Source organism: Lederbergia wuyishanensis (assembly GCF_022900255.1).
Taxonomy (GTDB): Bacteria; Bacillota; Bacilli; order Bacillales; family Bacillaceae_C; genus Lederbergia; species Lederbergia wuyishanensis.
Genome location: NZ_JALIRM010000017.1, coordinates 1 through 97,924 on the forward strand (window position 1 = coordinate 1; position 97,924 = coordinate 97,924).

At 37.0% G+C, this 97,924-nt stretch carries 81 protein-coding genes, 1 pseudogene, 1 riboswitch and 3 other annotated features; of the genes and pseudogenes, 64 read left to right on the top strand and 18 right to left on the bottom strand.

Features of this window, described 5'->3' with window-relative positions; all coding sequences use genetic code 11:
* Positions 1–81, top strand: a complete 81-nt coding sequence (locus tag MT489_RS22495; RefSeq protein ID WP_425311313.1) for an IS3 family transposase — start codon at positions 1–3, stop codon at positions 79–81.
* A gap of 79 nt (positions 82–160) precedes the next feature.
* Here the strand turns inward: MT489_RS22495 and MT489_RS20150 are convergent, their stop codons facing one another.
* The gene (locus tag MT489_RS20150; protein ID WP_244683354.1) at positions 161–2,164 is read right to left on the bottom strand and encodes a penicillin-binding transpeptidase domain-containing protein; all 2,004 of its coding nucleotides are present in this window, start codon (positions 2,162–2,164) and stop codon (positions 161–163) included.
* A gap of 130 nt (positions 2,165–2,294) precedes the next feature.
* Here MT489_RS20150 and MT489_RS20155 point away from each other — a divergent pair, with 130 nt between their 5' ends.
* The 3 genes from MT489_RS20155 to MT489_RS20165 all read left to right on the top strand — a co-directional run bounded on the left by MT489_RS20155 (position 2,295) and on the right by MT489_RS20165 (position 4,910).
* Entirely contained in the window at positions 2,295–3,224 is a 930-nt protein-coding gene (locus MT489_RS20155; protein WP_244683355.1) for a manganese-dependent inorganic pyrophosphatase, read from the top strand.
* 111 nt (positions 3,225–3,335) lie between these two features.
* The gene (pheA, locus tag MT489_RS20160) at positions 3,336–4,169 is read left to right on the top strand and encodes a prephenate dehydratase (RefSeq protein ID WP_244683356.1); all 834 of its coding nucleotides are present in this window, start codon (positions 3,336–3,338) and stop codon (positions 4,167–4,169) included.
* A 15-nt stretch (positions 4,170–4,184) separates the two neighbouring features.
* The gene (locus tag MT489_RS20165; protein WP_244683357.1) at positions 4,185–4,910 is read left to right on the top strand and encodes a DsbA family oxidoreductase; all 726 of its coding nucleotides are present in this window, start codon (positions 4,185–4,187) and stop codon (positions 4,908–4,910) included.
* 11 nt (positions 4,911–4,921) lie between these two features.
* Here the strand turns inward: MT489_RS20165 and MT489_RS20170 are convergent, their stop codons facing one another.
* Positions 4,922–5,386: a threonine/serine exporter family protein gene (locus tag MT489_RS20170; protein ID WP_307416327.1), complete on the bottom strand. Its 465-nt coding sequence runs from the start codon at positions 5,384–5,386 to the stop codon at positions 4,922–4,924.
* Positions 5,387–5,631: 245 nt separating this feature from the next.
* The gene (locus MT489_RS20175) at positions 5,632–6,387 is read right to left on the bottom strand and encodes a threonine/serine exporter family protein (RefSeq protein ID WP_280518721.1); all 756 of its coding nucleotides are present in this window, start codon (positions 6,385–6,387) and stop codon (positions 5,632–5,634) included.
* 349 nt (positions 6,388–6,736) lie between these two features.
* Here MT489_RS20175 and MT489_RS20180 point away from each other — a divergent pair, with 349 nt between their 5' ends.
* A complete protein-coding gene (locus MT489_RS20180; protein ID WP_244683359.1) occupies positions 6,737–7,345 on the top strand; it encodes a hypothetical protein in 609 nt (202 codons plus the stop codon).
* Positions 7,346–7,562: 217 nt separating this feature from the next.
* Here MT489_RS20180 and MT489_RS20185 read toward each other — a convergent pair whose 3' ends face one another.
* Positions 7,563–8,510: an urea transporter gene (locus MT489_RS20185; RefSeq protein ID WP_244683360.1), complete on the bottom strand. Its 948-nt coding sequence runs from the start codon at positions 8,508–8,510 to the stop codon at positions 7,563–7,565.
* Between the two features lie 184 nt (positions 8,511–8,694).
* Here MT489_RS20185 and MT489_RS20190 point away from each other — a divergent pair, with 184 nt between their 5' ends.
* The 9 genes from MT489_RS20190 to MT489_RS20225 all read left to right on the top strand — a co-directional run bounded on the left by MT489_RS20190 (position 8,695) and on the right by MT489_RS20225 (position 14,530).
* The gene (locus MT489_RS20190; RefSeq protein ID WP_244683361.1) at positions 8,695–8,997 is read left to right on the top strand and encodes an urease subunit gamma; all 303 of its coding nucleotides are present in this window, start codon (positions 8,695–8,697) and stop codon (positions 8,995–8,997) included.
* 19 nt (positions 8,998–9,016) lie between these two features.
* Positions 9,017–9,343, top strand: a complete 327-nt coding sequence (ureB, locus tag MT489_RS20195) for an urease subunit beta (protein WP_244683362.1) — start codon at positions 9,017–9,019, stop codon at positions 9,341–9,343.
* Positions 9,336–11,045 (top strand): urease subunit alpha, encoded by a 1,710-nt coding sequence (gene ureC / locus MT489_RS20200; protein WP_244683363.1) that lies wholly within the window; start codon positions 9,336–9,338, stop codon positions 11,043–11,045. Before ureB ends, ureC begins: the two co-directional genes overlap by 8 nt.
* A gap of 10 nt (positions 11,046–11,055) precedes the next feature.
* Positions 11,056–11,511, top strand: a complete 456-nt coding sequence (gene ureE, locus MT489_RS20205; RefSeq protein ID WP_244683364.1) for an urease accessory protein UreE — start codon at positions 11,056–11,058, stop codon at positions 11,509–11,511.
* Positions 11,504–12,190 carry an urease accessory protein UreF gene (locus MT489_RS20210; RefSeq protein ID WP_244683365.1) on the top strand — a complete coding sequence of 229 codons (687 nt, stop codon included), beginning with the start codon at positions 11,504–11,506 and terminating at the stop codon, positions 12,188–12,190. The genes ureE and MT489_RS20210 overlap by 8 nt, the downstream gene beginning before the upstream one ends.
* 27 nt (positions 12,191–12,217) lie before the next feature.
* Positions 12,218–12,340, top strand: a complete 123-nt coding sequence (locus MT489_RS22265) for a hypothetical protein (RefSeq protein ID WP_280518722.1) — start codon at positions 12,218–12,220, stop codon at positions 12,338–12,340.
* Positions 12,341–12,361: 21 nt separating this feature from the next.
* Entirely contained in the window at positions 12,362–12,973 is a 612-nt protein-coding gene (gene ureG / locus MT489_RS20215; protein ID WP_244683366.1) for an urease accessory protein UreG, read from the top strand.
* A 1-nt stretch (position 12,974) separates the two neighbouring features.
* On the top strand, positions 12,975–13,799 hold the full coding sequence (locus MT489_RS20220; RefSeq protein ID WP_244683367.1) for an urease accessory protein UreD: 825 nt from the start codon (positions 12,975–12,977) through the stop codon (positions 13,797–13,799).
* Between the two features lie 62 nt (positions 13,800–13,861).
* Complete coding sequence (locus tag MT489_RS20225) at positions 13,862–14,530, top strand: urease accessory protein UreH domain-containing protein (protein ID WP_244683368.1); 669 nt, start codon at positions 13,862–13,864, stop codon at positions 14,528–14,530.
* Positions 14,531–14,759: 229 nt separating this feature from the next.
* Here the strand turns inward: MT489_RS20225 and lepB are convergent, their stop codons facing one another.
* The 3 genes from lepB to MT489_RS20240 all read right to left on the bottom strand — a co-directional run bounded on the left by lepB (position 14,760) and on the right by MT489_RS20240 (position 17,207).
* Positions 14,760–15,341 (bottom strand): signal peptidase I, encoded by a 582-nt coding sequence (gene lepB / locus MT489_RS20230; protein WP_244683369.1) that lies wholly within the window; start codon positions 15,339–15,341, stop codon positions 14,760–14,762.
* A gap of 246 nt (positions 15,342–15,587) precedes the next feature.
* Positions 15,588–16,499, bottom strand: coding sequence for a sensor histidine kinase (locus MT489_RS20235; protein ID WP_244683370.1), 912 nt, complete (start codon positions 16,497–16,499; stop codon positions 15,588–15,590).
* Between the two features lie 9 nt (positions 16,500–16,508).
* Complete coding sequence (locus MT489_RS20240; RefSeq protein WP_244683371.1) at positions 16,509–17,207, bottom strand: LytR/AlgR family response regulator transcription factor; 699 nt, start codon at positions 17,205–17,207, stop codon at positions 16,509–16,511.
* Between the two features lie 180 nt (positions 17,208–17,387).
* Between MT489_RS20240 and MT489_RS20245 the strand changes: the two genes are divergently transcribed.
* The 3 genes from MT489_RS20245 (at position 17,388) to trpE (ending at position 21,545) form a co-directional block, all read left to right on the top strand.
* Positions 17,388–18,134 carry an ATP-binding cassette domain-containing protein gene (locus MT489_RS20245; RefSeq protein ID WP_244683372.1) on the top strand — a complete coding sequence of 249 codons (747 nt, stop codon included), beginning with the start codon at positions 17,388–17,390 and terminating at the stop codon, positions 18,132–18,134.
* Positions 18,127–19,290: an ABC transporter permease gene (locus tag MT489_RS20250; protein WP_244683373.1), complete on the top strand. Its 1,164-nt coding sequence runs from the start codon at positions 18,127–18,129 to the stop codon at positions 19,288–19,290. Before MT489_RS20245 ends, MT489_RS20250 begins: the two co-directional genes overlap by 8 nt.
* Positions 19,291–19,563: 273 nt before the next feature.
* Positions 19,564–19,813: a binding site (T-box leader), on the top strand.
* A gap of 31 nt (positions 19,814–19,844) precedes the next feature.
* Positions 19,845–20,091 (top strand) — a binding site (T-box leader).
* A gap of 68 nt (positions 20,092–20,159) precedes the next feature.
* Positions 20,160–21,545, top strand: a complete 1,386-nt coding sequence (gene trpE, locus MT489_RS20255; protein WP_244683374.1) for an anthranilate synthase component I — start codon at positions 20,160–20,162, stop codon at positions 21,543–21,545.
* A 375-nt stretch (positions 21,546–21,920) separates the two neighbouring features.
* On the opposite strand, the gene MT489_RS20260 is transcribed toward trpE, so the two are convergent.
* Positions 21,921–23,414, bottom strand: coding sequence for a peptide MFS transporter (locus tag MT489_RS20260; RefSeq protein WP_244683375.1), 1,494 nt, complete (start codon positions 23,412–23,414; stop codon positions 21,921–21,923).
* Positions 23,415–24,096: 682 nt separating this feature from the next.
* On the opposite strand from MT489_RS20260, the gene MT489_RS20265 reads away from it, so the two are divergent.
* The 4 genes from MT489_RS20265 to MT489_RS20280 all read left to right on the top strand — a co-directional run bounded on the left by MT489_RS20265 (position 24,097) and on the right by MT489_RS20280 (position 31,394).
* Complete coding sequence (locus tag MT489_RS20265) at positions 24,097–25,854, top strand: ABC transporter ATP-binding protein (RefSeq protein WP_244683376.1); 1,758 nt, start codon at positions 24,097–24,099, stop codon at positions 25,852–25,854.
* Entirely contained in the window at positions 25,854–27,869 is a 2,016-nt protein-coding gene (locus tag MT489_RS20270; protein ID WP_280518723.1) for an ABC transporter ATP-binding protein, read from the top strand. The genes MT489_RS20265 and MT489_RS20270 overlap by 1 nt, the downstream gene beginning before the upstream one ends.
* 601 nt (positions 27,870–28,470) lie before the next feature.
* Positions 28,471–30,357, top strand: a complete 1,887-nt coding sequence (locus MT489_RS20275) for a family 43 glycosylhydrolase (protein ID WP_244683377.1) — start codon at positions 28,471–28,473, stop codon at positions 30,355–30,357.
* Positions 30,358–30,656: 299 nt separating this feature from the next.
* Positions 30,657–31,394: a hypothetical protein gene (locus tag MT489_RS20280; protein WP_244683378.1), complete on the top strand. Its 738-nt coding sequence runs from the start codon at positions 30,657–30,659 to the stop codon at positions 31,392–31,394.
* Between the two features lie 54 nt (positions 31,395–31,448).
* On the opposite strand, the gene MT489_RS20285 is transcribed toward MT489_RS20280, so the two are convergent.
* Positions 31,449–32,468, bottom strand: coding sequence for a YeiH family protein (locus MT489_RS20285; RefSeq protein WP_244683379.1), 1,020 nt, complete (start codon positions 32,466–32,468; stop codon positions 31,449–31,451).
* A gap of 116 nt (positions 32,469–32,584) precedes the next feature.
* Between MT489_RS20285 and MT489_RS20290 the strand changes: the two genes are divergently transcribed.
* From MT489_RS20290 to leuD, 16 genes are all read left to right on the top strand, one after another.
* Positions 32,585–33,508, top strand: a complete 924-nt coding sequence (locus tag MT489_RS20290) for a LysR family transcriptional regulator (protein WP_244683380.1) — start codon at positions 32,585–32,587, stop codon at positions 33,506–33,508.
* 364 nt (positions 33,509–33,872) lie between these two features.
* Positions 33,873–34,415 (top strand): helix-turn-helix domain-containing protein, encoded by a 543-nt coding sequence (locus MT489_RS20295; RefSeq protein ID WP_244683381.1) that lies wholly within the window; start codon positions 33,873–33,875, stop codon positions 34,413–34,415.
* Between the two features lie 39 nt (positions 34,416–34,454).
* Entirely contained in the window at positions 34,455–35,558 is a 1,104-nt protein-coding gene (locus tag MT489_RS20300) for an ABC transporter ATP-binding protein (RefSeq protein ID WP_244683382.1), read from the top strand.
* Positions 35,548–36,354, top strand: coding sequence for an ABC transporter permease (locus MT489_RS20305; protein WP_244683383.1), 807 nt, complete (start codon positions 35,548–35,550; stop codon positions 36,352–36,354). The genes MT489_RS20300 and MT489_RS20305 overlap by 11 nt, the downstream gene beginning before the upstream one ends.
* A complete protein-coding gene (locus MT489_RS20310; RefSeq protein ID WP_244683384.1) occupies positions 36,351–37,157 on the top strand; it encodes an ABC transporter permease in 807 nt (268 codons plus the stop codon). The genes MT489_RS20305 and MT489_RS20310 overlap by 4 nt, the downstream gene beginning before the upstream one ends.
* Positions 37,154–38,227 (top strand): ABC transporter substrate-binding protein, encoded by a 1,074-nt coding sequence (locus MT489_RS20315; protein WP_244683385.1) that lies wholly within the window; start codon positions 37,154–37,156, stop codon positions 38,225–38,227. The genes MT489_RS20310 and MT489_RS20315 overlap by 4 nt, the downstream gene beginning before the upstream one ends.
* A 90-nt stretch (positions 38,228–38,317) precedes the next feature.
* On the top strand, positions 38,318–38,731 hold the full coding sequence (locus MT489_RS20320; protein ID WP_244683386.1) for a hypothetical protein: 414 nt from the start codon (positions 38,318–38,320) through the stop codon (positions 38,729–38,731).
* Between the two features lie 610 nt (positions 38,732–39,341).
* A complete protein-coding gene (gene ilvE, locus MT489_RS20325) occupies positions 39,342–40,241 on the top strand; it encodes a branched-chain-amino-acid transaminase (RefSeq protein WP_244683387.1) in 900 nt (299 codons plus the stop codon).
* Between the two features lie 21 nt (positions 40,242–40,262).
* Positions 40,263–41,927 (top strand): dihydroxy-acid dehydratase, encoded by a 1,665-nt coding sequence (gene ilvD, locus MT489_RS20330; RefSeq protein WP_213112463.1) that lies wholly within the window; start codon positions 40,263–40,265, stop codon positions 41,925–41,927.
* Positions 41,928–41,966: 39 nt separating this feature from the next.
* Positions 41,967–42,215: a binding site (T-box leader), on the top strand.
* Between the two features lie 305 nt (positions 42,216–42,520).
* Positions 42,521–44,245, top strand: a complete 1,725-nt coding sequence (gene ilvB, locus MT489_RS20335) for an acetolactate synthase large subunit (protein ID WP_244683430.1) — start codon at positions 42,521–42,523, stop codon at positions 44,243–44,245.
* Positions 44,242–44,760 carry an acetolactate synthase small subunit gene (gene ilvN / locus MT489_RS20340; RefSeq protein ID WP_244683388.1) on the top strand — a complete coding sequence of 173 codons (519 nt, stop codon included), beginning with the start codon at positions 44,242–44,244 and terminating at the stop codon, positions 44,758–44,760. The genes ilvB and ilvN overlap by 4 nt, the downstream gene beginning before the upstream one ends.
* Before the next feature lie 16 nt (positions 44,761–44,776).
* Positions 44,777–45,811, top strand: a complete 1,035-nt coding sequence (gene ilvC, locus MT489_RS20345; protein WP_244683389.1) for a ketol-acid reductoisomerase — start codon at positions 44,777–44,779, stop codon at positions 45,809–45,811.
* The gene (locus tag MT489_RS20350; protein ID WP_244683390.1) at positions 45,798–47,339 is read left to right on the top strand and encodes a 2-isopropylmalate synthase; all 1,542 of its coding nucleotides are present in this window, start codon (positions 45,798–45,800) and stop codon (positions 47,337–47,339) included. Before ilvC ends, MT489_RS20350 begins: the two co-directional genes overlap by 14 nt.
* A 24-nt stretch (positions 47,340–47,363) precedes the next feature.
* Positions 47,364–48,428 (top strand): 3-isopropylmalate dehydrogenase, encoded by a 1,065-nt coding sequence (leuB, locus tag MT489_RS20355; protein WP_244683391.1) that lies wholly within the window; start codon positions 47,364–47,366, stop codon positions 48,426–48,428.
* 11 nt (positions 48,429–48,439) lie between these two features.
* Entirely contained in the window at positions 48,440–49,855 is a 1,416-nt protein-coding gene (gene leuC, locus MT489_RS20360; RefSeq protein WP_244683392.1) for a 3-isopropylmalate dehydratase large subunit, read from the top strand.
* Entirely contained in the window at positions 49,852–50,430 is a 579-nt protein-coding gene (gene leuD / locus MT489_RS20365; RefSeq protein WP_244683393.1) for a 3-isopropylmalate dehydratase small subunit, read from the top strand. Before leuC ends, leuD begins: the two co-directional genes overlap by 4 nt.
* A gap of 309 nt (positions 50,431–50,739) precedes the next feature.
* Here the strand turns inward: leuD and MT489_RS20370 are convergent, their stop codons facing one another.
* The 3 genes from MT489_RS20370 to MT489_RS20380 are packed head-to-tail and all read right to left on the bottom strand — an operon-like array spanning position 50,740 to position 52,672.
* A complete protein-coding gene (locus MT489_RS20370) occupies positions 50,740–51,423 on the bottom strand; it encodes a hypothetical protein (RefSeq protein ID WP_244683394.1) in 684 nt (227 codons plus the stop codon).
* Entirely contained in the window at positions 51,420–52,304 is an 885-nt protein-coding gene (locus MT489_RS20375; protein WP_244683395.1) for an ABC transporter ATP-binding protein, read from the bottom strand. The genes MT489_RS20370 and MT489_RS20375 overlap by 4 nt, the downstream gene beginning before the upstream one ends.
* On the bottom strand, positions 52,301–52,672 hold the full coding sequence (locus MT489_RS20380) for a GntR family transcriptional regulator (RefSeq protein WP_244683396.1): 372 nt from the start codon (positions 52,670–52,672) through the stop codon (positions 52,301–52,303). Before MT489_RS20380 ends, MT489_RS20375 begins: the two co-directional genes overlap by 4 nt.
* Before the next feature lie 142 nt (positions 52,673–52,814).
* On the opposite strand from MT489_RS20380, the gene MT489_RS20385 reads away from it, so the two are divergent.
* The 7 genes from MT489_RS20385 (at position 52,815) to MT489_RS20415 (ending at position 61,486) form a co-directional block, all read left to right on the top strand.
* The gene (locus MT489_RS20385) at positions 52,815–53,594 is read left to right on the top strand and encodes an AAC(3) family N-acetyltransferase (protein WP_244683397.1); all 780 of its coding nucleotides are present in this window, start codon (positions 52,815–52,817) and stop codon (positions 53,592–53,594) included.
* A gap of 487 nt (positions 53,595–54,081) precedes the next feature.
* On the top strand, positions 54,082–54,546 hold the full coding sequence (locus MT489_RS20390; protein WP_244683398.1) for a phage tail protein: 465 nt from the start codon (positions 54,082–54,084) through the stop codon (positions 54,544–54,546).
* 310 nt (positions 54,547–54,856) lie between these two features.
* Positions 54,857–56,251 carry a VanZ family protein gene (locus MT489_RS20395; RefSeq protein ID WP_244683399.1) on the top strand — a complete coding sequence of 465 codons (1,395 nt, stop codon included), beginning with the start codon at positions 54,857–54,859 and terminating at the stop codon, positions 56,249–56,251.
* A gap of 153 nt (positions 56,252–56,404) precedes the next feature.
* Entirely contained in the window at positions 56,405–58,612 is a 2,208-nt protein-coding gene (locus tag MT489_RS20400) for an MMPL family transporter (protein WP_244683400.1), read from the top strand.
* A 36-nt stretch (positions 58,613–58,648) separates the two neighbouring features.
* A complete protein-coding gene (locus MT489_RS20405; RefSeq protein ID WP_244683401.1) occupies positions 58,649–59,386 on the top strand; it encodes a cytochrome c oxidase assembly protein in 738 nt (245 codons plus the stop codon).
* Positions 59,387–59,435: 49 nt separating this feature from the next.
* Complete coding sequence (locus MT489_RS20410) at positions 59,436–60,116, top strand: response regulator transcription factor (protein WP_244683402.1); 681 nt, start codon at positions 59,436–59,438, stop codon at positions 60,114–60,116.
* A complete protein-coding gene (locus MT489_RS20415; RefSeq protein ID WP_244683403.1) occupies positions 60,113–61,486 on the top strand; it encodes a sensor histidine kinase in 1,374 nt (457 codons plus the stop codon). Before MT489_RS20410 ends, MT489_RS20415 begins: the two co-directional genes overlap by 4 nt.
* A 49-nt stretch (positions 61,487–61,535) precedes the next feature.
* On the opposite strand, the gene MT489_RS20420 is transcribed toward MT489_RS20415, so the two are convergent.
* Positions 61,536–61,997, bottom strand: a complete 462-nt coding sequence (locus MT489_RS20420) for a hypothetical protein (protein WP_244683404.1) — start codon at positions 61,995–61,997, stop codon at positions 61,536–61,538.
* Between the two features lie 252 nt (positions 61,998–62,249).
* Here MT489_RS20420 and MT489_RS20425 point away from each other — a divergent pair, with 252 nt between their 5' ends.
* Both MT489_RS20425 and MT489_RS20430 read left to right on the top strand, forming a co-directional pair.
* Positions 62,250–63,638 (top strand): TldD/PmbA family protein, encoded by a 1,389-nt coding sequence (locus MT489_RS20425; RefSeq protein WP_244683405.1) that lies wholly within the window; start codon positions 62,250–62,252, stop codon positions 63,636–63,638.
* 3 nt (positions 63,639–63,641) lie between these two features.
* Positions 63,642–64,985, top strand: a complete 1,344-nt coding sequence (locus MT489_RS20430) for a TldD/PmbA family protein (RefSeq protein ID WP_244683406.1) — start codon at positions 63,642–63,644, stop codon at positions 64,983–64,985.
* A gap of 138 nt (positions 64,986–65,123) precedes the next feature.
* Here the strand turns inward: MT489_RS20430 and MT489_RS20435 are convergent, their stop codons facing one another.
* A complete protein-coding gene (locus MT489_RS20435; protein ID WP_244683407.1) occupies positions 65,124–65,939 on the bottom strand; it encodes an AraC family transcriptional regulator in 816 nt (271 codons plus the stop codon).
* 376 nt (positions 65,940–66,315) lie between these two features.
* On the opposite strand from MT489_RS20435, the gene MT489_RS20440 reads away from it, so the two are divergent.
* The 13 genes from MT489_RS20440 to MT489_RS20500 all read left to right on the top strand — a co-directional run bounded on the left by MT489_RS20440 (position 66,316) and on the right by MT489_RS20500 (position 90,657).
* A complete protein-coding gene (locus MT489_RS20440) occupies positions 66,316–67,782 on the top strand; it encodes a sulfatase family protein (RefSeq protein WP_244683408.1) in 1,467 nt (488 codons plus the stop codon).
* A 72-nt stretch (positions 67,783–67,854) separates the two neighbouring features.
* Positions 67,855–69,468, top strand: coding sequence for an extracellular solute-binding protein (locus MT489_RS20445; RefSeq protein ID WP_244683409.1), 1,614 nt, complete (start codon positions 67,855–67,857; stop codon positions 69,466–69,468).
* 108 nt (positions 69,469–69,576) lie between these two features.
* Positions 69,577–70,536 carry an ABC transporter permease gene (locus MT489_RS20450; RefSeq protein ID WP_244683410.1) on the top strand — a complete coding sequence of 320 codons (960 nt, stop codon included), beginning with the start codon at positions 69,577–69,579 and terminating at the stop codon, positions 70,534–70,536.
* Between the two features lie 13 nt (positions 70,537–70,549).
* On the top strand, positions 70,550–71,449 hold the full coding sequence (locus MT489_RS20455; protein ID WP_244683411.1) for a carbohydrate ABC transporter permease: 900 nt from the start codon (positions 70,550–70,552) through the stop codon (positions 71,447–71,449).
* Between the two features lie 349 nt (positions 71,450–71,798).
* Entirely contained in the window at positions 71,799–73,385 is a 1,587-nt protein-coding gene (locus tag MT489_RS20460) for a response regulator (RefSeq protein ID WP_244683412.1), read from the top strand.
* Positions 73,386–73,402: 17 nt separating this feature from the next.
* Positions 73,403–76,135 (top strand): sensor histidine kinase, encoded by a 2,733-nt coding sequence (locus MT489_RS20465; protein ID WP_244683413.1) that lies wholly within the window; start codon positions 73,403–73,405, stop codon positions 76,133–76,135.
* A 318-nt stretch (positions 76,136–76,453) separates the two neighbouring features.
* The gene (locus tag MT489_RS20470) at positions 76,454–77,422 is read left to right on the top strand and encodes an ABC transporter permease (protein WP_244683431.1); all 969 of its coding nucleotides are present in this window, start codon (positions 76,454–76,456) and stop codon (positions 77,420–77,422) included.
* Between the two features lie 21 nt (positions 77,423–77,443).
* Entirely contained in the window at positions 77,444–78,337 is an 894-nt protein-coding gene (locus MT489_RS20475) for a carbohydrate ABC transporter permease (RefSeq protein WP_244683414.1), read from the top strand.
* Between the two features lie 21 nt (positions 78,338–78,358).
* Positions 78,359–79,960: a type 2 periplasmic-binding domain-containing protein gene (locus MT489_RS20480; protein ID WP_244683415.1), complete on the top strand. Its 1,602-nt coding sequence runs from the start codon at positions 78,359–78,361 to the stop codon at positions 79,958–79,960.
* Between the two features lie 381 nt (positions 79,961–80,341).
* Positions 80,342–81,652, top strand: coding sequence for a glycoside hydrolase family 31 protein (locus MT489_RS20485; RefSeq protein ID WP_244683416.1), 1,311 nt, complete (start codon positions 80,342–80,344; stop codon positions 81,650–81,652).
* Positions 81,653–81,790: 138 nt separating this feature from the next.
* Positions 81,791–85,915 (top strand): Ig-like domain-containing protein, encoded by a 4,125-nt coding sequence (locus tag MT489_RS20490; RefSeq protein WP_244683417.1) that lies wholly within the window; start codon positions 81,791–81,793, stop codon positions 85,913–85,915.
* 605 nt (positions 85,916–86,520) lie between these two features.
* A riboswitch (SAM riboswitch) is annotated at positions 86,521–86,629 on the top strand.
* Positions 86,630–86,726: 97 nt separating this feature from the next.
* Entirely contained in the window at positions 86,727–89,084 is a 2,358-nt protein-coding gene (locus tag MT489_RS20495; protein WP_244683418.1) for a M14 family zinc carboxypeptidase, read from the top strand.
* Positions 89,085–89,301: 217 nt separating this feature from the next.
* Positions 89,302–90,657, top strand: coding sequence for an MATE family efflux transporter (locus MT489_RS20500; RefSeq protein ID WP_244683419.1), 1,356 nt, complete (start codon positions 89,302–89,304; stop codon positions 90,655–90,657).
* A 152-nt stretch (positions 90,658–90,809) separates the two neighbouring features.
* Here MT489_RS20500 and MT489_RS20505 read toward each other — a convergent pair whose 3' ends face one another.
* Positions 90,810–92,243: a phospholipase D family protein gene (locus tag MT489_RS20505; RefSeq protein WP_244683420.1), complete on the bottom strand. Its 1,434-nt coding sequence runs from the start codon at positions 92,241–92,243 to the stop codon at positions 90,810–90,812.
* A gap of 136 nt (positions 92,244–92,379) precedes the next feature.
* Between MT489_RS20505 and MT489_RS20510 the strand changes: the two genes are divergently transcribed.
* On the top strand, positions 92,380–93,075 hold the full coding sequence (locus MT489_RS20510) for a thermonuclease family protein (protein WP_244683421.1): 696 nt from the start codon (positions 92,380–92,382) through the stop codon (positions 93,073–93,075).
* Positions 93,076–93,209: 134 nt separating this feature from the next.
* Here MT489_RS20510 and MT489_RS20515 read toward each other — a convergent pair whose 3' ends face one another.
* The 3 genes and pseudogenes from MT489_RS20515 to MT489_RS20525 form a co-directional block, all read right to left on the bottom strand.
* Positions 93,210–93,380 carry a hypothetical protein gene (locus MT489_RS20515; protein WP_244683422.1) on the bottom strand — a complete coding sequence of 57 codons (171 nt, stop codon included), beginning with the start codon at positions 93,378–93,380 and terminating at the stop codon, positions 93,210–93,212.
* Positions 93,381–93,446: 66 nt separating this feature from the next.
* Positions 93,447–93,521, bottom strand: a pseudogene (locus tag MT489_RS22500) (YjcZ family sporulation protein); the annotation flags it as partial.
* Positions 93,522–93,632: 111 nt separating this feature from the next.
* On the bottom strand, positions 93,633–93,716 hold the full coding sequence (locus MT489_RS20525; RefSeq protein ID WP_244683432.1) for a YjcZ family sporulation protein: 84 nt from the start codon (positions 93,714–93,716) through the stop codon (positions 93,633–93,635).
* Positions 93,717–94,268: 552 nt separating this feature from the next.
* Between MT489_RS20525 and MT489_RS20530 the strand changes: the two genes are divergently transcribed.
* The 4 genes from MT489_RS20530 to MT489_RS20545 form a co-directional block, all read left to right on the top strand.
* Positions 94,269–95,153: a cation diffusion facilitator family transporter gene (locus MT489_RS20530; protein ID WP_244683424.1), complete on the top strand. Its 885-nt coding sequence runs from the start codon at positions 94,269–94,271 to the stop codon at positions 95,151–95,153.
* A 61-nt stretch (positions 95,154–95,214) separates the two neighbouring features.
* On the top strand, positions 95,215–95,928 hold the full coding sequence (locus tag MT489_RS20535; protein ID WP_244683425.1) for an ankyrin repeat domain-containing protein: 714 nt from the start codon (positions 95,215–95,217) through the stop codon (positions 95,926–95,928).
* 126 nt (positions 95,929–96,054) lie between these two features.
* Positions 96,055–97,287: an amidohydrolase gene (locus tag MT489_RS20540; protein ID WP_244683426.1), complete on the top strand. Its 1,233-nt coding sequence runs from the start codon at positions 96,055–96,057 to the stop codon at positions 97,285–97,287.
* Positions 97,288–97,420: 133 nt separating this feature from the next.
* The coding region (locus MT489_RS20545) for a transposase (RefSeq protein ID WP_244683427.1) at positions 97,421–97,924 on the top strand (504 nt) is incomplete at its 3' end.

Here is a 97,924-nt window from a genome sequence, read left to right on the forward strand (position 1 = left end):
ATACATTTTTACAATCAAGAACGACTACAAAAAAGACTAACCGGCCTTAGCCCCATAGAATATAGGGCTAAAGCCGCCTAGTGTCATTTTTTTATTTCCACTGTCTACTTGACAGGGGGTAGTTCAAATCGCACAAACGATCTAAGGGCAGCTCTTTTTTTTACTTCTTAATTTCTGTAAAAATATTTTTAACCTTGTCAACCGCGGAACTAGTTCCGTCTGCTTCTAACATTAGAGCAATTAGGGTATCAGGATGATCAGGGTTATAAGCTACAAACCAGCTGTTTTCTTTTCCTTTTTTTCCTTGTTCGTCTTTTGCAAACTCTGCTGTTCCTGTTTTTCCAGCGAGCGGATAACCTTCAATTCTAGCACCCCGCGCTGTACCGTGAGGGTCTTCGACTACTTTTCTAAGTGCCGAACCCATATGGTCGACTTCGTCTTTGTTTAGTAAGTTTTCCTTCCAGACTTCTCCTTGCTTTTCGTCCGTAAGCAAAATCGGCTTGATCATATTTCCGTTATTCGTAAAAGTCGTAAAGGCTGAGGCAAGATGGAGTACATTCATTTCAACTTGACCTTGGCCATAACTAGAGTCTGCTAATGCGATATCCGAATCAATATTTCCGATACTTGATGTATGCATTGGGAATGCAAATGGCATATCTTCGTCAAACCCAAAGGCCTTCAAACCCGCTACAAACTTATCTTTACCGAGCTCTAATGTCGTTTGGGCAAAATAAATATTATCGGAATAGACTAATGCTTTTTCAAGATCAATGGGTACTCCAGGGTCGCTTACCCGAGTGACTTTGTATTTCCCCCAAGAAGCATCTTTCTGCCAAGATAAATCTTTAATAGGAAGTGCTGTTTTCCAATCAAGCGTTCCTTCCTTTAATCCAATGGCTGCTGTAATTGGTTTAAGCACAGAGCCTGGCGCAAAAGTAGAATTAAATCTATTTAACATTGGTTTACTAGGGTTTTCCTCAAGGGCTTTCCATTCCTCATTTGTAGCACCTAGAGTCAACATATTAGGATCGTAGCTTGGACTGCTGACTAACGCTAATGTTTCTCCTGTACTAGGATTGATTGCTGCAGCTGTACCAGGTTTTCCACCTAATTGGTCAAAAATCGTTACTTGAAGGGCACTATCAATAGTTAACTGAACATCTTCTCCGTCTTTCACTTCTTTTTCAGCAAGAACAACTTCACTTTCGTCTTGCTTTTGTATGACGATTTTTACTCCAGGCTCGCCTCTCAATCGATCTTCAAACACTTTTTCAAGTCCGCGTCTACCAATCATATCTGACGAAGAGTATCCTTTGCCTTTATTCTCTTCCAAATCATCAGCTGTGACAGGGGCGATATTACCTGTTAAGTGAACTGCTCGCGCTCCCAGTGGATACACTCTTGCTTCAACGTCCATTCCAATAACACCTGGAACTTGACCTACTTTTTCACGAAGCTCCATATTGTTTTTTGGAATCGTTTTAATCGGAACAAAGCTATCAGGCTGTACCCAAGATTGTCCTAACGCTTTTTCAATCTGTTCGGTGCTAACACCTAGAATCTCAGATACTTGTTTAATGCTTTTCTCTTCCTGTCCTTCCATATCTTTCGGAACTAAACCAATTTGCCTTGCCACTCCATTTTCAGCAAGAGCAATTCCGTTTCGATCCAAAATGGAACCTCGTTTAGGAGATGTAGTAGGCACCGAGATTTTATCTCCTTCTTCAAGCTCTGGAAAAATAAAACTCGTATCCCAATTTAATAGCCATTCCTTTTTCTCGTCTATATCTTCTTTCACGAATTGAGCTTTATGATTAAAATCTATTTCACCAGCAAGGCTATCCATTTTTACATCAAATGGAAATTCCACTTCGGTTGCCTCTTTATCCGTTTCTTCTTCTGGTTTCTCAAATTGAACCTTTAAATTTTTTATCTCTAAATCTTCGTATATTTTTTTATATCGATTAACGAAATCTTCTTTTGTAATATTCTCTTTTGATTCGGTTGATAAAAAATCATACATTTTATCAAATTTTTGCTCATTCCATAGTTTTATGTAATCCGCAAAAAGATCTTCAGGTTTAGGTTCTTTTTCTTTATTACAAGCAACCAATAAGGAACTAAGTATTAAACACAATGAAATCAAGACGAATTTTTTCATCCTCATACCTCCCCTTGTCGTTTATTGTAACATTTTAATGTCTTGAAAAAAAACAACTCGTTTTATCAAACTTCAATCAATGTGTTAAAATGAAACTAGATAATGATTACATAAAGCAAGGAGAAGACAAATGGAGAAAATTCTTATATTCGGTCATAAGAACCCTGATACTGATTCAATTTGTTCGGCTATTGTGTATGCAGACATTAAATCTAAGCTAGGACATAATGTTGAAGCTGTACGTTTAGGGGAGGTAAATGGTGAGACAGATTTTGCACTGGATACCTTTAATGTTGAGGCACCGCGCCTTGTAAATACAGTCGCAAATGAAGCCGATAAAGTGATTTTGGTTGACCATAATGAACGTCAACAAAGTGCTGAAGACATTGAAAAGGTACGTGTTGTTGAGGTAATCGACCATCACCGAATTGCTAATTTTGAAACAAGCGATCCACTATATTTCCGTGCAGAACCTGTTGGATGTACAGCAACAATTTTGAAAAAAATCTATAAAGAAAATGGTTTGGAAATTGATAAGCAAATGGCAGGCCTTATGCTATCTGCTATTATTTCCGACTCTTTATTGTTTAAATCTCCAACATGCACAGAAGAAGATATAGCGGCTGCTCGCGAACTTGCAGAAATTGCTGAGGTAGATGCGGATAGCTACGGTCTTAATATGTTAAAAGCAGGCGCAGATGTAAGTAGTAAAACAATTGAACAACTGCTTTCAGTGGATGCGAAAGAATTTACAATGGGAAATGCAAAAGTTGAGATTGCTCAAGTAAATGCTGTTGGTGTTGATGAAGTTCTTGAGCGTAAAGCTGAAATTGAAGAAGCGCTAAACCGTGTAATTGAACAAAAAGGTTTGGATTTATTCTTATTTGTAGTAACTGATATTTTAACGAATGATTCAACAGCGATTGCAGTTGGACAGGCAGCAGAAGCAGTTGAACAAGCCTTTAATGTAACTCTTGATAACAATAAAGCATTATTAAAAGGTGTTGTTTCCCGTAAGAAACAAATTGTGCCTCCATTGACAGATGCATTGAGTAAGTAAGCGCGTTGACACTGAAGATAGAAACATAGGACAGCGAGATGCTGTCCTTTACTTTTATAGACAAGCTGCATTATAATTTTGGGAATTCAACTAGCTAGATACAGAAGGGGTATGTTTATTGTGAAGGTTGGATATTTAGGACCAAAAGGGACTTTTTCAGAAGAAGCGGCATTGCGTTATTTTTCAGACCTCGAAAATGAAACGATTATGTATAGTACCATTTTTGATGTGCTTGAAGCAGTTGACGAAGGGCAAGTTGATAAAGGGATTGTCCCGATTGAAAATGCGATTGAAGGAACCATCACAATGACTACGGATGGTTTAGTTAATCATGATGTGTGGATTGAAGGGGAAGCTGTCTTACCTGTTAAGCTCCATTTATTAGCATTAAAAGGAGCGAAGCTAGAGGATATTAAAGAAATATGGTCTATTCCCCCTGCTTTAGCACAGTGCAGGGTTTTTACGAAAGAAGTGCGGGCAGAGACGAAGCATTTTAGCAGTACGTCCGGAGCGGCAGAAGCACTTAGTCAATCTGGCAGATTGGATGCAGGTGCAGTTGCATCGGAATTAGCTGCCCAAATATTTGATTTGGAAATCGCTAAAAGGGATATCCATGACAATAATTGCAATTCTACTAGATTCCTTATTTTATCGAAAACACCGAATGGAAATATTCACGAAACTGACAAATCAATGCTAATGATTACGCCAACAGAAGACCGCCCAGGATTGTTAGCGATAATTCTAAACGTATTTTCTTCATTAGATATTAACTTATCTTGGATTGAATCTCGTCCAACAAAGAAAAAGCTAGGTACGTATCGATTTTTCATTGAAGCGGCGCTTGGTGTGCACGAAGCAAATTTGAAGAAGGCTGTTACTATTCTTGAAGCGTATGGGCATGAAGTGAAAGTATTAGGAAGCTATAAGACGAAAAAATTATAGAAAGAGGTCTAGCTTATGAAAATTGAAGTGTGGTCTGATTTTGTTTGCCCATTTTGTTATATTGGTAAACGCCGACTTGAAGAAGCACTATCGAAGTTCTCTCATCGTGAAAAAGTGGAAGTGGCATTTCGGAGTTTTGAACTTGATCCCAATACACCGAAGGAGCAAAATAAAAATATCCATGAAATATTAGCTACAAAGTACGGTATGAGCGTGGAAGAGGCTAAAAGAATGAATGAAAGTGTTGGTCAGCAGGCAAAGTCAGTTGGTCTAACATTCAATTTTGAACATATGGTGCCAACTAATACGTTTGATGCCCACAGGTTAGCTCATTATGCAAAATCCGAAGGCAAGGATTCAACATTAACAGAATTGTTGCTTAAAGCATATTTTACAGACTCTAAGAAACTAAGTGATCAAGAAACTTTAGCAGATTTAGCAGATACAGTAGGTCTTGATCGTGAAAAAGTAATGTCTGTACTAAATGATGAGAATGCTTTCGCTGAAGATGTGCGCTATGATGAAAGAACAGCGCAGCAAATTGGTGTACAAGGTGTGCCGTTTTTCGTTATTAATCAGAAATATGCTATCTCTGGTGCTCAGCCTACGGAAACGTTTATAAGTGCACTTGAAAAAGTATGGCAAGAAGAAAATAGTGGTCCCATTCTCCAAGACTTATCCGGAGAAGCAAATGGAGCTAGCTGTGAAGATGGAAACTGTGCGATTCCAACTGATAAATAAAAAATCCGATCTTATATGGTCGGATTTTTTCGCGATTGTAACTCTTTTGTTATTTTCAGTATAAATTGTACAAGTACTTCTGCGAAAACGAGACCCATCGCTATGGAACTTGCAATGATGAAGGCTTTCATTGCAAGTGGGATGGCATTTGAATAATCATTGCTCGCCACATGACGCATCGCATCGTAAGCTGTGCCTCCAGGTACGAGTGGAATAATTCCAGCAACGATATAAACAATGATAGGAGTTTTGTTTCGTTTCGCCATAATATGCCCGATAATTGCTACAATAAAGGCACCGCTAAAAGCAGCATGTACGACATCGACCCCAGAATCGATCATCACGATATATACAAACCATCCCGCCATTCCAACGACTCCGCAATGAAACAACGCTTTCCGCGGCGCGTTAAAAATAATACCGAATCCGATGGCTGAGATCATGCTTAATATTAAGTGTGATAAGTAATAAATCATGTCCATACATCCTTTTATTTCAATATCCAGCTATAGACGAGCAACTATAATATGCAAAGAGTGAATTTTCGCCTAGGACATTGGCACTTTTCTTTATCAGATTAAAATTTTATACAGCTTTTATTGTCTAGCTCCATGCACCATCGGTTCGAGGTCAAATAACCTGAACGCTAAAAGTCAAAGATCGTCTTTTTGCATCTTAGAACATTTGCTTGTCGCCGATAGGTGGGCGCCTTGCGCTTTTCTCATAACCATAATGAATACACAACGGCTACACCCGCACCAATCGCCAGTGCCGTTAAAAAAGCTTCCGCCCCTTTTGATAACCCCGATACGAAGTGCCCCGCCATTAAATCCCGTATAGCATTTGTTATAAGTAAACCGGGAACTAGTGGCATAACGGACGCGATAACAATCAAATCAAGTTGCTTTCCCCATCCGTAATTCACCAAAAACATCCCTAGTAATCCAATGACAAAGGAAGCCGAAAACTCGGAAAAAAACTTTACTTTTGCGTGAAAGTGTATGATTACAAAAGTTGAAAATCCTACTCCGCCTACAAGTATAGCGGGTGCATAATCAGCCCAAGTTCCTTTAAACATAATTAAAAAGCTACCGCTTGCAATGGCAGCTGCTACAATTTGAAGCCAAATAGGGAAAGCGAGATTCGCCTTTTCTAATTCTTTAAGGGCTAAAAGTGCTTCATTTGCATTCAATTTTCCTTCTGCAATGCTTCTTGAGATATGATTAACTTTCGTAATTTTTTCTAAATCTGTCCCTCTTTCACTGATTCGTACAAACTGTGAAGGGTCTGAACCTTCCAAAGAAAATATAATCCCGGTCGGTGTTACAAAGCTTTGGCTTTCATTGAACCCGCATGCCGCAGCGATCCTCATCATTGTATCTTCCACACGATACGTTTCCGCGCCACTCTTCATTAATATTTTACCTGCAAGAAGACAAGCATCGATAAGTTTTTGTTCATTTATTTTATTGTTCAATTGATCAACTCCAAAGAATTTGCCAAATTGTATTTAATTGTATCATTTTTTTAGTTGTTTTTCTTAGGCAGTTTTGGAAAAGTTTGTTGTTTTTATTAAAGTCCAGAAACCGGTTTTTTACATCTGAAAAATAAGTGTAATAGTTCTTAAGGTTACTCTGCTTATCTTATGGGGTATTAATTTTAAATACAAATTTATTCTTATTCAACAATTTTTATGAAGAGAGCCTTTTCTTTCGAGGATACACCACCCTCAACTTTTACATAAATAAATATTCTACGACTATCATTTAAAAAAAGGAACATAATTTAAAGGAAAGGCTACTTGAAAAAATGTTAGGAGGATTAAAATGGCAGATGATTTTGAAGTAAAGCCTATGTTTGAAGGTCAATATCATGAACGCCCTCAGTTTAAGGTAAATATTCAAGGTAATGATTATATGGGGGTTATGCATGATGATGAAATAAAATGGTTTCATCCGCATCCTCATAAAGACTTTGAAGACGAGCATGTAGAAGCTATAGAATCACAAATACAAGATAAATTGAATAACTCAGAAGGCTTAGAAGTAAAGCCTATGTTTGAAGGTCAATATCATGAACGCCCTCAGTTTAAGGTAAATATTCAAGGTAATGATTATATGGGTGTTATGCATGATGATGAAATAAAATGGTTTCATCCGCATCCTCATAAAGACTTTGAAGACGAGCATGTAGAAGCTATAGAATCACAAATACAAGATAAATTGAATAACTCAGAAGGCTTAGAAGTAAAGCCTATGTTTGAAGGTCAATATCATGAACGCCCTCAGTTTAAGGTAAATATTCAAGGTAATGATTATATGGGAGTTATGCATGATGATGAGATTAAATGGTTTCATCCCCATCCTCATAAAGACTTTGAGGACGAACACGTTGAAGCTATTGAATCACAAATTCAAGATAAATTAAATGATTAATAATAAAGGCATCCTTCAGTTTCTATGATTGGATGCCTTTCTCAATGCTTAGGAAATTATAAATTTGAAAAGTTGTAGATAACCTTTTTAAGGTAGTTTCCGTCTAGCTCCAGGTGCCATTGGCTCAAGGTCATAAACCCGCGAAGCTTAAAAGTCAAAAAGCGGGCTTTTTGCTTGTCGCCGATAGGCTGGCGCCTTGCGCTTTAGTTCATTAATCTCATAATCGAGGTAAAATTTTTCTTGCCCCCAAAACGATCCAAGTGCTAATGACGAATGGCATTGTTAATGCTGGCAGTCCGTATGGTAATAGCCACGTAGTTACACTGGCTGTAAGAGGCACAGATAAAATAGCGGCCAAAATACTTGATAAAAGTAAATGGCCAAATGGTTTATTATTTGTAAAAAAAGCTCCTACGGCTAAGGATGCTAAAATCGCATTATAACCATAGAGACCTGTATATATTAGCAAATGTTCTCCTTCAAGCCAGTATGAGACAAGTAGAGCAACTACATTCCCTATCACTGCAATCAAGCCTATCCTCCAACCAGCCAAAAATACAGCAATAAACAGTAAAATACCCGATAATGTATTATCGAGAAAAAAGATTTGACCGATGCCGCTAAAAGTTCCTTCTACCCAGTTGATATCGCCTTCAATTATTAATTTCCAATTTGATAAATCTTGAGGAACTAATTCTTTGGATAAATTAATGGCTTTAAGTTTATAAGTAACAAGTAATATAAACCAAGTCAAAATGATGAAGGGAGCTGTTAGTACTGGGAGATCGATACTTTTCATCATGTGCATCATCGCCGCCGTTACAATCGCTGCTATAGCTGCTCCAATAAGAGAAATGATCCAATGAAAAGGTCCGCTCATAAATAAAGTTAATGCTATTCCTGTTAACACAGAGTTATACCCGAAAAGCCCCTGTTTTATTATTGCTTCACTAGCCCCTCCCAATTTTCCTATAAAAGTCCCTATTATAGATGATAAAAGTGTGATAATTCCTAACACGATAGACGAACATGATATGGCAATCAATATAATGATTCCAGTTAATGCATTTTCAATTAAGATAACTTGAGAAATACCTTTCATGGAAACGACAAGGAATTGAACGATATTTCCTTCTTTCCATGAATTTCTATGATTCTTTTGCATAATAACGTCCTTTCCACATATCGTCGTCATTCTTTATTTAAATTTCCCAATCAATTTTGTTTAATCCCTATAAAATGTGAATGCATTTTGCCATTTAATTTTTTTTACAAGAGTAAAATTAATTTTTATGTAAATAATATTCGAAGTGGTTTGGTAAATGTTACAAGAATAGGGAGGTTTTAGCATGCTTTTATCACCGCGGGAGATTGATAAGCTTATGATAGTTGTGGCTGCCGATTTGGCCAGAAGGAGGAAAGAACGTGGTTTAAAATTAAATTACCCCGAAGCAGTAGCTCTTATTACACATGAGGTACTGGAAGGAGCAAGAGACGGTAAAACCGTTGCTGAGTTGATGGAGTTTGGGGGAACTATCCTTTCAAGTGATGACGTCATGGATGGTATCCCAGACATGATTGATGATATTCAAGTGGAAGCCACGTTTCCGGATGGTACAAAATTGGTGACTGTACATAGTCCGATACGATAATGATTCAGGAGGCACGTAAATGCAACCAGGACAATTATTTTTAAAAGAAGAAGACATTTTTATCAATAAAGGCAAAGAAGTATCTAAAGTATCCGTAAAGAATATGGGGGATCGCCCTGTTCAAGTAGGTTCACATTTTCACTTTTATGAAGTGAATGAGGCTCTTCAATTCAATCGAGAAGAAACACTTGGAAAACGATTGAACGTACCAGCAGGTGCAGCTGTCCGGTTTGAGCCGGGAGATGAAAAAGAAGTGGAACTAATCAATTTTGGCGGTGAACAAAAAGTTTATGGATTTAATAACAAAGTAGATGGGTCTGTAGAAAGAGGTGGAAATAATGAGTGAAATGTCTAGAAAGCAATATGCTCAGATGTACGGCCCTACTACAGGTGATTCCATTCGTTTAGCAGATACGGATCTGTTCATCCAAGTCGAGAAGGATTACACAACTTATGGGGAAGAGGTTGTATTTGGAGGCGGTAAGGTCATTCGTGATGGTATGGGGCAAAATCCCTTAGTCACAAGAGGAGAAGGCATTCCGGATGTTGTCATTACAAATGCTGTTATTCTCGATTATACCGGGATTGTTAAAGCGGATATCGCGATAAGAGACGGGAAGATTTTTAAGATTGGAAAAGCAGGTAATCCTCTTGTAATGGACAATGTGGATATTGTCATTGGTGCTTCGACAGAAATTATCGCTGGTGAAGGGATGATCGTGACTGCAGGTGGAATTGATACCCATGTCCACTTTATTAATCCGACACAAATCGAAACGGCGCTTGCAGCAGGGCTTACAACGTTAATAGGTGGTGGAACAGGTCCGGCTGCGGGATCAAAGGCAACAACAGTAACACCGGGAGAATGGAATATTCACAGAATGCTCGAAGCATCTGAAGCTATGCCTATCAATGTTGGTTTTACTGGAAAAGGACAAGCTGCTACGGAAGAACCACTTGCAGAACAAGTTCGGGCAGGAGCGATTGGGTTAAAAGTTCATGAAGATTGGGGAGCTACTCCTTCGGCTATTGATTACGCATTAAGGGTAGCTGACAAATATGACGTTCAAGTGGCACTTCACGCAGACACTTTAAACGAAAGTGGATTTATGGAAAATACAATGGCTGCGCTTAAAGATCGGGTTATTCATATGTATCATACGGAAGGTGCAGGTGGAGGACATGCTCCTGACTTAATTAGATCAGCTAGCTTCATGAATGTCTTGCCTTCTTCGACAAATCCGACTATGCCGTACACCATTAATACAGTGGATGAGCACTTGGATATGTTGATGGTGTGCCATCATTTGAATCCTTCAATTCCGGAAGACTTAGCTTTTGCGGATTCACGAATTAGACGTGAGACCATTGCTGCAGAAGACATTCTTCAAGATATGGGAGTATTCAGTATGGTGAGCTCCGACGCACAAGCCATGGGGCGAATTGGAGAAGTTATCATGCGCACATGGCAAGTGGCGGATAAAATGAAAAAACAAAGAGGGACGTTAGAAGGAGATAGTAAGCTATCTGATAATAATCGTGCAAAGCGCTATGTGGCAAAATATACAATCAATCCGGCAATTACACATGGCATTGCTGAATATGTAGGATCTGTAGAGGTAGGGAAAATTGCCGATCTTGTAATTTGGAACCCGGCATTTTTCGGAGTTAAGCCTGAAATGGTATTAAAGAACGGATTTGTTGTTGAAAGCTTGATGGGAGATGCTAACGCTTCTATCCCTACTCCTCAACCAGTGATTTACCGTCCAATGTATGCTCAACTCGGGAAGGCATTGTCCAAAAGTTCCATCACGTTTATTTCTCAAGCGGCTTTTGATAATAATGTTCCTGATAAACTTGGTTTGCAAAAGATGGTTCTTCCAGTTCGCGGAATCCGAAAACTAACGAAAAAAGATATGAAACTCAATTCCGAAACGCCGGATATTACGGTAGATCCACAAACATATGAAGTTAGAGTAAATGGTGAATTAATTACTTGTGATCCTGTAGATATCGTTCCGATGGGTCAAAGATATTTCCTTTTCTGAGGTGAAAATAGTGATTGTCGAAAAAATCCTTACAAATATTGAAGAAATGGAAAGAGCAGAAATTGAAAGGCGCCATATTGAAAAGGTTTACCTAGAAAGTGCGAATTTAGTAAAGCGTATTCAAAGAGTAAAAACAGATCACGGGAAAGAAATTGGAATTAGATTAAAGGATCCACGTGACCTCGTTGCTGGTGATGTCCTTTATATGGACGATAAAAACTTAATAATGGTTGATGTGTTATCAGATGATCTGCTTGTCATCAGTCCTAGAAGTATAAAAGAGATGGGAAATATTGCGCATCAATTAGGGAATCGGCATCTTCCGGCTCAATTCCAAGATGACGATATGCTAGTGCAATACGATTACCTTGTAGAAGAATTACTTCAAGAGCTAGACATTCCTTTTAAACGAGAAGAGCGAAAAGTAAAGCAGGCGTTTCGACATATAGGGCATAGCCATGGATAGAAATCTTCTGTCTTTATTTCAATTATGCGATTCAAATTTTCCAACAGGCGCATTTAGTCACTCATTTGGTCTGGAAACGTATATTCAGAATAATCATGTGAAGGATGAAAAGTCATTTCTAACATGGCTTAATGTGTATTTAAACGAGCAGCTCATCTATTGTGATGGGCTTGCTTGTAAAGTAGTATATGAAGCCCTTCAAAAGGGTGACGCGGAATTAGTTTGGAAAATGGATCGCCTATTAACCGTACAAAATTTACCGAGGGAAACAAGGGAAGGTACACAAAGGATAGGAGAGCGAATGTTAAAGCTCGTCAAAGATCTATATCCTATTCCGATTTTATCTGAATACGGAGATCGTGTATCGAAAAGACAATCCTTTGGTCATCCGTCTATAGTATTTACTATGATAGGACATCATTTAGGAATTCCAAATAAAACAACTACTTTGTTTTATTTATATTCTACTATTATGAGTCTTGTTCAAAATGCTGTGAGAGCAATTCCATTGGGACAAACATCTGGCCAAAAGATTATTCAGCAATTTCAAAGTTCTTTAGTGGAAGCTACAGATAAAATATCAAACTTGACGGAGGATGATTTTGGTATCGTCTCACCAGGTCTTGAATTATCGCAAATGAATCATGAAAGAGTAAATGTTCGTATTTTTATGTCTTAAAGAGGATGTTCAGAAGTGCAGTGAAAAATGGCAGTGAGTATTTCAAGTTGGCTTGGTTCTTCACTTCTTGGATCTGTTGGCGATACGAAAAACGTCAGCGAAACTAGCCGACTTGGTCATTTTCATCTTGCTTTTTGTACACACACTTAAAATGTTTGGAGGAAGTATAGTATGGAACCGATTAAAATTGGTGTAGGGGGACCTGTTGGGGCAGGTAAAACAATGCTAGTTGAAAAGTTGACACGCCATATGAAAGATGAGGTTAACATGGCAGTTGTCACAAATGATATTTACACAAAAGAAGATGCTAAATTTCTAATGCAAAATGGAGTCCTTGATGATGATCGAATTATTGGGGTGGAAACAGGAGGGTGCCCGCATACAGCAATACGTGAAGATGCCTCAATGAATTTTGCTGCTATTGAAGAATTAAAAGAACGGCACCCTGACGTCGAGCTCATATTTGTCGAAAGTGGTGGTGATAACCTAGCAGCTACATTCAGTCCTGAGCTCGTTGACTTTTCAATTTATATAATCGATGTTGCCCAAGGTGAGAAAATTCCTCGTAAGGGTGGACAAGGGATGATAAAATCCGACCTTTTTATTATCAATAAAACAGATTTAGCTCCTTACGTTGGTGCAAGTTTGGAAGTTATGGAGTCCGATACAAAGGTTTTTCGCGGAGATAGACCGTTTGTTTTTACAAACTTAAAAGATAATCAGGGATTAGACGAAGTGATTGATTGGATTAGGAAAAATGCATTGCTAAAAGGACTAGGATAAGATGGAAGCCTGGACAGGAATTTTAAATATGGATGTGGAGAATCGAAAGGGAAAAACCGTTGCAAAAAACGTGTATTTCCAAGGAGCTTTTAAAGTGATGAGACCGGTGTATCACGACGATTCCGGTCAAGTATGCTATTATTTGCTGAATCCCGGTGGGGGCTACTTGGATGGGGATCGCTATCGAATGCAAATAACTTTAGAAAAGGATTCGAGACTTACCCTCACAACCCAATCTGCAACAAAAATATACAAGACTCCAAAAAAATTTGCTTATCAAGAAGCGGATGTTTTTTTGAAAGAAGGGAGCTATCTGGAATATATTCCAGATCCACTAATTGCGTATCGTCATGCGCGTTATAAGCAAAAAAATGTATTTCGATTAGAAAAAGGGGCTACACTTTTTTACTCTGATATTATTACTCCTGGATGGTCTCCAGAAGATGAATTGTTTAGCTATGATCTATTACAATTAATAAATGAAATATACGTTGATGACGATTTAGTTGTATATGATCACATTAAAATGGATCCTAAAAATCAAAATATGAATGCATTGGGGATAATGGAAGGTTTTTCCCACCTAGGATCCATGATTGTTATAGGGGAGCATACGAGTCACGATTTTCTAGACAGGCTTTATCGCGATATACATACTGATCGAAATGACTATATTATTGGGATATCATTGCTGCCAGTTCCTGGTTTCACAGTCCGTATACTTGCTAATTCTACTCAACTTATAGAAGGAATATTTGCTGATTACCATCATATTATTAGTGAAGAATGGTTTAAGAAAAAACCTAGCTTTTTAAGAAAATACTAATGTTTAAAACCCGGCAATGACTGTGTTGGCGGGTTTTAAACATGAAGGGGAGGAGAAATGAAATGGAAGTTACGTTGCTATCAGTATTAACATTAGGTTTTATTTTGGGGATCAAGCATGCAATTGAACCTGATCATGTGATTGCAGTCTCTACAATTGCGAGCCGGAGCAAAAAGTTATGGCACGCTTCATTAGCTGGTGTATATTGGGGAATAGGGCATACAGCCACACTGTTTATTATTGGGATTATCTTAATTTTAATGAAAAACGGGATATCAGATAAATTGTCACTGACTCTGGAGTTTTTTGTTGGAATTATGCTTGTGTATCTAGGAATTGTAAGCATGCTATCAGTTAGAAAACAAAAAGAAAGTACCCATAACCATCATACTAATCATATAAATGAAAAAAAGAAGCCCGGATACTATAAATCTCTTATTATTGGATTAATTCATGGGCTTGCAGGCAGCGCTGCTATGGTTTTGCTTACGATGAGCACTGTTCATACAGTTTGGGACGGGGTTATGTTTATATTAATCTTTGGATTAGGTACAATCATAGGTATGCTATTCTTTACGACTCTTATTGGAATTCCATTTATATTAAGCGTAAAACGATTTTCATTGAGTCGATCTCTTATATTATTAACAGGTGGAATTAGTGCGTTGTTCGGACTTTATTACATGTATAATTTAGGATTTAATGAAGGCCTATTTGCATTGTGGATTTAATGAAAGATTGATAAAAAAAGAGGCCATCATGTGATTAAGACTTTGAATCACAAGATGTAAAAATGCATTGTAAATAAGAAAAAGCATGAACATTCACATTAGGAATAGTTCACGCTTTTTCTTATTTTCTATCCATGAAACTTAATTACGCAAACTTCACTTTTAAAACAAATGCATTTTCATAGTTAATTTGGGGAAGGGACTTTTTTCGCTGTTTTTAAATGCAATTTTATTTTCCTATTACTTTCATATCACTAATAGGGAAAAAAATAATTTTTGTTGTTCCTACTACTTTTTCCAAAGGGATAGCTCCGATACTACGACTATCATTACTCTTTCTACGATTATCACCTAAAACGAACAAATGCCCTGCTGGAACTACATCACTTCGAACTGCGGTTTCTTTTAATGTAAATGAATCAGTTAATGTTCCTCCATCTTTTAACTCTATTTTAAATTCTTCTAAATACGGTTCAGCGTAAGCCTTTCCATTTATATATAATGCGTCGTCTTTATATTCAATGTGGTCTCCGGGCAATCCAATTACACGTTTAATATAATCCCTGCCATCTGGTGCATGGAAAACAATAATATCAAATCTTTGTGGTTTTCCTAATTTAGTTACAATCATACGTTCTTGGTTATGTAAAGTAGGTTCCATTGAATCACCATCAACTACAATTGGTGTAAAGAAAAATGTACGAATAACAAAAGCTACTATTATTGCTATAAAAATTGCCTTAATCCAATCCCAAATCTCTTTTTTATCTTTAACTGTTGCTTGAAATTCATTTGTTTTTCGATTATCCATTTTTATCATCTTCTTTACATTATTTTTTTCTCTAAAACCCGTTTGGTATATATATATCATATTGGTTCTAGGATAGAATATAAAGAAAATTACAAGCTATTTTTTATTTCGTGTAAATAATGTCCTTCATAACAAATACTTTAAAGGGTATGGAACCTGTGTGATTCTATACCCTATTTGCCTTGGTGATTCAAAAGGGAACATCTTAACATGTGATGAGGGCTTCTTTAAATATTACCTAATCTATCAAACTAAAATTTTTCTAACGTCAGGTATTTTAATTTTTAACGTAAACTCATCCCCAATAACAGAGAAATCAAGCGTTCCTTTATGAGCTTTTACGATACGCATTATTTCCTGAGTACCGATACCTTCATGATCCCCTGTTTTGGTTGAAATGGATTTACTTGTAAAAATTCGTTCAATAGTATGGTCATCAAGGGGCAAGGTGTCATTTTTACAAATAATAATCCATATTCCACTTTGTTTCCTGCAATAAAAATTGATTTTTCCTAGTTCGCTAGATGCAACGCTATAGTCATAAGCAGCATCTATACTATTCTCCAATATATTTCCGATAAATGATATAAGCTCATATTCTGATAGAGGCAGCCCAGAGATTGCGTGTTGGATATGGTATTCCAAACTAACTCCTTTTTCTCTAGCCTGCTCATTATACGCATAAAGAGCCCCAGCTACTACGTTTGATTCGCCGCGTAAAATTCCATCGATTTGAGTATAATGGGAATGTATTTCAGATAAATACTCATCAGAACCTGCATGTAAAAGGGCGGTAGTATGTTTCTGTAAGTCGTGACGTTGTTTTCTCAGCTCGAATAATAATTCCATTTGTTGTTCATAGTTTGCGGTAAGCACTAAAAGTTTTTCTCGTTCTTTATGTAAAGATGTGCGCATGAAATAAAGAGATGCCAGTGGAAGAACGACCCCAAGAGTTATGTAAGACGTACTTGATAAAAAGGCAGCCAACAACCAAAAAAACTGCATAACGATAGTTACCCTTTTCCATAAAGAAGGAAGGGGCTCATTTCTATAAAAATAAAATTGGGCGATTGAAGCAATCACTAACAGTACGGATAAAATATAACTTTTTACCCAAACCGTCCATATAATCGCCAATATTAAGGGAATCAACGACATCTTTTCACCTCAAAAATAATACTTTTGCAAATAGTCCATTTTTTCTTTCGTCAGCATGGCAATTTGTTTTGTGCCTTCAAACGTCACACTGTATGATTTTTTTGTATAAATAGAAAAGCTTTTTACAAAATGAAGATTGATAATGAAGGAGCGATGGGAACGAATAAAATTATTTTCCCTGAGACTACCTTCCAGCTCATTCATCGTCATATACGTTTCATACGATTGATTTGGTGTATAAATAGTTGTAGACCGTCCTGTTCGTTCGGCAAATATGATATCTTTTTTAGGGATCATTTCGATATGCCCTTTTTGTTTCAAAATAAGTCTTCCTGTGAGATTACCTGCATGCTGTTTATCTCGATATTTTGCAAGAGCTTGAAGGAGTCTTTCTTTTTTATACGGTTTCAAAATATAATCATGGACATTCAACTCAAAGGCATGTACGGCATACCCACTTTTAGCAGTAACGAAGATAACGCTGATCAATAGGCCGTGTGTTTGGATAAAATCAGCCAATTCATACCCTGAAATCCCCGGCATTTCAATATCGGCTATTAATAAATCAATCTTGTTTTTTTGAATCTCCGCGTATGCTTCCTCAGGATTTGTCGTGGCAAAAATGAGCTCGACATCCTCTTCTTCTTGTAAAATATATTTCAATTTATCTAAGTCGATGATTCTATCATCAACGATGCCTACTTTCATTTATTAAAAACCCCTTTGAAAATACTATCTTTCATTATAAAACATTTTTTAACAATCCGGTTCATAAAGATTTCAACCCCCTTCACGACATGTAACCCCCTCTTTGCGACATAATGGCAGACCAAAAATTTTTTCTGCCTTACAATACAGTTAGACATTGACACAAAGGAGAGGAACGGCATGATCGTCGTCGATCAAGTATCAAAACAATTTAAAGATAAAAAACAAGTAGTGAAAGCAATCGATTATTTATCGCTTCGTATTAAAAAAGGGCATGTTGTTGGGCTTATTGGTGAAAATGGCGCAGGAAAAACAACTTTGCTTCGTATGCTTTGTACGCTCATTCAACCTGATGAAGGGACAATTACTTTAGATGGAGAAAACATTTTTGAAAATAAAGAGAAGGTAAGAGCAAGGCTTGGAGTATTGTTTGGTTCGGAAACAGGTCTTTATAACAGATTGACTGCTCGTGAAAATCTAGAGTATTTCGGCAGCCTTTATGGAATGTCTTCTCATGATATTAAAAACCAAATTGAGATGCTGGCGAAACGATTTGGCATGCGCAAATATTTGGACCGAAAAGTTGAAGGATTTTCAAAAGGGATGAGGCAAAAGGTTGCGATTGCGCGTACGCTTATCCATGATCCGGATATTGTCCTATTTGATGAACCGACAACAGGTCTTGACATTACATCATCTAATATATTTCGTGAATTTATATACCAATACAAAAGCGAAGGGAAAACGATTGTATTTTCAACTCATATTATGGATGAAATTGCTCAGCTGTGCGAGGACGTTATTATGATGCATAAAGGTCAGATGGTTTATGAAGGAAGCCTTGAAGAACTATATGCTCAGGAAAACAGCAGAGATCTAAATTATTTATTTACATCGAAAGTAGTAAGAGGTGATCTATATGTTTAAAACAATTTTTCTTAAAGAAATGAAAGATGTATTAAGAGATAAACGAAGCATTACACTGCTTATCATTTTCCCTATACTGATGATGGCTGGACTTACATTTTTTTATGATAAAATTTTAACCTCTAGTGAGGAAGAAGATTTTACAATGGCAGTAGGTGAAGAAGTAGATTCTGAACTAATTTCACAATTAGAAAAGTATATGCCAACCTTGACGATAGAAAAGTTTCAAGATGTGCAAAAGGCAGTTGAAGAAAAAAAGGTTCAGATTGGAATCAAACTAGATGAGGATTGGAAGCAAAGATTAGAAAACCAGGAAGCAATACCAGTAAACGTTATTTTTGATCCGGGTAGCCAAGATTCTTCCACTGCCTCAAATATTGCAATGGCAGGTCTGAATCAATGGCAGCAGGAAGCGGTTCAACTAAGATTAGCAGGTCAAAATATTGATAGCAGTGTTCTAGAAGTCTTTCAAATTGAAACAAAAACGACAAAAGATGAAGATAACGCTATTGCTTCTTTTATGCTAGGAATCTTAATTCCACTTCTTATCCCAATGGCGATTGCTAATGGATCATACCCATCCGCAACTGAGCTTTTTGCAGGTGAGAAGGAAAAGAAAACAATAGAAGCATTGCTCATCACACCCATTAAACCAATCAAAATATTATTGGCGAAATGGATGACAATTTCATTGCTCGGAATATTCACTGGTGTATTATGTATTGCTTTACTAAGCATATTTGTCAATTTTACTACTGAGCTCAAAAAAGGACTTGCGGTTATCGCGAATCCTGTACCATTTGTCCTTATGAGTATTGTCTTGATTGTCTTATTTGCCATATTCTTTGCCGAAGTTGAAATGATTTTAAGCATGATGGCAAACTCGGTTAAGGAAGCAGGTCATTATATGACACCTGTTATTGGGATGATTACTCTTCCGATGCTGTTCATGTTTTTTGCAGGTGAAGCTTTAAGCCTTCCATTGTATGCTGTTCCACTCATGAATTTATTTTTATTCGTCCGCGATGCATTCAGCGGGCAGTTGACAATAGGTGCATTCGGGCTAGCAGCAGGAAGCTACGCTTTGTTAATAATCATCTTATTCCCTATAGCAGCCAAACTTTTTGGCAATCATCGCTTAATGTTAGGAAAATAATGATTGACATGACAGAAAATTTTTAATATCATCATAATCAATCAATTAAACAATTTTATTGCGAGTTCAAAAAAGAGGATAAAAAGGACCAAGTCGGCTAAATACGCTAACGTCCTGTCAGCAACGCCGACACTAGCACATCCTGTGCGTCGGAAGTTCCGTGCGGAATAGTTTTGAGCAGCGGAATGTATGCTTTTAGATACATGAGCAGCGGAGAAACAAGCCAACGAAGGAATTCGAAGTGTCATTTTTACCGGAGTTTTGAACATCCTATTTTAGGCAATGAAGAAGAATAGTAGCTTGTGTGACACTTAAGAGAGCCGGTGGTTGGTGCAAATCGGTGTGATTCGTGCAGGTGAATGGGCTTCTGAGCTTCCAAACCGAACCTTTGATAAATTTAGGTGTAGGCTTTGGCGAAAATCCCGTCGATACAAGGGAGCACGCATGAATGCATTTTGGCATCGTGCGGAAGAGAGCTTATTTTAGCTAAATAAAGGTGGCACCACGGTCCTTCGTCCTTTGGATGAGGGGCCTTTTTGCATTCAATTAAATAAATCAAAGCGTTGATCAAGAGTAGTATGTATCAGTGATTCGTTACAGAGAGCCGGTGTTGGTGTGAATCCGGTATGAAAGCTAATACTGAATGGACTTGAGAGTGATTTCCTGAATTATAGTAGGGAAATTCGGTTTTCCGCCGTTAAATGGATAGGGCATCGGATTAAATCCCGTGCCTGAAAGAGATGGGGATGTTTTTTATAAATCTCCAATACGAGGTGGCACCGCGGTTATATCGCCCTCAGATGAACACTAATTTGTGTTTATCTGGGGGCTTTTTTGTATTTCGAAAATAATAGGAAGGGGAAAAGAAGATGCAAACAAAACAAGTAAATTTTAAAATGAGAAAATTGAATGGGGATGTACTTACTCCGATTAACATTTTCTTGCGACTTGAGGGAACAAAAAAGTTTTTACTAGAGAGCTCCTTAAAACATAGTGAACAGGGACGCTATTCGTTTATTGGTGTGAATCCCGTTATGGAGATAGTTGGAAATGGAAACACGGCATCGGTCATTTCATTTACAGATGTTAAGGAGCAAATCGGATTGCCGCTTGATATTATACAAAACACACTGCCTAAATTAGATTTAGAACTCCCCTTCCCTTTTTATGGAGGGGCAGTAGGGTATGTTGGCTATGATGCCATTCGTCAGTATGTCGATATCGGCGAAGAGTTAAAAGATGAAATCAATATGCCGGACATTCATTTTATGGTCTATGAAGATGCAATCGTGTACGACCATTTAGCCCAATCCATCTATGTGCTCGCGATTGATTTAAACGGAGAGCGCACTGAGGAAGAATTAGAACAACGAATAAATAAATTGGAGGCACAAATATCTAGGAAAGAACAAGATGAGTCATTGACTGACTGTAAAATTGAATTTACGCCTCAACTAGAAAAAGAAGAATTCATCCGTAAGGTAGAGGTTGCACAAGAATTCATTAAAAAAGGGGAAATAGAACAAGTCGTCTTGTCGCAAAGAATGATTGGAAAGGTTGAAGCAGATCCGTTTCATTTTTACCGTGTATTAAGAAATTCAAATCCTTCACCATATATGTTTTACGTTGACTTTGATGAATATGTTGTTTTAGGTGCTTCTCCAGAAAGCTTTATAAAAACAAGTGGACGAATCGTCTCGACTAATCCGATTGCTGGAACCAGAAGACGAGGGGAAACACAAGATGAAGATCTTGCCTTAGAAGCTGAACTATTGGCAGATGAAAAAGAATTATCCGAACATAGAATGCTCGTAGATTTAAGTAGTGATGATCTTAGTAAAATATGTGTGGAAGATACGATAAAAATCAATAGCCATATGAAAATAGAACGTTATCGCCATGTTATGCACATTGTTTCAGAAATGGAAGGAACTTTGGCAGACGGAAAAACCGGTATCGACGCACTGATTTCCTGCATTCCTGCTGGCACCGTTTCTGGGGCTCCAAAGCCTCGCGCTATGCAGATCATCAATGATCTTGAAGAAGTGAAGCGTGGTGTATATGCAGGAGCGATTGGCTATATTAACGCAAATGGTGATGTCGACTTTGCAATCGCCATTCGTTCTCTCGTAATAAAAGATCAACACGCCTATTTGCAGGCAGGGGCCGGTATTGTTGCGGAGTCAATCCCTAAGAATGAATATAAGGAAACGATCAATAAGGCGAGAGCGCTCTTAAGTCCAAAGCCGTATTAAGTGAATGTTTTTATATAGGAAATTTCTTAATGATGTTTTGATGGATCGTTAAAAAATGGTCGCCCGTTAATTTTCATTCGAATAGGTGTGAATCGCATAAGAACTTAATCGTGATGTGACAAATTAGTCCAAAATTTTGAGTTCGAATCGTAGCAGAACCCACTGGATTATAGTAATTCAGCAACGAATAGCCAGGAATCGTATCAGAAAACGGTGGGGTTTTCAATAATTGGTTGGAGATTCTTTTTTCTATCAATTCCGATTTAATTTCACCTATTATTTACTCTAAAATATTATCAATACCATCTTGGAGTTTTATCATAAAAAGGAAAAACCATCATCTACTTCAAACGGATGATGGTTTTTTGCATGTATTTATCGTGTACCTCTCATATACGATTGAATTTTCGGTGACATCGCAAACAGGATAAAACCGAGTAAAATAGAAATTGCACCAATTACACCGAAGTAGATGATTTCTGTCTCTGGTTTGTACAATTTTACAAGCTGAGCATTAATTGCTTGTGCAGATGCATTAGATAGAAACCAAAGACTCATTGTCTGTGCCGAGAAGGCAGCAGGAGCCAATTTCGTTGTGGCAGAAAGACCAACAGGTGACAACAATAGTTCTCCTATTACTACAAGAAAGAAGCTAAGTACTAGCCACATTGGATTAACGAGGGTTTCCACTCCATTCATATAGGCAGGAGCAATCATCACGACAAAAGAAAGTCCTGCAAAAATAAGACCGATTGAGAACTTAGTTGGAGTTGATGGTTGACGGTTTCCTAGTTTTACCCACAACCAGGCAAATACTGGTGCGAAAATAACAATAAATAATGGGTTTAGCGATTGAAACCATGATGACTCCAATTTTATTCCGGCAAAATTCAATTGAGTCCTTTGGTCTGCATATTGAGCTAAAATAATGGAACCTTGTTCTTCTATTGCCCAGAACATAATAGCCGCTATAAACAAAGGAATATAAGCAATTAAATTAGATTTCTCATCATCCGTTGTTTTTTTACTTCGAAACATCAGAATGAAATACAGAGCAGGTATCAAGATACCAAGGATACTGACAAGCATTGTAAAACGATCAATTGTTAATATCCCGGTATTAATTGAGATAGCACCAAGAATAATGATGATGGCAGCAGCGATACCGAAGCTTAGAAATACCTTTCTTTTTTCATCTTCTGATAGGGGGTTAGGGACAAGAGAGCCTGCAAGACCCAAGTTCTTCTTTCTTGTAGCTAAAAAAATAATTAAGCCGAGTAACATGCCGATTGCAGCTACGCCAAACCCGAGATGAAAATTGTATCTTTGTCCAAGTGTTCCGACAATAAATGGTGCAATTAGCGCTCCTAAATTAATCCCCATAACAAAAATACTGAATCCTGCATCACGACGATTATCGTCTTTACGGTACAAATCACCAACCACACTGGAAACATTTGGCTTCAAAAGACCTGTTCCGATTACAATTAATCCCATTGATAAAAATAATGCCGTAATTCCGCCAGGAAAAGACAATGCGATATGGCCGCCCATAATTAGAATACCGCCATAAAATACAGTACTTTTTGTTCCTAGCAACCGATCCGCAATCCAGCCTCCGATAATTCCGGACATATAAACGAGGGATCCATATATGGCCATAACCGAAGCGGCGGTGGTCTTATCCATACCAAGCCCGCCTTCAGAAACGGCGTAGTACATATAATAAATTAATATGGCCCTCATTCCATAATAAGAAAAACGTTCCCAAAACTCAGTGAAAAATAGGGTGAATAGGCCCTTAGGATGACCGAAAAACCCTTTCTGAGGAACACTTTCAACGATTTCTTGTTTTGTCTTAAAATCCATGAGATTTCCCCTTCAATCATTTATTTAGTTATACTTTTCACATTTTTTTATGTTTAGCAGTGCCATCGACTAGCAAACTCCTTGTCCTTTTCCCTATGATAAGTCAACTTAAACTTGTTCCTCCTTAGGCTTCCTTTATCATAAGTTTTTATGTCGATGACCAATGCACTTACACCTTTCTTAGTGTTTACACTTTTTTCATAAAGATTCTTCACTGCTGTATATAGTTGAATAAATCTGACAATCATGATATTATGAAAATTTTTTCCAATAACTAATTGACATGACAAATTCTCTCATGCTACCATATGAGCATTCAAAACAATCAATATAAAGGAAGGGAGGCTGATCATGATGAAAAAGTTAATTGTAAACAAAAACAAATTGAATATGGACTCAGCCTGCCGTTTAATAGCATGATTTAACTTAACATTAGAGCAAAGACGCGGGCTGTAGAATACCCGTGTCTTTTTTATGTGAAGCATAGCTGCGCATATTTATAGGCGCCGCTATGCTTTTTTCATTTACTTTTGGGGAACAAGTGTTTCAGCACTTTTTATATAAAAAAATACGGGAGGAAATACAAATGACGATTTTTATTTTATTGAAGAAAACAGTGGAGCTGGAGAGTGGGTAGCGTAGCTTTCACTTGATTGGGTTGGCAAAAAGGGAGGTATAAAGAATGTTTAGCGTATTAACAAAATTAGGTTGGTTTTTTAAACAGCATTGGAAGCGTTATATGATAGCGCTTGTATTACTTGGTCTTGCAAATCTATTTGAAGTGATTCCACCAATGATTTTAGGATCAGCAATCGATAATATCTTTCTCGGATCTTTAACATTCAATACGTTATTAATGTATGTAGCGATATTGGGCGGTGGAGCACTATTAAACTATGGAATTACGTATGTTTGGCAGCATCAATTATTCGGTGGCGCTTTTATTGTGGAGAAAATGCTCCGCTCTCGCTTTATGAATCACTTATTAAAGATGACTCCAACATTTTTTGAGAAAAATAGAACAGGGGACTTAATGGCAAGAGGTACAAATGATTTACGGGCGATTTCCGTAACTGCAGGTTTTGGAATATTGACATTGTTTGACTCTACCATGTATATGATCACGATATTACTTACAATGGGTTTCCTTGTTTCTTGGAAACTAACATTTGCAGCTGTATTGCCGTTACCCATTCTTGCATGGGTTATTACGGTACTAGGTAATAAAATCCATACACGTTTCACGGCTGCACAAGATGCTTTTGGTGATATGAATGACCGTGTCCTTGAATCTGTGGCAGGTGTAAGAGTCACCCGCGCTTACGTCCAAGAAAAAGCGAGTGAAGAAGATTTTAAAAAAATGACGGAAGACGTGTACCAAAAAAATATTCATGTAGAAAGAATCGATGCCTTATTTAATCCAGCAACTAAAATCATAACAGGGATTAGCTATATTATTGGTCTTTCTTACGGAACATATTTAGTGTTTCATCAAGAAATATCATTGGGACTCTTAGTTTCATTCAATGTTTATTTAGGGATGCTCACTTGGCCAATGTTTGCGATTGGTGAATTGATAAATATTATGCAGCGAGGAAATGCATCACTCGACCGTGTTCAAGAAACATTGAACTACGAAGAAGATGTAAAAGACCCTGTCGCACCAAAATTAATTGAACAACCGGAAAATATTCGTCTTTCAAATGTGACATTCCGTTATCCTTCATCTAAAACAAATAACTTAGCTAACTTGAATGTTCTCATTAAACGTGGTGCTACCATTGGAGTTGTCGGGAAAACAGGAAGTGGGAAGACAACATTTATTAAACAGTTTTTACGTGAATATCCGCTAGGTGATGGAGATATATACATTTCCGATGTAAATATGAAAGATCAGTCGAAAGATCAAGTTCGCCGTTGGATTGGATATGTTCCTCAAGATCACGTTCTGTTTTCCAGAAGCGTAAGGGAGAATATTCTTTTCGGAGATGATGGAGCAACGGAGGAAGATCTAAAGAAAGCCATATACCTTGCTTATTTTGAAAAAGATTTACAGATGCTGCCGGAAGGGTTAGAAACACTCGTTGGAGAAAAAGGAGTGGCTTTATCCGGAGGCCAAAAGCAAAGAATTTCAATCGCAAGAGCGCTTATTAAAAATCCGGAGCTCTTAATATTGGATGATTCTTTATCCGCAGTAGATGCGAAAACAGAGTCTAGGATTATTAGAAACATCCGCGGGGAGCGAAGTGGAAAAACAACTATTATTACTACACACCGCCTATCCGCAATTGAACATGCAGACTGGATCATAGTCTTTGATGATGGAAAAATCGTTGAAGAGGGAACACATCAAGATCTGTTACAAGCAGAAGGATGGTATAAAGAACAATATGATAGACAACAAATTGAAGATTCGCTTCTTGAGGAGGTGAACGCATAATGACCGGAAAAAGATTATATAAATATGCATTGTTTTTTAAAGGTATCATTATTGCTGCACTGACGATGCTGACTATTTCGGTCGGTGCGGACGTCCTTGGCCCATTTGTAGCGAAGAAGCTAATTGATGAACATATATTAGGAATTGAAGATCATTGGCTGGAGTCAAGCCAAGGGAGATCATCGGTGGAATATGGAGGGAAATCCTATGTAAGGGAACTATATGCCACAGATGAGATCCTAGTGAAAAATGGGAGTAAGGCAACAATTTTACAGGTTGATCGAAAGTTTTATTTTGTAAATGACGCAGTTCCATTTGAAGGGGATCGCTCTATTAAGGGTGATAAACTGTCAATTACATTGAAAGGTGAAACGAAAGAATTTACAGCGAAAAAACTTTCTATAAACGATACACTTGCTTTTTACGAGCCAGAAATACCTGCCATTACAAAATTACTTGCTTTCTACTTTGGCTTATTCGTTATTGCGGCCATCTTTAATTATGGACAGTATTTTTATTTGCAAAAAGCAGCAAATCGGATCATTCAAAAAATGCGTATGGATGTATTTGCGCACGTACAACGTTTGCCGATTCGCTACTTTGACGATTTGCCAGCTGGGAAAGTTGTCGCGCGTATAACGAATGATACGGAAGCAATTCGTGAATTGTATGTGGCTGTATTATCGAATTTCTTTACAGGGTTCATCTATATTATTGGGATTTATATAGCGATGTTCATTCTAGATGCTAAGCTAGCACTGCTTTGTATGCTTCTAATTCCAATTTTATTTGCATGGATGATTTTTTATCGAAAATTTGCTTCTAAATACAACCATGTTATTCGTTCTAAAGTAAGTGAACTGAATGCGATGATTAATGAATCGATTCAAGGGATGACAATTATTCAAGCTTTCCGTCGTGAAAAGCAAATGAGCGCGGAATTTGAAGAGTTGAATGAAACACATTTTCGCTATCAAAATAAACTTCTGATTTTGAATTCATTATCGTCACATAATTTCGTTGGAGTACTAAAAAATATTGTGTTCGTCGGATTTATTTGGTATTTCGGAAGTAATTCATTAGGAGCTCATTCTGTCGTCACAATTGGTGTTTTATATGCCTATGTTGATTATATAAACCGATTATTTTGGCCAGTTATGAACATCGTCAATCAATTCTCTAATCTCGAGCAAGCTTTAGTTGCAGGGCAGCGAGTTTTTCGTTTGCTTGACGAACAAGGAGAAGAGGTCAGCTCTGAAAGAATGGAACGGTATAAAGGAAATGTTACATTTGACCATGTTTATTTTGGATATAAAGAAAATGAATATGTGTTAAAGGATATTCACTTTGAAGCAAAACAAGGGGAAACTGTGGCACTTGTCGGGCATACTGGTTCCGGAAAAAGCTCGATTATGAATGTATTATTCCGTTTTTATGATTGCAACAAAGGTGAAATTAGCGTTGACGGGAAAAACATACAAGATATTCCAAAGCAGGCACTGCGTGAGCATATGGGAATTGTTTTGCAAGATCCTTATTTGTTTACAGGTACGATTGCTTCAAATGTAAGCTTGAATGATCCGCGGATATCCCGTGAGAAAGTCGAAGAGGCATTGAAAGCAGTTGGAGCAGACCGCGTACTGAAAAACTTAGAAAAAGGTATCGATGAGCCCGTTATTGAAAAAGGAAGTACTCTTTCCTCTGGACAGCGCCAGCTCATATCTTTTGCTCGAGCATTGGCGTTCGATCCTGCTATTCTAATTTTAGATGAAGCGACTTCCAGCATAGATACGGAAACCGAAACAATTATTCAAGAGGCGATGGATGTGTTGAAAAAAGGGCGAACAACCTTTATTATCGCCCACCGTCTATCCACAATAAAAAATGCCGATCAGATTTTAGTCCTTGATCGTGGAACCATTGTGGAACGAGGAAATCACGATGAGCTAATGGAGAAAAAAGGTAAATACTATCAAATGTACCAGCTTCAGCAAGGACAAAAACTTGGTGCTTAATAGAAAAATGTAAGCATCTGTTCATCGAGGTTCTTGGACTATCGGAGAGAGAAGGGCGATAGCGCGTCGGTAGGAGCAGAAGCAGGACAAAGAAACAGAAAACGGCATTTCCTATTTTTAGGGAGTGTCGTTTTTCTGTATAAGAAAATGCAATTCATCGTGCCGTAAACCGTGACTTTACTATGCTGGAGGTCACGATGGATAGTTCAATGAGCCCTCTCATCTATTATTTGAGACTTTAAGGTCACAATGACTCGTTCATCGTGACCTTATTTGCGTTTTTTATAAATTCTTAATCACAAAAAGGTAGTTCAATATAATCGCGATTTTGGCTTTTTCACCTACTAATACGAATGAATGCAGGTTTGCAGTAATGCTAAGGGGGCTATTCTTACATCTTTTCCTGCATTCTGCAATCAACAAAATCTAGTTCTAAAGTGATGCTATTTGCCATGTTCATGATGAATTCTCTAGGTATAAATAATTGTTTTTTTTTATCCCTTCTCAATCTTAAAGGAATTAGTGAATGTCCACAGAAGTATTAGGGAAGCGTTTTCAAACAAGTAGATAAGAAATAATTTTAAAAGGGATGATGAAAAAGATGATTGGTAGGTTGTTAGTCGTTATTGTAGCAGTTGTATTTTTATTCTCCATTACCGTAAATTTTACTGGATCAACTTTTGCTTCGAGTTACTCACCAGATGCTTCCATCAAGAATACTCCTCAGTCTGTTAACAAAAAAGAACCCTTTGCTTTATTTGAAAATCCTATTTTAGGGGATGGGGCAGATCCTTGGGTTGTAAAACATTCGGATGGATACTATTATTACACTCACACGACGGGAAGAGACATTACAATCTGGAAGTCGAAAACATTAACTGGATTAGCCGACGCTCCGAAAAAGACAGTATATATCCCTAGTGACGATGGTCCACATAGTCAAAGTATATGGGCGCCGGAGATTCATTTTATTGACGGGAAATGGTATATCTATTTTGCTGCATCAGGAAACACAGGCAGTCATCGTATGTATGTCCTGCAATCGGAAGGCTCAGATCCATTTGGTCCATACTCATTTCCGGACGGAACGGAATATGGGAAAATTACCGATCCTACCGATAAATGGGCAATTGACGGAACGGTATTGGAATATAAAAATAAATTATATTTTATTTGGTCTGGTTGGGAAGGCGATGTTAATGTAAGCCAGCATCTATACATTGCACCTATGTCTAACCCGTGGACGATAAGCGGGGAACGTGTAGAAATCTCAAGACCGGAGCTTGCATGGGAAAAAAACGGTTTTCCACTGATTAATGAAGGACCGCAAGTCTTGAAAAATAAGCAAGGAAAAGTATTTATTATATATTCGGCTAGCGGAAGTTGGACAAATGATTACTGTTTAGGAATGCTATCTTTCGAAGGGGCAAATCCACTTGATGCTTCTTCCTGGAGGAAACATCTACATCCAACTTTTGAAACAAATACAGATGCGGATGTATATGGACCAGGACATAGTAGTTTTGTAAAATCACCAGACGGCAAGGAAGATTGGATTGTTTATCATGCAGCCAAATTTAAAGATGGAGGCTGGACTAGAAATGTAAGGATGCAGAAGTTTTCATGGAATAAGGATGGAACTCCTAACTTTGGCAAGCCAGTTGGAACCAAGACCCTATTACGTGTGCCATCTGGAGAAACGGAAGGAGCATTAATTCCAAGCTTGCCTGGAGAGGTTTATCACTATGAAGCAGAAGATGCAACAGTTAATAATGCAAGGATTCATATAAATACAAGTGCATCCGGTCATAAAAAAGTAGGACATATTGATTTTATTGATAGCTATATAGAATTTAAAGTAGATGTACCTTTGGGAGATTATACATTGGTCGTGAGATATGGAAATGGAATGGGACAGCCATCTTCTCACCTTGTTACAGTAAATGGTCAATCATATGGAGAAGTAGTTTATGAGAGTCATGGATGGGAAAATTGGCAGGACGCTAAACTAGATATTCATCTAAATTCAGCACAAAACACAATTAGGATTTCTAAAGGTCATTTATATGCTGAAATTGATTATATTCAAGTAATTCCAAAAGAAACAAAAGTTTATAAATACGAAGCGGAATTTGCAAAACTTCATAAAGCTAATATAATAAATGATTCTTTTTCATCAAATGGTCAAAAAGTAGGCGGTATGAATCAGAGCGGCAGCTTCGCCCGATTTGAAATCAGTGCAAACAGCTCAGGCACTTATAAAATGAAAATTAAATATGCAGATGCTACAGACGCAAAAAGTTCGCATATTTTAACCGTAAATGAGGGCTTTAACACAACAATATCGCATGAGACTAAGGGCGAGAACAATTTGCAGGAAACAACCGTAGTAATACCATTAAATGAAGGTAAAAATGTCATTATGTTTAACAAAGGTATTGGTTTTGCTGCTGATATCGACTTTTTTACAATAGAGAAGATAGAATAAAATAGAAAAAATATTTTTGCTTAAAGACTCTTTCTTTATTCTCTTGGGAAGAGTCTTGTTAATGATGAATTTATTTCGATTGACCCATTTTCCGCCTCTGCATACTTGAGAGAAGTCTATGATAAAACAAAGGGCCTTTTGTCCGAGGTTCAATATATTCGTATGAAAAAAGACCTTGCAAGGACCAGTATTAAAGAACTGTTTTCTCTTTTCTATCTAATATTAATAGGAGAAAATTTACATTTTATGTTAAGGTATTGAATGATTTATTACATAACTGTAGGGAGAGGCTTAGGAAAATGAAAAAGAAATTAATGATATTTACTATGGTATTTTTATTATTAGTATTATCTGCTTGCGGGCCATCAAATGAAACTAGTAATCAAAAAGATAATAATGCGACCCCAGATGCAGTTGAGAATGAAAGTAAAACTGGAGAAACAACAGCTAACAAAGAAGATGATAACCAAGACGAGGTTGAACAAAAATCAGAAACAGAAGAAGAAAACAGCTCCGAAGAAGCTGATGGAGAAGTTTTAGAGTCTACAACATCCTCGAATGAAACGGATAGTACAGATGACCAGCCTTCTGAGAACATGCTAGAAGGAAAAAAGATCATTAAATATGATGGGGATAGTGTCATTTATACGATTGAAAGTGCCACATTTAATAATAAAGTTACGACTAGCAATCCGAAAGATGATTCGGTTGCAAGGACTATTTTATCAGATAATGAAATTTACTTGCACGTTAAAGGAACAATAGAAAATGAAACAAAGGATAGCGTTCCTTATGCAGGTTCCCTAGGATTAATTCGCTTTTTGGTTATTTATGATGGAAAGCATGAGTTTGATGGTTATGGGGCAGTGGAGGAAGAGGATGGTAGCGATTTTAAAGGTTCTTCGTCTGTTGATGCGTTTACTACAAGAAAAGTTCATTACTACTCGAAATTGCCATTGGCTGTTTCAAAATCTGATAAGCCATTAGATTTGATTGTGTACGCAGGGAAAGAAGAATACAAAATTAAATTACGTTAAAAAAGGACCGAGCTAATGAACCAAGCAGTTCATTGGCTAAGGTCCTTTCATCATTTAAATGATAAAGAACGTTAAGATTGAAAGTAAAAAGGATGCTATAACCATAGCGATCAATGGTTTTAGGGCCTTTGTTCTCAAATCACCTAGGCTAACATTTAACCCGAGCCCGACCATGGCAGCAGTCAATAACCAACTAGTCACCGACGTAACAAAGCTTTTTACACCCTCAGGATATGGAATAGCTTGTCCTAAAATATAGCTTCCGATCACGCTCATAATGATAAAACCGATCAAAAACCATGGGAATTCAATTTTTGCTGCCGCACTATCCCCTGCTGTTTTTCTCTTCATCCAATACATAAAAATAAAACAAAGGGGAATAAGCAAGAATACACGTCCCAATTTTGCAAGCAAGCCAATTGCCAACGCATCTTCTCCACCCACATCTGCGGCAAGAATTACTTGCGCAATCTCATGAAGGCTTATTCCCGACCAAGTGCCAAATTCGATATCTGTCAGCGGTAAGAGCGGGCGTATAAGGGTATAGGCTATTGCGAAGACTGTTCCCACAAGTGCTATGATACCCACGCTTATGGCTGTATCTTCATCTTTTGACTTAATAATAGGTGCAACTGCTGCAATAGCTGCAGCACCACAAACGCCAGTACCGACACCAACCAATAAAGAAATTGTTGGATTTGCTTTCAAGCGCTTTGCAAGCCAGACCGTAACGAGAATTGCAAAAATAATCACACCTACATCCTTTGCAAGAAGGCCAAGTCCATCTTGAAGAACGACTGCAATATTTAATTTAAGACCATATAAAATAATAGCAGCCCGTAACAATCTTTTTGATGAAAATGCAATTCCAGGGCGAATGGCTTCAGGGTAACCAAAAATTTGCCGGAAAATAATAGCTATGATAATCGCACATGCGAGCTGTCCTACCATATTAAACCCCGGAACTTTGGCTAGCCAAAAGCCAAGGAATGCAATCAAAAATGTAAAGGCAATTCCACCCACCATTGGAGTGCCTATTGATTGCGGTTTTTTCCTTTCTTGTTGTTTTTCCATAAATAAACCTCCAAATAATAATGTCCTATTACAGAATAATATTTTTTTCCATATAAGAAAAATAAATCATTATAATAGTAATGATAAGTAAACACTTATAGTTGAGGTGAGAATAAATGGAACATCAGTTGGAGGTATTTGTAAAAGTTGCAGAAAAAGAAAGCTTTTCACGTGCAGCGGAAGAACTTCATATGACGCAGCCAGCGGTTAGTCAATACATACAACTTTTTGAGCGTGAAATGGGCACGAAATTACTAGAACGGAGTAATAAATATGTCCGATTAAATAAAGCAGGTGAAATTGTCTATCACCATGCAAAAGAAATTATAGGCCTCTATACCAAAATGCAACGTTTAGTTGATGATGTTACGAATAAAACAAGTGGCCCCTTATCAATTGGAGCCAGCTACACATTTGGCGAGTATGTGCTACCACATATCATTGCGCTTACTCTTGAAAAATATCCACTTATTAAGCCAACTATCACCATCGGAAATACAAAGGAAATCGCCGAGCTTGTTACGAGTCACCAATTGGATATCGGTATTATTGAAGGTGGATTAAAAAACACAAAATTAAACATTGAGCCTTTTTCTGAGGATAAAATGTATGTTTTTGTTTCTTCAAATCATCGATTGGCTAGTAGAGATGGAGAGATACCAGTTTCTGAACTAGAAGATGAAACATGGATAGTTAGGGAAAATGGATCGGGAACGCGCGAAGCCACCGATGATGTATTTAGTATATTTCATTTAGCCCCCCAAAAAATTATGGAGTTTGGAAGCAACCAACTTATTAAAGAGTCAGTTGAAGCTAGTCTTGGAGTAAGTTTACTATCCCATTGGGCTATACGGAAGGAAGTTGAGATTGGGTCACTAAAAATATTAAAGATAAAAGGCTTACCCTACACTCGACAGTTTTCTGCGATTGTCCAAACACCTTTCCATACAAAAGCAATGGATAGTTTTCTTCACTTATTAAGAGAGGAAAATCTCATTTACAACATTGGGAAAAAGGGTTATCAACCTTTTCAATCATAAATGGCTTTGCAAGATTTAATATAACCATGCAGTTGATCGGAATGGAGAGCGCCAAGACTACGGGGCAGGAAGGCGACAGGAAGATCCTATTTTTTAGCCTGCTAAGTCGCCTCTATTTTTCAATACAAGTAGAAAGAGAGGCGCCTGGAACGGAAATCCCCCACCATTGCTAGACAGCAATAAGCGAGCATTCGGAGCAGAAATTCGATGCACAAATTTAAGTATGACAAAAAACGAAAAAAGGTATTGAAGTATCTACGTATTTAGGTATAATAATGTGAGGTTTAAAGTAAACTTAAAGTTTTGTAATACTAAACTTTATTTACTAATAGTTTACTAATATTAAACAATTGAGGTCATATTGATGCTAATCGGAAATAAAATTAAGAATTTACGATTGAAGAAAGGGCTGACGCAAGAGGAGTTAGGGGAACGCACTGATTTAAGTAAAGGCTATATTTCACAATTAGAAAGAGATTTAAGCTCGCCTTCAATCGATACATTCTTTAACATACTTGAGGTACTTGGCTGTACTCCGAAACAGTTTTTTGATGAAGAAGAGCGTGAACAAAAAGTAGTGTATAGAGAAGAAGATCAAACTCAATATAAAGATGATGAAAAGGGATATGAAATCAAATGGTTTGTCCCGGAATCGAATGAAATGGAAATGGAACCAATCTGGCTTACGTTAGAGGAAAATGGAGAGTTCAAGGAGTTTGAACCGTCTTTGTCAGAAACCTTCGCATACGTGATGAAGGGTCAGATCATGATTCAATTAGGCAAACACACGTATTATGCAAAAGCCGGTGAATCTGTTTATTTTCAAGCATCTCATCAACATCAAATAAGTAATGTGCACAAAGGGATATCGGAACTGATATTAGTTGCCACCGATTCGTATTTGTAAGCATAAGTCACGGTAATTACGATAAATGGAGGGACAACAATGACGGAAAACACAATTATTCGTTTTGAAAATGTATCAAAACAATATGATGATGAATTAGTTTTGGATGATGTAAGCTTTGAAATTGAGCGTGGAAAATTTTATACCCTTCTTGGTCCCTCTGGCTGTGGGAAAACAACAATTCTCCGTTTGATTGCCGGATTCATTGAACCATCCAAAGGGGTAATCTATTTTAACGGGAAAAAAGTTAATAAAATTCCAGCCAACGAACGTCAAGTAAATACAGTATTTCAAGATTACGCTTTATTTCCGCATTTAAATGTTTTTGAAAACGTAGCATTTGGCTTAAGAATTAAAAAGAAGAAAAAGACAGAAATTGAACAAAAGGTAACAGAAGCACTCAAATTCGTAAACTTGGCGGGGTATGAAAATCGTGAAATCAATGAAATGTCAGGAGGTCAGCGTCAACGTGTAGCGATTGCACGTGCGATTGTAAATGAGCCTCAAGTAATTTTGCTTGATGAACCTCTTTCAGCACTTGACTTGAAATTAAGAACAGAGATGCAATATGAACTTCGTGAATTGCAACAAAGACTTGGCATCACGTTTATTTTTGTTACGCATGACCAAGAAGAAGCACTAGCAATGTCTGACGAAATTTTCGTCCTTAATAAAGGGATAATTCAACAAAGCGGCACTCCGATTGACATCTACGACGAGCCAATTAACCGTTTTGTCGCAGATTTCATTGGTGAATCAAATATTATCCCAGGAAAAATGATTAAGGATTTCCTTGTCGAATTTAACGGCAAAGAATATGAATGCGTTGACCAAGGCTTTAATCCAAATGAGTCAGTTGAAATTGTAATTCGACCTGAGGATTTGGAGATTACTTCTAGAGATTCGGACAATCTGCATGTTAAGGTCGATTCACAATTGTTCCGAGGTGTACATTACGAAATATGTTGCTATGACGAAGCTGGAAATGAGTGGCTTATCCATTCCACTAAAAAAGCAGAAGCTGGGGATGAAGTAGGGCTTCGTTTTGACCCAGAAGCCATTCATGTCATGCGTTTTGGAGAAACGGAAGAAGAATTTGATAAACGCTTGGAAGCTTATGATGAGGTTAGCCATGCAAAATAAGATGCGCAACTTTTATCTCGTTCCTTACGTTTTATGGATTGCCCTATTCGTTGTAACACCTATTTTGCTCGTTGTTTATTATTCTTTTTTCGATATTGAGGGTAATTTTACAGTAACGAATTATCAGAAGTTCTTTACACCTGTTTATCTAAGAATGACATTGAGTTCTTTTTGGTATGCTTTTTTAATCACAGCTTTTTCGTTATTGATTTCGTATCCTACCGCTTATTTCCTTACAAAGGCGAAGCACAGGCAGCTGTGGCTCTTACTTATCATTTTACCTTCCTGGATCAATTTGCTTTTAAAAGCATATGCATTTCTTGGAATTTTCGGCGCATATGGACCTGCTAATATGTTTTTAGAAGCAATAGGGATTGGATCGAAACAAATATTATTTACTGACTTTAGCTTTATATTTGTTGCTGTTTATATATTTATTCCATTTATGATTCTTCCAATTTATAATGCGCTTGAAAAGATGAACCCATCTTTAGTCGATGCAGCAAGCGATCTAGGAGCTTCCACATGGACAACCTTTAGAAGGGTTATTTTTCCGTTAACTTTGGATGGAGTTAAATCTGGTTGTCAGGCAGTATTTATTCCTGCTCTTTCCTTGTTCATGATTACAAGACTAATTTCAGGGAACCGTGTCATTACTCTCGGGACGGCAATTGAACAACATTTCCTTGTTACACAAGATTGGGGAATGGGTGCAACAATCGCAGTATTCTTAATTATCGCAATGGCAATTATTATGATTTTAACTGGCAACAGAAAACGGGGTGATCTCATATGAATGGGAAAAGCAAATTTGCACGTATCTATTTAATTATTGTTTTTTTCATTTTGTATGCCCCGATTCTTTATTTAATGTACTACTCTTTTAATAGTGGTGGGACAATGCGTGACTTTGAAGGCTTTACGTTAGAGTGGTACTCAGAAGTTTTCCAAGATACTAGACTTATCATCATTGCGTTAAATACATTAATCATTGCCTTGCTTTCAGCTGCTATTTCAACGATTCTTGGCGTTGTAGGTGCACTTGCGATTACGTATGTAAAAAGACTACGGTATAAAAATACCCTTCAAACATTAAATAACGTTTTAATCGTTAGTCCAGACGTTATTATTGGAGCTTCTTTCCTAATTATGTTTACGATGATTGGGATTAAGCTAGGTTTTACATCGGTTTTATTATCCCATATAGCATTTAGCGTACCGATTGTTGTTATTATGGTATTGCCTAAGCTTCAAGAAATGAGATCTTCTCTCATTGACGCTGCAAGAGATCTTGGTGCTACGAATTGGGATATATTATCAAAGGTTATTTTACCTTATATTACACCAGGTATTTTTGCAGGCTTTTTTATGGCTTTAACTTATTCGCTTGATGATTTTGCTGTAACATTTTTTGTAACAGGTAACGGGTTTTCAACGTTATCAGTAGAAATTTATTCACGTGCTCGCCAAGGTATTTCATTAGAAATTAATGCTTTATCGACACTAATCTTTTTAGTTACTCTTGCGCTTGTAATTGGATATTATTTCGTTAATCAGCGTAACTTGAGACCTCAAGCTGCGGGGGTGAGAAAATCATGAGTAAATTAGTACGTTTGTTTTCTCTCATCTTTATTATTTCTTTTGCCTTGATGTATCTGACTTCTCATATGAATTCATCTCAAGGATATACGAGTGGAAATGTTCTGAATGTCTATAATTGGGGAGATTATATTGACCCTGATTTAATTAAAAAGTTTGAGAAAGAAACAGGAATAAAAGTGATTTACGAAACTTTTGATTCGAATGAAGCGATGATGACAAAAATATCACAAGGCGGTACATCTTATGATATTTCAGTCCCTTCGGAATATGCTATCAGCAAAATGAAAGAGGAAAATTTACTACTGCCGCTTGATCAAAGTAAATTGCCTAACCTGAAATATATTGATAAGCGATTTATGGATTTGTCTTTTGATCCAAAAAATCAATATTCTATACCTTACTTTTGGGGTACAGTTGGAATCGTGTATAATCCGAAAATGCTTGGCGGAAAAGAAATCAAAAGTTGGAATGATTTATGGGATCCGGAATTTAAAAATCAAATATTTTTAGTGGATGGTGCCCGTGAAGTAATGGGAATGGGTCTAAACAGTTTGCATTATTCATTGAATGAGACGAATGAAGAACGTCTTTTGGAAGCGAAGAACAAACTTGATAAGCTTACTCCCAATGTCAAGGCAATCATTGGAGACGAAATAAAGTTACTAATTGCTAATGAAGAAGCGGCTATTGGAGTAACATGGTCAGGAGAAGCGGCGGACATTATGTGGGAAAATGAGGATATTGACTATGTTGTCCCAGAAGAAGGGTCAAATTTGTGGTTTGATAATATGGTCATTCCGAAATCCGCTCAAAATGTAGAGGGTGCCCATAAATTTATTAACTTTATGCTAGATCCTGAAAATGCAGCTCAAAACGCAGAATATATAGGCTATTCGACTCCAAATGCTAAAGCATTAGAATATATGCCGGAAGAAATGACGAGTGATGAACGCTTTTATCCTTCTCCAGAGTTAACAGAGAGACTTGAAGTATACGATAACTTAGGGAAGAAAATGTTAGCTCACTATAATGATCTATTTTTAGAATTTAAAATGCATCGTAAATAAAAAAATCAAGGCTGCCGAATCTACTTGGCAGCCTGCTGTTCTTTTTGGACTAATGGTATACTGGGCTTATGTAGAAAGGAGGCGAAAATAATGGAAATGGCTAAAGAAATTATAGGCATGCTTCATGAAATAAAGGATACATTGAATGAGCATAGCACGATACTAAATGAGCATAGCAATATACTAAATGAACATAGCGTGATACTGAATGAGCATAGCACAATATTGAGAGAGCATAGCCAAATTTTAAATGATCATAGCCAAAAATTAGACATGCATAGTGAAACTTTACAAGAGCATGGATTAGTTTTAAGAGGGCTAAGAAATGGGCAAGAGATGCTAAAAGCTGAATTGAGTGAGATGCGTCTTCAGAATGCCAGAGAATTCGGGGAAATTAAAGAACAAATGAAAGACATGGGAGATAGTATCGATATTCTTAAAGAATACACATGGGATAATAAAAAAGATATCCTACGAATTAAAAAAACGATGGGAATGGCATAAATTCACCTCAAGAATATCCGCACATAAAAAGCCCCTAAAACCCTCATATAAATATTTTCAAATTGAAGCAGCTACGTAATATTCTCCTTTAAAAAGGTTGATAATCGCGTAGCTGTTTTTTATTGCTTAGGAAATTATAAATTTGAAAAGTTGTGGATAACTTTTTTAAGATAGTTTAAGTCTAGGTCCAGGCGCCATCGGCTTGAGGTCCTAAACCCGCGAAGCTTAAAATTCAAAAAGCGGACTTTTTACTTCTCAGAACATTTGCTTGTCGCCGAAAGGCTGTGCGCCTTGCGCTTTTGTTCTTTAATTTCGATCAAAAAAAATTCATTTAAAATTCATAAATAGTACAAATTTTTTAAACGTTGGTACAAATACAATGAAAACGGATACAAAATAAATGGACTTTTTCCAACTAATAAAACATTCTGAAAATGTCTTGACCTTTCTTCGATACCGCGGTATTATTGGAACAATTTAATAAATCAATAATAACTTAAAGACGATGTTAAAATAGTCTGATAAAAATGACTCTTCGAATTTCACGGACCTTTTTATCCTACTTTTTGAACACACACTTAAATAAATTTACAGAGAGGGGCGAATAGCGATGAGTGAACAATTGATCTTCCTTGACGGCAATTTCGTAAAGAAAGAAGATGCTGTCGTGTCAGTGTATGATCATGGATTTCTTTACGGGGATGGAATCTTTGAAGGAATTCGTGCATACTCTGGGAATGTGTTTCGTTTAGACGAGCATTTAACAAGACTTTATGACTCAGCGAAATCAATCATGTTAACCATTCCATACACGAAAGAGGAGATGGCTCATATTGTTGCCGAAACACTCCGCAAAAATGATTTATCAAATGGATATGTTCGCCTCGTTGTTTCACGTGGGGTTGGTGACTTAGGATTAAGTCCATACTCCTGTCCAAAAGCAACAGTGCTTGTCATTGCTGAACCGTTACGTATCTATTCAAAAGAATTATATGAAACAGGACTTGATATCGTAACAGTTGCGACGAGACGGAATCGTTCAGATGTATTAAATCCAATGGTAAAATCTTTAAACTACTTAAATAATGTTCTTGTAAAAATAGAAGCAACACTTGCTGGAGTCCCTGAAGCGTTAATGCTCAATGATCAAGGGTATGTAGCGGAAGGATCGGCGGATAACATCTTTATTGTAAGAGATAAAAAATTACTGACTCCTCCAGGACATGTCGGTGCACTTGTAGGTATTACAAGAAATGCTATTATTGATATAGCACGTTCAAAAGGGTATGAAGTAGAAGAAGCTGTTTTTACACGCCATGATGTATATACAGCGGATGAAGTCTTTTTAACTGGAACTGCTGCTGAAGTTATTGCGGTTAAAACAGTTGATGGACGTGTAATTGGCGATGGAAAGCCAGGACCAATCACGGATGAGTTGCTCGTAAGCTTTCGTGAACTGACACTCACAGACGGATACAAGTTATATGATGAATTACATGTAGCGAACTAAAAGAAACAGGAGATGTCATAATTGAGAAGTGATATGATAAAAAAGGGGATTGATCGTGCCCCGCACCGAAGCTTATTGTATGCAACAGGTGTTAAAACAAGAGATTTAGAGAAACCTTTTATTGGTGTCTGTAATTCATATATTGATATTATACCTGGCCACAAACACCTTAGAGAATTTGCAGATGTGGTAAAAGAAGCTATTTGGGAAGCCGGTGGAGTACCGTTTGAATTTAACACAATCGGAGTAGATGACGGAATCGCAATGGGTCACATTGGTATGCGTTACTCTTTACCAAGTAGAGAACTAATCGCTGACGCAGCAGAAACCGTAATTAATGCGCACTGGTTTGATGGTGTATTTTACATTCCTAACTGTGACAAAATCACTCCTGGTATGTTGATGGCTGCTTATAGAACAAATGTCCCTTCGATTTTTGTCTCAGGCGGTCCCATGGAAGGCGGAGTTTCTTCTGAAGGTGAGCCTTTAACATTAACATCCGTTTTTGAAGGGGTTGGAGCATACCATGCGGGAAAAATGTCTGCTGAAAAACTCCTAGACATCGAACAAAACGCTTGCCCAACATGTGGTTCATGTTCAGGAATGTTTACAGCAAACTCTATGAACTCGTTGATGGAAATGCTTGGTGTAGCTTTACCTGGAAATGGTACAATTGTAGCAACCTCAAATGAGCGTCACAGATTGATTAAAGAAGCTGCTCATCATTTAGTCAGAATGGTAAAAGAAAACATTAAGCCTCGTGATTTAATTAGCGAACAAACTATTGACGATGCATTTGCATTAGATATGGCTATGGGTGGATCAACAAATACAGTTCTTCACACATTAGCAATTGCACATGAAGCAGACATCGAATACGATTTATCTCGTATCAACGAAGTAGCCAAAAGAGTTCCCTACTTATCAAAAATAGCTCCTGCATCAGATTATACGATGCAAGATGTACATGATGCTGGTGGAGTCAGTGCCATTATACGTGAATTATGTGAAATGGGTGCAATTGAACGGGATAGAATGACTGTAACTGGTAAAACTGTCTATGAAAATGTAAAAGACCATGTTATTACAAATCCAAAAGTTATAAGGCCAAGTGAAGATCCATATAGCCCAGTCGGCGGACTCTCAATACTATTTGGAAACATAGCTCCAGACGGAGGAGTCATTAAAGTAGGTGCGGTTGACCCGTCCATCAAAACATTCCTTGGTAAAGCAATTGTTTTCGAATCTCAAGAAGATGCTCAACAAGGAATCAACGATGGCACTGTAAAAGAAGGTCACGTAGTAGTTATCCGTTATGAAGGCCCTAAAGGCGGACCGGGAATGCCGGAAATGCTCGCACCAACAGCAGCGATTGCAGGTAGAGGTCTTGGAACAAAGGTTGCCCTTATCACAGACGGTCGTTTTTCAGGAGCATCGAGAGGTATTTCAATCGGACATATTTCTCCGGAAGCGGCAGAAGGCGGTCCTATCGCTCTTGTTGAGGATGGAGATGAAATCTTCATCGATTTAACAAATCGTACAATTGAATTGAAAGTTTCAGATGATGTTTTAGCTGAGCGTAAAGCGAATTTAAAACCATTTGAACCAAAAATTAAAAAGGGTTATCTAGCTAGATACTCTAAGCTCGTTACATCTGCCAGCACAGGCGGAGTAATGAAAATATGACAAAAAATTGAATTCATGATATAACTGAATGAACAATCGACAAAAGCCATGAAGAGGTAAAAATAAATGGAGTTCTGTATTACCAGAGAGCCGGAACTGCTGGAAACCGGCATTACAGCCATTTGTGACATCGCCTCGGAGCGGGAACCCGGAAAGTAAATTGCGAGTAGGGGTTCACGGGGATAAAATAAAGTTCCCGTTATCAATGAGTGACGTAACGTCGCTCCAGAGTCAGTGTTTTACACTGAAAAGTAGGGTGGTACCATGAAAAGTTTTTTCATCCCTGCATAAAAGGTTCTCCTTTTTTGTGGGCTGAAAAGGCTTTTTTTATTTTTATTAGAAAAGCGAAAGTGCCTGTTCATCGACGTACAAACTTCAGGACCTTTGACTGAGATAAAGGAAACACGACGAGGAATGAGTCGATGTTGACTTATCGTAGTGAAAAGGGCAAGAAGTTTGCTAGTCGATAGGCGCTGTAGCTGGACAAAAAAAGATGGCTTTTAGGAATTAATGCATTAAATCATTGCAATGTTATATGTTTAAAAAAAATAATAATTGAAAGGATGGCGCTAGAGGTGAGTATGGGTATCCCGATGGGAGCGAGCGATCAAAAATCCAACACTGCAACAAAAGTACAAGTGAAAACTGGGGCAGACCTTTTCATCGAGGCACTGCAAAAAGAGAACGTTGAAATTATGTTTGGTTATCCTGGAGGAGCAGCACTACCAATTTACGATGCATTGCACAAAAATCCAATTAAACATGTATTAACTAGACATGAACAAGGTGCTATACATGCTGCGGAGGGCTATGCAAGAGTAACGGGAAAACCTGGAGTTGTTATCGCAACCTCTGGACCTGGGGCAACTAACCTAGTAACTGGAATCGCGGATGCTATGATGGATTCATTGCCACTTGTTGTATTTACTGGTCAGGTGGCTAGTTCGGCACTTGGTACAGATGCATTCCAAGAATCCGATATCGTAGGTATCACGATGCCGATCACTAAACATAATTATCAAGTGAAAAAGGTTGAGGACCTTGGAAGAATTATAAAGGAAGCTTTTTATATCGCTTCTACAGGACGTCCAGGACCGGTTCTAATTGATATTCCAAAAGATATTGCCCAACAAGAAGTAACTGAGGTATTTCCTGAAGCTACGATTAATTTGCCAGGCTATCAACCAACAACGAAGCCGAATTATCTGCAGTTGCAAAAGCTTGTAAGTGTAATGGCTAATGCCAAAAAACCATTGATTCTTGCAGGTGCTGGAGTGCTTTTCGCAAAAGCGTCAGATTATTTAAAAGAATTCGTAGAAAAGACTGGTTTTCCAATTACAAACACACTTCTTGGATTAGGTACAATCCCAGGAGATCATCCTCAATTTTTAGGGATGGCAGGGATGCACGGAACGTACACATCCAATATGGCTATTACAGAATGTGATTTGCTCATTAATATTGGAGCTCGCTTTGATGATCGTCTAACTGGTAACTTGAAGCACTTTGCTCCGAATGCAACAGTAGCGCATATTGACATCGATCCAGCTGAAATCGGCAAAAATGTACCAACTGCTATTCCGATTGTCGGAGATGCAAAGATGGTATTAGAAGAGTTACTAAGTATGGAATTAACAATTCCTGATATCACTGGGTGGACGGATGCAATACAAGATAGCAAAGAACAATATCCGTATAAAACTCCAGTTTCACCAGAAGATTCGCTTTCTTCTCCACACGTTATCAAAATGATTCACGAAGTTACCGGTGGAAATGCCATTGTAACGACAGACGTTGGTCAGCATCAAATGTGGGCGGCACAATATTACGGATTTAATGGTCCGAATAATTGGGTTACTTCTGGTGGACTTGGAACAATGGGCTTTGGTTTCCCTTCATCAATTGGCGCACAATTAGGTGAGCCTGATAAAACTGTTGTGGCAGTTACAGGAGATGGCGGTTTCCAAATGACTTTGCAAGAACTTTCTGTTATTAAAGAATTGAACCTTCCTGTAAAAGTAGTCATCATCAATAACAAATGTCTTGGAATGGTTCGACAATGGCAACAAACGTTTTATGAAGAGCGTTATTCTCACTCATTAATTCCAAACCAACCTGATTTTATCAAGCTGGCTGAAGCATATGGGATTAAAGGATATATAGCAAAAACAGAAGAAGAAGCTAGAGCAGTATTTGAAGAAGCCTTTAGTATCCCAGAACCTGTATTAATTGATTGCCGAGTTCTTGAGGCTGAAAATGTATATCCGATGGTTGCCCCAGGAAAAGGACTTCATGAAATGATAGGGGTGGGAGAATGAAAAGAGTTGTTACAGTAACAGTTAACAATAACCCTGGTGTATTAAATCGTATCACTGGATTATTCGCCAAAAGGCAATTCAACATCGATAGTATTACTGTCGGTCCAACTAGCAATCCAGCGATCTCTAAGATGACTTTCATCGTTCCAATGGAAGATCCAGCAAAAATGGAGCAGCTATTAAAACAGCTGCAAAAACAAATCGATGTATTAAAAGTATCGGATATTACCGATAAATCGATTGTTACTCGCGAGTTGGCACTCATTAAAGTACAGTGCCCACCGCCTATGAGAAGTGAAGTTTATAGCATTATTGAACCTTTCAGGGCAACCGTCATTGATATGGGGAAAAACAATATCACCGTGCAAGTAACAGGTGAGCCGGATAAGGTAGATGCATTTATGGAGTTGTTAAAGCCATATGGCATTAAAGATATATCAAGAACAGGTGTAACTGCATTTGTTCGCGAACATCAAAAAACAGAAACACAACAACTATCAATTTTACAACTATAAGAGGAGATGGAGAAAAATGGCAAAAGTATATTATAACAACGAAATCGATGAGTCAGTATTACAAGGAAAGAAAATCGCAATTTTAGGATATGGTTCACAAGGACACGCACATGCAAGCAACTTAAAAGATAGCGGCTTTGACGTTATCGTTGGAATTAGACCAGGTAAATCTTACGATCAAGCAGTTGAAGACGGACATGAAGTTTATTCCGTTCAAGAAGCAAGTGCAAAAGCAGATATCATCATGATCTTGCTTCCAGACGAAAGACAAACAGCTGTATATGAAAATGAAGTAAAACCAGAACTTTCAGCTGGTAAATCGTTAGTATTTGCCCATGGTTTTAACGTTCATTTCAATCAAATCGTACCTCCTGCAGATGTTGACGTATTCCTAGTAGCACCAAAAGGTCCTGGACATTTAGTGCGTCGTACGTTTGAACAAGGTGCAGGTGTACCAGCATTATTTGCTGTATATCAAGATGCAACGGGTCAAGCAAGAGACTTAGCGTTGGCTTATGCAAAAGGTGTTGGCGGCGCTCGTGCTGGTGTTCTTGAAACAACATTCCAAGAAGAAACTGAAACAGATCTATTCGGAGAACAAGCAGTACTTTGTGGTGGAACAACTGCTCTTGTAAAAGCTGGTTTCGAAACACTTGTAGAAGCTGGTTACCAACCAGAAGTTGCATACTTTGAGTGTTTACATGAATTAAAGTTGATCGTAGACCTAATGTACGAAGATGGTCTTGCTGGAATGCGCTACTCTATCTCTGATACAGCACAATGGGGAGATTTCGTTTCTGGACCACGTGTAGTAAATGCAGATACTAAAGCTCGCATGAAAGATATTTTAGAAGATATCCAAACAGGAAAATTTGCAAAAGGCTGGTTGCTTGAAAACCAATTAAATCGTCCAGAGTTCAATGCAATCAATCGTCGTGAAAGCGAACATTTAATTGAGAAAGTAGGTCAAGAGCTTCGTGAAATGATGCCATTTGTAAAAGCGGGCAAGAAGAAAGCCGCTAAGGAAGTGGTAACAAGTGCGAAGAATTGATATTTTTGATACAACGTTGCGTGATGGAGAGCAATCGGCTGGAGTAAACCTAAATACAGCCGAAAAACTCGAAATCGCAAAACAGCTTGAAAAATTCGGAGTGGATGTTATGGAGGCGGGGTTTCCCGCCGCCTCTCCGGGTGATTTAGATGCTGTAAGAAAAATTGCCTCCACTATTAAAGACTCATCTGTCACTGGCCTGGCGCGTTCAGTCAAATCAGATATTGATCATGCATGGGAAGCGTTGAAAGTGGCGGAATGCCCTAGGCTCCACGTTTTCATTGCTACTTCTCCAATACACATGACGTATAAATTAAAACAAACTCCTGAACAGGTAGTACAAACCACCATTGATACAATTAAATATGCAAAACAGTTTTTTCCAATTGTTCAATGGTCAGCTGAAGATGCGTTCAGATCAGATCGAGCTTTCCTTGCTCAAATCGTAGAGCAAGCCATTAAAGCCGGAGCATCTGTAATCAATATTCCAGATACAGTAGGTTATGCCACTCCGCAAGAATACGGAGCATTATTCAAATATTTAAAAGAGAATGTTCCGAATATTAGGGAAGCTAAGCTTTCGGCACATTGCCATAATGATCTTGGAATGGCAGTTGCCAACACTCTGGCTGCAATCCAAAACGGTGCTGATCAAATCGAAGGTACTATAAATGGAATTGGCGAAAGAGCCGGAAATGTGGCTTTGGAAGAAATAGGAGTCGCCCTTTATACGAGAAAAGATTTTTATCAAATCGAAACAAATTTAACGTTAAATGAAATAAAACGTACGAGTCAGCTTGTTAGTAAATTAACTGGTATGGCTGTTCAAGCTAATAAAGCTGTGGTCGGTAAAAATGCTTTTGCCCACGAATCAGGCATTCATCAAGATGGTGTGTTAAAAGAACCGACAACGTATGAAATTATTACGCCAGAACTTATTGGAGAAACTTCTAACAATTTAGTACTGGGCAAACATTCAGGAAGACACGCTTTCCAAGATCGTGCTAAATCTATGGGCTTTGAACTAGATAGCGAATCTTTGAATCATGCATTTATACAATTTAAGAAACTAGCCGATCGAAAGAAAGAAATTACAAACGAGGATTTATGGACCATTTTAACGAATGAACAGTTAAAAGATTCGGAGACTGCTATTTACGAACTTGAAACTGTCGGCGTTCAATATAAATCAGCTCAAGATCCACTAGCTACGGTGATTGTAAAAACACCTTCAGGAAATATTGTGGAAGAAACAACGAGTGGAGCAGGTAGTGTTGAAGCGATTTTCAATGCGCTTGAAAAGATAGTTGAAGGAGAAGTCCATGTATTGGATTACCGGGTTTCATCCATCGGAAAAGGAAGGGACGCTCTTGCAGAAGCTGTCATTAACTTAACATTTAATGGCGAGGATCTTGTAGGTAGAGATTCTGCTCAGGATGTATTAGAAGCTTCAGCTAAAGGATATTTAAATGCGGTGAATCGTATACTTCTTCAATCGCAAATGAGGCAAGTATTGATAACAGTTTAGGAATTTTTGGGGAGGAAGATGGGTTTGAAGAAACGAGTAGCGGTATTGCGAGGAGACGGAATAGGTAAAGAAGTAACAGATGCTGCCATATCTGTATTAGAAGCGATTGGGCGTCGTTTTCATCATGAATTTGAATGGGTATACGGTCTACTTGGTGGAGAAGCCATAGACACAGTTGGCCAGCCATTACCTGATGAAACAATCCGAATTTGTGAAGAAAGTGATGCGATTATTCTCGGAGCAGTCGGTGGACCAAAATGGGATAATCACCCGTCTCATCTTCGACCAGAAAAAGGGCTTCTTCAAATTCGTAAGCACTTTGAATTAAGTGTAAATCTTCGGCCGGTTCAAGCATTCAAAAGCCTGCTCTCTGTCTCTCCTTTGAAGGAAGAAGTTGCTGAAGGTGTAGATATGATGATTGTCAGGGAATTAACAGGTGGTTTATATTTCGGTGAACCAAGTTTCCATGATAATGATAAAGCTGTTGACACATTAGTGTATGGCCGTGATGAAATAGAGAGAGTTGTCGTTCACGCATTTGAATTAGCAAAGCAGCGCAGGAACAAAGTGACTTCAGTTGATAAAGCAAATGTACTTGAATCAAGCAAACTATGGAGAAAAATAGTAGAAGAAGTTGCTGCTAGATATCCAGAAGTAGAGTACGATCATATGCTTGTTGATGCAGCAGCTATGAAACTAATTACGTATCCATCAGCATTTGATGTTATTGTAACAGAAAATATGTTTGGAGATATTTTAAGTGACGAAGCCTCTGTTATTACAGGATCATTGGGCATGTTGCCTTCTGCTAGTCTTCGTGTGGATGGCTTTGGATTATACGAACCAATCCATGGGTCTGCACCAGATATAGCAGGGAAAAATATCGCAAATCCAATTGGAGCAATTTTATCAACAGCCATGATGCTTCGTAGTTCATTTGGTATGTTGGAAGAAGCGAATGCACTTGAAGCTGCTGTTAAAAATGTTCTAGAATCAGGCTTCTGTACAAGTGAATTCAAAAATATCGGTAGACAAATTTTATCTACAACTGAAATGACTGAAAAAATTATTAGCGAAATAGAAAGGTGAGGTGAAGAAAGATGGGCAAAACAATTATTGAAAAGATTTGGGAGAAGCACGTCGTTCATCGAGAAGAAGGGAAGCCAGATTTGCTATATATCGATCTTCATCTCGTGCATGAAGTGACTTCTCCACAAGCGTTTGAAGGCTTACGCTTGAATGGCAGAAAAGTCCGTAGACCAGATTTAACATTTGCAACGATGGATCACAACGTTCCGACTCGTTTGAATGAAGCTGTAACGGATCCGATTTCGGAGAAGCAAATGACGACACTTGAAAAAAACTGTGCGGAGTTTGGAGTTCCTTTAGCTGGTATGGGTCATCCAGATCAGGGAATCGTTCACGTTATCGGTCCTGAGCTTGGTTTAACGCAACCTGGAAAAACGATTGTATGTGGAGATAGTCATACTTCCACTCACGGTGCATTTGGTGCGCTAGCGTTTGGAATTGGTACGAGTGAAGTGGAGCACGTACTTTCGACGCAAACATTGTGGCAAGCTAAGCCGAAAACAATGCAGGTACAAGTGAATGGCGAGTTAGGTCAAGGTGTTACATCAAAAGACTTAATTTTGGCGATCATTGCTAAATACGGAATCAACGTTGGAACAGGGCATATTTTTGAATATACAGGCGAAGCCATCAGAAAATTAACAATGGAACAACGAATGACGGTTTGTAATATGTCTATTGAAGCTGGTGCTAAAGCAGGATTAATCAGTCCTGACGAGACAACTTTTGCTTACTTAGAAGGTCGTCCTCACGTTCCTACTGGTGATGCATTTGAACAGTTAAAAGCAGAATGGCGCGAGCTTGCAACTGATCCAGATGCTTCGTATGATGCTGTAATTGAAATTGATGCTTCTGAGATTGAACCTGTCGTAACATGGGGTACGAACCCTGGTATGGGTGTTGGTGTAAATGGATTTGTACCACGTCCTGAAGATGCCAAAACAGGTGCAGAAAGAGCAGAGATTGAAAAAGCCCTTGAATATATGGGTCTTGAAGGCGGAACAAAAATGACAGATATTGAAGTTCAATATGTGTTCATAGGTTCTTGTACAAACTCTCGAATTGAAGATCTCCGTGCAGCTTCTGAGATCGTTGCTGGCAAGAAAGTGAACAGTGGCGTGAATGCAATTGTCGTGCCAGGTTCACATTCAGTGAAGAAACAAGCGGAATCAGAAGGACTAGATAAAATTTTCCTTGATGCTGGATTTGAATGGCGTGAATCTGGATGCAGTATGTGTCTAGCAATGAACGCTGACCAAGTTCCTGCAGGAATGAGATGTGCCTCTACATCAAATCGTAACTTTGAAGGTCGCCAAGGAAATGGATCACGTACACACTTAGTAAGCCCTGCTATGGCAGCAGCTGCGGCGATTGCTGGACGTTTCGTCGACGTTCGTACTTTTAAACAAGAGGAGGCGCTTGTATGAAGCCGATTAAAGAAGTAACGAGCGTACTTGCGCCGTTAGATCGTTCAAATGTAGATACAGACCAAATCATCCCTAAGCAATTTTTAAAAAGAATAGAGCGAACTGGTTTCGGGAAATATTTGTTTTATCATTGGCGTTATGATGATAATGGAGTTGAAAGAGCAGACTTTGAGTTGAATAAACCAGAGTACGCAGGAAGCGAAATTTTAATTGCACGAGAAAACTTTGGCTGTGGTTCTTCACGTGAACATGCACCCTGGGCTCTAGGTGATTATGGATTTCGTGTCATCATCGCGATAAACTTTGCTGATATCTTTTATAACAACAGCTTTAAAAACGGGCTTCTTCCGATCCAGCTTTCCGAAGCGGAAGTGGAAGATTTATTGAAGAAGTCGAAAGAAAAGCCGTTAAAAATTACCGTTTCACTTGAAACTGAAACGATTGTCACAGAAGACGGCGATACGTATTCGTTCAAAATCGACCCATATCGTCGTGAAGTGTTATTGAATGGTTGGGACGATATTGCCTTAACATTGTTACTTGAAGATAAAATTTCAGCATATGAGAATCGTTAAAAGTAAATGAAGCCACTCATTCCCTATCGAATCTTGATTTGGTAGGGTTGAGTGGCTTTTTTTATTGCTTAGGAAATTATAAATTTGAAAAGTTGTGGATAACTTTTTTAAGGTAGTTTCCGTCTAGCTCCAGGCGCCATCGGCTCGAGGTCATAAACCCGCGAGCTTAAAAGTCAAAAAGCGGACTTTTTGCTTCTCAGAACATTTGCTTGTTGCCTAAGGCTGCCCGCCTTGCACTTTTATTCTTACAATTTAGACATGAAAAACGCCTTGCGATACATCTGATTCAGTATCGCAAGGCGTTTTTTTTTATACCGTTGCTCTTTTTAAGAACAAGTACGAAAAGGCAATGTAAAACAGTGTAGGGATAATCAGCCAGTAAGCAATTTGCACAGCTGTATGAGTTGCAAACCAATGGAAAATATCCATCCAAGCGGCGTAATAATGGATGAGTAAAACCGCTATACTTGCAATAACCAAAATTATTAAAGCTGAATAAACCATACCTTTCTTTCCATAGCGACGATAAAAACTTGAGATCATGAATCCGAGGAAAAAAAGATTTATAAATACTATGAAATAGATGGCGAATTGTTCTAAGAGTGTTCCGTCATTTAAATATGGAAAGTGAAAGAAATGAAATTTTCCTCCCCATCCATTTGTCCAATTTTCGATGGTTGAACAAATTAATAACAGTACCCCATAAGAGAAGTTCATAATTGATCCCATTGCAACCGTACCGATAAAGTAATCAGTTCTTCTAACAGACATGCTGACGGCATATGAAAAAGTTTGTGCAACCACTAATATTCCCATTACTAGCATATATACAAAGATGTAAGAAACTCCGCCTGTATAAAATTGTTCCTTCGTTGTTATAAAGAGGCTCACGATCAAATTAATGATAAAAATAGAAAAAAGCATGATATTCGGTATTAAAAACCAACCCCACTTATCGCGAACATACATTTTTAAAACCTTTTGAATATTCATTTCGCCATCACTCCTCGGTTTTCGGATTTCCCTTTAGTTAAATGAACAATTAACTGTTGCAAGGAAACTGGGGATACTTCGAGTCCCGGAACATGAACAGAGCTATTCCCGTTATTAATTACAGTAGCTGAAAGTAACCCTCCAAATGGTTCACGATGAATTACTTCTTTTCCGATAATAAACGCTTCTACCTTTGATGTTTGACCTGTTACTGTATAAGCCTTGCCCCTTAAATTCTCGGCATCCTCATCGATAATTAATTGTCCTTTGTCGATAACTAAAATATGTTCTAACAAATTACTAACTTCATCAATGAGATGAGTAGATAAAATCACAGTCCGAGGATGTTCCGTATAATCTTCCATTAAACGGTTATAAAATAATTCACGTGAAACAGCATCTAGCCCCAAATACGGTTCATCGAAAATAGTTAACGGTGCTCTACTTGCAAGTCCAATGACAATTCCAAGTGCGGAGTGCATTCCTCGAGAAAGCCCCCTATTTTTCTTCTTTAATGGAAGATTGAAATCTTCTACCAACGAGTGGGCATACTCTTCATCCCAGTTCGGAAAAAATGATTTTGACACTTCCAAAATATCACGGACAGTAAAATTATCAGGATATTTCTGACTTTCTTTTACAAAACAAATTTGATTCAACACTTTCTCATTTTCATAAGGTTCCTCACCGAAAACCAATAATTCTCCGCTAGTTGGAAAAATTTGAGCCGTAATCATTTTCATTAACGTTGTTTTACCGGCTCCATTTCTACCGAGAAGGCCGTAGATTTTATTTTCATTAATTGAAAAAGTGATATCTTGGATTGCATTATGGTCCTCGTATTGTTTGTTTAGCCGAACTACTTTTACTACTTCCGTCATCGTCTTCCCTCTCCTTTCCGAATCATATCCATTAATTGTTCCGTTGTAATTTCTAATTTTTCAGCTTCCTGAATCATCGTTACTATAAACTGTTCGAAAAATAGTTCTTTTCGCTTCTCAATGACTTTCATACGTGCACCTTCTGCAACAAACATTCCTATCCCCCGCCTTTTATATAAAATACCTTCGTCAACCAATAAATTTACGCCCTTCGCAGCTGTAGCGGGGTTGATTTTATAAAAGTGAGCAAACTGATTCGTTGAAGGGACTTGTGATTCTTCCGGCAAGCTGCCTTCAATAATGTCATCCTCAATACGTTCTGCAATCTGAACGAAAATTGGTCGCCCATCGTCAATTAAGTGTTTCATTTGGTTCACCACCATGTTGGTTAGTTACTTATGTAATTAACCATATAACGATAAAAAGTTATTGTCAACATTTTTTTGGAAATCTTTTCATAATTGGGCGCAAATAATATAATGGGGGAAAATGACTTATGGGGGCGGGGACATGCTTACAAAAGAGCAGTTAATAGATGACTTTAAAAAAATCGGTATAAAAGAGGGGATGGTCCTTGTTGTACATACATCACTTCGAAATATTGGATGCATACAGGGCGGTCCCGAAGTGATGATTGAAAGTTTACTAGAGGTTTTAGGGGAGGAAGGAACGCTCGTCATGCCATCCATGACAAGTGGAGACGAATTATTTGATCCTAAAACAACCCCTACAGACGGCATGGGGATTGTTGCTGAAACATTTTGGAGAAAGCCTGGTGTACTAAGAAGTGTTCATCCAAACAGTGCATTTGCAGCTTACGGGAAGCATGCACATGAAATTGTCGCAGAACACCCAATTGACCAGCCCGAAGGAATTAAAAGTCCAATAGGAAAAGTGTTTCAACTTGATGGAAGGATTCTTCTACTCGGTGTTTCCCATGATTCCAATACGATGATCCACTTGGCGGAATCTTTAAATGAGGTGCCTTATAGAACTTATTCCACAGTGTTGAGTTCAAACAATGGAAAGGTTGAAAAATTAGAAGTACCAATCATTAACCATTGCTGTCAAAATTTTAATAAAATGGAGTCCCTTCTAAAAGAAGAGGATTATCTTACTATACAAAAAATTGGAAAATGCATTTGCCAGTTTATGAAAGCAAGTGATGTTATTGAACTAGCAAGTGTACAGTTGAAGAAGAATCCATTTTATTTTTTGTGTGAAGACGATTGTGAAGAGTGTACAGAAGCTAGGGAGTATGTGATTTTTCAAGAAGGTAAGAAAATGTAGAAATTTTAGGTCTTATTATTGATTGGCATTGGTTTAAAATAATTTAATCATTGGTCCACATATTTTAATAAAACTCCTATTTTCAAAAAGCTTAATAAAAACTATTTTGTTAAAAATAATATTGACTGGACACCAATTAGTGTCATATAATAAAGACACCAATTGGTGTCGCATTGATAAGAAGGTATTTTTTACAAGATAAATCAAGAGCATATGGTTTATGTAGAACAACGATGATCCAGGGAAGACGTAAATGCTACGTTGGGTGGTGCAGAAGAGTTACCCTTTACGAGTGAACCGCTCAAATTAAAATGGGTTGTACTGCAGCTTCTAAACATTTGGCTATACTAGATGTATCATTAGATTTTCACTTTACAAGTCTTTGTCAAAATGAAAGTATTTTGCCTATGTTAAAAGTCGACAGTTCAGAAAGGGCCGTAAAGCTTAGTTGTTGGTGAAAATGAAATAACATAAAAGGAGAATGAAAATGTCCTATATTGTTGATTTTAAAAATGTATCTACAGTTGGTTTAGAGTCTTCACCTGTGGCGGAGGCGCTTGCTGGTTTACGTGCGAATGAAGCTCGTTACTTTATGAACAAATACAAACATGAATTTACGGTTGTACCAGCTAGCGAAAGTCAAGGGACCCTTGATTATGTGAATCGAATTTTGAAAGATGAACGTGATATCGAGTTTGCGGCTAAACCTTTAGAAACGTCCAGCTTTCAAGTAGAAAATATCAAAATGTCTTATGTTTTTTATGAGGACGGTCTTTCGGTAAACGTCATGTATACAATTGATGATACTAAAAAGCGAGCAGTTGGTTTTAAGCTCTCAGATGGAATGGAAGTACCAAAGGAGTTAGAAGGGAAGTTTAAGTTTGCCAGACAGAAATCCAAACTAGCTGGAACCATTCGAGGCTCGTATTTTGTAATTAAAGGTGAATATTAAAGTAATCAAAAGCTTGAGTGAAGGAATTCTCTCTAGATAAAAAATAGCTTTAATTCGCAAGAAAAACGAAAGGGCGCGGACATTATCCTTGTTAAGGAGGATAAGGGAAGCGTCTTTATTATGTTATGTGATCTAAGTACTAACCCCTTTTTCTTTAAAAGGATGAGCTTATCCGTAGTGATGTGCGTCTTTTTTTGTAGGAAAAGATTGTATTTATTCTCAGTTTTTGGAATAATTACTTTAAGCAATTGACAGTTTAGTAGATAAATATTTGGTAGCTGACAATTGCTATTTATAAAGGAGAGGGAAAATGAGATTACAAGAAATCACGAGTATCATTAGGGAATATTTTTTTCTAGCTTTAATACTAGTAATTGTTTTAGGAATTATTTTCTTCTTAGGGTATTTTATAGTATACAGAAAACTTCTTAAAGGTAAGAAAAGACTTTCTAAAAAACATTTACTTTTTAGGGGATTGTTTACTGGATATGTAATCATGGTTATTGGAGTAACCTTTTTGAATAGAGATTCATACTATCCGGGAGGAATAAATTTATCTTTTCTTAGTTCGTATAAAGAAGCTTGGTATAGTTTTAGTGCAAGGAATTGGCAGTTCGTGTATTTAAATATAATCATGTTTGTGCCATTCGGTATTCTTTTCCCGTTATTGCATTCTCGGTTTCAAAAAGCAGTATGGACAATAGGGGTAGCTGCTCTATTTACACTTTTCATTGAAAGCATCCAACTAATAACAGGATACGGTGTTTTTGAAGTTGACGATTTATTTAATAATCTACTTGGCGCTATCATTGGTTACGAAATCATTATGGGCTTCATTACAATCAGAAAAAATAGAATCAAGAGATCCTTAGTCTACTTCTCACCTTTAATGCTAGTTGTTATTTTATTTGGAAGCATGTTTACATACTACTATTTGAAGGAATTTGGGAATCTCTCCATCACGCCAAATCATAGAATAAATATGGTAAATACAACAATCACGATTGATGATACACAGCTTGATGAAAATAAAAGAACAGTTCCCATTTATAAGGCGCCGAGTTATACAAAAGCTTCTGCTAATGAATTTGTCACAGACTTCTTTAAAAGAATGAATATCGATGCAACCGATATGGAGGTTATTTCCTATCCGGATGAAGGGGTTTATTGGATTAGAGATGAGATATCTTATAATATATGGTTCCAATTCTTAGATGGTAGCTACAGTTATAGTGATTTTTCCAGCTTTGACGAAGATAAAGAACCAAAAGATGGAGATGAAGCAACCTTAGAAGAAAGCTTAACGAACTTCGGCATACAAATTCCACAAGACGCTGTTTTTCAAAAAGTCGATACTGGTGCTTATGAGTGGAAGGTAGATAAAAAGGTAATAGGAAATCAGCTCATAGACGGTTCATTAACGGTAGATTATTTTAACGATGATACAGTGAAGAGAATTAATAATCAGTTAATAACCTATGACAAGGTTAAGGATGTTCAAATAAAAAGCGAACAAGAAGCCTATAAGGAAATGTTAGAAGGAAAGTTTAAATATAACGCTGAAAACAATAAGATAGAAACCTTACATATCGATAAAGTAGAGATAAGTTATTATTTAGATTCCAAAGGCTATTATCAACCCGTGTATGCTTTTTATAGTATGGTAGATGGAAGAGAGTTTACTATTTTCATTCCGGGAATTTAGAAATTTTTTAATTGCAAGGCTCCGCATCTCGTAAGCAATGATATCTAGAAGCAAGACGATTTCGCTTCCAAGCTAAAAGAAATCTCCTATTCATATCGCGTTCATATTCATTTCCTACAATGAGCATGACCTTAAATTGTAGGAGATGATTTTATGCTTCGACCATTTCGAAAACTAGTAAAATTCGCAAGCAGCCCAAAGGGAGCAAAAATTACCTTAGTTTCATGGCTTCTCGCGGTTTTGTTATTTAGTTTATTTGCGCCAGGTGCAAAAGAATTTGCTGTGAATAGCAAGGAAGCGAGTGTAGGAGGAGACAGACCTTCGGAAATTGCTGATCATGTATTAAAAGGGCAATTTTCCAATAATGACGGTATGCCTGCTCTTCTAGTTTTTCATCGGGATGGAAAAATCACAAGTGAAGATCGTGAGAAAATAACCAAACTAAGCGAGTGGTTAGCCTCCGATGAAAAACCAAAGCACATTATAAGCGCATTACCTTTTCATCAATTTCCGGAAAAAGTTCAAGATGAGATGTTTTCCGATGACGGATCGACTCTCCTTTTTAACCTTTCATTGGAATCTGATTTAGATTCAGACATTACCCTTAAAACATTGGATCTGGTAAGGGAAAAAGTCGATGCGATTGGTATAGAAGGAATGCAGTTTGAAATCACAGGTCCTGCAGGAATTTCAGCAGATACCATTTCTTTGTTTAAAAACGCAGACATCGTATTGATGCTTGCAACAGTAGGATTAATTTTTGTGATATTAATTTTAATCTATCGCTCTCCATTACTTGCCATTACGCCACTTTTAATCGCAGGTATTGTATATGGAGTGGTGGACCGTATTTTAGGATTAGCTGGAAAATATAACTGGTTCACGGTGGATAGTTCCGCAATTTCTATCATGCTAGTCTTACTGTTTGCTGTTTTAACAGATTACAGCCTTTTTGTTTTTTCAAGATATCGTGAAGAATTAAAAAAGCAGGAATCTAAATACTCGGCCATGGGAGAAGCCATCTACCATGTTTCCGAACCTATTGTATTTAGTGGCGGAACGGTATTTCTTGCCATGCTTACATTATTTGTGACAGTGTTCCAACCATATAATCATTTCGCGCCCGTTTTTTCAGTTGCAGTTATCGTGATTTTACTTGCAGGGCTCACGCTAATACCAAGCATTTTTGCCTTAATGGGTCGAAAAGCGTTTTGGCCATTTGTTCCAAAGGTAGAAAGTGCAAATAAAGTGAAAGCAGGAATTTGGAATAAAATAAGTCAACTTGTTATGAAGCGACCAGCTGTCCTTGCTGGAATTTTGCTAATCGTTTTACTAGTGGGTGCCTTTAACTTTTCATCAATAAAGTACTCTTTCAACCTATTAAAATCATTTCCAGAGGATATGCCTTCAAGACAAGGATTTGAGCTCTTAGAGAAAAACTATCCAGCAGGCCAATTGGCTCCCGTGAATATCGTGTTGCAATCAAACACAGAATTTGAAGTAAATGATGCATTTTTCAAAAATGTAAACAGTCTTGTTGAAAAACTAGAAGATCAAAAAGGTATTAGTTCTGTTACTCCTGTAATAACGGATCAGAGTAACCTGCCTCGAAACTTTTTATCTAAATCGGAAAAAGCGATTCGTATACAGTTGATTTTGGAAGATAATCCATACGATACGGCAGCACTCGACACTGTTCAAAAGCTGCGTGATTCGGCAGATACTTTTATAAAAGACAGTGGTTTTTCTACAAAAAATGTGAAGATGCATATCGCAGGTCAAACAGCACAACAAGTAGATGTGAGGCAAATGAACAATCGAGACATGATCGTCTTGTTCTCGCTAGTGGTGATTTTACTTACTTTCGTATTAGGCTTTCAAACACAATCAGTGTTAATGCCAATCTTAATGATGTCGACAATTTTACTATCTTATTTTTCGACACTAGGCTTTGGTTGGTGGATTTTTCATCATTTGATGGGCTTTGAAGCGATCAGCTATCGACTCCCCGTGTACACATTTGTGTTCATGGTAGCACTTGGAATTGACTATAATATCATGCTCGTCTCTCGAATTCGCGAAGAGGCACAAAGCCTATCTTGGAAAGATGCTGTTGGAAAAGGTGTTGCATTAACAGGTGGAGTTATTTCTTCAGCAGGACTGATTTTAGCTGCAACTTTTGCGGTCTTAATGACTCAACCATTACAAGAACTATTTTTATTTGGATTTACAATGGCGATGGGGATTTTGCTTGATACATTTTTAATTCGAGGGATTTTCTTGCCATCCATCTTGATTTTGACACATAAGGACAAGAAGCAAATGAATTTTAAAGAAATAAAGATGGATGTTGAATCATAAAATGAATAAATTCGTGCTCATCTAAGGAGGGGGAGCATGTTCAATAGTGTATTGCTTGAAGGACAACTAGAGTGGAATTTTACATTATTATTCATTCTTGCAATTATTGCTATTATATATGCTCTCTTGCTGAAGCATTTTTCAAATGCAAAAATCTATCAATTAAGACCGATTCTTTTTTTTACGAGCCTTACCCTATTTTTCCTTATGATTGGCAGTCCATTATCTGTCATCAGCCATCTCTCTTTTAGTTTTCATATGATTCAAATGAGCATTCTTTATTTTATTGTTCCACCGTTATTTCTATTTGGGATTCCAGATAAATTGAAAAAATATAATTTTAAATTTCTCACTAATTTTGCTCTCATTTCATTTACAGTTTTGTTTTTTCTCTATCATATGCCATTTGTTTTACAAACACTCTACCAAGTTTCCTTTTTGCACAAAGGGTATACTGCATTGCTTTTTGCTTTAGCTATCTTCATGTGGTGGCCGATTGTAATGAGGAGAAATAAACGTTTTGCTCTAATAAGTGGAATTCTTTTAACACCAGCTTGCTTATTGTTTATTGTAAATGGCATTATGGGAGGAATATCGAATCCTTTTTTACAAGGGTTAGCATTAAATCTTTGCTTGCCGGAACATATAGATGTGGGAAATTTACTCCCTATTTCGATTAATCCAAGAATTGATCAGATTGCAAGTGGAATCGTCATGATGGGTTTGCATAAATTTGGTCTCATGCTTATATCCCACATTAGTCATCACCTTTGAATTCCTAACTAGAAATCATGTAGAGTAAAAAGAAAAAGGAAGTCCTAATATGCAAACACATATTTTAATCGTAGACGATGATCCTCATATTCGGGAATTGTTGAGGCTTTATTTACAGAAGGAGCGTTTTATAGTCGTGGAAGCTGCAGATGGAAATGAAGCCTCGAAATTGCTTGAAATAGAACAAATTAACTTAGCCATTGTGGATGTTATGATGCCTGGTAAAAATGGCTGGGAACTCTGTGAGGAAATCCGTAAATATTACGATATTCCAGTGATATTGCTTACAGCTAGAGGCGAAATGGAGGATAAGGCAAAAGGGTTTTTATCTGGTACCGATGATTACGTTGTAAAACCATTTGAACCGGAAGAACTCCTTTTCAGAGTTCGCGCCTTGCTTCGTAGATATCAAATGGTATCCGATAATATTATAACGATGAATAATACGGTGATTGATCGAAATAACTATGAAGTGAAAGTTAACGGTCGAAGCTTCATATTACCGCTTAAGGAATTTCAATTACTTGCACAGCTTGCGAGCGGGCCAGATCGGATGTATACGAGAGAACAACTTATACAGCTTGTGTGGGGAACTGATTTCGAAGGGGATAGTAGGACTGTCGATGTTCATATCAAAAGGCTGCGTGAGCGTTTTCGGGATATAACGGATGACTTCCAAATTGTTACAATTCGCGGGCTAGGCTATAAATTAGAGGTAAAAAGTGAATGAAGACTTTATACGTTAGAATCGTTTTAACTTTTATGATTGTCGCACTTGTTAGTGGGATCATTGCTTTTTTATTTTCGAATCTTTATTATCACGCGAAACTGAAGGAATATAATGAGGAAAAAATAAAAGAAATTGCAAATGAAATTGTAAATCTATATGAAGACTCGGACGGAATGGACATTCATGAATTTTTAACGAGTATAGCGAATATGAATTTTCAACTATATTTGGTCGATCAAAATATGGTTGGGCAGCAGTTCGGGGATCCATTTCGCAATTATGAAATAGATGAGTCTATCATTCGATCTGTGTTAGATGGACAAACGTACCAGGGGATAAGCGAATTTAAGAGCAGTCTTTTTGTTACAGGCTTTTTTAAAGATGACTTGAAAAATAGTATCGGTGTTCCAATAAAGGTTAGTGGTGTCACGGAAGCGTTATTTGTTCGTCCAAATGTGGAAAAGCAGTTTGGAGAAATGCGGATTATTTTTAGCTTAATTTTGGGATTAACGTTTTTCATTAGTATATTGTTGATTGTTGTTTTCGCAACTTTTCTCGTTCGACCAATTAAAAGATTAACGAAAGCGACGAGGAAAGTTGCAAGTGGAAATTATGATATTACACTTGATAGTCAACGTTCAGATGAAATCGGTGCATTGGCAAAGGACTTCGAGCGGATGGCAAAATCACTGCAAAAATTAGATGAAATGCGGCAAGAGTTCGTTTCGAATGTGTCACATGAAATCCAATCACCACTTACGTCTATACAAGGATTTACGAAAGCCATTCGCTCAAAAGTGGTGAGTGAGGAAGAAGCGGATCGTTACTTAGCGATTATCGAAAAAGAAACGAGCCGATTATCATCACTTAGTAAACAATTACTAATGCTTTCCTCTCTTGATAAAGAAGTGAAAGGTGTCAATAAGTCTTCATTTCGTCTTGATGAGCAAATTAGGGAAGTTGTATTGCTTACAGAATGGGAATGGAGTAAGAAAAATTTAAGGATAGAGCTAGACTTGCCAGAGCTTGTCATTAAAGCGGACAAGCAATTACTTTTTCAAGTATGGATGAACTTACTTACTAATAGTATTAAATTTACTGAAGAAGATGGTTCGATTTATATTAGTGCCGCTGTCGATGATGATATTATTGTTATCGTTCGTGACACTGGAATTGGATTATCAGAAGAAGAACTGCCACAAATATTTGACCGCTTTTATATGGGTGACAAATCGAGAAATCGAACAAAATCTGGCAGTGGTTTAGGTTTATCGGTAGTGAAAAAGGTTATTGATCTTCATGAAGGCTACATCAGCGTGACAAGTGAGATCGGAAGCGGCACAGAATTCACAATTAGATTGCCAAGATAACAATAAAAAACGAAAGACTTCATGATCGAAGTCTTTCGTTTTATAATATCTAAAACCTAAAGCTCACAACGAAGATAACAGCTAAAACTAATAATACAGAAACCAGCATCATCGTAATATACGTATTGATACTACCTGGATGAGTGATAACACTTCCTTCTTTTTCAAGTGCGTTTAACTTTTTCACGACTCTGCGCCCAAAGATACTAACAGCAATAATTGTAAAGAGGACGGTCACCCCGCCAATTCGTTCCATGAATTCTAAATAGAATGGCTTGGACGAATCTCCAAAATTCATTGAGATGATCATAAATATCCCACTGAGTAAAACGAAAAAGGCGCTTGGATGAACGAGAGTGTTCACAACTCTTGTCATTTTTTTTACGATTGTTGATAATTCCTTTGAGCCAAGATGTTTTTTCATCACGATCAATATTATGGCCACTGCCAAAAGGGATCCAACCCAAATCGAAATCCCTGCAAAGTGTAAGAATAACCAGTATTTAAACATTCATATTTCCCTCCTTAGTACGATTATATGAACCTAATATGAACAATAGATGAACGGGTGTTTACAGTTTGAAGGTGATAGAAGTGTAGGGTGCTTTTCTTATATAGAGAAGCTTTTAAATAATCGAGGAAGTTCTAACCTAATGTACTTCGAAATTAATTTATAAAGTTTTATCTCATTACGGAAAAAATTCAAATAATTATAGTAAACTATTGATAAGCATTGAAAACTTGCAAGGAGGGAAAGAGCTACATGTTAAGTAAATCAGTAATAGAAGATGTTATTTCCGCTGCATTATCAACTGGTGGCGATTTTGCTGAAGTGTTTGCGGAAGATCGTTTTTCAAATTCTTTGGTTCTTCAAGACGGTAAAATCGAAAAGAGTAATTCTGGAAGAGATGCTGGAGTCGGGATTCGTGTTTTTAATGGACTACAAAGTGTTTATGCGTATACGACCGACTTCACGAGAGAAGGACTTATTAAAGCAGCAAACAATGCAGCACATGCGATAAAGAGTGAAGTTAGGCATATTCCAGCTGCGCTTCAACAGGACACAATCACTCCATTACATAAAATCATTCAAATGCCACAATCGGTTGAAAATGCTCGTAAAGTAGCAATCATGAAAAAAACTTACGATATAGCAAAAAACTATCATGCTAGCATTGCACAAGCGACCGTTAGCCTACTCGATCATGAACAAAATGTTTTAATCGCCAATTCTGAAGGGAAATTCGTAGAAGATAAAAGGGTAAGAAGCCGTCTTGCCATTCAAGCCATCGCTTCTGATGGAACGCAAATGCAGCCAGGATTCTATGGGCCTGGAGCCTACAAAGGGTTTGAATTCTTTGAAGGGTTAGATTTTGAACACTATGCCGGAGAAGCGGCGCGTATTGCTGTTACGATGCTACATGCTGAAGAATGTCCTAGTGGAAAATTCCCAGTTATTATCGATAATGAATTTGGTGGAGTTATTTTTCATGAAGCTTGTGGACATGGGTTGGAAGCGACTTCTGTTGCTAAAAATAATTCAGTTTTTGCGAATCGAATTGGTGAGAAAGTGGCACCTGATATTGTCACATATATCGATGACGGAACACTTGCTAATGAGTGGGGTTCTCTTAATGTTGACGATGAAGGGGAAGAAACTCGTAAAAATGTCCTCATTGAAAATGGTGTTTTGAAAGGATATTTGATTGATAAATTCAACGGACGACGCATGGGAATGGAAGCTACAGGTTCCAGTCGACGTGAATCATACCGATTTAATCCAACTTCAAGAATGACAAACACTTTTATTGCACCTGGAAAATCTACTCCGGAAGAAATTATCGCTTCCACGGAGCGCGGCTTATACGCAAAATATATGGGCGGTGGCTCGGTAAATACCGCAACGGGTGATTATAACTTTGCCATTATGGAAGCTTATCTCGTGGAAAATGGAAAGATTGGTGCGCCTGTAAAAGGGGCAACATTAATCGGTAATGGGCCGAAAACTCTACAACTTGTTGATATGGTCGGCAATAATTTGGCACATGGAGCAGGAATGTGTGGTTCTGTAAGTGGAAGCCTTCCAGTCAATGTTGGCCAACCGATGATTCGTGTTAGCGAAATAACCGTTGGCGGAACGAAGGGGGAGTAAATCATGAAGATTGAAAAATTCCAGGAAATGCTGTTGGGGAATGGGCTTGCACATGGTTTTGAGGACATGGAAATTTATTATGAAAAATCAAAGCGCTTTGCTTGTGATGTATATAAAGGTGAACTTGATCACTATGAAACAGCCGAAGATGGTGGGTTATCCTTTAGAGGGATATACAATGGAAAAATGGGCTATGCCTATACGGAAAAATTCGACGAACAATCTATTTCTTTCTTACTTGAAAGAGCAAAAGCGAATGCTGAAGTGATTGAAGAAGAAGAACAGGACGATATTTTTGCAGGCAGTGATGAATATGAAGAAAAAGAATTTTATTCAGAGAGCCTAGATGAAGTTTCAATTCCTGAAAAAATTGTATTTTTAAAGGAAGTTGAACGTAAAGTATCCAACTATGATCCGCGAATCGCTTCTCTTAATTATTGTAAACTGATTGAGCAATCAAAGGAGAGGCTCCTCGCTAACAGTAAAGGTTTAGTGCTCCATGACCGCATGAATTATCTTGGCGTCGTATTGTCTGTAGTTGTAAAAGAGGCAGACGAAACGAAAAGTGGATTTAAGGTTAAGATTACGAGAGATTTTTCTAAGCTAAATGTAGATGAGATTGCGAAAGAAGCTGCTGAAGAAGCACTTTCCTATTTGGGGGAACAATCCATTCCAAGTAAAAAATACCCAATCATCCTACGCAAGGATGCAGCGGCATCCCTACTTGAAACGTTCGATTCTATCTTTTCAGCTGAAGTTGCTCAAAAAGGCCGTTCTCTATTAAAAGATAAGGTCGGAGAGAAAATTGCAGCTGATAATGTGACAATCGTTGATGATCCTTTCTACGAAGAAGGCTTTGCCAGCCGTAATTTCGATGGTGAGGGTGTTGCTTCAAAATTATGTACTGTTGTTGAAAACGGGACTTTAAATACGCTCCTTCATAATCGTAAAACAGCGAAAAAGGCTGGAGTGGAAACGACAGGGCATGCTTACAAATCTTCATATAAAGGGACACTCGTGATTGCTCCATCCAATTTTTATATTTCGCCAGGTGAAAAGACGTATGATGAATTGATTGAATCCCAAACTGAAGCGATCATCGTGACAAAACTGGCTGGCTTACATTCAGGTGCTGATACGGTTTCAGGTGATTTCTCAGTTGCCGCCAATGGTTTTTACGTGAAGGACGGAAAAGTTGAGACACCTGTTAAACAAATGACGATTGCCGGAAACTTTTTCGAGCTTCTTAAGGAAATCCAAGAAATTGGTTCAGATTTATATGTATCGTCTAGCGGAATTGGATCACCGTCCTTGTTGTTGAAGGGATTATCGGTGACGGTGGAATAAAGTTCCAACTGCATCCGATTTCGTCGACCAAAAAAGGATACAAAAACGTATTTGTTTTTGTATCCTTTTTTGATGTTAATTTAATATAGCAAAACCAATAAGATAAAGATTCCGATAGACAATTAAAGGAAGTTTGTATTAAATATCATTGGATGCTTTTGCTTCAATACCTGCTTTTTGATATTCGCGTGGGGAAATAGACATTATTTTTTTGAAGGTTCTACTAAAATAAGAAGTATCATAGAAACCTAAGTAGTCACTAATATAAGCAATATCCATATTCGAATTTACTAATAGATTACATGCTTCTAGAATTCGTAAATGATGTAGATATTGTATAGGGGATTGGCCAGTTACTTCCTTGAAAATAGCAATAGTATAATTCGGTGACTTTTGAATTAATTTTGCTAAATTGTTAATTTCTATGTTGTTTCTATAATGTTTCATAATATATTCCTGAATATCTTGAGCATACTTTAATTTCATAGGTGGAATTTCATTTTCTTCTTTTTCACGTGCAAGCATTCCGATGATTTCTTTCAAAATTCCCTGACATATAAAATCATTATACTTTTTGTTCCCTCTTAGATCGGTGTAAAGAAACTCAGCACGTTGTTTAAAATATTCAAAGTTTCGAGGTTTAACAATAAAGCATTGTCTTTGAAGTAGATAGGGAATATCTATTCTTTCCTCCTCAAGATGAAATAATATTGTATATTTTTGATGTGGTTTACCACTAAAATTTTCTCCGCTTCTTAATGAATACTTGGGAATATACATAATTTCCCCTTTTTCAAGTAATATTTCCTCATTATTTATATTGTAAAGAACCTTACCCTCTACTACTAGAACGATTACATGAAATGTAATTGTATCTTTGATCATTCCCCAATTATGAATCATATTATCGAAGTTTGCGGATTCAAATTCTAAAATAATGATCCCTTCTTCCATTTTAGAATATTTGCTAGGCTCTTATCTCAACCCTATAGCTATTTAATATAAATATTAATAAAGAGATATGTATTTAGACTTTGATGATCATTCAGTTCAAAAAAACTTTAATTTAACCTACCTTTTAAGTGCAAAAGCTGGCTTTTTGGCTATCAAATTCAACAAACTTCACGAAAACAACCTTTTAATAAAAAGAATACAAAACAGATTAATTAATGTAAAGATACAGATATTTCATACAATAAATTGTAGAATCGTACATTTACCTGAAAAATACTTTCAACTAACATGTTAAATATACCAAAACGATAGCGCTATCATTTTGAATCTTTGAAAATTAGTAAATTTAATATTTATCTTTTAAGGAGAGTTAGTAATGAAAGTATTACTTCTAGACTTGGATTCTACTAATCCAGGACATTTAAGTTGTTATGGTTACCATCGACAAACTTCACCTAATATTGATCGCATCGCAGCTGAAGGTGTCAGATTTAACAATTATTACACTTCTGATGCCCCTTGTTTTCCTTCTCGAACAGCCTTAATGACAGGCAAATTCGGAATACACAATGGTGTTGTCGGTCATGGTGGAACTGCTGCAGATGTTCGGCATGAGGGGGCAACAAGAGGGTTTCGCGACAAACTGGCAGATGAAAGCTTCCCCGCACTTTTTAGATCGATGAATATGAAAACAGCATTAATAAGCCCATTTGCTGAGAGACATTCCGCTTATACGTTTTATGCAGGATTTAACGAAATGTACAACACAGGTAAACACGGTGGAGAATCTGCAGAAGATGTTACCCCAACAGTATTAAAGTGGTTAGATCAGAATGCTAACGATGATAATTGGTTTCTCTATGTGAACTATTGGGACCCGCATACGCCTTATAGAGTACCTGAATCATATGGGAATCCTTTTGAAGGTGAACCATTGCCTGGATGGATCACAGATGAAGTCCTTGAAAAACAAAAAGAAAAAGTAGGACCACATAGTGTAAATGAAATTAATATGTTTGATAACAATACGTATCCAGAGTATCCCAGGTATCCTGGAGAAATTAAGAATCGTAATGATTTACGGAAAATGATAGACGGATATGATTGTGGAATTAAATATATGGATGAACATATCGGTTTAATTTTTGACCAATTAGAAAAACAAGGAATCATGGAAGAGGTTGTTATCATCATTACTGCCGATCATGGTGAAAACATGGGTGAATTAGACATTTATGGTGAACACGGGACTTGTGACCAAGGTACTTGCCGGATCCCAATGATTATTCGTTGGCCTGGACTTATAAAAGGCCATGTTGACAATGGATTACATTATCATCTCGACTTACTTCCAACTGTTGCTGAATTAGTTGGAAAGGATCCAAAACCAAGATGGGATGGGGAGAGTTATGCCAAGGTCATAACGCATGGAGAAGAGGAAGGAAGAGACTTTCTTGTTGTTTCACAATGCGCACATGTCTGCCAAAGAAGCGTGAGATTTGGAGATTGGTTGTATATCCGAACATATCATGATGGGTTCCATTTATTCAACAAGGAAATGCTATTCAATTTGAAAGATGATCCTTTTGAACAAAATGATGTAGCTAAAGAACATCCAGAAGTTTGTAAAGAGGCCGTATATTATCTAAATGATTGGCATGACCATATGATGAGTACAATGCCTTTTGATGTGGATCCACTATGGACCGTAATGAAAGAGGGCGGGCCACTTCACGCAAGAGGTCATTTGAAAAATTATATACAGCGGTTGGAGGAAACCGGCAGGGGGCATGCCGTACCAGAATTGATTAGACGCCATCCACAGGAATTCAAAGAGAGATAGGGAATTTCTAGACATTCTCTCAAAATATATGAAGAAGTATTCTTACTTTTAAAAAGTTAACGGGGGCTCGTTATGAAAAAGAAGACTTTATTATCAATCGTAATGGTTTGTATGATGATTTTATTGGTTGCCTGTTCCGGAGCAAAAGAAAAAACTGGTAGTAATCAACCTGAACTAGATCAAGAAGCCCTAGATAAGGTGAAAAAAACAGGTTTCCCAATCGTTGACGATGAAATCACTATAAAAATGTTTACTGCTAAATCCGCAACAAGCGCAAATGTGGATTGGAATGATTTATTAGTTTGGAATACGTATAGAGATTTGACAAATGTAAAAATTGATTGGGTAGAACAAGTTACAGGAGATAGTCTAAATGAAAAAAGAAATCTAGCTATTTCAGGTGGTAACTTGCCAGATGCTTTTTTTGCTTCAAGTCTATCTAACTTAGATTTATATAAATATGGTTCTCGGGGTTTATTCTTAGAACTGAATGATTTAATTGATGAGTATGCACCAAATTTAAAGAAAATTATGGAAGAGGATCCCAATGTAAAAAAAGGGATGGTATTCCCTGATGGTAAAATTTATTCAATGCCTGGTTTAAGGGATCCTAACTTCTTATCAATAAGAATTGGAGCACGTCCGTGGATCAATACAAATTATCTTGAAAAGTTAAAAATGGACGTTCCCGAAACAACTGAAGAATTTTATGAATTTCTAAAAGCGGTTAAAGGGCAGGATTTTGGAAATGGAGAAATTGTACCTTATGGTGGAGTCAATATTAATGACCTTGTTGGCTGGTTACGTGGAGCTTATGGGCTAGGTAATACTGGTGCAAGTGGACTTGTAGATAAGGATCCTAATGGAGATGGGTTACGATTTATTCCTACATCAGATGAGTATAAACAATTGCTTGAATATATTCATAAACTTTACTCAGAAAAGCTAATTGAGCAAAATATTTTCTCCATTGAATGGGCTCAATTCATGGCTAACGCATCGGAGGGTAAGTACGCCAGTACAATGTTTTATGATCCTCAAAGAACATATAGAGGAGTGGAAGCAGATAACTATACAAGTATGTCTGCATTAAAGGGACCAAATGGAGATCAATTTTATACAAACATTAGCTCTCCAATATTTAATAACGGACAATTTGTCATTACAAAAAACAACCCTAATCCTGCAGCTACGGTAAGGTGGATGGACTATTTTTATAGTGACGAAGGCGCAAAATTGATGTATATGGGTGTTGAAAATGAAACTTTTATAGAGGAAGACGGAAAATATAAATATGTTGATAAGATCGAAAACGGCGAACATAGAGAAACAGAAATATCTAAATATATTCCTTGGGTTGGAATTAACCCTCCAGGAATTGTAAAGGCAGAATACTTCAGTGGTTCCGAATCATCAGAGAAATCTCTAGAAGCTGCAGAGAAAATAGAGCCATATATTCCTAGTGAAATCTGGTCAACGTTTATATATACGGATGAGGAAAGTAAGTTTCTTTCTGCTTCTGGTGAAGATATTCAAAAGTACGTAAATGAAATGCGTGATAAGTTTATTTCAGGAGATGAATCTTTGGATAATTGGGATCATTATGTCAGTGAAATTGAAAAAATGGGGCTTGAAAAGTATATGGAAATTCAAAAAGCTGCCTATGATCGTTATCAAAGTCAATAGTAAAATCATTCTTAAAATCCAACAAACTACCTTCTTATTACTCTAGATAAGAAGGTAGTGCCATTAATGCATAGAAAAGATATCACCAATGAATGGAGGTTAATAAAGATGCAATTAAGTGAAAGAAAAGGAAAGGTTCTTGTCAGTACAAAAGAAGTAAACAAATTCCAAGGAGTAAAAAAGAACGTTAGAAAAAACTGGCAATTGTACCTATTTCTAATTCCATGTTTGATATACTTTATTATTTTTCACTATATCCCCATGTATGGAGTGCAAATAGCGTTTAAAGATTTCTATGCCGACCTTGGATTTTTTAATAGTCCGTGGGTTGGGTTCGAACATTTTGAACGTTTTTTTAATTCTTATTACTTCTGGAGAATATTAAAAAATACAATCATCCTGAATGTGTATAGTCTCTTATTATTTCCATTGCCGATAATTTTTGCATTAATGCTTAACGAATTAAAAGATGGGGTTTTTAAGAGATGGTCACAGACCCTTACATATGCTCCACACTTTATATCAGTTGTTGTGGTAGTCGGAATGTTAGTTGCCTTTTTGGATCCTACAACTGGAATTATCAATCTTACAATTGTCAAATTAGGAGGGGAGCCTATTCAATTTTTGACGAATAAAGATTGGTTCAGGCATTTATACGTGTGGTCGGGTCAATGGCAGTCTCTTGGCTGGGGGACTATCATTTATTTAGCAGCTTTATCAGGAGTTAATCCAGAACTTCATGAGTCTGCAACAGTAGATGGCGCAACTCGATTTCAACGAATACTTTTTATTAATATTCCCTCCATTGCACCTACAATCATCGTGCTATTTATTTTAAATATAGGAAGCTTCATGGCCATTGGATTTGAAAAAGTTCTACTCATGCAAAATTCACTTAACTCCGAGACGTCGGATATTATCCAGACATATGTGTATCAATCCGGTTTATTAGAAGGTCAATACAGTTTTGCTGCTGCAATAGGACTATTCGAATCAGCTATTAATATCGTTCTGCTAATAACAGTTAACAACATTGCTAGAAAAGTCAGTGAGAATAGCTTGTGGTAAAGGAGGGAGAATAATGAGAAATTTCTCTTTGTCGGATAGAACTTTTGATATTATTAACAAAATAGGTGTATTAATCATTACTATAATTATTATTTATCCGCTCATTTTTGTAATTAGTGCATCAATTAGTGATCCTGCAGCTGTCAGTACAGGAAAGATGTGGCTTTGGCCAGTAGATATTACCTTTGCTGGATTTAAAAAAGTATTTGAAAACTCAGCGATATGGACCGGATATCGTAATACAATCATATATACTCTAGTTGGAACAATCATTCACATTACTATATTATTACCCTGTGCCTATGCTTTATCGCGAAAAGAAATATTGGGTAAAAAGTTTATTTTATGGATCATTTTATTTACTATGCTTTTTAGTGGAGGCTTAATCCCTTCCTATCTCGTTGTCAAAACATTAGGCATGCTTGACACCATGTGGGCTATTGTTATACCTAATGTGGTGGGAGCCTGGTCCATTTTAGTAGCAAAGGCATTTTTTGAACAAAATATACCTGATCAATTAGTAGAAGCCTCCAAAATAGACGGCGCAACTGACTTTAAGATTTTCCTTAAGATAGTATTGCCGCTATCTTTACCAATTATTGCAGTAATGGCACTGTTTCATGCTGTAGGTTTATGGAATCAATATTTCAATTCATTGATTTATCTATCAGATAGTAGCAAATTTCCTTTGCAGTTAATTTTAAGGCAAATCTTAGTTTTAAATGAGATTGATGCTTCTGGGGCTGGAGGTGGAGGAGGCGCAATGTCTGATGCCTTTGTGGAACAAGTTAAAACAGCCTCCCTTATTAAATATGCAGTTATTATTGTATCGGCACTTCCCTTATTAATTGTGTATCCATTCCTCCAACGATTCTTTGTTAAAGGTGTTTTGATTGGATCTGTGAAGGAATAATCTTTAGTTTCATTTAACAAGTAAAGATACTATTAGAATCACTTTTTTAAAAAATAAGAAAGGATACGATTTCTCAATTGATTTCGTATCCTTTCTTACATTCAGCATGATAAATCACAAAATCATATTGCTTAACCTAGTTTTTGGTAACTCTCGCTAATTAAATATATTTTTTATTATAAGATTATTTTGTGATAAAATTTGGTTGGCGGTGCTCCTCTTCAATGTAAATGCAATAATTTCTCAAGTTGAGCACCTTGAACATGAAACAAATCCTAGGAACAGGCGCATCTTTGTTAACTAATATGCATAATAGGAAACTTCTATAAATGAAGGAATTGAACATAAAATGTACAAAGTATTGATCGTTGATGATGAAAAGTATATTAGAGACCGAATAACGCAATTTTTTCCGTGGGAAGATGTTGGCTTCGAAGTGATTGGAGCTGCTGAAAATGGAAAAGAAGCTTTAGAAATGGTGAAAGTGCATAAGCCTCATGCAGTATTAACAGATGTATTGATGCCTGAGATGACCGGAATAGAGCTAGCAAAGGAAATAGAGTCATTATATCCAGAGACAAGAGTAATTGTCCTTAGTGCATATGATGATTTTAAATATGCTCAAGAAGCCATACAATATGGGGTTAAAGGTTATCTATTGAAACCTTTAAGCAAAAACGATTTTTTAGATACATTTAACAAATTAAAAGAAGAGTTAAATAGAGAAATAGAAATTAGTGAAATCAATATACAGAAAAGTGAACTGATAACTGAAGAGTTATTTGTCCTTGAATTGATTAATGGAAGCAAATTTGAAAAGGGCTTTAATAAAGAGGTTCTAACAGGAGATTGTAGAGTTGTTATTTTTCCTCTAGATAAGTTTTTTAGGGAACATTCAATATACTCATATAGACAGATTATTTCTGAGCAATCTGCTGTATTTTGGAAGGGTTTTAATTCTCCTTTTTTATTTTATGGTAATAGTATTATCGTCATTTTAAATGGTGAACTGGCTTCATCAAAAAAGAATGTGGAGCTCATTCTTAAAAAGTTTATAAGTTTATTAAGTCAGTGTTTGAAAGAAGTATGCGATGCAAAAGATACTTTTGTAGCAGGTGTTGGCAGTGTGGCAATGGATATAGATCAAATCAAAAGGTCATATAATGAGGCTATTTATGCTTATAGTTATAAGTATTTTTATGATCATGATTCTATTGTTTTTTATGAGGAGTTACCAGCAAACTATATCCATGAAGTCTATCAAAAAAATCAATCTCCAACGTTAACTCCTCCTAATAGTATAGAAACAAGATTAATGGAAGCAATCTTATTAAGAGAGGTTAAAGACATTACGTTAATAATGGATGAATATTTTGAAGACTTAAAGCAGAAGATGGGTCTGAAGATTGCAGATGTTCGGGGAGCATGTACCGAACTAGTCATAGTTTTGATGTTTCATCTTAAAGAAAAAGGCTACGAACCATACTCTATAGAATTGCAAAAAGTGTTGGAAAATATATATATGATTGAGTCCTTCAGTGAATTGAAAAATTGGTTAAAAACTATCCTTGAAACCATTTCACTTGAAATCATGGATCCAAACGCCTATAAAGGAAATCATTACGTCCTAAAGGCTAAAGAGTACGTAAACACTCATTATAAAGATAAAATTACTCTGTTGGAAATGTCTCACATACTATTTCTTCACCCCTCCTATTTTAGTGCCATTTTTAAAGAAGAAACTGGACAAAACTTTATTGATTATGTGAATGAAGTGAGAGTAGAAAAGGCCGCAGATCTCTTACGAAATGATGAATATAGGATAAAAGATATTACTCACATAGTTGGTTTCCAAAGCGATTCTTACTTTAATAGAGTGTTTAAAAAGATCAAAAAAGTATCCCCATTACAATATAAAAAGAAGTTCAGTCGTTAATTAAAGTGGAGGGCAACATGAGAAAGCACCTAAGTAAACGGGGAAAGCGATCATTTCAGAATTTTTTACTTACATTTTCTTTAGTAGTTGTTTTGATTTTAATTATTATATTAAGTTGTAATTCTTATTTTAAAACTAAACATTTTATTGAGAAACAAAGACAAGAATCCATTCAGGTAAAAATGGATCATATATCTAGAGAGCTACAAACAAATTTTGAAGATGGTTATCATAAGATAAATAATTTAAAAACGAATGAATCTGTCATTCAATATTTAAAAGATCTTAGGAACAAACAGATAGATTCGATAGAAAGGTATAATACATTACTAAATTTGCAGAATTATCTCTACTCAGTTAAACAAGATAATCCTTTAATTGATAATATATTAATTGTCACGCAAGATTCTCAGTATAGTTCAAATAAGAAGAAAATAGACTATATTTATAATGGAATGCGAATGAACGAGGATGTAGCAAATAACAACTACTTTGTTTCTATCGGTGAAGCTAATGATAGAATTCAATTTACAAAATATTATAAAGATCATCGAAACGAATCTTACATGATTAATGATCTTAATAAAAAAATGTTTTTTGGTACGAATCTTGAAACATCTGATGGAAGATATTATGGTACAGTTTTAATATTTATTAAGCCTGAATATTTGTCAGATCAAATTTTTTACGCTGATAATATTGCCTTATTTGACGCAAATTATAAGATGTTTTTCAGAGGGAAACAGGTTAATAAAATCATAGCAGACAAATTCGAAGAACATAAACAAAGTGATAACGGATTATTTCTTCAAAATAAAGACGTTGAAGTGTACTCAAGGAGTATTCCTTATTATAATTTTAAACTCATCTATTCAGAGCAAACCCACTTCTATAGAGACCAAATGCAACAAATGTGGAAAATCATTGTCTCCACCCTGATTTTTGCAGTAGTCGTTGCAATGATAAGTTCAAGTATAATATCTCGTCGAATACTTCAACCTCTTTACCAGTTGTTGAATACAGTTCAAAGGTATCAAATAAACAAAAATAGGGTCGATTCCTTTGATATGAATAGAGATAGACGCTTATCATTTAGTTTGCGAGAACGTTTTTTCTTTTACTTTTTAATCTCTATCTTACTGCCGCTTTTATTGTTTTTATGCATTTATTATTGGCAAACTTCGAAAATCGTTTCAAAGGATTTGCAGGAGAGCTTTCATACTGCACATGAAAGATTAGCCCATATCATCAACAATGATATTAATCAACATGAACAAACAATTTCACAGTTATCTCTTAACCCGACTATTCAAAACCAGATAATTAGTAAAAGTACTGAGGAAATTGAACGGGAATTAATGAGAATCACGCAAACAATGGAGCTAAATGACAAAAATATTGGGATTTATAGTCTATCAAACGAATTACTATATTCAACCAATAATAATCAACCTACCCATTTGAATAAGAACTTTTATCAAACACTGAAAGAGTCCAATAGAAGAACACTCTATTTTTTTGAAAAAGATGGTTTTGATAACGTCACGATTATTTTGGGGAGGCCGATTTTTTCTGTTACAGATTTTTCGAAAAAGATTGGTTTTATCACAACAGAAATTGATAATAGTCATTTAGTTCAATCCTATTCAATTATACAGGGGCTTAATTTTGATACGTTTATTTTAGATACTAAAGGGACCATTGTTTCTCATCAAGATGGGAGTAAAATAGGATCAATATATGAAAAGGTAAACAATGATAATTCCCTTTCTTTTTCTACTAAAATAGGAGGAATCGATTGGGTTCTAACCTCAAAATATAATTATTCTGATATTCAGAAGCAAGTTAATCAATTATTTCTTAATGACTTGTATCTGTTGCTTATCATTTTATTATTAATACTTCTATTTTCGTATTGGGTATCCAAACGATTACTGAAACCATTTGGACAATTAAATAGGTTGATTAATTTATTTGATTTAAATGGTTCCCACTATACTGTTTTGGAAAATTTATCGGGAATAGATGAGGTAGATTTGCTGAGTCGTAATTTTAAAAAAATGATGGATAGAATGGACGACTTGATACATGACACAATAGAGTCGAATAAGGAACGGATTCGATTAAAGTATGAGAAAAGAGAATTGCAGATAAATGCATTACAATCACAAATAAATCCACATTTCCTTTATAATACTCTTGATAATTTAATGTATCTTGTTGAGTCTGAGGAAACCGAGAAATCAGTAGATATGATCTACTCTTTAAGCAAATTGTTTCGTTTTATTACGAGCAGAGAGCAGTCTATTATTAGGATTCAGGATGAACTTGCATACACAAAAACCTACGTAACAATTATGTCCTATCGCTTTGATAACTTTCAATGTATATGGAATATTGATAAAAATGTCTTGAACTATAAAACATTGAAACTCATATTACAACCTGTTATTGAAAATTCAATCCAGCATGGAGCAAAGATGACGAAAAAAAATGTTACGATTGAGGTAGGTTGTGAAGTAAAGAATGATACACTAGTGTTTTCAATAAAAGATGATGCCCTCGGAATCGATCAGGATAGATTATTGGAGGTACAAGAACAACTGGAATCTGATTCTATTGATAAAGCGGGAATTTTCAATGTAAATAGTAGAATTAAATTACATTATGGAAGTCAATATGGGTTGAATATTGATAGCAAAAAGGGAGAATGGACAAGGGTTACAATTGTCATTCCTGCTGTGAAATAGTGGAATATCTGTTTAACAAATAGTCTTAATGTAATTCAATATTATTTGTCTACAAACTGACACCCGGAAATAAAATACGGGTGTTTTTTCTTTTTTTAATATGGTAATTAGGCATTCATTTCACGCAATAACTCGAGACATAAGAAAAAGGCATAAGTTTGTGCATTAGTGAGCAAGTCTCAGAGTTTCAATGAATGCCTTTAAATAGTGCAAGGGCTTCCAAAGATTGTGAAACTTTCAGGCTGAAAAATTTATTACTATTTACTTAAATCCTTTATGAAAGAGGATACATCTTGAGTATTAACACATTTATTGGAGGTGAATCTATTGCAAGGAAAACTTTCTACAAAAGCATCTATTCAACTTAAAAGAAAAAATAAATCAAACTGGTTTAATCTTAAATCACAATTAGAAATTCAGTCCATGGTCCTTCCTTCGATTATTTTCTTGATTATTTTTGCTTACATACCTATGTATGGAATTGTGATTGCTTTTAAGGATTATAATCTTTTTCAAGGAATAAGTGGTTCAGAATGGATTGGATTTACCCATTTCAAAGAGTTCTTTAATGATCCTTTATTGGGGGGAGTAATTAGAAACACCCTCGTTATCAATGGGTTGAATTTATTAATTGGTTTTCCTGCACCTATTATTTTTGCCTTGCTGTTAAATGAGGTTACAAATAAAAGGTTTAAAAGTATTGTACAATCTATTTCTTATTTGCCTCACTTCGTGTCATGGGTTATTTTTGGGGGCTTAGTTCTGACTATGCTTTCGCCATCAAACGGTATTATCAACTACCTTCTTCTTCAATTAGGTATTTTAGATGAAGCAATTAACTTTATTGGAAAAGAGAATTATTTTTGGTTCATTCTTGTAGGTAGTGAGATGCTAAAAGGTCTTGGTTGGGGTGCGATTATTTATATCGCAGCAATATCGGGTGTTGACCAAGAACTTTATGAAGCAGCTGTTATTGATGGGGCTGGTAGATTCCAAAAAATTTGGTATATCACAATCCCTAGTATTATGGGAACGGTTGTTATCATGTTCATATTTGCAGTTAGTGCAATGTTGAATACAGGTATAGAGCAAATTCTAGTTTTGCAAAATCCGTTGAATTTATCGGCAAGTGAGACTCTTGATACGTATGTTTATAAAACTGGTTTGCAGCAAATGAGGTATTCATACTCGACTGCAGTAGGTTTGGCTAAATCTGTTATTGCAGTTATTTTGTTGATCATTGCAAATTACTTCTCGAAAAAAATTACTGATAACAGTTTATTCTAGGCAAAGGGGGGAGGATGCTCAATGATCAAAATCAAATCAAGGACAGACCGGATTTTTGATACGTTTGTTGCGGTAGTTATGTTGGTAGTTATGATTGTTACACTTGCTCCATTCTGGTTCTCAATTGTAGGATCTTTTAATGACGGGTTGGATTATTCCCGCGGCGGAGTGTATTTTTGGCCAAGAGAATTTACTTGGTCGAACTATCAAGCTGTTTTTGTGGATACGTCTATTTATCAAGCTTATTTTATTACGATTGCACGTACCCTTTTAGGAACAATTGGATCCGTTTTATTTACAGGTATTACTGCATATGCCATGTCTAGAAAGAATCTGAAGTTTAAAGGGATATACATGGTGATCATGCTCATAACCATGTTCTTTTCTGGAGGTTTAATCCCTACATACCTCTTATACAGAGATCTTCATTTACTAGATACATTTTGGGTATATATCATTCCTACTTTGTTCAGTGTATGGAACATGATCATCATGATGAGTTTTTTCAGGGGAATTCCAGATACACTAATCGAGTCTGCCAAAATAGATGGTGCTGGAGAATACCGGATATTCTTTCAGTTAATTCTACCACTATCGAAGCCAGTGTTAGCTGCAATCGCTTTATTTAATGGTGTTGCACATTGGAATACGTATTTCGATTCTATGATGTTTACGAATTCCCCTAACCTGCAAACCATTCAATTATTCTTGATGAGAGTTGTTACTGATGCTGACTTTGCTCGATCAGTCGGTGGAGCGGCAGCTGCTAATATACCAGAACAAGCGAAAAAAATTAGTCCAGAAACATTAAAATTGGCCATGATGATAGCAACCTCATTACCAATTATTATTGTATATCCATTCTTACAAAAATATTTTGTCAAGGGTGTATTAATAGGCTCTATCAAGGGCTAAAAAAATAAAAGGGGGATTATTATGAAGAAAACAGTATGGTCAATTATTTTAGTATTATTACTTACTGCTGCATTATCAGGATGTAAGTCAGGTTCAAAACCATCGAATGAAGCTAATTCTCAAGATGGAGAAGGAAAGCCAACTGAAGTAGAATGGTTTATTGCTGCTGATTGGTATAATAGAAATTGGGATCCAGTCAATAATGCATTGGATAAGTTAATAACAGAAAATACAGGGTTAACATTTAAAATCACTACTGGTAATGAAGAGAAGCTAAGCGCGATGATTGCTAGTAATCAACTTCCAGATATGATTACAGTAGGAAATTCAGCACCACAAAGAAAAATGCTTGAGAATTCAGGCATGCTTGCACCACTTGATGAATTAATCAAAGAATATGCGCCTTCATATGATGTTCCGCAGTCAATGCAAGACTGGTTTAGAAACGAAGATGGACATTTCTATGGGTTTGTTAATTTCTTTTACCCAGAAGAGAAAATGCAAGAAGGAGATGCATTTTCAACACATACAGCTATGTATGCAAGAGCTGATATCATGGAACAATTAGGAATTAAACAAGAGGATTTCGAAACAAAAGAAGGAACCATTGCTGCTTTAAAAAAGGTGAAAGAAGCAAATCTTGAATATAACGGTTTTAAAGTAATCCCAGCTTATTTTTCTACGAGTGATATTGCACAGTTTTTCGGAGCTGGTAAAGTAGAAGATGAAGAAGGTAATTTAATTAAGCGATCAGAAGCTAATTTAGAAGCAATAAAATTCCTAAATGAGTTATACAGAGAGGGTTTATTGCCAGAGGATAGCGTAACGCTAACTGAAGACCAAATTGGTGAAAAGGTTGCTGCAGGGGCTGTATTTGCTTTTACCGGTGGACGAGTTGCTTCCAAAACACGGGCCCTTCCTGAAGCAGATCCAAATGCAAGTTTCACTCCTATTGGTCCAATTAAGGGAGATCACTTTAATGGTGACTTATACATTTTGCCTAATTCCCTTTCTGGTTGGACAATGACTTCAATTAATGCTAATTCTAAGTATAAAGAAAAAATCGTCAAGGCGTTTGAGTTTTTATCATCAGATGAAATGTCTATTAATGCCAAGTATGGTCCAAAAGGAATTACATGGGATTATGATGAACAAGGAAATGTACAATATCTTCCTGATGTGAAAAAAGAGGTTGACGAAGATTATGAAAAGGCAAAGTTAAAGTATGGAATGGATACCTTCGAGTGGTTCATGACTTGGCTTCCAATTGCAAGAACGATGCCGGAACCAAAGACACCATATGAAAAGTATATTAAAGAAGGATCAGAACACTTCGATTCGTTTAGTTATAACGCTTTGGCCTATGAAGCAACAAGGATTGAGGGTGGAACTCCTGAGTCCAGTATTAAAGTAAAAGTTGATGATTTTACAGGTAAAGCAGTTGCGGAAATGATTTTAGCCAAATCAGGTGCTGATGTGGATAAAAAGTATGAAAAGATGATTAAAGACCAAGAAAAACTTGGCTTTGAGAAGTTATATGAATACCAAAATAAAGAATTCAAAGAAGCCAAAGAACGTCTAGGTGTAAAATACATTTGGCCGGAGTATCAAGATAAAAACTAAAACTTAAACATAAGGCTAGCCATATATGTGGCTAGCCTTTGTTAAAAGTAATATATATTTGAGCTTAATTTTCGAGTGGTAAATGAAATTTGTTTATCCATATGTCCATTGGCAGTTGTTCAGGACAAAAAATCATGAAAGAATATTAAGACTAGGAGTGATGTTATGAATAAGCAGATTAGTATAGAATTGCTTGAAAATGAATATTGGTGGGGAGGGACGGTCTCAGATGGTGTTTCAATGCCATTTGGAGAATAGGAGTTTAATAGAAAGCTGAATCCAGTCAATACTCAAAACCAAGCAAACCCTATTCTTCTTTCTAGTAAGGGAAGATATGTATGGTCTGAACAACCATTTGATTTCGAATTTACAGAAGGAATCTTGAAAATTGATAACTGTTCAGGTGAAATAATCAAAGGTGAGGGCCATCAGGATTTGAGAGAAGTATACGCTGCTGTGCAACAATATTTTCCGCCTGATGGCAATATACCTGAGCCATTAATGTTTACAGCACCTCAATATAATACTTGGATAGAGTTGATGTACGATCAAGAGGAGGAAAAAATTCTTGAATATGCCGAAGCGATTATTAATAACGGTATGCCTCCTGGAATTTTAATGATTGATGATAATTGGCAAGAGGATTATGGCGTATGGCAATTTCATCCGAAGCGATTTAATAATCCGAAAAAAATGGTGGAAAGATTGCATGAGCTTGGCTTCAAGGTAATGTTGTGGACTTGTCCTTTTGTTAGTCCTGATAGTGCCACCTACCGCTATTTAGCTAAAAAAGGCCTCTTAATTAAAAACAAAGAAGGAAGCCCGGCGATTCGTGAATGGTGGAACGGTTACAGTGCTATTCTCGATCTTACAAATCCTGATACAATTGCTTGGTATAAAGAGCAGCTTGACACATTGATGAATGAATACGGAATTGATGGTTTTAAATTTGATGCTGGTGATTCAGTATATTATCGAAATGATGATCAATGTGCAGAATCTATACATGCCAATGAGCATGCAGAATACTTTGCAAGATTAGGTCTCCAATATTCTCTAAATGAATTTCGGGCTTGTTGGAAAATGGCTGGTAAAGCAATCGGGCAAAGATTATGTGATAAAGCACATAGTTGGGACGAAGGTGGTTTAGGATCATTGATTCCAAACGGACTAGCCCAAGGCTTAATGGGCTATGCATTTACATGCCCAGATATGATTGGTGGAGGAGAATATCAAAACTTTCTAGCCAACTCTAAAAACTTGGATCAAGAGTTATTTGTTCGATATGCACAATGTTCTGCATTATTCCCGATGATGCAATTTTCAGCAGCACCTTGGCGTGTATTAGATCAAGAACATTCCCAATACTGCCTTGAAGCTGCCAATCTTCATCATCAATTTGGCGAAGAAATTTTAGCCTTGGCAAATCATGCAGCGGAGACTGGTGAGCCGATTATTCGTCATATGGAATACAGTTTTCCAAATCAAGGATTAACGAATATAAAAGATCAATTTATGCTAGGAAACGATATTTTAGTTGCTCCTGTTGTCAAAAAAGGTATGATAAAACGACTTATTCATTTTCCAGTAGGTTTATGGAAAGGTGATGATGGAAGTGTTGTGGAAGGACCATGTGAAAAAGAGGTTGACGCCCCACTTTCCAGATTGCCTTGGTATCGGAAAATATCATAATTTGACTAGTAGATAATCAGCATAGCGTTAGAAAGTTAGAAGACCTTGAACAGAGAAGTGTTCATTATGGAAGCCAAGGTAGGTTCCAAGGTCTTTTGCTTGAATTGATATATTAACTATTTTTGGCGGTGAATAGCATTGAATTTTAATGAAAATTGGCGTTTTCAAAGAGAACTAGAAGGAAATCTTTCTGAAGCATATCGTCCTGAGTTTGATGATTCCTCATGGAGAGTTATAAACGTACCTCATGATTGGAGTATCGAGTTGGATTTCAATCCTGATTCGCCAGCGACACATGAAGGTGGATTTTTGGATGGGGGAATTGGCTGGTATAGAAAGACCTTTACCGTTCCTGAATCAATGAAAGGAAAACGTATATCCATCGATTTTGATGGTGTATATATGAACAGTACAACGTATTTAAATGGAGAGGTGCTTGGAACTTATCCATTTGGCTACAATGCTTTTTCTTATGATTTGACCGATAAACTTCGGATGGATGAAGAAAATGTCATTGTTGTAAAAGTGGATAATACTCAGCCAAGCAGCCGTTGGTATTCTGGAAGTGGGATTTATCGAAATGTCCATTTAACTGCAAAAAATCCAATTCATGTAGCAAGGTATGGAACTTTCGTTACGACACCTGAATTAGAAACGGCTTATGAAAAAGGTCGAGCAGATATCAACATCAAAACGAAGGTGAAGAATTCTTCAGAGGATGCAGTAGAAATTAAGGTTCAGTCGACGATTTTAAACCAAGATGGGATAGTCGTTTCAACAATCGTGTCCGATTCAAAAGTATGTACAACTGGAGAGACCTTACAGTTTGAAGATAATACTGAAATTGAAAACCCAATACTCTGGGATCTCGAGAACCCATATAGATATAAATTAATTTCTGAAGTATTGGTTGGAGAGAAAATTGTAGATACATATGAAACGCCTTTTGGTGTCCGTTACTTTGAATTTGATGCAAACGAAGGGTTTTCATTAAATGGGCGCTATATGAAATTGCATGGTGTTTGTATGCATCACGATCTCGGTGCGCTTGGTGCAGCTACGAATAAACGTGCGGTTGAAAGACAAATGCAAATCATGAGGGACATGGGTGCTAATGCCATTCGGGTAACACACAATCCTGCATCACCTGAACTTCTTGAAATATGCAATGGGTTAGGTCTATTAGTGATTGAAGAAGCCTTTGACTGTTGGGCTTTATCGAAAAAAACATATGATTATGGACGCTTTTTTAACGAATGGGCTGAACATGACATTAAAGAAATGGTTGATCGTGGGAAAAACGAACCTTGTATCATCATGTGGTCAATTGGAAACGAAATCTATGATACGACAAGCGAAAATGGAGTTGTCATCGCTAAAAATTTAGTGAGTTGGGTAAAAGAAATTGATACAACGCGTCCTACAACAATTGGGGAAGATAAGACACGTGGAGACAAGGTCAATGTTACAGACATTAATCCTCATATAGAAGAAATTTTTAATACTGTGGATATCATTGGTTTTAATTATAGTGAGAATAACTATGCCGGCTATCATGAGCACAACCCTAACTGGAAATTGTACGGGGCCGAAACGTCTTCTGCAACTCGCTCACGCGGAGTGTATTCACATCCATACGATTATAACTTGAACACACATTATGACGACTTACAGCAATCCTCCTATGATAATGATTATGTAGCCTGGGGGAGAACAGCTGAAGATGCTTGGAGATATGATCGTGATTTAAAACATATTGCTGGTCAATTTATTTGGACTGGCTTTGATTATATTGGAGAACCGACACCTTACTACAATACGTATCCGGCAAAAAGTTCCTACTTTGGAGCAGTGGATACAGCAGGTTTTCCGAAGGATGTTTTCTATTATTATCAAAGCCAATGGAAAAAAGAACCGATGGTACATTTGCTTCCGCATTGGAACTGGAACGAAGGCGAAACGGTGCGCGTACTAGCCTATACAAATGCGGATAAAGTTGAATTATTTTTAAATGGAGAGTCTTTAGGCGAGAGTTGCTATGAGTTGAAAAAGACTTCATGGGGATCTTCCTATAAAGAAACAGCCGAAGGAAAAACGTATTTAGAGTGGGCTGTACCTTTTAAAGCAGGCAAATTAGAGGCAGTAGCAAAAGACTGTAATGGTGAAGTGGTTGCTCGAGATCAAGTGGTAACAGCTGGTGAACCTGCGGCCGTAAGATTAACAGCCGATCGACGTGTGATTAAGGCTGATGGTACTGATTTAGCTTTTATTACGGTTGACGTTGTAGACTCTGAAGGAAACTTTGTGCCTTCAGCTGATAACCTTGTTCAGTTCGAAATATCGGGGGACGGTGTCCTTGCAGGTGTGGACAATGGTGATGCAGCTAGTGTTGAGAGATTCAAAGATAACAAGAGAAAAGCTTTTAGTGGTAAAGCATTGGCAATCCTTCAGTCTGCGAAAAATTCAGGAGAGATTACATTTAGTGTTTATTCTGAAGGGCTTGAGAGTGATTCAGTTCGAGTATTTACTGCATCACCTGCCGAAGAGGAAACACGCTCGATAGTTGGTGTTGACTTGATTGGTGAACCTTCAAATACTGAATTGCCAACGGAAGCTACTATTTTTTATGGCGATGGAACGGTGGCAACTAGAAGCGTTGATTGGAATTACACTTCTTCTGTTGTAAAGGGAATCATAGTAGATATCGCTGAAATTCACGTCACATTTGAAAATGGTAATAGCAAAATTGAGTATAATCTTGTTGGTAGAGACAAAAATCCAACACTCGTATCAGCAGAATTGATAATAGAAAATAAATCTATTGTTGAAGACGATATGATTGATCTGAAAATAAAAGGCAAGCTTGATAATGGAGATGGCTTCGATGTAAAAGATGCTCAGGTGCAGTACCATTTTGACAACGATAAAATCAAGTTTGTTGGAAATAAGTTATACGCCCTTTCTGAAGGGGAAGTCAAAATTTCTGCAACGTTATTATTTAAAGGTGTTACCGTTAGAACAGCGGAAATTAAGATTATGATTGAAGAGAATCCGACTGAAAAATTCATTCAGAAACTAGAGTCAGTGACTGTTATTGTAGATCAAGGTGAGAAACCGCATTTACCAAAAACAATTGTTGCTCATTATAACAGGGGACTTCCAAGGGATGTTGAAGTTGATTGGGAAGAGGTTGATCCAGCTTCTTGTCAGAAGTTAGGGATATTTACTGTACATGGAAAGGTAAATAATACGGATATTCAAGCTGTAGCAAATGTGAATGTGAGAGGGCTTGTTGCTATTGAACATGTGACCATGGCTGTCTTGAAGAATCAGCTGCCTGAGATGCCTGAAACAGTGACTGTCTATTTCAGTGATGGAACCGAGAAACAGACGAATGTGATTTGGGAGGAAGCCCCACAGGAGAACGTTCATGCTGTTGGAGAATTTAAGATTTTAGGTACGGTCAGTGGAACCGAGTTAAAAGCATCGGCAACCATTCGAGTGACTGAAAAAATTGGGGGACAACACAATATCGGCAGGGCTAAGAACGGTTATGATTATCCAAAAGCGGAAGCGTCTTTTACGAATCCAGAATCATCAGACCGTGTTGAAGCCATTCACGATGATGTTATTTCCTATGAATCAGAACCTCACAATCGTTGGACAAATTGGCAGCAAGAATCACGATCCAGTGACTGGGTCTCAATTACGTTTGGGGATTTCGAGCCGGAAGAATTTTTTGTGGACAACGTCGAAATCCATTGGTTTGAAGATGAAAAAAATTCCTATCCGGCTGCATTCACAGTCCAATATAAGTCATGTGGTGAGTGGAAAGATGTATCCAATTTTGTAAGTGAACTTCCGGAACCAGCTTTGCGTCAATCAAATGTGTATACTTTTGATTTAGTTAAAACTTCGGCAATTCGCGTTAACATGGTAGCTAAACCTGTAAAGGGCATAGCCATAACCGAGATGAAAGTTTTCTCCAAGTGGGCAGCTGCATTTAGTGAACCTAAGGTATCGGACATTATATTGAATGAGGAAAGCATTTTAGAGCGCTTCAATAAAGTCGGAGATACATTTGAATTAACAGTCGAAGTTGATAGAAATGAAGTACCTGCCGTTTCTGCTATAGGTCAAGATAACACAGGTGTTACAGTCGTACCAACTGTAACAGCGCCTGGAACGACTAAGGTAATTGCTCGATCAGAGGATGGAAAGAGAAGAGTAGTTTATAATATCCATTTTATTGTGAAAGAGTAAAATTATATTAGCATGACGCTAGGAGAATCAATCCCCTTTAGAGCGGGTTCAATTGCCGTTTAAGTAGGTTCAATTCCCGTTGGGTCGGGTCTAATTCCCTCAAGATGACTCTATTCCCGTTCAGTCGGGTTAAATTCTCGTTCAGCAGTTACTCTAGCATTTAGCAGGTTTTTGAAATAGTGAAAAAGGGCTATTCCGAAGTCAATGTGACAATGGAATGCCCTTTTTATATTTTATGTGAACAGGCTACATACTTATTTCTAACTCTTTATATAAATCTACCAATCCACATCTTTAATTACATCCCTTTACAACTGTTCTATTATTTCTTGTATGAATCCATCCCTTTAACGTAAAAAATTTCATTATATCAAAAAGCTGAATATATAACGTTTTTAAGAATATTTTCATATATACAGTGGAGACTTCCTTTTTCAAAAATGAGGAATAAAAAATAGGCTTCTAAAGTCCTTTGCTGTAGTATTTTCGATTTAGATAGCTGAAAATTAGTTGGTTCTATATAACTATTTTAACTAAAAGTCATTGACTTAGTAAAAAAGATTTCTATAATTGGGATTTAATACAAGTAATCTAATAGAAATACTCTTTTATCAAGAGCAGGCGGAGGGACAAGCCCGATGAAGCCCGGCAACCGGCTAACTATTTTGGTTAGTCAAGGTGCTAAATCTTGCAGCAGTAGCTGAGAGATAAGAGGGGAGTCGGTCACTTTGTTTGTGATGCTATGCCTCTTTCTCTTTGAAAGAGGTTTTTTATTTTTATTCTTGTAAATCTCATTGAAGGAGTGGAGTACATGAAAAAAGTTTTATTGTCGGTGTTGCTAATTGTCGCACTCATTGGGACATCCCTGCCAACGGGTGTATTGGCAGTCGGGACGAAGGAGACCATCTCATCTGAGAGAAAGCAAAGTCTTTTCAACTCAGAACATTATGATTATGTTGTATTTGATGATCTTCGAAAGCAGCTCCAAGATTTTGACAAGAGGAGTAAAAGAGTAAGTCTTGAGGTGACTGGAGCATCCTCAACTGGAAAGGATCTGTATACAGTTACGATTACGAATCAATCAAAGAATGACTCGTATCAGTCTTTGCGAAAATTGATGAGTGACGATCCTGATAAAGCACAGAAATGGTTATCTAAAAATCCGGATGTGAAGCCACCTATTCTAATACACGCATCTATACATGGAACTGAATTTGTGGGAACAGATGCTGCACTAAGATTAATTGAGCGTTTTGGTTTTGAAAATGATTCGGAGACACTGGAAATTCTTAATAACTTCACGTTAATTATCAATGTAAATGCTAATCCAGATGGTCGCATTGAAGCCACTCGTTTTAATGGCGAGGGAATTGATCTTAACCGTGATTTTATTACCCAGTCTCAACCTGAAACACAAGCTGTAGTTAAGCAAATTACAGAGCTGAATCCATTAGTGCTTTTAGATCTTCATGGTTATGTGAAACAAAGAGGCATCGAAAAACACCCAGGGCTGATCCTGCCTGGTACACCGCCGCACAATCCAAATTATGAATATGATCTTTTGTATAATTGGATGAATCAGCAGGCAGAAGCAATGGAAGCGGAACTGGTAAGTCAAAGAGATTCCTATAAAACTGAGTTATATAAAACGATGGAAGGGACACATATTCCATTAAGAGATTCAAGTCAAGGTTGGGATGTGTATCCGCCAATCTATACTCCTGCCTATGCGATGCTTCACGGGGCATACGGTTATACTCTTGAAGCTCCAACCAATGATTTAGATGGTGTTAAGTGGCATGTGGATGCAGTATTAGGTGCTCTTAAATTTGCAGTTGATTATAAACAAGACATGCTGGAAGATCAGATAGAAGTATATCAGAGAGGTGTTAATAATCATCATCCAAATTATGAAGAAGAAAAGTATCCCGAAGCATATATATTACCTCTAAAGAAAGAAGACCCAACCGTTACTGAAAAAGCTGTTCAGCATTTGCTTGCAAATGATGTTGAAGTAATGCAAGCAAAAGAAGCATTCAAGTCGGATGGTATTCGTTACGAAAAAGGTACGTACTTAATTTCAGGCAGACAGGCGAAAGCGTCTGTTGCGAACGTACTGCTTTGGGATGGCGAAGATATTACCGAGGATATCGGCGCCATGTATGACATATCTTCCTGGGGTCTTCCTGAACTATGGGGATTTGAAGTAATTGAAACAAATTTAAAACCAAACGTAAAAAGCGACAAGGTTAACGAGATTAGATCAAAAGGATCGCTTAATGGCAATGGACCTTATAAAATTCCAAACACTTCTATAAATGCTGTTTCTCTCGTGAATCAGTTACTTCAAATAGACATTCCGGTGCTGAGGGATGAGGAAGGGAACTATTACGTAGAAAAGAAAACATCTGACCTTGTTAAAGCTGCAAAAGCTTCTGGTCTTGATCTTGTTACAACTTCAATTCCAAAACAATCAAAAACCGTAACTAAAAAGAAAGTTGCTATTTTAAAAGATGGGGGACTCGGGAAGGTACAGTCACATTCAGGTACGAAACTTGCCCTTGAACGTCTCGGTTTTTCAATAACCGAATTACATCCAAGAGAAGTAGCGAACATTGGCTTATCGGGATATGATACCTTCATTTACAGTGGATCAGCTAATCTAGTATCCTTCAATAATAGTACAGCGAATAAAGAGTTTGGACTAGCAAACGAAGAAGAGTACAATAAATTTAAGCAGAATGTATATGAGTTTATTGAGCAAAATGGACAATATATCGCGATAGGATCTGGTGCATCAAGAGTTGCAAGGTCTCTAGGACTAACCGCTGTGGATGTGAATACTGGATCTTCAAGTTCTAATGGTATCGTGCGGATTGATTACAAAGGTAAAGGGATAACAGCTGGTTATGGACAAGATGATATCGGATTTGTATATGGACCGGTTTGGTACTCCAATACGGAAGAAACCGAAGTCTTTGCCACTTTTGATCAAGAAGAAAATTTCTTTCTCTCTGGACATTGGAAAAACAGAGAATCTGCAAGAGGTCAAGCAGTCATCGTTACTGAGAAAGAAGCTCCCGTAACATTAATCGGATTAGAAGCAGGCTTTAGAAATCACACAGACTACTTATTTAGATTACTTTCCAACGCTATTTTTAGTGAATAGTTCGTAAACGGAGGAATCGGCGTTTAATCTCATTAGTTGAATAAGAATGAAACAAGCGAGTTGCCATTGTTTAGCGGCAGCTCGCTTGTATTTTTATTTCCTAAGTTAAGTATAACACACAAATAAATAAATTTTCAGACTGTTTTTATAAAAAGTTGACCATTAAAATTAGAGCATATGTTAAAAAATGGATGGATAGATTACTGAGGGGGATTTTATGGAAACTAAAAAGGCTCAGACATTAGCTTTATTTGCACTTGCTTGGCCAATATTAATTGAAATCCTGATGTTGAGGTTAATGGGAATTGCTGATACTTTCATGTTAAGTCATTATTCGGATAATGCCGTTGCGGCGGTTGGCTTTTCCGATCAAATCCTCGCGATGACAATTATGCTGTGTAGTATGGTGACGATTGGTACGACGATACTAGTATCCCGTTATGTAGGGGCAAAAGACGAATTTAGTGTATCAGAAATTACTCGTGTGTCCATTTCGCTTAATTTTTTGTTTGGTTTATTACTAGGTCTGGTTTTAGTCCTATTTGCTTCAGATATATTACGAATAATGGGGCTGCCTGCTGAACTGATGAAAGATGCGACTATCTATATAGTTATTATCGGTGGCTTCACCTTCATCCAATCTTTAATGCTAACAGTGTCAGCGGTCATTAAAGGACACGGACTTACAAAGCAAGTCATGTATGTCATGACGGGAGCTAACATCCTCAATATAATTGGAAACTATTTATTTATTTTTGGTCCTTTCGGTATTCCGGTGCTCGGTGTAAAAGGGGTAGCAATTGCGACCGTTGCAAGTCGTTTCATCGGAACAATCGTCCTTTTTGTTATCTTAAAAAAATGGATTGGAGAGTCCATTCCTTTAAGTAAACTATTCCGTTTTCCTAAACTTCACGTGAAAAATCTCCTTAAAATCGGAATTCCTTCATCTGTTGACTCGATCGCATGGAACTTACAAATGGTCGTCATCACTGTTTTTATTGCCATAATTGGAACTACGGCATTAACGACGAATGTATATACAACTAATTTAAGGGCCTTCATCACGATGTTTGCAGGGGCTCTTGGGCAAGGAACGTTAATTCTCATTTCCCGTAAAATTGGTGCTAGAAAAATGGATGCTGCATACGCGCAAAGTATGCACATTTATAAAATAGCTGCTTTAGTAGTATTCTGTGTAGCTGGGATATTTTTCATGTTTTCCAAACCTCTTCTTAAAATCTTTACCAACAGCCCAGACATTGTTATGCTCGGATCTTCTATCCTTCTATTAACATTATTACTGGAGCCAGGTCGCGCGTTTAATCTCGTATTTAATAACTCACTTAAAGCGGCTGGAGATGTAAATTATCCCGTTTTAATAGCTATTTTGGGAATGTGGTTCATTAGTGTTCCTATTGCTTATATACTCGGCATTCATTTTGGAATGGGGTTAATTGGAGTTTGGATAGGTTTTGTTGTAGACGAATGGGTGAGGGGAATTATTTTAATGAGACGATGGAAATCAAGAATATGGGAACAAAAGACAGCAGAATTAGAAGCAGCGAAGTCTTGATTTATTTAATAGGAAGGCGGTGTTGCTGCAACACCGCCTATTTTAAAAAAGCTCTTTCTCTCAGACTGACTTGGAAATACCTGTCATACAAAGCTAGCAACGCAAGATGCAAGAGTTTGTCTACAGTCTTGGTGGTGTTACTATAACAACGCTTAATACGTTGTAAAATATAATAACTTCTGCACTAAATAAACTATTCTTTGCATAGTAGTAAGCGGATTTTGATATTTTTCAAGGTCCAACGTAAACTCACCGTCTTTGTTGTTCCATTGTCGGCTAAAATACTCGTCCATCTCTTTAGCAAGGCGAGAATCAGTTTTCGCTTCAATCTTAATATCCGTTTCCAAATTATAGTCATCCATATTTCGCTGTGTAAAATTTGTGGAGCCCCCAATGATCGTAACATTATCTGGTTTTTTAATATAAAGCAACTTAGGGTGATATTGCTCTTGTCCTGTGTTATACCAGCGAATCTGGATCTTTCCTTTCGACTTTTCATTCAACTCCTGAGCGACTGGTCGATTCGGTAGTCCAGATTTTTTAGAGCCAAACGCATTTTCATTTGGGTCAAAAATTAAATTGATTTTAACTCCGCGTTCACTTGCCGCCAGCAATTCTTCTATTACATCTCGTTCTGCTAGATAAAACATAGCCATCCAAATTTGATCATCTTTTTTTGTTTCTTTAAGTGATTGAATCACCTTGTTTGCTACTTTTCCTTCAGTTAACAGCTGTACAGCTATATCACCAGCCTCACTCTTTCCTTTATATTTAGGCAAGACATACCCTCCTGCTAAATTAGCTGCAGCTTGCTCTGACTTTAACATATCTTCTATGATTGGGCCTTCTAACTCAAATCCAATATTCGAGTGATAAGCACTTGCATCATGGGGATTGCCAGACAAAATAAGTGCCTTCTTATCTGTGGCAACCGTTTTTCGATGATTGGCTTTGACATTAAGTAATTTAAGATAAGAGCGAAGTGTCATATCCGGAGCTTTGTCGGCCATCACGTTAGGAAGAGTTCCTTTACCTTCTTGACCAAACCATTGGAAAAACATTCGCCATATCGCGGAATATAAAGGATTTGAATCTCTGAGTGGATCAACATCTGTTAGCAAAACCTTAATGCCATGTTCCTCTAGCTTTTCAAACTCTTCATTTTTATGAGAACCGTACGATGTATTAATTTCATCCGTGATTAACACTATTTCAATATTAGGATTGCTCTTCTTTTTTTCTATCAGAGTTTTCGTTAATGTGGAACTTAGTTGAGGAAAATGTAATCCACGATTGTAATAATCATTGAATAAGAAGAAGTCCAGGACAATAAACTTTTCAGCGTCTTTAATCGCTTGAAAAACAGCTTCAAAAATCTCTTGTTCATGTTTTGTTTCTGTACCTTTTTTATATGTTAAATCATATAAAAACTGCACTTGATTCTCTTGTAAATAGTGAACGTCTCCTTCGTAAGAGACTCCTTTTGGCAAAGGCTTATTCTCATGATAGTAGATGGTTCCTATATAAAAGCTTAAGAATAATAGAAGACATGCTATTAAAGTTCCTTTTTTATATCTTTTTGGCATCTTGCTTCCCCTCTCTAGTATTCGTCTTATTCCCGAATAATCATTTTGAAAAACAATGAAGGGGCTTATATTGTTTTAATTGTTATAGATTGTTAATATGTTAATTTGGATAGAAGTGATAAGAGAGGTTTAATTTATGTCTAGATTTTTATCTTCCTTTTTAATATTTGTTTTGATTTTTACTATCGCAGGATGCTCTCAAAGTACAAATAATAGGGTTCAAGTTTCGTTAACAAAGCCAATTGATGGCGATACCATTGCCGTTATGTATAATGGCAGTGAGCAAAAGGTGAGATTTCTGTTAGTAGATAGTCCAGAAACAGCCCATCCGCGTCTAGGTGAACAGCCTTTTGGACAAGAAGCTAAAGATTTCACTAGTAGGTTAGTAGAAAAGGGAAAAAAGATAGAGTTAGAGTTCGATATTGGTCCGAATCAAGATAAATATGGACGATTGTTAGCCTACGTGTATGTGGATGGAAAAATGATTCAAGAGGAATTGTTGAAGAAAGGCCTAGCAAGAGTAGCATACATATACCCACCAAACACACGTTATGTTGATCAATTTGATGCCATCCAAAAGAAGGCTCAAAAAGATGGGGTAGGGATTTGGGAAATTGAGAACTATGCACAAGAGGATGGATTTCATCCGGAAACAATGGATTCCATTTCCAAAGAAAGTGAATCGAAGGACTGCTTAATCAAAGGAAATATTGGCCGTGAAAAAATTTATCATACTCCAGAATCCCAGTGGTATGAAAAAACAAAGGCGGAAGTGATGTTTTGTACGGAAGATGAAGCGGTGAAGGCTGGGTTTCGCCCTCCTAAGCAGTAGGCTTAATAGCCTTGTGGTTTAGTTGTAGGTAAAGGTACTAAACCACAAGGACTGTTATTTAAATAGTGTAAAAGGTTTACTTGAGATTAGATTTGAAAGGTTATATCTGTATTGTTAAAATTTACCTTGGTCAATCAGAATGGGAAGAAGAACACGATTGCGAAAAATGGGATGAATACTACTGAAAATGCAGACCGTAAAAAGACTCCACCTGAGGAGAATCCGTCTACCACTCCTCTATGGACTCTACCGTGGCAATCCCTGATTTCAACGCGTCTTCCTCTATGTCTCATGATTGGATGCATTTTATCACTCCTTTCCATTCCGGAGTAAATGAAAGGACAGAATATAGTCTGCCTTGTGATTTCATATTAGTAACTCACAAAAGAAACTCCTACGATAATTAATAAAATGAACAAGACAACGATTAATACAAATGAGGTGCCTCCTCCTGAGTACCCTGAGCCATAACCACCATAACCACCGTATCCCCAAGACATACAGCATTCACCTCCGTTAAAATAGTATGGGTACGAATTAACAACCACCAAAATTATTTAGTAAGTGTTGTGAACGAAAGCAGTTCCTACAATGATGAGCAAAATAAACAAAACAACTATCAAAGCGAATGAATTACCCATGAAAAAAACACCTCCATTGAAAGAATTTGGGAGAATATAAATACAATCCCTTAAAATACAGTATGTAAATTTGAATAATTGTGATGGACAAACGAGCAAAATGAGAGGAAAATCGTCACTTGTCTAATAGAATTAACTAAAATTAGTATAATAGTGGAATAAAAGTGTTTGTATATAAGGTATTATCATCTATTCCTAAGTGTAATTCTGGTATTGCTACTACAAATGTATAAAATTACGATTCAGTAGCCGGAAAAAGCAAAATCACCTACTGGTTTTCTATTTAATACAGTCATAATTATCTATTAAATGTCCAAGTTTGATTAGGAAAAAGTGGATAGACTTATGGAGAGTTTAAGGGAGACCATAAAAGGTATTCTGGTGAAAGTAATTATTTTCTGTTGTGAATTTGGATAAATATCGACCTAAGTTGGCTTTGCGAAACAATATTTGCATTGTCACATTTTTATAGAGACTACTAAAAAGGTTGCTGTAGACCCACTCGACTTCTATTTGTTAGCATGGTACCAAATAAAAAATATAGAGGTACTTATGAATTCGGCAAAAGTAGCATTTCTTTCAGTTATCAGCAATTCAGTTATTGTTATTTTAAAAGTAATAGTAGGAGTACTTACGGGTTCAGTAGCAGTATTATCAGAGGCTATTCATTCGTCATTAGATTTGGTGGCCTCACTGATCGCTTTTTTCTCCGTAAGAATTTCAAACAAACCTGCTGACAAAAGCCACCGATATGGGCATGGCAAAGTAGAAAATCTTTCTGGAACAATCGAGACTTTGTTGATATTTATAGCAGGGATATGGATCATTTACGAATGTGTTCATAAACTCATCAATCCTGAACCATTAAAATTACCATTCTTAGGAATTCTAGTTATGCTTTTTGGTGCTTTAGTAAATTTCATCGTTTCAAAAACAATTAGTAAAACGGCAGAAAAAACAAAATCAATGGCAATGAAATCTAATGCTCTCCACTTAATGACAGATGTTTTCACTTCACTTGGTGTGGCAATCAGTTTATTACTTGTAAGTATTACTGGATGGCACTTTTTAGATCCTATCATAGGGATTGCATTAGCTATATATATTATTTTTGAGGCAAATAAATTAATGAAGGAATCCTTTCCGCCATTATTAGATGCAAGTTTATCGCTTGAAGAAGAAGAATTGATAGTAAAAATTATTCGCACTTATAAAAATGAGTTTATCGAATTCCATGATTTTCGTACAAGACGCTCTGGACCTAGTGAATGGATTGATTTTCACCTTGTAGTTCCATCAGGCTATAGCATTGAAAAAGCTCATGAGTTATGTGATAAGATTGAACAAGATATCGTTCTTGAATTTCCTGATGCGCAAGTATTAATACATACAGAGCCAGAAAACGAACGTCTAATAAATATTAAAAAAGAAGACTAACCGAAATATATAAACTTTTGAAAAGAAACCGGGAGTAACAGACTAAATGGGGGATACCCATATGTGGAAATGGATAATATCCGGATTATTGAGTTCTTCCCTATTGCTTCAAGGATGTGTTTTAAATGATATGCGAGGTTCAAAGGAAGAGGAAAAGGAGGAACAAGTCGTGAGAGAAGAGAAAAGTGAACAGCTGTTACATGCAACAGAAGGTAAAAAGACTGGTAGAGTTAGAAAACTGCTTAAGGAAGGCGTTAATATTAATATTCAGGACTCACAAGGACGAACTCCTATCATGATTGCAGTGTATAACAATGACTTAGAGACATCAAAAGTTCTCATTGAGGCTGGCGCGGATGTTAATATTCAAGACAACATGAAAAATAATCCTTTTTTATATGCTGGTGCAGAGGGATATATTGACATTCTTAAACTTACAATTGACGCTGGTGCAGACCCATCCATTACCAATCGGTATGGGGGAACAGCATTAATTCCAGCGTCTGAACACGGTTATATAGATGTAATCATGGAACTTCTTACTCGGTCAGATATAGACGTTAACCATGTTAATAATTTGGGGTGGACAGCGTTATTAGAAGCAATTATTTTAAATAACGGAAACGAAAAACAACAACAAACAGTTAAAATACTTATAGAGCACGGTGCTGACGTGAACATACCTGACAGTAATAATGTGACTCCTTTGCAGCATGCCCGAGATAAAGGTTTCAAGGCGATTGAGGAAATTCTGTTACAGGCAGGAGCAAAATAAAATAATCCTGTAATTAGAGATAATAGGTTCCTAATTAAACACTGTAAATATACCAAATATAGAGTAATTGGTGTAATGGAATGAATTGTCGATCTGTTAAATAATTCGTGAAAGGATAAACATTTGATGAATTCTACTTTTTGGATAAAGAATGCTCAGTTAGAAAGCGGGTTCCAGGTTGAAAATGATATTGTTACTGGAACAGAGACTAAAGTTTGCCATCTATTTATTAAGGATGGGGAAATAAATAAGATTGTTTCGGCTAAAGATGATATCGATGATAATTTACCATTTTTGGATGCCAAACAGTTGTTATTACTCCCATCCTTCGTTGAAAAACATTGTCATTTAGACAAAACATTACTTGGTGATAAGTGGAGAGGAGTAACCCCTGTTCGAAATATCTTTGAACGGTTTGATATTGAAAAAAAGGTACTTCCTGCTTTGAAAACAACGACAACGGAGCGTGCAGAAAAACTTTTGGGTATTTCACTTAAAGCAGGAGCTACTCATATTCGTACTCATGTAGATATTTATCCGGAGGTTGGTTTGCAAAATTTAGAAAGTGTACAGAATGCGTTAAACACTTTTGATCAGATGCTATCCTATGAAATAGTTGCTTTTCCACAACACGGATTATTGCGTACTAACGCCAAAGAAGCAGTAAAGGAAGCAATTCGCCAAGGTGCAACTTTGGTTGGTGGAGTTGATCCTGGTACAGTTGACGGGGATATAGAAGCTTCTTTACAGGAAATGGTTGAAATTGCTGTTGAAGGAAATGTAGGTATAGACTTACATTTACATGATTCGAATTCCCTTGGTATTTTTACAATGAAGAGACTTGTCCAACTTACAATAGAAGCTGGTCTACAAGGAAAGGTGTCTATTAGTCATGCTTTTGCACTTGGCGATATTCCGCCTAATCAAGCAATTGAAATGGCAGAATTGTTGCGTGATGCTGGTATAACTATCATAACGAGTGTCCCTTTAACAAGAAAATTTCCACCTGTCGGATTATTGCATGACAAAGGAGTATCCGTTGCGGTAGGGTGTGATAATATTTTTGATGTATGGTCTCCTTTTGGCAACGGTGATATTTTAGAGCGAGCAAGCCGTTTAGCAGAGATTTCAGGATGGGTAGATGAGAAATCATTAGCTAAAACCTTAAGATTCATAACAGGAGGGAAGTCTCCGCTCAATGATGAAGGAAAGCAAGTTTGGCCTCAGATAGGCGACGAAGCAAGTATGGTCTTTGTACAGGCATCAAGTTCTGCTGAAACAATTGCTAGGAGGGCAGAAAGAGTAGCCACAATGTTTAAAGGGAAAATAGTTTCCGGTTCACTTGAAAATACAAATTAATTTTTTATCTCTTCAAAAAAACACACGTTTCCACGTGTGTTTCAGACTGTAGACAAACTCGACGAAAGTCGGGTTTGCCTACAGTCTATTTTTTTATAAAATTATAGATATACCAATACCTGAGGTGATAAAAATGCTGACTAAGAATAATTCATTCCAACGGGATCAAATTGAAATGATCGCTCTTGACCAACTTGTACCAGCGAACCATCTGGTTCGCAAGATAGAGGCTGCGATTGATTTTTCATTTATTTATCCACTTGTGGAAGATATGTATTCAGAAGTCGGCCGCCCAAGTATTGACCCGGTCGTTTTGATTAAAATGACATTTATCCAATACCTATTTGGCATCCGTTCAATGCGCAAAACCATTGAGGAGATCGAAACAAATATGGCCTACCGTTGGTTCCTGGGCTTTGGTTTCTATGATAAGGTCCCTCACTTCTCGACATTCGGGAAGAATTATGAGCGACGCTTCAAAGACAGTGAACTCTTTGAACAGATTTTTTATAAAATCCTGAAAGAAGCTGCCACAAAAGAATTGATCAGTGCGGAGCACGTATTCGTTGATTCCACTCATGTAAAGGCAAGCGCGAACAAAAGGAAGTTTGCCAAGAAGGTTGTACGGAAAGAGACG

Excerpts from the sequence above, each read along its gene's own strand:
- MT489_RS20505 (WP_244683420.1), bottom strand. The coding sequence starts at position 92,243 with ATGCCAAAAAGATATAAAAAAGGAACTTTAATAGCATGTCTTCTATTA.
- trpE (WP_244683374.1), top strand. The coding sequence starts at position 20,160 with ATGCAAACAAAACAAGTAAATTTTAAAATGAGAAAATTGAATGGGGAT.
- MT489_RS20400 (WP_244683400.1), top strand. The coding sequence starts at position 56,405 with ATGCTTCGACCATTTCGAAAACTAGTAAAATTCGCAAGCAGCCCAAAG.
- MT489_RS20185 (WP_244683360.1), bottom strand. The coding sequence starts at position 8,510 with ATGCAAAAGAATCATAGAAATTCATGGAAAGAAGGAAATATCGTTCAA.
- MT489_RS20315 (WP_244683385.1), top strand. The coding sequence starts at position 37,154 with ATGAGTAAATTAGTACGTTTGTTTTCTCTCATCTTTATTATTTCTTTT.
- MT489_RS20495 (WP_244683418.1), top strand. The coding sequence starts at position 86,727 with ATGAAAAAAGTTTTATTGTCGGTGTTGCTAATTGTCGCACTCATTGGG.
- MT489_RS20265 (WP_244683376.1), top strand. The coding sequence starts at position 24,097 with ATGTTTAGCGTATTAACAAAATTAGGTTGGTTTTTTAAACAGCATTGG.
- MT489_RS20415 (WP_244683403.1), top strand. The coding sequence starts at position 60,113 with ATGAAGACTTTATACGTTAGAATCGTTTTAACTTTTATGATTGTCGCA.
- MT489_RS20380 (WP_244683396.1), bottom strand. The coding sequence starts at position 52,672 with ATGAAACACTTAATTGACGATGGGCGACCAATTTTCGTTCAGATTGCA.
- MT489_RS20260 (WP_244683375.1), bottom strand. The coding sequence starts at position 23,414 with ATGGATTTTAAGACAAAACAAGAAATCGTTGAAAGTGTTCCTCAGAAA.
- MT489_RS20540 (WP_244683426.1), top strand. The coding sequence starts at position 96,055 with ATGAATTCTACTTTTTGGATAAAGAATGCTCAGTTAGAAAGCGGGTTC.
- MT489_RS20305 (WP_244683383.1), top strand. The coding sequence starts at position 35,548 with ATGCAAAATAAGATGCGCAACTTTTATCTCGTTCCTTACGTTTTATGG.
- ureG (WP_244683366.1), top strand. The coding sequence starts at position 12,362 with ATGGAACCGATTAAAATTGGTGTAGGGGGACCTGTTGGGGCAGGTAAA.
- MT489_RS20300 (WP_244683382.1), top strand. The coding sequence starts at position 34,455 with ATGACGGAAAACACAATTATTCGTTTTGAAAATGTATCAAAACAATAT.
- MT489_RS20405 (WP_244683401.1), top strand. The coding sequence starts at position 58,649 with ATGTTCAATAGTGTATTGCTTGAAGGACAACTAGAGTGGAATTTTACA.
- MT489_RS20375 (WP_244683395.1), bottom strand. The coding sequence starts at position 52,304 with ATGACGGAAGTAGTAAAAGTAGTTCGGCTAAACAAACAATACGAGGAC.
- MT489_RS20530 (WP_244683424.1), top strand. The coding sequence starts at position 94,269 with ATGAATTCGGCAAAAGTAGCATTTCTTTCAGTTATCAGCAATTCAGTT.
- leuC (WP_244683392.1), top strand. The coding sequence starts at position 48,440 with ATGGGCAAAACAATTATTGAAAAGATTTGGGAGAAGCACGTCGTTCAT.
- MT489_RS20525 (WP_244683432.1), bottom strand. The coding sequence starts at position 93,716 with ATGGGTAATTCATTCGCTTTGATAGTTGTTTTGTTTATTTTGCTCATC.
- MT489_RS20270 (WP_280518723.1), top strand. The coding sequence starts at position 25,854 with ATGACCGGAAAAAGATTATATAAATATGCATTGTTTTTTAAAGGTATC.
- ilvN (WP_244683388.1), top strand. The coding sequence starts at position 44,242 with ATGAAAAGAGTTGTTACAGTAACAGTTAACAATAACCCTGGTGTATTA.
- MT489_RS20535 (WP_244683425.1), top strand. The coding sequence starts at position 95,215 with ATGTGGAAATGGATAATATCCGGATTATTGAGTTCTTCCCTATTGCTT.
- MT489_RS20155 (WP_244683355.1), top strand. The coding sequence starts at position 2,295 with ATGGAGAAAATTCTTATATTCGGTCATAAGAACCCTGATACTGATTCA.
- MT489_RS20515 (WP_244683422.1), bottom strand. The coding sequence starts at position 93,380 with ATGCATCCAATCATGAGACATAGAGGAAGACGCGTTGAAATCAGGGAT.
- MT489_RS20190 (WP_244683361.1), top strand. The coding sequence starts at position 8,695 with ATGCTTTTATCACCGCGGGAGATTGATAAGCTTATGATAGTTGTGGCT.
- MT489_RS20510 (WP_244683421.1), top strand. The coding sequence starts at position 92,380 with ATGTCTAGATTTTTATCTTCCTTTTTAATATTTGTTTTGATTTTTACT.
- ilvE (WP_244683387.1), top strand. The coding sequence starts at position 39,342 with ATGAGTGAACAATTGATCTTCCTTGACGGCAATTTCGTAAAGAAAGAA.
- MT489_RS20290 (WP_244683380.1), top strand. The coding sequence starts at position 32,585 with ATGGAACATCAGTTGGAGGTATTTGTAAAAGTTGCAGAAAAAGAAAGC.
- MT489_RS20225 (WP_244683368.1), top strand. The coding sequence starts at position 13,862 with ATGGAAGTTACGTTGCTATCAGTATTAACATTAGGTTTTATTTTGGGG.
- MT489_RS20280 (WP_244683378.1), top strand. The coding sequence starts at position 30,657 with ATGAAAAAGAAATTAATGATATTTACTATGGTATTTTTATTATTAGTA.
- MT489_RS20285 (WP_244683379.1), bottom strand. The coding sequence starts at position 32,468 with ATGGAAAAACAACAAGAAAGGAAAAAACCGCAATCAATAGGCACTCCA.
- MT489_RS20150 (WP_244683354.1), bottom strand. The coding sequence starts at position 2,164 with ATGAAAAAATTCGTCTTGATTTCATTGTGTTTAATACTTAGTTCCTTA.
- MT489_RS20450 (WP_244683410.1), top strand. The coding sequence starts at position 69,577 with ATGCAATTAAGTGAAAGAAAAGGAAAGGTTCTTGTCAGTACAAAAGAA.
- MT489_RS20220 (WP_244683367.1), top strand. The coding sequence starts at position 12,975 with ATGGAAGCCTGGACAGGAATTTTAAATATGGATGTGGAGAATCGAAAG.
- MT489_RS20500 (WP_244683419.1), top strand. The coding sequence starts at position 89,302 with ATGGAAACTAAAAAGGCTCAGACATTAGCTTTATTTGCACTTGCTTGG.
- MT489_RS20435 (WP_244683407.1), bottom strand. The coding sequence starts at position 65,939 with ATGGAAGAAGGGATCATTATTTTAGAATTTGAATCCGCAAACTTCGAT.
- MT489_RS22265 (WP_280518722.1), top strand. The coding sequence starts at position 12,218 with ATGGCAGTGAGTATTTCAAGTTGGCTTGGTTCTTCACTTCTTGGATCT.
- MT489_RS20210 (WP_244683365.1), top strand. The coding sequence starts at position 11,504 with ATGGATAGAAATCTTCTGTCTTTATTTCAATTATGCGATTCAAATTTT.
- MT489_RS20245 (WP_244683372.1), top strand. The coding sequence starts at position 17,388 with ATGATCGTCGTCGATCAAGTATCAAAACAATTTAAAGATAAAAAACAA.
- ilvC (WP_244683389.1), top strand. The coding sequence starts at position 44,777 with ATGGCAAAAGTATATTATAACAACGAAATCGATGAGTCAGTATTACAA.
- MT489_RS20295 (WP_244683381.1), top strand. The coding sequence starts at position 33,873 with ATGCTAATCGGAAATAAAATTAAGAATTTACGATTGAAGAAAGGGCTG.
- MT489_RS20170 (WP_307416327.1), bottom strand. The coding sequence starts at position 5,386 with ATGATTTATTACTTATCACACTTAATATTAAGCATGATCTCAGCCATC.
- MT489_RS20420 (WP_244683404.1), bottom strand. The coding sequence starts at position 61,997 with ATGTTTAAATACTGGTTATTCTTACACTTTGCAGGGATTTCGATTTGG.
- lepB (WP_244683369.1), bottom strand. The coding sequence starts at position 15,341 with ATGGATAATCGAAAAACAAATGAATTTCAAGCAACAGTTAAAGATAAA.
- MT489_RS20390 (WP_244683398.1), top strand. The coding sequence starts at position 54,082 with ATGTCCTATATTGTTGATTTTAAAAATGTATCTACAGTTGGTTTAGAG.
- MT489_RS20320 (WP_244683386.1), top strand. The coding sequence starts at position 38,318 with ATGGAAATGGCTAAAGAAATTATAGGCATGCTTCATGAAATAAAGGAT.
- MT489_RS20240 (WP_244683371.1), bottom strand. The coding sequence starts at position 17,207 with ATGAAAGTAGGCATCGTTGATGATAGAATCATCGACTTAGATAAATTG.
- MT489_RS20385 (WP_244683397.1), top strand. The coding sequence starts at position 52,815 with ATGCTTACAAAAGAGCAGTTAATAGATGACTTTAAAAAAATCGGTATA.
- MT489_RS20465 (WP_244683413.1), top strand. The coding sequence starts at position 73,403 with ATGAGAAAGCACCTAAGTAAACGGGGAAAGCGATCATTTCAGAATTTT.
- MT489_RS20395 (WP_244683399.1), top strand. The coding sequence starts at position 54,857 with ATGAGATTACAAGAAATCACGAGTATCATTAGGGAATATTTTTTTCTA.
- MT489_RS20475 (WP_244683414.1), top strand. The coding sequence starts at position 77,444 with ATGATCAAAATCAAATCAAGGACAGACCGGATTTTTGATACGTTTGTT.
- MT489_RS20445 (WP_244683409.1), top strand. The coding sequence starts at position 67,855 with ATGAAAAAGAAGACTTTATTATCAATCGTAATGGTTTGTATGATGATT.
- MT489_RS20460 (WP_244683412.1), top strand. The coding sequence starts at position 71,799 with ATGTACAAAGTATTGATCGTTGATGATGAAAAGTATATTAGAGACCGA.
- leuD (WP_244683393.1), top strand. The coding sequence starts at position 49,852 with ATGAAGCCGATTAAAGAAGTAACGAGCGTACTTGCGCCGTTAGATCGT.
- MT489_RS20310 (WP_244683384.1), top strand. The coding sequence starts at position 36,351 with ATGAATGGGAAAAGCAAATTTGCACGTATCTATTTAATTATTGTTTTT.
- MT489_RS20430 (WP_244683406.1), top strand. The coding sequence starts at position 63,642 with ATGAAGATTGAAAAATTCCAGGAAATGCTGTTGGGGAATGGGCTTGCA.
- MT489_RS20440 (WP_244683408.1), top strand. The coding sequence starts at position 66,316 with ATGAAAGTATTACTTCTAGACTTGGATTCTACTAATCCAGGACATTTA.
- MT489_RS20480 (WP_244683415.1), top strand. The coding sequence starts at position 78,359 with ATGAAGAAAACAGTATGGTCAATTATTTTAGTATTATTACTTACTGCT.
- MT489_RS20250 (WP_244683373.1), top strand. The coding sequence starts at position 18,127 with ATGTTTAAAACAATTTTTCTTAAAGAAATGAAAGATGTATTAAGAGAT.
- MT489_RS20275 (WP_244683377.1), top strand. The coding sequence starts at position 28,471 with ATGATTGGTAGGTTGTTAGTCGTTATTGTAGCAGTTGTATTTTTATTC.
- MT489_RS20165 (WP_244683357.1), top strand. The coding sequence starts at position 4,185 with ATGAAAATTGAAGTGTGGTCTGATTTTGTTTGCCCATTTTGTTATATT.
- ureB (WP_244683362.1), top strand. The coding sequence starts at position 9,017 with ATGCAACCAGGACAATTATTTTTAAAAGAAGAAGACATTTTTATCAAT.
- MT489_RS20410 (WP_244683402.1), top strand. The coding sequence starts at position 59,436 with ATGCAAACACATATTTTAATCGTAGACGATGATCCTCATATTCGGGAA.
- pheA (WP_244683356.1), top strand. The coding sequence starts at position 3,336 with ATGTTTATTGTGAAGGTTGGATATTTAGGACCAAAAGGGACTTTTTCA.
- ilvB (WP_244683430.1), top strand. The coding sequence starts at position 42,521 with ATGGGAGCGAGCGATCAAAAATCCAACACTGCAACAAAAGTACAAGTG.
- MT489_RS20370 (WP_244683394.1), bottom strand. The coding sequence starts at position 51,423 with ATGAATATTCAAAAGGTTTTAAAAATGTATGTTCGCGATAAGTGGGGT.
- MT489_RS20180 (WP_244683359.1), top strand. The coding sequence starts at position 6,737 with ATGGCAGATGATTTTGAAGTAAAGCCTATGTTTGAAGGTCAATATCAT.
- MT489_RS20455 (WP_244683411.1), top strand. The coding sequence starts at position 70,550 with ATGAGAAATTTCTCTTTGTCGGATAGAACTTTTGATATTATTAACAAA.
- MT489_RS20235 (WP_244683370.1), bottom strand. The coding sequence starts at position 16,499 with ATGTCGTTGATTCCCTTAATATTGGCGATTATATGGACGGTTTGGGTA.
- ureC (WP_244683363.1), top strand. The coding sequence starts at position 9,336 with ATGAGTGAAATGTCTAGAAAGCAATATGCTCAGATGTACGGCCCTACT.
- MT489_RS20425 (WP_244683405.1), top strand. The coding sequence starts at position 62,250 with ATGTTAAGTAAATCAGTAATAGAAGATGTTATTTCCGCTGCATTATCA.